We start from the raw sequence: 112,528 nt of genomic DNA, 5'->3' as shown, positions 1-112,528 counted from the left end.
GGGTGTCACGATATGGCTGCCTCGCACCAGTCGCACACCTTCACGAGAGTTGATGTGGATTTTGGTCTGGATGATATCACCAACCCAAGGCCCCCCAGCGTTGATCAGCATTTTGGCCTGCACCACATGCGTTTCGCCGCTCTGCTTATCGCGCATGGTGATCTCCCACAGATCATCAACACGTTTGGCCGCCAGAACTTCGGTCCGTACCAGAATATTCGCCCCACGTGCCTCAGCATCGCGGGCGTTCAGCACCACCAGCCGGGAATCCTCGATCCAGCAGTCGGAATATTCGTAGGCTGTGTGAAACTTGTCCTGCAGCGGCCCGCCTTCAGGCGCGCTTCGCAGATCCAGTGAGCTTGTCCCCGGCAGGATTTTACGCCCACCCAGATTGTCATACAGGAACAAACCCAAACGGATCAGCCACGCCGGACGTCGTCCCCGCATCCACGGCATAACTGTGCTGAGCAGTCGCGAGGTGGGCGTTTCAGAATCGAACCGCATATCTTTGTGATACGGCAGAACAAAGCGCATCGGCCAGCTGATGTGCGGCATTGCCCGCAACAGTGTTTCTCGTTCGATCAGCGCCTCGCGCACCAGACGGAATTCGAAATACTCCAGATACCGCAAGCCGCCATGAAACAGCTTGGTCGACGCCGATGACGTTGCCGACGCAAGATCGTTCATCTCGGCCAATGTCACGGACAACCCGCGCCCGGATGCATCGCGCGCGATCCCGCACCCATTGATCCCGCCGCCAATGATGAAAAGGTCCGTGACCTTACCCGTGTTCCGTTCCATGTCCGGATGATTCTCTTTGTTGGAAAAACCGAGGTCATTAACCCGACAGAAGCGCGTTTCGTCAACGCTTATATTCGTTTTTTTTCGCTTTTCAGCTATATACGAAGATGTTTGTTACGTCCCGCCCAACGAAACTCTTGGAAAAACCAAAATATTAGAACAAAAACGAACACACTTACCGCTTCGGAGCCAACCATGTCCCTATCCTTTCGTCAGTCCGACATTCTGAACATCGCAAGGCTGGATGGTCGTGTGATGGTGGATGACTTGGCAGCGCGGTTTGGGGTTACGGTTCAAACCATTCGCCGAGACCTTTCGGAACTATCGGATATGGGGAAGCTGGACCGGGTTCATGGCGGGGCAGTCATACGCTCGGGCGTTTCGAATATCGGCTATGAGGATCGACGCGCCCTGAACGAAGAAGCGAAGGCGCGTATTGCCTCGGCCTGTGCCCAAGACATTCCGGATGGCGCGTCTGTTTTTATGAACATTGGCACCTCGACCGAAGCTGTCGCGCGCCAGTTGGTTAATCACAAGGACCTGATGGTCGTCACCAACAACATGAACGTCGCCAACATTCTGGCAGAGAATGCCGACTGCGAAATCGTCGTTGCGGGCGGTGTCCTGCGCAGGTCAGATGGCGGACTGGTGGGCAACCTGACGGTCTCGACCATTCGGCAATTCAAGTTCGACTACGCGGTAATCGGTTGCTCGGCACTGGATGCTGACGGCGATTTGCTGGATTTCGACTTTCAAGAGGTCCAGGTCAGCCAGACGATTCTGGCCCAGACACGGCGCACCTTTCTTGTGGCCGATCACTCAAAATTTCAGCGTGCAGCCCCCGCGCGCATCACCTCATTGGCCGAAATCGACACGCTCTACACCGACCAGCCTTTGCCGGATCGTCTCAGCAAGCGGTGTCAGGAGTGGAACACCAACCTGCGTGTATGCCGATAACCCTCTAAGTGGTTCCCTTAAAAGGAGAACCTGCGAGACTTTCCTTGCCAGGCCCGCCCGCGCCTGACAGTATCGCGGTATTGCGATCGTTGCACGGAATGGGAGAACCGGGCCATGATAGCGCTTTTATTTGCGTTACTTACAGCCACCATGGGGCTGAATTATTTTCGACTAAGGACTGCAGCCAATGTGCTGTTCTTTTTCACGCTGGCGTTGAGTGTGTATTGGCTGAAATTCCATGCCACCAGCCAACTGACCATCCAGTTGTAGGGGGCGATGATGACACCAGAATTGTCCCGAAGCCTGAATGCCATAGGCATGCTGGCCGTCAGCCTCGTGCTGCTGTTGGCCTTTGTCTACCAGCTGACACTTTACGAACTGCCCTGCCCGCTTTGCCTGCTGCAGCGCGTTGGCTTTGTCGCGGTGGGGGTTGGTCTGGGGCTGAACCTGCTATACGGCGCCCGACCGCAGCACTACGCGTTGATGTTGATCGCGGCGCTTTACGGCGGCAGCGTTTCTGTGCGCCAGATTCTTCTGCATATCGTGCCAGGCACCGGTCACTACGGCTCGCCCGTGTTGGGGCTGCATTACTACACCTGGGCCGCGATCTGCTTTTTCCTGATCCTGCTGGGCACCGCGATCATGTTGCTGTTTGATCGCCAATATGCCGACGATATGTCAGATCAGCCCCGGTTCGGTGGAAGCTCACTGGCCAAGGTGGCGTTTTTTGTCATGCTTGGCTTGGCGGTTCTGAATGCCGGATCGACACTGCTTGAATGTGGTCCAGGCATTTGCGCCGACCCGCCAACCAGCTACAAAGTGATTGACGAACTGGGCACCAACAACTGAGGATGGGGAAACCTTCCCGAACGGAGGCACGAAGATGGGGCTACTTGGGCAGCCGCTTGGCTACTATGACTATCTGACATTTGTTGCGCTGATTTTGCTGCTGGCTGCCGTCATGGCGCTGTTTCTATTTGTGATGGGACTACCGGGCCGGATTGCGATCAAGCGCAACCACCCTCATGCCGAGGCTATCAAGATCATGGGATGGATGGGGTTTCTCGCCATCGTGCCTTGGGTTCATGCTTTCATCTGGGCATTCCACGACGGCACGGTGGTCGATATCCGCCGCATGCCCGATGACGAGCGCGAAGCAGTTCGCAAAGAAATCAAGCGCTTGGGCGGTGAGTTGACGGAAGAATACCGAGACCCGTTAGACCCGGAAGAGACGAAAAAGAGCTAAGGCCAAAGGAAACTACAAAATATGTTTGTCGCCCTCGGCATTACGCTTTTCTACATCATTTTTGTCTGGCTGATCTTCTTCAAGTTCCAGTGGCTGAAGTTCAATATCATGTGGGGCATCGTATCCTTCTGGGTCGGTGCGCACCTGCTGTTGATCTTTCTGGTCGCCCTGCGGTTTTTCCAGCCGTTTTCCATAGACAGCCACGTGGTCCGTTCCACCATCCAGATCGTGCCCCGTCTGACGGAACCAACGATCCTGACCGAGGTGCTGGTTGAACCCAATACCGAGGTCAAGAAGGGGGATCCGCTATATCGATTTGATGACACCGTATTCGCGCTGGAGGTTGAAGAAGCCACGGCGCAACTGGTCGCGGCCGAGCAGAATGCCAAAATCCTAGAACAAGACGTTATTGCCGCGGCAGAAGCAATTGAGCGGGCCAACGCGCAGCTTGCCTATGCACAGACGCAGCAAGCGCGATACGAAAACCTTGTACCCGCTGGCGGCGCGCGTCAGGACGAACTGGATCGTTGGAACGAACAAGTCACCGAGGATCAGGCGCAGGTCAAGGAGGCCACAGCCAATCTGGAAAAGGCGCAGCTTGCACTGGCTTCTCAGATTGACGGCGTGAACACCGGCATCCTTCAAGCTCAGGCGCAGTTGGACAAGGCCCAGTATTTCTTGGACAACACAACGATATATGCCCCCGAAGACGGCATGATTGTATCTCAGCAGGCGCGCCCCGGTCTGGTCGTAGGTGACATCCGTTTGGGTGCCATCGCCAGCTTTGTCACCAAGGATAACCCTTACATTTTGGCAACCTACCGACAGCAGAACCTGAAATTCGTCGAAGTCGGTCAACCCGTTGAAGTCGCTCTTGATCTGTATCCGGGTGAAATTCTAACCGGCAAGGTCGAAGCGATCTGGTGGGCCACGCGCCAGGGACAGTACCTGCCGTCAGGCCGTCTGCCCGGCTTTGAGCTGCCAAAACTGCCCGGACGCATCGCGGTGCAGATTTCGGTCGACATACCCGATGGCCACACCTTCCCCGCCGGTGGTCACGCTGCTGTGGCAATCTACACCGGTCAGGGCAAAAGCTTTGAATTCCTGCGGCGGATCAACATTCGGCTGTACTCCTTCGCCAACTTCATTCGACCATTGGATATCTAAGGACGCTTATGATGACCCGGGCCAGACTTCACCGCCGACTGATGGGTACAGCCCTGTGCGCCGTGCTTTTGGTCGGTTGCGCGCCAGTTGGCCCGGATTTCGTGCGTCCCAACTCTCCGGTCGTGAAACAGTGGATTGAAGTCAACAGCCCTAGTGCAGGCCAAAGCGGCCTGACCTCGCGCAGCGCTCCTGTGGTGAAGTGGTGGGAGACTTTCAACGATCCGACCCTGAACAAGCTGATCGCCGAGGCCTATGCTCAGAACCTTGATCTGCAGGTGGCAGGTGCCCGCGTCCTGCAGGCGCGCGCGCAACTGGGCATCGCATTTGGCGAGCTTTATCCGCAATCACAGGCCATCGGTGCATCCATCGAACGCCGTCAGGTCAGCGACAACCTCGGACCGATCTCCGATATCCGTCGGATTATCCCGTTGGATACCGAGTTTTCGACCTCACAGGTCGGCTTTGATGCCCAGTGGGAGTTGGACGTCTGGGGACAGCAACGCCGCGGCGTTCAGGCGGCGCGGTCCAATCTGGCGTTGCAGGTGGCAAACTACGACGATGCGCTGGTGACGCTGACCGGCGATGTCGCGGCGCTCTATGTCAACATCCGTGCCTTGCAGGAGTCGTTGGCGGTCGCGCGTGAAAACATAAAGCTGCAACAGGACTCCGCCGACCTGACCGAGTTGCGGTTCAACAACGGCGTGACAACGGAATTGGACGTTCAGGAATCACTGGCCCTGCTGAACAACACCAAGGCATTGGTCCCAGAGATCGAAAGTGATCTTCAGCAAGCCAAGAATGCTTTGGCGGTGCTACTGGGGACCACGCCGTCCCGCATGACCGGCCTTCTGGGCAATTCTGGACGTATTCCTTCTGCGCGAACGAATGTGTCCGTGGGTGTCCCGGCCGAGCTATTGCGACGTCGTCCGGACGTACGCGCGGCCGAGTTGGCGGCGGCCACGCAATCTGCGCAAGTCGGGATCGCCTTGGCCGACCTTTACCCGCAATTCATCTTGTCTGGCGCAATTGGCCTGCAAGCGTCAGGCGGGCAGGATCTGTTTTCCTCAGGCAGCAACACCGGGCTGGCAAATGCCGGAGTGGTCTGGAACGTGCTGAACTATGGCCGGATCAAGAACAACGTGCGTGCGCAGGATGCGGCCTATCAGGCGCTGATCGCCAACTACCAGAACACAGTTCTTACCGCCTATTCCGAAGTTGAAAGCGCGATGGTGGCTTATGCGCAGTCCCGCAAGCAGGTCGGGTTCTATGAAAACAGCGTAGCCGCGTCGCGCAAGGCGGCGGAAATCGCCATTGATCAGTACCGGGACGGCATCGCCAGCTATTCCCGAATTCTGAACACACAAACGGCTCTGCTGCGGTCGCAGGCGAACCTGATCCAGGCGCGCCAGCAGGTGTCCAGTAATCTGGTCGCTGTTTACAAGGGGTTGGGCGGTGGATGGCAGATCCGGCAGAATCAGGAATTCCTGCCCGAAACCGTTCTGGCCGAAATGGCGTACCGCACGGATTGGGGCGATCTGCTGGAGAAAACCCCGACCCGCGCTAGTTTGAACTGACCCTTACTTGGTTAGTCCACGCAGACCGCCCGAGATCAGGATGTTCACTTCGTACAGAATCCGAGGCGCTGCCAGACCACCGGGGCTGGCCAGATAGTTCGGGCTCCATTCCGGGTCGAACTTCTGCTTGAAAGACCGCAATCCTTCAAAGTGATAAAACTGCTCGCCGTGTTCATACACGAACCCGCCGACACGGTTCCAGAATGACGCCAGCTGCCGGTTCTCGATCCCTGAAAACGGTGCTGCACCCAATGAGAACCAATGGAACCCCTGCTCTGCCCCCCAGGTCATCATCTCGGCAAACAGCGCGTCCATGATAAAGTTCGAACCGTCAGGCTCATACCGCATCAGGTCCAGCGAGAGCTCGGACTTATGCCCACCCTGAAAGAGATTGGCAAAGGCCACGATCTTTCCGGTATCCGCTTTTTTCAAGACCGCAAAATCGAAGTAAGACAGGTACTCATCGTCAAACCCGCCCAACGCGAACCCCTTTTCCTCGCCCGCCTTGTGCTCCAACCAATCGTCCGAAATCTTGCGCAGTTCGGGTAACAAAGGGCCCACTTTGTCCTTGGGAATGACCTCGAACACATACCCTTCGCGTTCGGCCCGGTTCTTGGCCTGACGAAACCTTTTGCGGGATTTCCCGTCCAGCGAGAAATCTTTCAGAGGCACGCGCGCGACCTCTCCGATTTTCAGAATGGACAGGCCCAGATCCAGAAACGTCGGAAGGTACTTGGTCGAGACGCTGTAGAACGCGCACAACTTGCCTTCGCGATCCGCCATTTCACGCAGTTGCCAGATCAGTTGCTTTCCGGCTGTTTCATCGCCAACCGGTTCACCTTTAGTGATCAGCGCATTGCCCGTGTCGGCATAGGCAAGAAACGCGTCTTCGCCCGGCGAGATCAGAAATTGTTTGTCGCCAGTCAGTGAAATCTGCGCCTCGGTGTCTTCGCTTTCCATGACCAGGCGCTCAACAACTTCGGGGATTTCAGTCCGGACCGGTTCCGGAACTTCGCGCCCAAAGAGCGAGTTCACGGCTACCACGCCAAGGATAACCGCCACCACAAGACTGGAACGCAAAAAGCGCGAGGCGTCGCCGTTCCAAGCGAATTCCCACCACAAGGCGTTCTGATATTCGACATGCGAATAGGAAAACAGCCCGATCCAGAAGACGACCAGCAGCAAGGCGACTACGCTGACCAGCCACGGGATGTTCAGGCGGAAAATCGACGCCCCGCTCACCCGGTAAAACGCCCCGCGAAATGTGGCCAGCAAGCCGATCGTCGCCAACATGCTGATCGCCTCATGGGTATCGAGGCCCTTGGTCAGCGATGCGACGAACCCGGCAACCATCAGCAGCATGGCCACTATCCATGCGCGGTACAGCTTGCGGAACAGGCCGCGTGAGACAAGGATCAGTAGAACTCCGACAGCGCTTCCGGCAAGATGGGACGCTTCGACGAAGGACAAGGGCAGAAAGTCCCGTAATGCGCTAAGGTTCTGGCTACCTGCGGGCAGTGCCCCGGACACCAGCAGAATGACGCCCGCCACAGCTGCAACACCGGCCGCGACCATCGGCACAATCGGACGGATCACGCGGTAAACCCACGTGGCGGCTCCGCTGATGTGATGCCGGTGCGTAAGGGCCGAGGCCACCGCGATGGATAACGTCGCGATTGCAAACGGCAGGAAGGTATAGATCAACCGGTAAAGCAACAGGGCCGCGATCACGTCAGACCGACCCGAGGCCCCTAGCCCGGCGATCAGAGTCGCCTCGAACGCACCAATCCCGCCCGGAGCGTGGCTGAGGATTCCGACTGCAATTGCGCCAATGTAGATTGTGAAGAAGAACGGAAATCCGATCCCCAGATCATCCGGCATCAACACATACAGCGTCATTGATGCGCCAAACAGGTCACCCACCGCGGCCAGCGTCAGCAATCCGGGCAACTTGCCGCCCGGTAGGTTAAACCCCAATCCACCGGTGGCCAGCCTGCGCCCCCCCTTGGACAGCCAAATGAACAAGGTTGCAAAACCTACAAGCAGGCACAGCCCAATAACGGTTTCGACGGTGTCACTTATCGGCAGAACCTTGGACACCCCGTCTGGGTGAAAGGTCAGCAACCCGCCCAGCAGCAGAATGAAACCCGACCAAAATGCGATCCACGATGTGGCGATCACTCCTGCGACACGCCCTAGATCAAGGCCCAGAGACGCATAGATCCGGTACCGGATTGCCGTGCCGGTGATGTATGAAAAACCCAGGCAATTGGACACGGCATAACCGCAGGCTCCGGCCATACCGGCGACAGGCAAAGGGACTTCGCCGTCCGCGACGCTTTGCACGGCAAATACATCGTAGAGCGACAGTGACAAAAAGCTGACAGCCGTCCAGCACAGGGCGAAAAACATCAGCTTCCACGATGTGTTCGCGACGTCCGTTTTTACATCGGTCCATTTGACGTGCGAAGACAGCTCATGCAGCACGGTCAGAGCGATAAGGGTGACCAGAATCGGTATCGCGATCCTGACGAGGGGCTTTTCAAGAAATCCCGATACCCGCTCGGCCAGGCGCACAGCCCAGAGTTCTTCGGCGTTTTCATGAGTTGCCATGCTTTGTCCCTGCTCTCAGGCGCGATCACACTCTGCACGATCGAAACGCGCAGGCCGACTTTCGCACAATTTCGTTCAAGCTCAAAGCGCTACGGGCGTCAGACTCGACCTTTGCGCGTGGACAGCAACAGGTTAGTCTCGGACTTGGTTATCCCTTCCATGCGCCGGATCTGGAACAGAACCTCGTCCAGTTCGGCCAGGGTTTCTGTCCAGATTTCCGCGATCAGATCCCAACTTCCATTGGTGGAGTGCACGGCGCGCACCTGACGCATGGCAGCTACTCTGGCCATCGTACGCTCGGTCCCGCGGCCTTCGATTTCCAGCATCATCAATCCGCGCACCGGGCTTTGCGCCACATCCTGTCGGGTGAGAACAGTAAACCCAACAATCTCGCCGGATTGTTTGAGGCGTTGCAGGCGGCTGCGAACCGTAGTGCGCGTCACGCCTAGTGTTTCGGCGAGTTCGGACAGCGATGCCCGCGCATCTCGATGTAAGGCGCTGAGCAGCCTGCTATCCAAATCGTCCATGACTACTTCTCATTTCGTGTATCAGAATGCCATTTTGAACATTTTGCTGCCTTTCCGCAAGCCATCGCGAGTGGCTAGATAGTCATATGGTTATGGAAAACGTGATACTGGTCGGTGCACCGATGGATGCGGGCAAGCGTCGTCAGGGATGCCGCATGGGGCCGGATGCCTATCGGGTGGCCGGTCTGGAACAAGCTTTGACGGACCTCGGGCACCAAGTGACTGATGTCGGCAATGTCGACGCCGATCCGTCAGATGTTCCGGAACACCCTCACCTTGTAGCCCTGCCCGAATGCATCGGCTGGACCAGCGCACTCAGCCGCGCGGCACAGGAAACCGCGCCAAAGGGTCTACCGATTTTCATGGGCGGCGACCACGCTTTGTCCATGGGTACGGTTGCAGGCATGGCCGCGCACGCCGACCGGATCGGGCGACCGCTATTTGTACTTTGGCTCGATGCTCATAGCGATTTTCATACACCCGACAGCACCGGCAGCGGCAATCTTCACGGAACACCGGTCGCATATTTCACCGGGCAGCCGGGCTTTGACGCTTTCCCGGCCCTGCTCGCCCCGGTCCCGACAGATCGCGTGGGTATGATCGGCCTGCGTTCCGTGGACCCGGCCGAACGCGCACGACTGGAGCAGGATCAGGCCATGCTGGCAGACATGCGCAGCATTGACGAGCACGGCATCAAAACGCCTTTGATCGCGTTCCTCGACCGCGTTCGCGCAGCAAATGGTATTTTGCACGTGTCGCTTGATGTCGATTTTCTTGATCCCTCGATTGCTCCTGCCGTGGGCACCACCGTTCCCGGTGGCGCAACCGAACGCGAAGCCCATCTGGTGATGGAACTGCTGCACGAAAGCGGCCTTGTCTGTTCACTGGATCTGGTCGAGCTGAACCCGTTCCTGGATGAGCGTGGACGTACCGCAAAACTGATGGTCGATCTGGCGGCATCTCTGCTTGGCCGCCGCATCTTCGACCGCCCAACCCGGAGTTTCTGATGAATTCCCTTCAGTCACCCTCTGCCGTTGTCATGGTGCGCCCGCATGAGTTTATCTCGAACCCGGAAACCAGCCACGACAATGCATTTCAAACACTGGCGCATCAATCAGCCAAGGCGACTTCACAGGCCGCGCGCGAGGAACATGATCGCGCGGTAGAGCAACTGCGTCACGCCGGAATCACGGTTCATGTCTTTGACGATCACGGTCACAAAAACACGCCGGACAGTGTCTTTCCCAACAACTGGTTCTCGACTCATCCCGGTGGGCACGTGGCGATCTACCCGATGTTTGCGCCCTCGCGCCGACGCGAACGCCGCACAGATGTCATCGAATTGCTGAAACAGGAATACCGCGTTCAGGATGTGATCGACTATTCAGGACTGGAGCAAGATAACCTTGCGCTTGAAGGTACAGGAGCCATGGTTCTGGATCATGTCGGGCGCATTGCCTACACGGTCAAATCCAACCGTGCTGACCCCATTCTGTTGGAGCGGTTTTGCACGAACTTCAACTACGAACCCATTGCGTTCGAGGCGCAGGACGCCCAGGGCAGAGATGTCTATCACACCAATGTCCTGATGGGGATCGGCACGCATTATGCATTGATCTGTCTCGACATGATTACTGACCCGGATCGCCGCGCGACCGTTAAGGCGCGATTGGAAGAATCCGGCCGCACCGTTATCGACCTGTCGCATGACCAGATCGCGAATTTTGCTGGAAACACGATTGAGCTCAGCGGTCGTGATGGCCTTGTCCTGGCGCTCTCCAACCGCGCCAAGGGCGCGCTGACACCAGAACAGATCGGCATCATCGAACGCAGCGCCAGCCTGCTGCCCTTATCCGTTCCAACCATAGAAACAGCCGGAGGATCAGTACGTTGCATGATCGCCGGCATCCACCTTTCCCGCCGATAGGAGACCAAGATGCAACCTTCTGACAAGGCGCTTGTGCCCTTTGTATCCGTCGACAACATGATGCGGCTGGTGCACCATATCGGGCTTGAAAAGATGATCACTCAGATCGCAGCCCAGATCGAATCTGATTTCAAACGCTGGGAGAGTTTCGACAAGACGCCTCGCATCCCGGCCCACTCACCCCACGGCGTGATCGAACTGATGCCCACCTCGGATGGTGAGGCTTATGGGTTCAAATACGTCAATGGCCATCCCAAGAACACATCCGAGGGCCTGCAGACTGTGACCGCCTTTGGCCTGCTGGCCGATGTTTATACCGGCTACCCGACTCTGTTGACCGAGATGACGATGCTGACGGCGCTCCGCACGGCAGCAACGTCGGCGCTCGTAGGCAGCTATCTGGCTCCGAAATCTGCGCGTGTCATGGCAATGATAGGCAATGGGGCGCAGTCCGAATTCCAATGCCTGGCCTTCAAAGCGATGTGTGGCATAGACACCGTGCGCCTGTACGACGTTGACCATGCGGCGACCGAGAAATGTGCGGCGAACCTCAAGAACTCCGGACTGACGGTTGTGCTGTGCAAAACGCCCGAAGACGCCATCGAAGGCGCGCACATCATCACCACCTGCACGGCAGACAAGAAGTACGCAACGATCCTGACCGACAATATGGTTGGCCCGGGCGTGCATATCAACGCGATCGGCGGCGATTGCCCCGGCAAGACCGAACTGCATCGCGATATCCTGTTGCGGTCCGAGATCTTCGTTGAGTACCCCGAACAAACACGCATCGAGGGCGAGATTCAGGCGTTGGAAGATAACCACCCGGTGACCGAGATGTGGCAAGTCATGACCGGTCAGGCCGAAGGTCGACGCGATGATCGCCAGATCACCTTGTTCGACAGCGTTGGCTTCGCGATCGAAGATTTCTCGGCCCTGTGCTACATCCAGTCCGCCATCAAAGGCACTGATTTCTTTGAGCCTTTGGACATGCTGGCCGATCCGGATGATCCACGGGATCTGTATGGGATGCTGATGCGGGCAAGCTGAAGAACCCGCACTTCACGTCGACTAGCCCCCGGCTCACCACCGGGGGCTTTTTCTATCCGGCTAGCGACGGCAGGTAGAGAACGATTCCCGGAAACGCCACAAGCAGCGCGATTGTCACTCCGTCGGCGATGAAGAACGGGGTTACGCCTTTGAACACGTCCTGAACGCTCAAATCCGGGCGCACGCCTGCAACCACGAAACAGTTCAGACCAATAGGTGGGGTGATCAGGCAAAACTCGGCCATTTTCACCACCAGAATACCGAACCATATCGCACACATCGGACCTGACATGCCAAAGGCGCTTTCTGCGGCGCTGACGGTCTCGCCACCGTTCAGGGCCATAACCGCCGGATAGACCACTGGCAACGTCAGCAACAGCATCCCGATGGCGTCCATGAACATGCCCAAGACCGCATAGGCGAGCAGGATGCAGATCAGGATCAGCATCGGCGACATTTCCAACGAGGTGATCCAGTCCGAAAACGCACCCGGAAGATCGGCGAACCCCAGAAACCGCACGTAAATCAATACGCCCCAAATGATGGTAAAGATCATTGCGGTCAACTTGGCAGTTTCCAGAAGGGCAGACTTCAACTCGGGCCACCGCATCCCGTGGAACAGGGCAAAACAGAAGACGATGAAAGCACCGATTGCCCCGCCTTCGGTCGGTGTCCCCCAGGCTTTTTCTCCAAACGGGTTATAGACAAAGCAGATGATGATCAGGATCACCGCGACAATCGGAAACGCGCCCGGCAAGGACGCAAAACGTTGCTTCCATGTGAAGCCTGTGACCGGCGGACCGACGGTTTTGAACACAACCGCAATGCCGACAATCAGCAGGCCGTAAACAACAGCAGAGAATGCGCCGGGGATAAATCCGGCGAGCAGCAGCTTGCCGACATCCTGCTCGACGATTATCGCATAGATCACAAGGATCGCGGATGGTGGGATCAGTGATGCCAGTGTACCGCCTGCCGCGACTACTCCGGCCGCGAATTGCTTGTTGTAACCGACCTTCAGCATCTCGGGGATTGCGATCCGGGCGAACACGGCCGAGGTTGCGACCGACGCGCCGGAAACGGCAGCAAACCCGGCGGTGGCGAACACAGTCGAAACCGCCAGCCCCCCGGGAACCCACGCGACCCAACGCTTTGCGGCCTCGAACAGCGCGCGCGTCAGGCCTGCGTAGTAGGCCAGATAACCAATCAGGATGAAGGTGGGGATCAGGCTGAGCGTATGGGCCGCCACCTTTGAGTGCGGCACCTGCCCTGCGGTCTTAACAGCAACCGTAACCGCCTTGCCAAAGCGGTCCGGATCGTAGCCGAATTTGGCCCAGAAAATCCAAACCAGCCCGACAAGTCCCGCAAGACCCGCCGCAAAGGCCACGCGCATTCCGGTCACAACCAGAACCAGCAGGCCACCCGTGACCCACAGGCCAATCTCTATCGTGTCCATGTGCTAGTCCTGCCCTTCGAATTGCTCGGCCTCGGCAGCGGCCTGCGCGGCCGCATCCTGGATCAACGGTACGGCCACGGGACTTTCGGCGCCTACGATCAGCGCGCGCCCATATCCCCAGACCTGCAGCAACAGCCGCAGGCACAGCACCGAGAATGCCACAGGTGCTAGCAGCTTGGCTGGCCAGAGCGGGATACCGATATCGATCGAACTGTCCCGGCTCCACAATGGCGCGCCAAAATCGAATGAGCGGTCAAAGTGGGACCAACTGCCCCAGACCAGCGCCAGCATCAGTACCAGAATCAGAATGACTGAGATCAGCTCGAACAGCCAAAGTGCCCTCCCGTGCAGGCGCGAGATGACAATGTCCATCCGGATATGACCGCCATCGCGCTGAACATATGAAATGCCCAAAAACGCAATCAACGGCATCGCCTGTTCGATCCAGTCGACATAACCGGGCAAGGGCGCGTTGATCGCATTTCGCCCGCTAACCGAGACCACCGCCAAAACCATAAGCCCAAACACGGCGATACCGCTGATCAGAGCCAGAAAACGCTCTAACCTCAGCAATTTACGATCCAATGAACTAAGGAGGCTGCCGTCCTCAAGCACCGTGGCCTGTCCTGCCATTGCGGTGGTCCCCTGTATTTTAGTGGTGTCCGGGCGCCCCGATGGGCACCCGGATTTTGTGCTTAGTTGCCGCTACGCTGCTGTTCCAACGTGGATTGGACCAGGTCGTACAGGTCCTGCGCAGGCAGACCCTGAGCGGACATATCCGCGATCCACTGCTCGCGGATCGGATCAGCGGCCTTGGTACGGAACTCGGCGATCACGGCGTCGTCGATCTGTACCTTTTTGACGCCCTTTTCATCCAATACGCTGTCCCACTGTTCCAGCAGCGACCCATAATTGGCCAGATAATGATCAATCGCTTCGTCAATCGAGCTGTCCAGCGCCTCGCGATGTTCTGCGGGCAATGCCTCATAGGCGTCGATGTTGACCACGACCGGGCAGTTCACGGTGCCGGGGTTCAGGTTGGCCGTCCACCAATCCGCCTCGTTGATGGTGCCAAAGGACAGGTGCGCGTGCTGCGCAAAGGCAACCGTGTCAACGACGCCGGATTCCATCGCATTGAAAGCCTCGGTTGCAGGCACCGAAGTCGGCACTCCGCCAACCGCCTCAAAAGCCTTGCCCAGACCACCTGTGGCGCGGACGCGCATACCGTCGAATTCGGCAAGTTCATCCCGCGGATCGCCGGTTCCGACGATATTGTATTGCGGCATAGGTGACGTCATGATGATACGCGCATTCCACTGCGCCATCTCATCCTTGACGGCCGGGTGATCGTAAACCGCGTGGCTGACCGCCACTTCCTCATCCAGGTTGTTCACACCCAGGAACGGCAGTTCCAGAACTGTAATCGCGCGGTTTTTGTCACGATGGTAACCGGCACAGAACTGCGCCATCTCAAACGCGCCGATCTCGATTCCATCCAGATTTTCGCGCGGTTTGGACAGGCCGCCATAGCTGACATTGATGGTGAAATCGCCATTGGTTTTTTCACTGACCAGTTCAGCCAGTTTCTCGACATGCTCAGTGAACGCGCGGCGTTTGCCCCAGACAGAGGCATTCCATTCGGTTGCGGCTGCCTCGGACACGAAGGCAACGCACAAAGCGGCCACAGCTGAGCCGCTCAAAATCTTTTTCATATTGATTTCTCCCATTGCTGCACCCCCTTGCCGGGGCGCTTGCGATCAAAGCTAGCGCCAACATTTGAATGTGCCAACCCCCGGTCAGCAATCGCGGTCACTAAGGGACGAGGCGGTTATGCGCTAACAACTAAAAGATGAGTGTTAGATACAATTTACTTGGAACAGCACGCCCAAATTTCTGACGAAATTTCGTTACACTCAAAATCTTGATTACCCACATATTTTTTCACATAGTTTCAATTTGTTTACTAATCACCAGAATGGCATAAAAATTATTTACAAACTAATCGTGAAAAATCGGTAATTTATTTCCTTGTTTTCAGCTCTCCGTATTATTGCGTACAGGGAGGAAACGGATCGACATCGCCAGTTCAGCAGGCAAAATCGATCTGATTCAATATGGTCCAGAGGGAGGAGCCTCAGAATGACAACCGCTGCCAAGGCAGAAGCCAATACTTTTCCGCCGTCCGCCGAAACCGTTGCTCGCGCGCATGTAAATGCTGAAAAATACAATGAGATGTACACAGCCTCGATCAACGACCCCGTCGCGTTCTGGGACGAACAAGGCAAGCGGATCAACTGGATCAAGCCCTATACCCAAGTCAAAGACGTCAGCTATGATTTCGGCTCGGTCGGAATCAACTGGTATGCCGACGGCACATTGAACGTTTCGGCCAACTGCCTGGACCGGCATCTGGAAACCCGCGGCGATCAGACCGCGATCATCTGGGAGCCGGACGATCCGAATGATCAGGCGCAGCACATCACTTATGCTGAGCTGCATCGCCGCACCTGCCGGATGGCGAACATTCTGGAATCGATGGGTGTGCGCAAAGGCGACCGCGTCGTGATCTACATGCCAATGATCCCCGAGGCCGCCTATGCGATGCTGGCCTGCGCTCGGATTGGCGCAATCCACTCGATCGTTTTTGCGGGGTTTTCTCCGGACGCACTGGCAGCCCGCGTGAATGGCTGCGACGCGAAGGTCCTCATTACCGCTGACGAAGCGCCCCGTGGCGGTCGAAAGACCCCGTTGAAGTCCAATGCAGACGCCGCCCTGCTGCACTGCAAGGACACGGTGAAATGTCTGGTGGTCAAGCGCACAGGTGGTCAGACCACATGGATCGACGGTCGGGATTTCGACTACAATGAAATGGCGCTTGAGGCCGACGACTATTGCGCGCCTGCCGAGATGAACGCTGAGGATCCGCTGTTTATCCTCTACACGTCTGGTTCAACCGGACAGCCCAAAGGTGTCGTTCACACCACTGGTGGCTATCTGGTTTTTGCCTCGCTGACCCATGAGGTTACCTTCGATTACCACGAAGGCGATATCTACTGGTGCACGGCTGACGTGGGCTGGGTCACCGGGCACAGCTATATTGTCTATGGCCCGCTGGCCAACGGCGCGACCACGCTGATGTTTGAAGGCGTTCCCACCTATCCCGACGCGGGTCGTTTCTGGGAGGTCTGCGCCAAGCACAAGGTCAACCAATTCTACACGGCGCCGACCGCAATCCGCGCCCTGATGGGTCAGGGTAACGAGTGGGTAGAAAAGCACGACCTCAGCGATCTTCGCCTACTTGGCACCGTGGGCGAACCGATCAACCCCGAAGCCTGGAACTGGTATAACGAGGTAGTCGGCGGCGGACGCTGCCCCATCGTAGACACCTGGTGGCAGACCGAAACCGGCGGTCACCTGATGACCCCCCTGCCCGGCGCACATGCGATGAAGCCAGGCTCGGCCATGAAACCGTTCTTCGGCATTCAGCCCGTGGTTCTCGACCCTCAATCGGGCGTCGAAATCAATGGAAATGGTGTCGAAGGCGTCCTGTGCATCAGAGACAGCTGGCCCGGCCAGATGCGCACTGTCTGGGGCGATCACGAACGGTTCGAGAAGACCTATTTCTCAGACTACAAAGGTTACTATTTCACCGGTGACGGGTGTCGCCGGGACGAAGATGGTGACTATTGGATCACTGGCCGTGTTGACGATGTGATCAACGTCTCGGGTCACCGCATGGGCACGGCCGAGGTCGAAAGCGCTCTGGTTGCGCATGCCGCTGTGGCCGAGGCCGCTGTGGTTGGCTACCCACATGAAATCAAAGGACAAGGTATCTATTGCTATGTCACTTTGATGAATGACCGCGAGCCTTCGGACGAGCTGCTGAAAGAGCTGCGCACATGGGTTCGGACCGAGATCGGCCCGATTGCATCGCCTGACGTGATCCAATGGGCCCCCGGCCTGCCCAAGACCCGCTCGGGCAAGATCATGCGCCGTATCCTGCGCAAGATTGCCGAGAATGATTTTGGCTCGCTGGGCGACACCTCGACCCTTGCCGATCCGTCGGTCGTCGAAGACCTGATTGAAAACCGCGCAAACAAGTGAGGACGTGATGGACGCTGCCACGATCACCACACCCGCTGTTCTGATCCTTCTCGGCCCTCCGGGTGCCGGGAAGGGAACACAGGCCCGGATGCTTGAGGACAAGTTCGGCTTGGTTCAACTCAGCACAGGTGACCTGTTGCGTGCTGCTGTCGCCGCTGGGACCGAGGCCGGCAAAGCCGCGAAGGCCGTGATGGAAGCTGGTGATCTGGTCAGCGACGACATCGTCATTGCCATCCTTCGTGATCGCCTAGCTGAACCGGACTGCGCCAAGGGTGTCATCCTCGACGGTTTTCCGCGCACCACGGTTCAGGCCGAGGCGCTGGACGCGTTGCTGTCGGAGACAGGGCAAAGGATCAACGCCGCCATCAGCCTGGAGGTCGAGGATGGTGAAATGGTGATCCGTATCTCGGGTCGGTACACCTGCGCCGGTTGTGGCGAAGGGTTCCACGATACGTTCAAGGTCCCTGCCGTTGAAGGAAAATGCGACAAATGCGGCAGCACGGAATTCAAGCGTCGTGCCGATGACAACGCCGAAACCGTGGCCTCGCGGCTGGCGGCGTATCACACGCAAACCGCGCCGCTGATTACTTATTACCAAGACCATGGGGTTCTGAAAGGCCTGAACGCCATGGGCAATATCGATGACATCGCAGGCAATCTGGAACGGATCGTCAACGATGCCATGAGCTAAGGGAAGACGGCCTGCCCTGAATAAGGGCCCAATTCCTAAAGGAAAACTTCAATGGACCGCCCTGGCGGACCGGAGAAGTCTTGCCTGATGCCACGCGGGCATTCGGCATATCGAAAAGCGGCCCCGCGCGTTGGAGGTTTAGGACAACGGGTCGCCCATGGAGGAAGCGAAGGAGGAACCCGCAATGGCGGATCAAACAACCCACTCCGCGCAGACTGCCGAAGCCGACAAGGGCTATTGGCAGGCTAACCTGCGTCTCATCTACATCAGCCTTGTGATCTGGGCGCTGGTGTCTTTTGGATTCGGCATACTGCTGCGTCCGTTGCTGTCCGGCATCGCCGTCGGCGGCACTGATCTCGGCTTTTGGTTCGCTCAGCAGGGCTCGATCCTGGTCTTTCTGGTGCTGATCTTCAACTACGCCTGGCGCATGAACAAGCTGGACGCCGAATACGGCGTGGATGAGGAGTAAGCGGAATGGATCAGTTTACCATCAACCTGCTCTTTGTCGGCGCGTCATTTGCGCTGTACATCGGCATCGCGATCTGGGCCCGTGCGGGTTCCACGTCCGAGTTCTACGCCGCCGGTCGCGGCGTTCACCCGGTCACCAACGGTATGGCGACCGCGGCGGATTGGATGTCCGCGGCCTCGTTCATCTCGATGGCGGGCCTCATCGCCTTCACCGGCTATGACAACTCGACCTTCCTGATGGGTTGGACCGGTGGCTACGTGCTGCTGGCTCTGCTGCTTGCGCCCTATCTGCGTAAGTTCGGCAAGTACACTGTCTCGGAGTTCATCGGCGACCGTTTCTACAGCCAGACCGCACGCGTCGTTGCAGTGATCTGTCTGATCGTTGCGTCGGTGACCTACGTGATCGGTCAGATGACCGGCGTGGGCGTGGCTTTTGGCCGCTTCCTTGAAGTGTCGAACACTTCCGGTCTTCTGATCGGTGCCTGTGTTGTGTTTGCCTACGCGGTGTTCGGTGGGATGAAGGGCGTGACCTACACTCAGGTCGCTCAGTACTGCGTGCTGATCACCGCCTACACCATCCCGGCGATCTTCATCTCCCTGCAGCTGACCGGTACGCCGGTTCCGGCGCTGGGTCTGTTCAGCGACACTGCAAGTGGTGAGCCACTGCTGACCAAGTTGGATGCGATCGTAACCGAGCTGGGCTTTGCCGAGTATACCGCCCACCATTCGAACACGCTGAACATGGTTCTGTTCACGCTGTCGCTGATGATCGGTACCGCCGGTCTGCCGCACGTGATCATGCGCTTCTTCACCGTGCCGAAAGTGTCCGACGCCCGCTGGTCGGCTGGCTGGACGCTGGTCTTTATTGCGCTGCTATACCTGACCGCCCCTGCGGTTGGCGCAATGGCGCGTCTGAACATCACCGACATGATGTGGCCCAACGGTGGCATTGAAGGTGGCGCTGTTTCGGTCGAAGCGATCGATACCGATCCGCGCTATGACTGGATGCAGACCTGGCAGAAAACCGGTCTGCTGGACTGGGAAGACAAGAACGGCGACGGCAAGATCCAGTACTACAACGACAAGAATGCCGACATGCAGGCACTTGCCGAAGAAAAAGGCTGGGTTGGTAACGAGCTGACTAAGTTCAACCGTGACATCCTGGTTCTGGCAAACCCCGAGATCGCCAACCTGCCGGGTTGGGTGATCGGTCTGGTCGCTGCCGGTGGTCTTGCGGCTGCTCTGTCGACCGCTGCGGGTCTGTTGCTGGCGATCTCGTCGGCGGTGTCCCACGACCTTGTGAAAGGCGCGATCAACCCGCAGATCTCGGAAAAGGGAGAGCTGCTGGCGGCGCGGATCGCCATGGCCGTTGCCATCGTCGTTGCAACCTATCTGGGTCTGAACCCACCGGGCTTTGCAGCGCAAACCGTGGCCTTGGCCTTCGGTCTGGCGGCGGCCTCGATCTTCCCGGCGCTGATGATGGGGATCTTCTCGACCCGCATCAACAACACCGGCGCGGTTGCAGGTATGCTGGCCGGTCTGACCGTAACCCTGGTCTACATCTTCCTGCACAAGGGCTGGCTGTTCATTCCGGACACCAACTCGTTCACCGATGCTGATCCGCTGCTGGGTCCGATCAAGTCGACCTCGTTCGGCGCCATCGGTGCGATGATCAACTTCGGCGTTGCCTACGTCGTCGCCGGAATGACCAAAGAGACTCCGCCGGAGATCGTCGAATTGGTCGAAAGCGTGCGTATTCCCCGTGGCGCAGGCGCAGCTCAGAATAAATGAGCATGACGCGGTGCTTGGATACACTCCACGTGCCGCGTCTTTCGACCGACTATTCCCGCCCGGCACTGTACCGGGCGGGACTTTTAAACTAGGAACCAAGGAGTGATTTATGCCTCTGTCCCATGACGAAATCACCCGGTTTCTGAAATCCGTTCATCCTTATGACGCCCTGCCACCGGAAACTCTCGATCAGATCGCCCGACAGATCGAGGTTTGGGAGGTAGAGGAGGATTTTCCGGTCTACGAACTTGGGCACACCCTGCCCGGCGTTTTTGTGATCTATGAGGGGCAAGTTGAAATCACCGATGAGAACGACGCTGTGGTGTCTCATCTTGGTCTGCGTAACTCGTTTGGTGAGCGCGGCCTGCTAAAAGACGGCAAGGCCGCAACCAGGGCACGGGCGCATACGCCGTCGGTTCTGTTGGTCCTGCCGCCAGATCTAGTGCGCGAGTTGATCAATGGGCACGACGTCGTTTCGAAATTCTTTAACCGGACCCGATCGAACCGTTCCGGACCTCAGAGCTTGGCAACCAGCGCAATTGACGTTCTGATGGCACATAACCCCGCGACGTGCTCGCCGGGCACGCCGGTTCAAGCAGCCGCAACGATCATGCGTGACAAGCACATTTCATCCTTGTGCATCACCGAAGCGGATAACCTGCTGGGCATCGCCACCTTGCGCGATATCTCGGGCAAATACGTGGCCAATGGCATGCCCGCGGACACACCCGTTTCAGCGATCATGACGGCAGATCCGATCACCCTATCTGCATCCGATATCGGCTCGGACGTTTTGCACGTGATGATGGAACGCGGGATCGGACACATCCCGATCACTGAGGGCGGACGCCTTGTCGGCATCGTGACGCAAACGGACCTGACGCACTATCAGGCCGTGAATTCTGCCGAACTTGTCCGCCGGATTGCTCAAGCGGACTCGGCGGATCAAATGGCGGCAGTGACCGCTGAAATCCCGCAACTCTTGGTACAACTGGTGGCCGCTGGAAATCGGCACGAGATCGTCACCCGCCTGATCACCGACATTGCCGATACCGCAACGCGCCGGTTGTTGGCATTGGCCGAGGATAAGCTGGGCCCGCCGCCCGTTCCCTATCTATGGCTGGCTTGCGGCTCGCAAGGTCGGCAGGAGCAGACCGGTGTTTCCGATCAGGACAACTGCCTGATGTTGGATGACGGCGTGACTGACGCCGATATGAACTACTTCGCGGAGCTTGCGAAATTTGTCTCGGATGGACTGGATGTCTGCGGTTATTATTATTGCCCCGGCGATATGATGGCGACCAATCCACGATGGTGTCAGCCCGTCCGTGTCTGGCGCGATTATTTCAGTGGCTGGATCGCCAAACCGAATCCTGAGGCCCAGATGCTGGCCTCGGTCATGTTCGATCTGCGCCCGATTGGCGGGGCCTTCCATCTGTTCGACGATCTGCAGGCTGAAACGCTGTCAGCCGCCAACGCAAACTCGATCTTTGTCGCGCATATGATCTCGAATGCGCTGAAGCACACCCCTCCGCTGGGTCTGTTGCGCGGGTTTGCGACCATCCGGTCCGGCGAGCATCGCAATACGCTGGACCTGAAACACAACGGAGTGGTCCCTGTCGTTGACCTTGCACGCATCTACAGCCTTCAGGGCCAACTGACCGAAGCCAACACAAGGGCGCGCCTGAAAGCAGCTGCATCTGGCGGAATCCTCAGCCCATCGGGAGCGCGTGATTTGCTGGATGCGTATGATTTGATCGCAGAAACCCGACTTGAGCATCAGGTCAGACTTGTGAAGGGCGATCAAAAGCCGGACAATTTCCTGCCGCCCTCAGACCTGTCTGATTTTGAGCGGAGCCATCTTCGGGATGCGTTCGTTGTGGTAAAAACCATGCAATCGGCAGTTGGTCACGGCAAAGGAATGCTGGGCTAAAGCGGCAGACATACGGAGAGACACATGTTTCTGGAACTGATCGGCACCATATTTGCAGGATTTGCATTTGCGGGCATCATAATGGTGCTGAACAAACTGACCGGTGGCCGCCTGCCCCGCTGGATGACACCTGTGGCCGCTGGTCTGGGTATGATCGCTATGACGATCACCAGCGAGTATTCCTGGTATGACCGCACGCGCGATACCCTTCCCGATGGCATGACCGTCATACAAGAGGTTGAAAGCCGCGCCTTCTATCGCCCATGGACCTATGCCGTGCCCTTCGTCGATCGATTTGCCGCAATCGATGCCGGTTCCGTTCGCACCAACGAACAGGTTCCCGAACAGCGACTGGTAGAGCTGTACCTCTTTGGTCGCTGGGCTCCTGTTTCGAAGCTACCAGTAGTCGTCAACTGCAAAGAGTTCAGCCGCGCCAACCTTGCAGACGGGGCGCAATTCGCGGATGACGGCCGGTTGCTGAACGCCGACTGGATTGACGTCACCGCGAACGACCCGATCGTCGAGGCAACCTGCGGAGTGTAACATGCTGAACCGGTTAAGCTTGCGTCTGCGGATTTTCCTGTTCTTCTGCTTGCTGGCCCTTGGCGCTCTGGCCGTCAGTTCCCTGGCGCTGTGGATCAGCTATCGGCGCGTCGCGGATTCTGATCTGCTCGATGCCTTTATTTTCGCCGAGATTCTGATGGGTTTTGGCTTTCTGGCTTTGATTGCAGCAGTTTGGCTATTATTCGACGACAATGTCGCCAAGCCAATCGAACGGATATCTGCTCAACTCAGGGCGCGCGCGCATGCCGGGGTCAGCACTGAATTGGACACACAAGCAGCGCGATATCTGGGTGATCTGGCGCCAGCAGCGGCCGGATTGGCTGACCAGCTGTCCGGTAAAACCTTGGACGTCGCCCAAGCCGTGGCCGAGGAGACCGCGCATCTGGCGGCAGAAAAGCAACGTCTTACGGCCCTTCTGACCGAGATCCCGGTGGCGATGTTATTGGCCAGCCCCACCCACAAGATCGTTTTGTATGATGGTCAGGCTGCCGAGGTGCTTGCACAGATCGCGCATCCCCGGCTGAATGCTTCGTTGCTGGAATACCTGAAGTCTGATCCGCTGGAAGAAGCTCATGCCAAATTGGTGAAGACCGGACTGGAGGTCGCCTGTACACTGACCAGTGTTGATGGCGCCCAGAGTTACAGGGCGCGCATGAAACCCCTGGGCGGCGCCCCCGGGTATATGCTGATTTTTGAGGATAGTGCTGCAAACATCGCGCCCGAGGCTGCGCGACCCTTGGTCTATGACTTCGATTTGTTGAACACCTCAACGGACGAGGCCATCGACAACCTTGCCTTGCAGGACTTGTGCTTTGTCGTGTTTGACACCGAAACCACCGGACTGCTGCCGCACAAGGACGAAATCGTTCAGATCGGGGCTGTTCGGGTTGTCAACGGGCGGATCGTGGACGGAGAGCAACTGGACATGCTGGTTGATCCCGGCATCCCGATCCCGCCGGCCTCGACCAAGGTGCACAAGATCAGCGATCATATGGTTCAGGGCGCGCCGGGCATAGCCGAGGCGGGGCGCGTGCTGCATCAGTTTGCCCGCGACGCGGTGATCGTGGCCCATAACGCGCCGTTTGACATGGCGTTTTTGCGGCGGCACGCCAAACGCATGAATGTCGAATGGGATCACCCCATTCTGGACACGGTGCTGTTATCCGCCGTGCTGTTCGGGGCAAGTGATAAGCACACTCTGGATGCCCTGTGCGAACGCTTGGATATCACCATCCCCGACCATCTGCGCCATACAGCTCTGGGCGATGCCGTCGCAACCGCCGAAGCGCTGGTCAAAATGCTACCGATGCTGCAGGCACGTGGAATGACAACCTTTGGCCTCGTTGTTGGGGCAACGCGCCAACACGGTCGCCTATTGGAAGACTTGAACTAGCCAGAAATACACCAGATGAGCGCAGCTTATCATGGACAAACCCGGCGCGCCGTGGCACCTGAGGCGCGGCCACGGGATGAACGCGCAATGACGGAAAAACACTTTACCCCAACCCCGGATCAAAGCATCGCTTTCCGCGAAGCGTTGGGGTGTTTCGGAACCGGCGTGACGGTGATCACCACAAATACCGAACAGGGTCCCCGGGCCATCACCGTCAATTCCTTCGCGTCGGTATCCTTGGACCCGCCACTTGTCTTATGGTGCCTGGCCAAAGAGTCCAACCGGTTCGATGATTTCAACGCCAGCCTGCACTACTCGATCCACGTCATGGCACAGGATCAGCAGGATCGTGCCTTGCGCTTTGCACGCGATGGCAAGGACTTTTCCCATGCCGAATGGACACAGGACCCGGCGGGTCGGCCCCTATTGTCTGAGTGTCTGGCCCGGTTCGACTGCCAGTTGCACGCGCGTCACGACGCAGGCGATCACCTGATCATTGTTGGCGAAGTTCAAAAGGTCATGCACCGCACCGGCAAGGGCCTGATCTTCAAGCGCGGCCAGTTTGGCGGTTTTGCGGACCTGATCTGATCGCTATTCGTCCAGCGACCCGTGAACGGCCAGAGCTTCAAGCTGAGTTTCTTGCGGCGTGATCACACGGAAAGCCTCACGCACTCCGGCGTCGGACAGTTCACGCGAAACGGTCAGTAGCGTATTCGGGTTATGCTCATCACACAGCTCGGACATATGGGCGATTTCGGCCTGCGCAACGTCCATGGCAGCCTCAACCGACGGGGCGCCATAGAACTGCACAAAGTGTTCCGAAAGGTTCCGCGCGATCTGATCAAGCTCGGCCTGTTCCACCTGAGTGACCGCGACAAATGTCACGCGCCCAAAGGTTTCAACACCTAACCAGCCATTCGCAAAAGCCTGACGCGCCTTGCCTTCAAGGTCGCCCTCGCTCCAATTGGAAAACTCAAAACCGCCGGAAATGCACCATTCACCGGTTCGGGCCGGAGAATGAAACACATTCATGTCGCTTTCGTCGAAATGGATTGCGCGGGCCAGTTTCATTGTCCGTTCTCCAACAATTCCGTCAGCGGGCGAAGCTGCGTGTCTGAACCGTGGCGGATCAGCATCCCGAACCGTTCATCCGTTCCCAGAAACACGCCTGTTTCGCCAATGGGCTCTCCTACGCCGCGCAGCAGGCCCATCCATTCGCCGTGCACTGGGGCATTGCCCTCCTCCTGCCAGCGGTTCAGCCATGTCAGCATGTGCCGCGACCAGCTTTCAACCAGCTGCGTCGCCGAGACATCGGCACATCCTTCGTCGTACAGCGCAGTGACGTCCGGGTTTTCGCCGGGCGCCTCGCTGGTCTGCAGCAGCGCCAAATCCCATCCGACGATCAGCCAATCCGGTTCCGCTTCGGGGTCTGTATCCGATGCCGCCACGCGGAACATTCCGCATTTGGCCCCGTTCACACAAATCAACCCATCCCAGCCCAGATGTACCGCGACCTCGGGCGGGGCCAGCGCGCCCAGCGCGTTCTGAAATCCAACCGCGCACAGAGGCAACATCGCCATCGCATCGCGTAAGGAAACCTCGGGTGCGAAAACGATGGCCACGCGCAGACGATCGGCTTGAATGTTATGGACCACGGTACCTGCATCACAGCCCAGCGCGGCCATAGCCTGAGCGCGCTCGAACGGGTCTTCCCCACCCTGCACCGGGTGGCCCGTTAGCAGAGGGGGAAAGACCGGCTCGTTCATGCTTTGCCCTTGGCAATCATATCGCGCGCGATTCTGCGGAACGCCTCGGCCTGAGGGCTGTCGGGTTTGCTGACCACGATGGGCGCACCGCCATCGGCGGCAACACGAATATCCAGATGCAGCGGGATTTCACCCAGCAAGGGAACGCCCAGCGTCTCGGCCTCGGACTTCACGCCGCCATGGCCGAACACATGCTCTTCATGGCCGCAGTTCGAGCAGATATGCGTCGACATGTTTTCGATCATCCCAACGATGGGCGTCTTGAGCTGGTTGAACATGTCGATCCCCTTGCGGGCGTCGATCAGGGCGACGTCCTGCGGGGTAGACACAACGATGGCCCCATCCACCTGGAACTTCTGGCTCAGCGTCAGCTGCACGTCACCGGTGCCGGGCGGCAGGTCGACGATCAGCACGTCCAACGCGCCCCATTGCACCTGACCCATCATCTGTTGCAACGCGCCCATCAGCATTGGGCCGCGCCAGACAACGGCCTGTCCTTCATTGGTCATCAGGCCCATCGACATCATGGTAACGCCGTGGTTGCGCAATGGCAGGATGGTTTTGCCGTCGGGACTCGCCGGACGGCCCGAGACACCCAGCATCCGGGGTTGCGACGGTCCATAGACGTCGGCGTCCAACAGGCCGACACGTCGCCCTTCGGCCGCCAAGGCACAGGCGAGGTTTGCCGATACTGTCGATTTACCGACACCGCCCTTACCCGAAGCGACAGCTATGATCCTGTCGACACCTGGCACGGCCTGTGGTCCGGTCTGTGATGGCTTCGGCTTGGGCTTCAGATCCGGCGGCGCTTTTTCGGAATGCGCGGTCAGCATGGCAGATACCTTGTCGACACCCTCAACCATCTGCGCGGCTTGTTCGGCAGCGGCGCGGACGGGCTCCATGCGCTCGGCCTGCTTGGGGTCGATCTCCAGCACAAAGCGTACTGTGTCGCCTTCGACGTTCAGCGCGCGGACAACGCCGGCGCTGACGATGTCCTGTCCGGAAACGGGGTCGGTGATCTTTCTCAGGTTCGCCAGAACCGCGTCACGAACACTCATGCTTCATTCTCCTTTTGGAACCCGGTGGTCTGGGCTCTGGGTATCGACAAGCTGCGGTTGCCGTTCATTGCACGTGTCTCCGTCTCATTCAGTTCATTTGACGCATTTGGTGCCGGGCCGTTAGGCTGCGGCATGCGCTTTGTCCTCTTGTGCCTGAGCCTGACGCTCTCTGCCACCCCCTCTTGGTCGCAAGAGGCGATTGGTCTTGCCGCCCCGGACGAGGTCACTGACTCTGGTCTGCTGCAACATATCCTTCCTCGCTTTTCTCTCAAGACCGGGATACGGGTTATTGCGGATGATGCGGGCGTTTTGGTGCTGGAAACTGCCCCTCCGGGTGATCCTGTCTTTGCGCGCGATGGTGTGATCTATCACCTCCGGATCGGCGAAGACGCCAAACATGAACGGTTCCGTGACTGGTTGCTGTCCGATATTGGCAAGCGGACGGTAGAGAGTTTTGCACCAGAGCAAGGAACGCCCTTCTCGGCCAGCTTTGATATCGCAGCTGTGGAAACCGAAACGGTGATCGACGGTGATACATTGCGCGGCGAGGAATTGTCGATGACCCATTGCGGTCGGTGCCATGTGATCGGACCCAAAAACCGGATGAATGGCCTGGGCTCGACGCCCTCTTTCGCGTTGCTGCGCGCCATGCCGGACTGGTCGGAGAGATTCGAGGCGTTCTTTGCCCTCAACCCGCACCCCGCGTTCACGCAGATTGACGGGCTGACCCCACCGTTTGATCCACAGCGCCCGTCGCCCATATACCCGGTCGAAATGACGCTGGATGATCTGGAAGCCATCCTAGCTTTTGTCTCGGTCATTACCGCGGCAGATTTGGGTGCGCCCTTACAGCTTCAGTGATCCTTTCGTTTTGAGAAGTAATCCTCGGTCGTAACGACGCGGGGTTTTGGTGCGGATTGAAACGGATTGTCCTGTTGCTGAAACTGCGCGTTCACACGGCAATTGTCGCACATCTGTATCATCCGTGCCTTGTCCGAGGTTGCAAACATCGGATGCGTACCCGCGAGCTTGTCCATGATCCGTTCCACGGTGGACTTAACTCCGAACAGTGCCCCGCATTCTACACAAGCAAACGGTTCCTCTTCGTTCAGCACCTGCTGGGACAGGGCCGCATCGCTTAGGTCAAGCTGTGGGACAAGAGCAATCGCGTCTTCTGGGCAGATGCCTTTGCACAGCCCGCATTGCAGACAGGCATCCTGTTGAAAATTCAATTGCGGCTTGTCCGGGTTGTCGATCAATGCACCCGATGGGCACAGCGACACACAGCTGAGGCACAAGGTGCAGGCATCCGTATTCACCGCGACCGCGCCATAGGGTGCGTTATCCGGCAAGGGCAGCGGGGCTTCGGCCTGTGGGTTCAAGGCCTGCGCTGCCAAGCGGGCAATCTGTCTGCGGTTCCCCAACGGCAGAACCGGATCGGCCAATGGTTGCGAGACCTCTTGTGCATAAAGGACATCCGACAGCGCATCCGGGTCGGTTTCATCCAACAACCCGAGAGCGCCCGACCCCGCTATTGCCTGCGCCAACGTAAGTTCACGGTCCAGAGCATCCCGTTCGGTTGTTGGGGCAAGCAACACGTCCACGCGGGCGAATCCATGCGCCAACGCGGCCAGCATCTCGGCATGGCCAAAGCCCGAGATGACGCTCAACTCCAGCGGGATCACATCCGCAGGCAATCCACGGCCAAAGCGGGCGCTTAGCCGGATCATCTCGGCCCCGTGGGCATCATGGATCAACAAGCGCGGTGCAACACCGCCGGCCCGCCGATAGGTACGCGCCAAGATATGCACCCTCGACAGTAATGCGGAAACCGGAGGGTCCTCGTAAGTGATGGCCGTTGACGGGCAAACCGCCGCGCATTCACCGCACCCGGCGCAGATCATCGGGTCGATTTCCACATGCTCACCGGCGGGCGTGATTGCCCCGGTCGGGCAGATATCCAGACAGTTCGTACAAGCAATCTGCTCAGCACGAGAATGGGCGCACAGAGTTTCTTCCATCCGCACGTAAAGCGGTTTTTCAAACGTGCCAACCAACTGAGCCGCTTCAAACACCAACCGTTCGACAGACAGTGAATCTTTGGGATCTGCGCGCAGATACCCTTCGCGCTTGGCCGGGGCCTGAACCAATGGCGTGTCCCCTGTCAGGTCCAGAACGATGTCGCAACCCGATTGCGCCCCGTCACGTGTCTCGGTCCACGCAAAAGCCCCACGCCCACCGGGCTCTAGTTGCTGGAATGCGTCGAGTCGCAGGGTGAACCCACCTAGCGCTCCATCAAGCGTTTTGATGCGACCACGCACCACGTCAAACGCGCGCGACATTGGCTCGGTTTCATCTGTGACCAGCACTGTCACCGCAAGAGTACCTGCCAGTCGTTCAGCAAGTGCGAATGCGACATCGCCCGGTCCAAGGATCAGGCAAGTGCCTTCGCTAAAGACGTCTACGCTGGGCGTCACCGGTTGCGGCAACAGTGCCTCGGCGGCCAAAGCGGCCATTTTCGGAGCAGCGTCCGCCCCCTCATCAGACCACCCGGCCCTGTCACGAAGATCGACAAAGCCCAAGGCGTCCACATTCAGTTCGTCCGCCAGGGCCTGAAACACCTCCTGCTCTTGCCCGCAGGCAATGATGGTATCACCCTGCTGCAAGGCGGCAGCCGCTATTTCCAGCTCACGCGTACAGAGTGCGGTGTGGACCTTGGAGCATTCCACCTCACAAGCCGAACTGATCTTGTCGGCATTCAGAGGTTGAGACCCTGCGCAATCGCACAACAGTAGTTTGGTGCCCATGATCCTCCCCCGGATAAATCTCCGCCTCATCTCATCGTAGGCTGTATCCCTGTTGCTTCAATGTAAACCCTTTGGGATGGCAGGGCATTCGGCCCCTGAAACCCCTTTCTTTTCAACAAACAAAGGCATCTGTTTACCGGGATCACTGTTTTGCTATCGGCAATTACGACTAAGGTCGTAGGGCGCGGGCTTGGCACCTAAGCGCTTTGTGTACCATAGTGGACCCGTGGGAAGGCAGGGGAGAGCCTTCCGGGGAGGAGCCCGTGGCCAAGGCCGCAAGCCAGATCGAAATGCCAATCGGCGTCGTCGTGCGCAAAACACCCGGTGTAACCCGCTGGGCGAAATGGAACTGGCGCGCCGTCGCTGTGCTGCCCGGTGCCGGGCCTGCGGACTGGCATGAAATGCGGCGCGAAGGCGAGGCTGTGGAGTACCATGCAGCCACCCTGCCCCTGACTTTGTGGGCGGACGAGACTGAGGCTTATATGGTGAACCTGTCGGACGGCCAGCCTTCAATCTACCTTGTGCTTCGTGATGCGTTGGATGGTGAAAGGCCGATGGATGCAGTCCTTGTCACCGCGTCGCCTTTCGAAGGTCAGGACTACGCGGATACCGGCGAGGAGATTGTTGAGAAAATCCCGATGACCGAAGGTTTGATCGCCTGGGTGCGCGACTTTGCTTTGGAACATCACAGCGACGAGGTCTTCGTTAAGCGCCGCCGGGACAAAAAGCGGATCGACCTGGTCGAGGACGGCAAGGGGGACGCACGTATCCGGCAAGAGTCAGACGTCTATCGCGCCCCAAGAAGGATCGTGCAATGACCGAAGCTCGCGATTTCTGGTCCCGCCGCAAAGCGGCGGTGCAAGCGGAAGCCGAGGCCGAAGTCATTGCGGTTGAAGAACAGGCCCTAGCCGTCCAGCAGGCCGAGCTGGAGGAGAAATCCGACGCCGAGATTCTGGCCGAGTTCAACTTGCCCGACCCTGACGAACTGCAGGCGGGTGATGATGTTTCGGGTTTCATGGCCAAAGCAGTACCCGACCGTTTGCGACGTCGCGCACTGCGGAGGCTGTGGCGACTGAACCCGGTTTTGGCCAATGTCGATGGGCTTGTGGACTATGGCGAAGATTATACCGACGCGGCCTGCGTGATCGAAAACATTCAGACTGCCTATCAGGTCGGCAAAGGCATGCTCGCCCATGTCGAAGCACTGGCTGCTGAAGCCGAAGATACCGAGGCGGCGAAAGCGCCCGAAATGGATGAACCGCAGGATGAACCCGTGGCACCCATAGAGCCCGCGCCAGAGCCCGTGATGATGGTCGAAGCTGAAATAGAACCGGACACGTCAGAGGATGCAGAGATCCCCCCTGCCCCGCGCCGCATGAAATTTGTATTCGAAGGATAACTCTATGACCGCAAGCGAAGCGCAACAAATGGATGTCTCGGCCGAGGATCGCATGCGCGCGGATTTCTACAACTTTCTGGGGCTGCTTCTGTCGGCCCCGCCGGATCAGATGTTGCTGGACCAGGTGTCCGGTCTGACAGGCGACGACACCGATCTGGGACAGGCCATTCAGGCGATGGCCCGCGTTTCGAAGGTCACGAAACCCGCCGCTGCGGAGCGCGAATTCAACGCGTTGTTCATCGGGCTGGGGCGCGGTGAGCTGCTGCCCTATGCCAGTTTCTACCTCACTGGCTTTCTGAACGAGAAACCTCTGGCACAGCTGCGCAATGACATGGCGATGCGTGGCATTACCCGAGCTCAGAACGTTTTCGAACCCGAGGACAATATCGCCTCTTTGATGGAGATGATGGCCGGAATGATCGTTGGTCGTTTCGGTACACCGGCCTCGCTGGAAGGTCAGAAAACATTCTGGAACAAGCATATCGGCCCTTGGGCCGCACATTTCTATTCGGATTTGGAAGGTGCCGAAAGCTCGGTCCTCTATGCCTCGATCGGCACTGCCGGTCGGGTCTTCATGGAGATTGAGCGTGAAGCCTTCCGAATGACGGCGGCGTAAGCCCGCCACTCGCCAGCGCACGCAAAGGCGCTAGATCGCAAATGGGAGAGGAGAACCCCATGAGCAAGAAAAAGGAAGAAGGTGCAACGCGCCGCGACTTCCTCAAACTGGCCGGAACCGCAGCCCCCGCTGCAGTCGCCGCCGCCAGCCTGAGCGGAAAGGCCGAGGCAGCTGAGCTTCCGACGGACGAAACCCGCATTCAGGACACTGCGCATACACGCGCCTACCTCGACAGCGCCCGGTTCTAACCCGGACGAGGTCACACCCGACTGACGGTTGCGAATGGCCCTGACGTCGGCATCAGCAGTACCAAGCCAGCCGTGGCTTACACGGCGCGCAAGGGAGGAACGAAATGCTTAGGAAAAAGACCAACGGGGTTGCGAGACGCCCCCAGCGGACAAGTATCCTGTCCCAGGTCGGCGAGAAAACCGTCGATCGCCGCGCATTCCTGCGTGGCTCGGGCCTGACGATCGGCGGCCTCGCCGCGATCAGCGCCACGGGTGGAACCGTGACGCCAGCCAGTGCCCAGACAGCGGCCAATCAGGCCGTCGAAAACATCAAATCCATATGCACCCACTGCTCGGTTGGCTGTACGGTCGTCGCCGAGGTGCAGAACGGTGTCTGGATCGGGCAGGAACCCGGTTGGGACAGCCCGTTTAATCTGGGAGCGCACTGCGCCAAGGGGGCCTCGGTCCGCGAGCACGCCCATGGCGAACGCCGCCTCAAGTATCCGATGAAGAAGGAAGGCGGAGAGTGGAAGCGCATCAGCTGGGAAGAGGCGATCAACGAGATCGGCGACGGCATGATGAGCATTCGCGAGGAATCCGGGCCGGACAGCGTGTACTGGCTGGGCTCGGCCAAGCATAATAACGAACAGGCCTACCTGTTCCGCAAGTTCGCCGCCTATTGGGGTACGAACAACGTGGACCATCAGGCCCGTATCTGCCACTCAACCACGGTTGCGGGTGTTGCGAACACATGGGGCTACGGCGCCATGACCAATTCGTACAACGACATCCATAACTCACGCGCCATCTTCATCATCGGTGGCAACCCGGCCGAGGCGCACCCCGTCTCGCTACTGCACGTTCTACGCGCGAAAGAGCAGAACAACGCGCCGCTGATCGTCTGCGACCCGCGCTTTACGCGCACTGCGGCGCATGCGGATGAATATGTCCGTTTCCGCCCGGGCACAGACGTTGCGCTTGTCTGGGGCATCCTGTGGCACATCTTCGACAACGGATGGGAAGACAAAGAGTTCATCCGCACCCGTGTCTGGGGTATGGACCAGATCCGTGAAGAGGTTGCCAAGTGGACCCCGGATGAGGTCGAGCGCGTCACCGGCACCCCCGGTTCACAGCTGAAGCGTGTTGCGCGCACCATGGCCAACAACCGTCCCGGTACGGTGATCTGGTGCATGGGCGGTACGCAGCACACCAATGGTAACAACAACACCCGCGCCTACTGCGTGTTGCAGCTTGCGCTTGGCAACATGGGCACCTCGGGTGGTGGCACCAACATCTTCCGCGGCCATGACAATGTGCAGGGCGCGACGGACCTTGGTGTTCTGTCCCATACCCTGCCCGGCTACTATGGCCTATCAAAAGGTGCATGGGGTCACTGGGCACGTGTCTGGGGTGAAGAACCGGAATGGCTCGCTGGCCAGTTCGCCACGATCAAGGACAAGGAAGGCAAGGACAAACCGCTTCAGAACGAACGCGGCATCCCGGTCTCCCGCTGGATCGACGGTGTTCTGGAAGATCCCGCGAACATGGATCAGGACAACAACGTCCGCGCCATGGTGCTGTGGGGCCACGCGCCCAACTCACAGACCCGGATGACAGAAATGAAGACGGCGATGGAGAAGCTGGACATGCTGGTCGTGATCGACCCGTATCCCACAGTTTCCGCCGTTCTGCATGACCGCGCCGATGGCGTTTATCTGCTGCCAGCCTGTACGCAGTTCGAAACCCGTGGCTCGGTCACGGCCTCGAACCGCTCGCTGCAGTGGCGTGACAAAGTGGTGGAACCGCTGTTCGAAAGCCTGCCGGACGAGGTCATCATGGCCAAGTTCGCCAACAAGTTTGGATGGGCGGATCGGTTCTTCCGTAATATCGAAATGGACGACCCGGAAACACCGAATGTTGAAAGCATCACGCGTGAGTTCAACTCGGGCCTCTGGACCATCGGTTACACCGGTCAGTCACCGGAACGTCTGAAAAGCCACATGGCCAACCAGCACACGTTCGACAGAACCACGCTGCAGGCAATCGGTGGCCCGAACGACGGCGAGTACTATGGTCTGCCCTGGCCCTGCTGGGGCACGGCAGAGATGGGTCATACAGGGACACCAAACCTCTATGATATGTCTAAACCGGTGGCCGAAGGTGGCCTGACCTTCCGTGCCCGCTTTGGCGTAGAGCGTGACGGCGACAACCTGCTGGCCGAAGGGGTCTATAGTGTCGGGTCGGAAATTCAGGATGGATACCCTGAATTCACGATGCAGATGCTGATGGACCTTGGCTGGGACGGTGATCTGACGGCTGAGGAACGCGCGGCTATCGACGCCGTTGCGGGACCAGAGACCAACTGGAAAACCGACCTTTCGGGCGGTATCCAGCGGGTCGCGATCGAGCATGGCTGTGCGCCCTTCGGGAACGCAAAGGCCCGCGCGGTCGTCTGGACCTTCCCGGATCCGATCCCACTGCATCGCGAACCGCTTTATACACCGCGGCGCGATCTGGTGGAGGATTATCCGACCTACGAGGACCGACAGGCCTATCGCCTGCCTACCCTTTACGCCTCGATCCAAAAGAACGACTTTTCAAAGGATTACCCGATAATCCTCACGTCTGGTCGTCTGGTCGAATATGAAGGCGGCGGAGAGGAAAGCCGGTCGAACCCGTGGCTGGCCGAACTGCAGCAGGACATGTTCGTCGAGATCAATCCGCGCGATGCTAACAACCTTGGTATTCGTGACGGATCACAGGTCTGGGTCGAAGGTCCTGAGGGCGGCAAGGTCAAGGTGATGGCGATGCTGACCAACAGGGTCGGTGCCGGCGTGGCCTTCATGCCGTTCCACTTTGGCGGCCATTTCCAGGGCGAGGATTTGCGGCACAAATACCCTGCCGGTGCGGATCCATATGTGTTGGGTGAAAGCTCGAACACCGCTCAGACCTATGGCTATGATTCAGTGACCCAGATGCAGGAGTCCAAGTGTACTCTCTGCAAGATCTCGGCAGCGTAAGGAGAACGAAAATGGCTAGAGCAAAGTTTCTCTGCGACGCTGAACGCTGCATCGAGTGCAACGCCTGCGTCACCGCGTGTAAGAACGAGCACGAGGTGCCGTGGGGCATCAACCGCCGCAGGGTGGTGACGATCAATGACGGCAACCCGGGCGAACGCTCGATCTCGGTGGCCTGTATGCATTGCTCAGACGCGCCTTGCATGGCGGTGTGCCCGGTCGACTGCTTCTATCAGAACGAAGAAGGAGTCGTCCTGCACTCCAAGGACCTGTGCATTGGCTGCGGCTATTGCTTCTACGCGTGCCCCTTTGGCGCGCCGCAATACCCGCAGGCGGGCAACTTCGGATCGCGCGGCAAGATGGACAAATGTACCTTCTGCGCCGGTGGTCCCGAAGAAAACAACTCGACCGCAGAGTTCGCAAAGTACGGTCGCAACCGGATCGCCGAGGGCAAGCTGCCCATCTGCGCCGAGATGTGTTCCACCAAGGCCCTGCTCGCCGGTGACGGTGACGTAGTGTCCGCCATCTACCGTGAGCGTGTCGTGGCGCGCGGGTTTGGCTCGGGCGCATGGGGTTGGGGCACGGCCTACGACCAGAAAGACGGGTAACACCGTTTTCATGAACCAACCAGGCGACCCGCAGCAGTGGGTCGTCTGAACAGGGATTTTGGCCGAGGTTCAGATGTTCCGCTTACTTATCGCATTGCTACTGACATTTTTAGTGGCCCAGACTGCTGTCGCCCAATCAAGTGAAACCGAGGCTCCTGCCCCTGCTGATAGGACGGAAACTGGGGGTGCCACGACGCTTGAGGATATCATGGCGCGACAGCGCGGTGAAAAGGTGGATGACAACTATCGCTCGGACAATACCGGCCAGGGCAACGCCGAAGGTCTGCTGGGCCAGCTGGGTACGCGGGGCGTCGCCTCGGACAGCGATGTCTATCGCGCGCTGCGCTATGGGTCGGCCGATGTGACCGTGTCGTCCAAAGGGCCAGCCGCCGGAGTTCTGATTCAGGACGGTGGCATGTGGTGGTTGAACTTCCGCACTGGTCCGCTGCGCGAATATGGCAGCTACATCATCGGCGGAATGCTTGTCATCCTTCTGCTTTTCTTCCTAATCCGTGGAAAGATCAGGATCGACGGCGAAAAGACCGGCCGCACGGTCACCCGCTTTGGAGGCTTTGAAAGGTTCGGCCATTGGCTGTTTGCCGGGTCATTCCTGATCCTTGGCATTACTGGCCTTTTAACCCTGTATGGGCGTGACTTCCTGATCCCGATCTTTGGGAAAGAAGGGTTCGCGATGATCGCTCAGGGGTGCAAATGGCTGCACAACAACCTCGCTTGGGCCTTCATGCTGGGGCTGATCATCGTCACCGTGAATTGGATCAGCCATAACATTCCCAACCGCGTCGACCTCAAATGGCTTGCCGCCGGTGGTGGTTTGTTCACCAAGGGCAGCCATCCCCCGGCCAAGAAGTTCAATGCCGGACAAAAGATCATCTTCTGGCTTTGCATCGTGCTGGGCGTTTCAATCAGCCTGTCCGGCTTGTCGCTGCTGTTTCCGTTTGAAATGCCGCTGTTTGCCAAGACGTTCTCGATTGCAAACGCGACGGGCATTCCGCAGATGCTTGGCTTGAACCTTCCGGTGCAAATGTCCCCGCAGGAGGAAATGCAATACGCGCAGGTTTGGCACGTCATGGTCGCCTACGCCTTCATCGCAATTATTCTGGCCCATATCTACCTGGGCTCGGTCGGCATGGAGGGCGCGTTCGACGCGATGGGAACCGGAGAGGTTGAAGAGCAATGGGCCCGCGAGCATCACTCGCTGTGGCTGGAAGAGGTGCAGGCAAAAGAGGCCAGCGAAGGAGCGGCCTCGCCCGCCGAATAAATGCGCGGGCTTGCTCTGGTCCTGGCGTTGGTGCCCCTGCCCGCGATGGCCGAGTTCTTTACGCTCAAGGGCCACGGCGGGCCGATCATGGGCATCGCCACAGCCTCGGACGGCAGGATCGCCACCGCCAGCTTCGACAATTCGGTCGGCGTGTGGACCGGGCAATCTCCGAAATGGCTGGAAGGCCACGAAGCCGCCGTCAATTCCGTGGTATTCAACGGCACTGCGATCTATTCAGCCGGAGACGATTTCACCCTTCGCAAATGGCCCGGTGGTCAGGTCGTGGGACAACATAAGGGCAAGATCGTCGGTATCGCCGCGTCTAAAACCCATGTGGCAACGGCCAGTTGGGACGGCACGATCGGCGTGTGGCCGGTCGACGGTTCAACCCCGGTTACGCTCGGACCGACCGGTAGCGGCGTGAACGCCGTGCAGTTTTCGTCGGATGGATCGCACCTCTATTCCGGCGGTGTTGATGGGGCATTGCGCCTTTGGGATGTAGCAAGCGGTCAGGAGATGGATCGCTTGGTTGAACACGGCTTTGGCATCAACGAATTGGTTCTGAACGAGGCAGACAACTGGATCGCGTACGGTGCAGTCGACGGCGTCACCCGCATTCTTGACCTGACCAACGGTGACGAACGTGACTTTACGCTGGAACGCCGACCGATCCTTGCCTTGGCCCTCAGCCCGGATCGAAGCAGTTTGGCTGTGGGGGACGGCGAAGGCTATATCATGGTGATCGACACGGTAGATTGGCGCATTGCACAGGACTTCCGCGCCACACTGCGCGGCCCGGTCTGGGCGCTGGCCTTTTCCCCTGATGGTGAGAACCTGCATGCTGGCGGTATTGATGAGGCCATGTATAGCTGGCCGGTCGCCGCGCTGGGGGATCAGGAGCAAATGGCATCTACCGAACCCAGCTTTTTGAAAGACCCCAAGGAAATGGAAAACGGTGAACGCCAGTTTGCCCGTAAGTGTTCCATTTGCCATAGCCTGACGCCAGATGGTCAACGCCGTGCAGGTCCGACGCTGCATGGCGTGTTTGGGCGCAAGGCAGGTACGCTACCGGGATATTTTTACTCGGACACGCTGCAAGACTCTGATATCGTTTGGAATGAAGAAACGATAAACGCTCTGTTTGACGAAGGGCCGGACCATTACATCCCGGGGTCGAAGATGCCGATGCAACGGATTACTCAACCCCAGGACCGGGACGACCTGATCGCCTTCTTGCGCCGCGCAACGGCACCGGAAAACTGAGCTGGAGGAGACTATGAAAGCCTTTCTTGCAGCTGTCGCCGTAATGGCGATGATAACTGTCGCCGCGCCATTTGCGCTGCAACAGATCGGTTTCAGTGCAGCAGATGCAGGGACCGGCTCGGCTGTGCGTCTCGACTGAATGTCCGAATACCTGACCACCAAAGAACTGGCCGACCTGCTGCGCATTGGCGAGCGGAAGGCCTATGATCTTGCCTCATCGGGCGAGGTTCCTTGTGTGCGCGCCATGGGTAAACTTCTGTTCCCGCGGGCTGAAGTGATTGCCTGGCTGAACGCTTCGCGCTCCGGTCCACAGGTGGCGGAACCGCCCCTGCCCCCGATTGTCGCGGGTAGTCATGACCCGCTATTGGATTGGGCATTACGCGAAAGCGGTTCCGGATTGGCGACATATTACGACGGCTCTTTCGACGGCCTGACCCGCCTGCAGGAGCGTAGCGCGCAGGCGGCAGCACTGCATATTCATGAGGATGGTGGGTTCAACACCCAAACCCTTAAGGACGCCTTGGGTGAGGCCCCGGTCGTTCTTTTCGAAATTGCTCATCGCCAGAGAGGTTTGCTGCTGGCGCCGGGAACATCGGATATCCAGGGATTTGAACAGCTAAAAGGTCGACGTGTCATCCTGCGTCAGGACAGCGCGGCAAGCCAACGGTTGTTCGACGCACAACTGGACGCTCATGACATGACACACGACGATCTGGAAACCCTGCCCATCTGCGCCCGGACCGAGGAAGAATTGGCCATCGCCCTGCATGACGGCAAGGCCGAGGCGGGCTTCGGGCTGGGCGCTTTGGCCGGGCTGTACGATCTGGGGTTTGTTCCCACGCATTCCGAACGTCTGGATCTGGCGATCTGGCGACGGGCTTATTTCGACGACCCCATGCTGAAACTGCTCAGCTTTGTGCAGTCCGAGCGGTTCCAAATTCGCGCCAATGAGTTTGGTGGGTATGACTTGTCCGGTCTGGGAACGATTCACCACAATGGCGCCAGTGGGTGAACGTTCTTACTTTGCGTTCGGAAAGAACAGCTGCTGACCATTCAACTGAAAAGCCTCGATGGCAGTTTGCCCGTCCGGACCGATCAGCCAATCAATGAACCGCTGCCCTGCCGCGGCCCGAACACCCGCATGCTTTTCGGGGTTCACCAGAATGACGCCGTATTGATTGAACAAGCGCGGATCGCCTTCGACCAACACCTCAAGGTTTCCACGGTTGCCAAAGGATTCCCACGTCGCACGATCCGTCAGTGCATAAGCGTCCATGCCACTGGCCACATTTAACGTCGCGCCCATACCGGAACCCGTCTCGCGGTACCAAGTTCCCGATGCCGCAGCCGGATCCACTCCGGCAGCATCCCAGTGTCCTATTTCGGCCTTATGTGTACCGCTGTCGTCACCACGAGACGCAAAAGGAACTTCAGCCTCTGATATCGCGGTCAAGGCGGCCACAATGTTCGATCCGCCCTTCACCTTGGCCGGGTCTGACTTGGGCCCAACAAGAACAAAGTCGTTATACATCACATCGAAGCGTTCCACGCCCCAGCCATCTTCGACAAACTGTTCTTCGTCGGCCGTAGCATGGACCAGCAGAACATCACCGTCGCCATTGATCGCATTCCGGATCGCCTGACCCGTGCCAACGGCTACAACGCGCACATCGATCCCGGTTTCCGCTTCGAACCAGGGAAGGATGGAATCCAGCAGTCCCGAGTTTTGGGTCGATGTTGTTGATTGCACCACAATAAACGGTTCTTCGGCAAAAGCCGGGCCTGCAAACAGGCCAAGTGAAACCAATGCTGCCCGAAGGAAATTCCGGATCATTCCGATCTCCAAAACTACTGTTATGTTACCAAACCGCCTGCCAGATACCGGCGCGAGGCATCGCTTTGCGGGTCGTCCAATACCTGACGCGCAGCTCCGTGTTCAACGACGTGACCACCCTGCATCATGACGATGTCCGATGCCAGTCGACGCGCCTGTCCGATGTCATGGGTGACCATGACAATGCGCACCCCGCTCGCCGATGCGCGCAGGATCATTCGTTCAATCACCTGAGTGGCACTGGGGTCCAGCGCGCTGGTAGGTTCGTCAAGAAACAAGGTGTCCGGGTCCAGCGCCAGTGCACGCAGGATGGCCAGCCGCTGCGCTTCACCACCTGACAGGGATCTGGCCGACTGCCGTGCTTTACCTTCCAACCCGCCTTCGACCAGCAGTTCAGCGATACGCATCTTGCGGGCTGCACGCGGCATGCCCTGCCGTTTCAGAACAAAGTCCAGATTGGCTGCAACGGACCGGCGCAGCAGAACAGGCTGCTGGAAAACCATTGCCTGCCGCGCCTTATGATTGGCATTCAGAAGGACACCGCCCTGTTCGACATGCCCTTTGTCGGGCACGATCAATCCGTGCAGACACCGCAGCAATAGGCTTTTTCCAGCGCCATTCGGCCCAAGGATCAGGGTCGGTCCCGGGCCGCCCAATGTCAGGTGCGGAACGTCCAGCAACGCGCTTCCGTTGCGCGCTATCTGCACGCCTTTTACGGTGATGTGCCGTGCCATTTCAGAGACCAGATCACGCATGGCGCAATCCCTCCCGCTCAGCGCGCAGGCTGAGCGTGCTGACCATGGCGTTTACCGCCACGGCGATACCGATCAGTATTGCGCCGAGCGCCAGCGCCAGCGCCAGATTGCCCTTGGAGGTCTCCAAAGCGATGGTCGTCGTCATCACCCGCGTCACGTGGTTGATGTTGCCGCCAACGATTATTACCGCCCCAACCTCTGCAATGGCGCGGCCAAATCCGGCCAACAAGGCCGTGACCAATGCCAACCGCGCGTCCCACAGCAGCACCGGAACAGAGGCCAGACGCGATACACCCAAGGACCGGAGTTGTTCCGAGTATTCCTCGGCCAACATCTCAACCACCTGCCGCGTCAAGGCGGCAACGATTGGCGTCACCAGAACGACCTGCGCAATGATCATCGCGGTCGGTGTGTAGAGCAGTTCAAGAACCCCCAAAGGTCCCGACCGCGATAACATCAGATAGACCAGCAAACCCACGACAACCGGCGGGAAGCCCATCAGTGCATTCATGAGAATGATCAACACCCGTCGCCCAGGAAAACGCGCAACGGCCAATGCAGCGCCAACAGGCATGCCAATCAAAGCAGAAATCAGGACCGCGAAAATGGAAACTTTCAGGGACAGCAGCACAATCGCCCAAAGCTCTGGATCCCCATTCAGGATCAGAGCGATCGCGGCGCTGAATTCAACTGCAAAACCCTGCATTTTATCCGATCAATCTGACGTTTCGTACGAAATGCGCTGTTATTCATAGAATTCTACGCTTTTTCTAACTCAAGTACAGACACGATTCCGACACAAGAAACAGGAAACGCGGCCCCAATTGGGACCGCGCCAAATTCGCAGTGCGATAGAGATCAGTTCAGAGCGGCATCCGTGATCTGATGTGTCCAAGCGCCATCCGGTTGTTTGGTGATGACCGGGTCAGACCCACCCGCCAACAAAGTGGCAACGGTGCGCTCAAAATCGGCGGGGTCCAATGCGCCGTTCGACCCAGAGGTCAGCTTGGCGATTTCCCCCATCATGCGCTTTTGATGCTCTTCTGTCTGGGCACCGGTGGCGTCGTTCTCAAGCACGATATCGGCCGCCTCTTCCGGATGCTCCTCGGCATATTTCCAACCTTTCATGGAGGCACGGACGAAGCGCTCCATCTTGTCGACGAATGCCGCGTCGCTCAGGTTTTCTTCCAGCACGTATAGACCATCTTCGAGCGTCGCTACGCCCTGATCCTCATACTTGAAGGTCACCAACTCTTCAGGGGCGACACCCGCATCGATGACCTGCCAGTATTCGTTATAGGTCATGGTGCTGATGCAATCCGCCTGACGTTGCAGCAGCGGGTCGACGTTGAAGCCCTGTTTCAGAACTTCCACACCGCTTTCGCTTTTGCCGCCAGTGTCGATGCCAAGTTGGCTCATCCAACTCATGAACGGGAATTCGTTGCCAAAGAACCAAACGCCCAGCGTGCGGTTCTTAAGGTCTTCGGGCGAAGAAATCCCGGCATCCTTCCAGCAAGTCAGCATCATGCCCGAACTTTTGAACGGCTGCGCGATGTTCACCAGAGGCAAGCCCTTCTCCCGTGCGGCCAGCGCGGCGGGCATCCATTCAACGGTCACGTCAGCGCCCCCACCAGCGATCACCTGCGTCGGTGCGATGTCAGGGCCACCCGGCAGAATGGTGACATCCAACCCCTCTTCTTCATAGAACCCCTTGTCTTTAGCGACGTAATAACCCGCGAACTGCGCCTGAGTGACCCATTTCAGTTGCAGCGTCACCTCATCCGCAGCAAGGGCCGAACTGGCGGCCAGGCTAAAGGCAGCAATTGCCCCGCTGAGTAGCTTATTCATCTTCATCTCTCCTAGTTGCTGTTGGCGCCCCTTATTGGGGTCTGTTGAATTCCTTTTGTTATCCGCGTTGGGACGGGTGCCAGAATGTCACCGCCTTCTCTATCATTGCGACCAGCCCATAAAACGCGGTCCCGGCCAATGCGGCCACCACAATCTCGGCCCAGACCATATCCAGCGACAATTGTCCGACACTGGTTGAAATCCGAAAGCCCATGCCAAGCGTGGGTGAGCCAAAGAACTCTGCCACGATAGCGCCGATCAACGCCAGGGTGGTAGAAATCTTTAAGCCGTTGAAGATAAAGGGCATCGCGGCAGGTAACCTTAGTTTGAGGAAGCTCTGCCAATATGTCGCCGCATAGGTCTCCATCAGGTCACGTTGCATGGCCGTAGCCTCGCGCAGACCCGCCACGGTATTCACAAGCATCGGGAAGAACACCATCACCACAACAACAGCTGCCTTGGAATGCCAGTCAAACCCAAACCACATCACCAGAATGGGCGCCGTACCGACAATGGGCAGCGCGGCGACAAAGTTCCCAACAGGCAGCAGCCCCAAGCGCAAGAAATCCCAGCGATCCACAGCGATAGCCATCAGAAATGCTGCACTGCAGCCGATTAGATAGCCGCTGAGTGCCCCCTTGATGATGGTTTGCACAAAGTCGGCCCAAAGGATCGGAAGGCTGTCGGCAAAACGCACCGCAATAACGGACGGCGCTGGCAGAATGACCAAGGGAACATCGAGCCCTCGGACCACCAGCTCCCACATAGCGATGATGGTCAGGCCAAATATCATCGGTGCCAAAAAACGAACCGCGCGGCTATCAGCCTGAGGTCCGCTGGCGAGACGGCTGTTCAACCACCAACCAAATAGCCACAGGAAAACTGCAAAGAGAACAAGGATCATTGCGACATCCCCATCCGCTTTAGCACCAAGCGTTCAAGAACCCCAAGCAACCCGACCAGACAGGCCGCCAGAATAGCTGCTGCAAACAATGCGGACCAGATTTGAACCGTCTGGCCATAGTAGCTGCCTGCCAGCAAGCGCGCACCCAGCCCGGCGACGGCACCCGTCGGCAACTCACCCACGATAGCCCCCACTAATGATGCTGCGATACCAATCTTCAATGAGGTAAACAGATACGGCATCGAGGCCGGCAAACGCAGTTTCCAAAACCCCTGAGACCGGCTGGCATTATAGGTGCGCAGCAGATCCAGTTGCATTGCGTCGGGGCTGCGCAGCCCTTTCACCATACCGACCACGACAGGAAAAAAGCTCAGATAGGCCGAGATGATTGCTTTGGGGATGATCCCCTGAATGCCGATCGAGTACAACACCACGATGATCATCGGTGCCAGCGCGATGATGGGGATGGTCTGGCTGACGATGGCCCAAGGCATCACGGATAGGTCCATCACACGGCTATGCACAATCCCCACGGCCAGCAGAATGCCCAACCCCGTGCCAATCGCAAAGCCCAGCATAGTGGCACTGAGTGTCACCCAGGCATGATAGATCAATGATCTTTTCGAGGTGATTTTCTTCTCGACTGTTGTTTCCCACAACTCTTCAGCCACCTGATGCGGAGCGGGCAAGCGTGGTCGGTCTTGGTCCCAAGTCTCATCGATGGCGTAAGGATTGTCGAATACCAGTTCAAACTCGCTCATATCGCGCCGATCAACCGCCTTGGGCGGATCGACCTGCTCTCCTGCCCGTTCAAATTCCGTCAGGACGCCCTTGATGTTCATTGGCACGCTAGCGGCGTACCAAAACAGGATAATGACGCCCACGACAGTAAGGACAGCCCAGACAGCTCTGATCCCCGCACTAGTCATCTGTATGCCCCGCCCGCAGGCCTTCGCGCACGCGATGAGCGACTTCTATGAACTCAGGCGTGTCGCGAATATCTAACGGCCGCTCTTTCGGCAGAGGGCTGTCGATCACATCCGTTATCCGCCCTGGACGGGGGCTCATCACCACGATCTTGGTGCTGAGATACACGGCCTCAGGGATCGAGTGCGTGACGAAGCCGATGGTCTTTTCCGTCCGCGCCCAAAGCGCCAGAAGCTGTTCGTTCAGATGATCGCGCACGATCTCGTCCAACGCCCCAAACGGTTCGTCCATCAGAAGGATATCCGCATCAAATGCCAGCGCCCGAGCGATGCTGGCACGTTGTTGCATGCCGCCCGATAGCTGCCACGGGAATTTCCCTCCAAACCCTTCAAGATCAACAAGTTCCAGAACGTTCTTTACACGCTCATCCTGCTCGGCAGCGGAATACCCCATGATCTCAAGCGGTAGCTTGATGTTCTTGGCGATGGTCCGCCACGGGTATAGCCCCGCTGCCTGAAACACGTACCCATAAGCCCGGTTCCGCCGCGCCTCGTCCGGAGTCATACCATTGACCGTCAGGGTACCCCCGGTCGGTGTTTCAAGCGCCGCGATACAGCGCAGAAAGGTGGTTTTGCCGCAGCCCGACGGGCCGATGAAACTGACGAATTCGCCCTTATCAACGGTCAGGTTCACATCCTTTAGCGCGTGAATTGGCCCGTCATTGGTCTGGAAGGTCAGGTCAAGGCCTTGCGCCTGTACCACTGCTTGATTGGAGGCTGCTTCACTCATGCACATTCATTCTGTTGGTATTTCATTACTTCGGAAACGCGACGCGTTTCCTGTCGCCTCAGGATCAACAATCCAATCAGCATCGACGATGGTAGTAGAAACCAGATACTGCTTTCCCAGCCTGGCGTATGGAGGAGATTGTTTTCTGAGAACTCGCCATGCACAAGTGCGCCAGTTAGCCAGCAGACCAGAATTGCGCATCCTGAGGCCGCCACAACGGAGGCAGAACTCGCGCGATCGATCTGGTGTAAAAAGCCCCGGACGCCAAGATACGCAACAAAACTTGGAAACAGCCCCACAAGCACATAACTCAGCCACGCTATCGGAAAAAGTAGCGCAACCCCTGCAGCAAGCGCGACGCCATTGTCGAAACTGATTGATGCACCGCCAACAAATATCTGGGCGAAAGCCAGGACTATAGCCCCAAGGATTGCCGCGATGCCCGACACGACCAAAAAGAAGGCAAAACGAAAAACGCCGGGGCGCCAGTACCCTCGCAATTCGACCAGCTTTTCCTCAGGGCCTTCTGTCTCAGACACAATTGCGTTGTCTGGTCGAGCATCTGTCTCTTCGTCTGCATTTCCCCGTACGATTACAAAAAATCCCGCAAGCACAGCGGCCGGAACCATCGCCAGTAAGTACACACTGTCATAAAGAAACTGCAGCCAGATATTGCCCTCCGGATTGGCCAGGTAGATAGCCAAAACGAAAAGAACCCACCCCAAAATCCCCAGTGTCCCTGAGACAATCAAATTGGAGGGACCCGGTTTAAGCCCAAATCTACGGCAAAGCACATGCAAAGCTTTTTGAACGAAGAACCCAGGCAATACAGCTGCCAAGGCGATCGGCAACCACACAACAGTGGCGTAAAATTGCTGCAGCCGCACCCAAGAACCAAGCTGAACAAATGGAACACGTTCCCAACCAACGATTGGCCAGACAAATGGAAGCGCAAGAGCGAACTGAAACGCCAGGAAGACGGACGCCAGTACAAAGACAAAAAAGCGCTTAAATCTGATATCACCTTGTTTGTGGTATTTCATGATGCTTGTTCAAACCAACCTGGCAATTCTTGCGTACCTTTGTCGATTGGTAGGCCATTTATCTCTTGTCGGACACCCATCATACGCCCGTCGCCGGGATGCCCGACCTTTCAACCGGCCGCGGCGCGGTCAGCTCTTTCCAGGTGCTCAGCGCCTTGTTCACGGTTGTATTGGCCTCACGCGCCACAAAGTCACCGTGACCTTCCTGCGTGCGAATTTCGCCGTCATGCACGGCCACCTGTCCCCGCGACAGGGTAAAGCGCGGCAGGCCTTTGACCTCTTTGCCCTCGAACACGTTGTAGTCGATCGAGGATTGCTGTGTATCAGAGCTGATCGTCTTGCTCTTTTCGGGATCCCAAACCACCAAATCCGCATCAGCGCCGATAAGAACGGCTCCTTTTTTCGGATAGCAATTCAAAATCTTAGCGATGTTAGTTGAAGTCACTGCCACAAATTCGTTCGGCGTCAACCGTCCGGTGTTTACGCCATGTGTCCACAGCATGGGCATCCGGTCTTCAAGTCCGCCGGTGCCGTTGGGGATCTTGGTAAAGTCGCCTACTCCATACCGTTTCTGTTCCGTCGTAAAGGCGCAGTGATCCGTGGCCACAACACTCAGCGATCCCGATTGCAGGCCATTCCACAGACTGTCCTGATGTTGCTTGTTCCGGAACGGAGGGCTCATGACCCGACGTGCCGCATGATCCCAATCCTGGTTGAAGTATTCGCTCTCATCCAACGTCAGGTGTTGGATCAGAGGTTCACCCCAGACCCGCTTGCCCTGCAATTTGGCCCGCCGGATCGCCTCATGCGCATCCTCACAGGACGTATGCACCACATAAAGTGGCACCCCTGCCATATCGGCGATCATGATGGCGCGGTTTGTCGCCTCGCCCTCAACCTGCGGCGGGCGGGAATAGGCATGCGCCTCGGGGCCGTTGTTCCCCTCAGCAAGTAGCTTGGCACTGAGTTCCGCCACCACATCGCCGTTCTCGGCATGGACCATCGCAATACCGCCCAGTTCGGATAGGCGCTTGAACGAGGCGAACAGCTCGTCATCATTCACCATCAACGCGCCTTTGTAGGCCATGAAGTGCTTGAACGTGTTGATGCCGCGCGTCTCGATCACCGTCTTGATGTCATCGAACACCTGCTCCCCCCACCAGGTCACGGCCATATGGAAGGAATAGTCACAGTTCGCGCGGGTGGATTTGTTGTCCCAGCGCTTCAGCGCGTCTAACAGACTTTCGCCGGGGTTTGGCAGCGCGAAATCGACGACCATCGTGGTGCCGCCCGCCAAAGCAGCTCGTGTTCCGCTTTCGAAATCGTCACTGGAATAGGTACCCATAAAGGGCATCTCAAGATGTGTATGCGGGTCAATCCCGCCGGGCATGACGTAGCAGCCTGTGGCATCCAATTCCTTGTCGCCCTTCAAACCCAGACCGATTTCAGTGATAATGCCGTCCTCGACTTTGACATCTGCTTTGTAGGACAGATCGGCGGTAACGACAGTTCCGTTCTTGATCACAGTAGACATGTTCTTCTCCCTGCGGGCGCTTTGCGCCTCATGTTGTTTTGACGTGAGAACCCGGCGGTCAGGCCGATTCCCTTTTATTCAACGATTTCTGCGGTTTCGACGACGGCGTGAAGCAAGACATCCGCACCTGCTGCGGCCCATTCCTTGCTGATCTCTTCGGCTTCGTTGTGGCTCAATCCGTCGACACACGGACACATGACCATCGCGGTCGGCGCGACACGGTTGATCCAGCAGGCATCATGCCCTGCGCCCGAGATGATATTGGTGTGCGAGTATCCCAGCCGCTCTGCCGCATCGCGAACCGCTGCAACGCAGCCTTGGTCAAACTTCACCGGATCAAACCCGCCAACCTTTTCAAATTCGATCTGCAGGCCCATCTCATCGACGATATCTTCTGCCGCCACGCGCAGACGGTTTTCCATATCAGTGATGACGTCCAGTTCGGGCGAGCGGAAATCAACCGTGAACACAGCCTTGCCGGGGATCACGTTACGAGAGTTTGGGTAAACATCGATATGCCCAGCTGCGCCAACAGCGTGAGGTGCGTGGGACCACGCTATCTCGTCTACCTTCTCCAGAATGCGCGCCATCGCCAGCCCGGCATTCTTGCGCATTGGCATCGGAGTCGAGCCGGTATGAGCGTCCTTGCCGGTCACAGTGACCTGAGTCCAACTCAGCCCCTGCCCGTGCGTGACGACGCCGATATCCTTGCCCTCGGCCTCAAGGATTGGCCCCTGTTCGATATGCAACTCGAAGAAAGCGTGCATTTTGCGGGCACCGACCTCTTCATCACCACGCCAGCCGATGCGGCTCAGTTCGTCACCGAACTTCTTGCCCTCGGCATCCTCGCGATCATAAGCCCAATCCTGAGTGTGCATTCCAGCAAACACGCCCGAGGACAGCATCGCCGGAGCGTATCGGGTGCCCTCTTCATTGGTCCAGTTGGTCGCCACGATCGGGTGTCTCGTCTTAATCCCCAGATCGTTGAGAGTGCGGATGATCTCAAGCCCACCAAGCACGCCGAGCACGCCGTCATACTTGCCGCCGGTTGGTTGCGTATCCAGGTGCGAGCCGACATAGACCGGAAGCGCTTCGGGATCGGTCCCTTCGCGGCGGGCAAACATGTTGCCCATCTGGTCCAACCCCATGGTGCAGCCCGCATCCTCACACCAGCTCTGGAACAAGGCGCGCCCTTCCGCATCCTCATCCGTTAGGGTCTGGCGGTTGTTGCCGCCCGCAACGCCGGGGCCGATCTTGGCCATCTCCATCAGGCTGTCCCAAAGTCTGTCGCCATTGATCCTGAGGTTTTGCGCCGGAGCTGCCATCTTGTTCTTCCCTGTTGCTTGCGATTTGGCTCGCTTTTGGTGTCTTGATTTGACCATCTGGTCAAACTCACGCTATCACGGGTTCGACATCAGTCAAGAAATTGCATGGTGCCGCTGCAAAAAACGGCTTAGATCGCCCTCGCTTGACGGAAAAAGAGACAGTCAGGAAACATGCCCAAAGACCGCGCCCCAACCCGAATTCAGAAAAAGAACCGCGCCGCGATTCTCGAAGCCGCACTGAATGTGTTCTCGGCGCATGGTTTCCGAGGTGCGACTGTAGATCAGATCGCGACCGAGGCTGGGCTGAGCAAGCCGAACCTGCTGTATTACTTCCCGTCGAAAGAGGCGATCCACACCGCCCTGCTGTCGGGCCTGCTCGAGACGTGGCTGGCGCCTCTGCATGATCTGGATGCGGATGGGGATCCGATGGAGGAAATCCTCGCCTATATCCGTCGCAAGCTGGAAATGAGCCGGGATTTACCCCGCGAAAGCCGCTTGTTCGCGAACGAGCTGGTTCAGGGCGCACCGCGCATTCACGCGTCGTTGTCGAACGACCTTAAAACACTGGTGGATGAAAAAACGGCAATACTCACGCAATGGATGGACGAGGGTAAAATCGCGCGCCTGCATCCCCATCACCTGATTTTCTCAATCTGGGCGCTGACCCAGCACTACGCGGATTTTGACGTTCAGGTTCGCGCGATCCTAGGCGACGAGGACCCCTTTGAGGGGGCCGAGCCGTTTATCGACACCCTCTACCGGAAACTTTTGACGCCATAGCGGGATCGTCGCCCGGTTCTCAACTAATTTTCGCTGAATGCCATACGTTTTTGACGATCATGTAATTGTCCAGCCCCTCGGTACCGCCTTCGCGACCGTAACCACTTGATTTCACTCCACCAAAGGGGGTTTCCGGCATGGATGCCTCCAGCGTGTTGATCGACAGGTTGCCAACCTCAACCTCATCGATCAACCGGTCGATGTAGTCCGCACGATTTGTAAACGCATAGCCAGCCAGCCCATAGGGCACCGAGTTTGCTTTACCGATTGCGTCATCCAGCGAGGACACGGGATTGATCACAGCGACCGGACCAAAGGGTTCCTCCTGCATGATCCGGGCGTTGTCGGGCACGTTCAGCAAGACAGTGGGCTGAAAGAAAAACCCTTTATCACCATGTTTGGCCCCGCCCGTGGCAACCTCCGCGCCCTTTTCACGGGCGTCTTCCACCAATTCGGTCAGCGCAGGCACCCGGCGGTTATTGGCCAGAGGACCCATTTCGACATTTGGGTCCATACCGTTTCCGACAACAGTTGCCGCAGCGCGTTCAACGAAAGTTGTCGCATAATCTTCAAAGATGCTCTCATGCGCAAAGAACCTTGTGGGCGATGTGCAGACCTGCCCGGCGTTGCGCATTTTTCGAACGGCGCTAGAGACCCCCGCCGTTTGCACATCTGTATCTTCGCAGACAATGACAGGGGCGTGGCCGCCCAGTTCCATCAGAACCGATGTCATGTGTTCCGAGGCCAAGGTGGTCAGATGCCGCCCCACAGCGGTTGAACCGGTGAAAGCCACTAGCCTGACCGGCTCCTGCGGAATGAGATGGCCTGAGATTTCTGCCGGCTTCCCGAACACCAGGTTCAAAACGCCCGCAGGAAGACCGGCATCCTCAAAGGCTTTTGCAATATGTATTGCGCCTGCGGGTGTTTCTTCCGCCGCTTTCAGGATGATCGAGCAGCCCGAGGCCAGCGCCCCAGCGATTTTGCGCGCTGGCTGACTCATCGGGAAGTTCCAGGGTGAGAAGGCCGCGACGACACCGATAGGCTGGTGTTGAACGGAGAACTTGTGGCCCGGAGCCGCAGGGATGACCCGCCCATAAGTCCGCATCGCCTCGCCCGCGTCCCACTCAAAGAACTCGGCCCCCCTGATCACTTCGAGCCGAGCCTGTTTCAAAGGTTTACCGTGTTCCAGTGTGATGGCATGGGCGATTACTTCCTGACGTTCGCGCATCAGCGCGGCGGCCCGGAGGATAGTGTCAGAACGTTCGCGCGGTGAGGTGCTTCTCCATACACGGAACCCTTTGACAGCCGCTTCCAGTGCGTCGTCCAAATCCTGCATCGACGCGCAAGGAAGGCGTCCGATTTCCTCTTCTGTTGCCGGGTTCACAACGGGAATATCCCGGCTTGTTGTCCGCCATTTTCCAGCGATGAACAGCTTAAGCTCAGGATACATGAAACCGACGCCTCCGATTTTGACCATTTCAAATCACGCAATGGCTGGCATTACTTCAAGTGAATTGGGGGAATACTGATATCAATTTGGCGAATACCTGACTTCATTTCTGTTTCACCGCCTGATGCAGCGCTGCCTTGAAGGCCCGACCCGCTGGGGAAAGATCGGCATCCGCCCGGAACGAGACACCAATCGGCCCCTGCCCAAATGGGACGTCCCAATCCAGCGGCGACAAGTAGCCGTGGGCAATGTCCTGCGAAACGACCTCGGCCGGCATAAGCCCGATCAGATCGCGCGACTGCAGAAGGGCCCGGTTGGTCAGGTAGGATACGGATTCGATCATCACGGGCGGGACGTATTGCTGCTGGCCAACAAAGAAATGGTCAAGCTGACGCCTCAGCGTGGTTTCAAGCGGTGGCACAATCCAGCCAAAAGGTTTGGTTTGCGCGAATGAGATGTTCTGACGTTCGGCCAAGGGGTGCTGATTGCCGACAATCGCCAGTATGCGGTCCTCAAACAGCTTTTCCTGCCTGATCTTGTCGCGATGCCGATGGGATGGCAGGCGCCCGACCACCATATCGATCTCGCCCGAAAGCAACCGTGGCATCAGGACTTCGTTCGTGCCTTCATTAATCTTGATGGCCACGTTCGGACGGTCAGCGAGCAGGATTTCAATAGCCGTTGGCAGAAGGCTGGTCGACGCTGCCAGCAAAGTGCCTACCACAACGCGGCCTGCATTTCCTTCGTTCAGGTCGTCCAGTTCCTGCGCGGCGTTCGAGACCTGCGCAAAGATCAGTTTGCCATGACGGATCAGGGTTTCTCCAAACACAGTCGGGATCACGCCTCGATTGGTTCGGCTAAACAGCTTGACCTCAAAATCCAGTTCAAGATCCTGAATCATCTTGGTTGCTGCGGGTTGTGAAATGCCTAGTTCACGTGCTGCGTTCTGGATGTTGCCATGCGCACCCACCGCAACCAGCAGGCGCAGTTGGCGCAGTTTCAACCGGGTCAGGGCGCGATCGACGATGCGTGAGTGACGTCCCACCATGGTCAGATCACAATTGGGTCCAGAAGCTGTTCGACCTTGGCCACCACGCTCATGGCCGCCAGGGCAGAACTACGTGGATTGTCCGGCAGGGACTTCCCGCTGATCTGGAAATGAAACCGCCCGAATTCGCCTTGGGCCTCGATCTCGTGAGTGTTGCCGGTGGCTGAAGGGTCCGCGATCAGTTGAACCTGTGTGTCGTCGAATCCTAACCCAGCCAAAGCGACTGCCGCCGCCACGTTTGCGTTTTTGGGGTAATTCAACGCGGCCTCACGAGCGGTGCCATTGAAATGCGCTTCCGCCTTGATGAGATTTTCGAGGTCTAACTTGTCCTCAGCCATTGAACCCTTCCAGCCTTGCGGTGACTTGCGCCCGACATAGATAACCTTGTCCAACTTGCCGGTCGCAGCTGCACCAAGACAATCCAGCGCCCCGATGGCGCCACTGGCCAGATACAGCTTGGCCCCCGAGCCGCGAGCAGAGGCTTCCAACGCATCCGCGACTTGCCGATCCGCCAATGCGCCAATGGATACAGTGATCATATCAATGCCACGGGACAAAACCTGAGGACCGTACTCCGCCAACGCCTGATGGCCCGCGCAGTCGATCACCAGATTTGCTCTGGAAGTGAGATCTTTTACAGAACCCACAAATAAATCCGGATCCTGCGAAACGCTGCTTGCGCGAACCAGAACCGCATGAACCTGATGCCCTCGCGCCTGAATGGCATCCAAGACATGCTGCGCGATCGCGCCTTTTCCAATCAATCCAATCTTCATGCGGCAAACTTAACCCAGCGCCAAAGATTCCTAAATTGATATTCTATGGATATTCTAATTTCTGATATCCAATTCCCAGCTTTCGCATTGGATCAGACGATATGATCGGGCTTTCTTAGCATGATAACTAAAAGGTCCGCCTGATATGAATTACTCTAAACACGATGCAAAAGCCTATGCGCGCGAGCACATGACCGGAATCTGGGCGGCGGCCCTGAACCCGTTCAACGATGATTTGTCACTGGATGAGGCAGGCCTGAGGTCAAACATTCGTCACTGGATCGACGATCTGGATATTCAGGGCCTGTTCGTGGCGGGGAAACAGGGCGAGTTTTTTTCGATGAGCCTTGATGAGCGCAAGCGCAACTTTGAAATTGCGGTCGATGAATGCGCGGGCAAGGCCGGTGTGATCGTCTCGGTCTCGGACCAGAACATGGACACGGCGCTGGAACTGGCACGACATGCGCAAAATTGCGGGGCCGATTACATCGTCCTGCACGCCCCTGTTCTTAGCTTTGTTCAGGATCGTGGGGAGGTTTTGTACCAGTACTACAAACGGTTCTGCGATGAGCTCGATATCGGGATTGCGATGTGGAGCCACCCGGACAGCGGTTACCTGATGCAGCCCGAGGAATGTGCTCGGATTGCCGATCTGCCGAACATCGTGGCCATCAAATACTCTGTCCCGCGCGAGATGTACGTGAAACTGACCCATATGGTGGGCGACAGAATCCATGTCTCGACCTCGGCCGAACATGAATGGTTGGACAATATTCTGGAACTGGACTGGAAACTGTACCTGTGTTCGTCGCCACCCTATCAGATCCAGACCAAGAACGATCAGCGCATGAACGAATACACGCGACTGGCTTTTGCGGGCAAAGCGGACGAGGCGCGCAGGGTGTTTGACAGCCTGAACCCGGTGCGCGACGCGATGAAGCGGACCAAACCTGCGGACAAACCCACCGCGTTTGGCAAGTACTGGCAAGAGCTTCTGGGTCAGACCGGAGGGCGCGTGCGCGCGCCCATGCTGGAACTAACGGATGCGGAAAAAGAGATCATTCGCAAAGGGTTCGAGGAATGCGGCTTAAAGCCCTAACCGCATCGATATAAGCAAATCGGATATCTAGATGCGGATAAATTCTTTGCGGTTATGAAAAAACCGGCCAAACTTCTGCAAACAGGGAGTGGGACATGTCGAAGTTAAGAGCTTTCAACTTTCAGAAATGGATTGATGAGCACCGTCACCTGCTGAAACCGCCGGTCGGCAACCAACAGATTTGGGAGGACGCGGACCTGATGGTCACCGTCGTCGGTGGGCCGAACAAACGGACAGACTATCACGACGATCCAGTTGAAGAGTTCTTCTACCAGCTTGAGGGCGACATGGTACTGAAGCTGTATGACGGAGGGGAATTCTATGACGTTCCAATCCGTGAGGGCGAGATTTTCCTGCTACCGCCGCATGTGCGCCATTCTCCGCAAAGGCCCCAGGAAGGATCCATCGGTTTGGTCATTGAACCTAAGCGGCAAACCGGCGAGTTGGACGCGATCGAATGGTATTGCTTCGAATGCGGCACCCGCGTTCACCGGGCCGAGATGCAATTGCAGTCCATCGTCAAAGACTTGCCGCCAGTCTACGAAAAATTCTATGCATCGGAAGAAGACCGAACATGCCCGAACTGCCAGACAGTGCATCCGGGAAAAGAGCCACCAGAGGGCTGGGTCACACTCTGACAAAAACAAAACAACAGGGAAGAACATGAAACATTTTGCTAAGATCGCCGCATCGGCTGCAGCGCTTGCTGTGACATCGCTGGCCGCACACGCAGATGAATTCCGTCTGGGCCTGATCACGCCACCTCCGCATATTTGGACCAAAGCAGCCGAGTCCTTTGGGGCAGAGTTGAACGAAGCCAGCGGCGGTGCACACTCTGTATCCGTTTTCCCCGCCCGTCAGTTGGGCAACGAGGCCGAGATGCTGCAGCAATTGCAGACCGGCGCGCTGGACATGGCCTTCATGACCGTGGCCGAGGTATCGAACCGGGCGCCAGAGCTGGGGGCCTTCTACGCCCCCTATCTGGCGGATGACATCGGCCACGCGGGGCGCATCCTGCGTTCGGAAACTGCCAAATCGATGCTGGAGCCCCTGCCCGGTCAGGTGGGCGTTGTCGGCGTTGGCTATGGTATGGTGGGGCTTCGCCAGATCGTCAGCCGGGGTGATGTGTCTTCGGCAGAGGATCTCTCGGGCTTGAAACTGCGGATCACACCGTTCACTCCAATCCTGGATTTCTACAACGCGGTCGGAGCTGCTCCGACGCCGATGCCGCTGCCTGCGGTCTATGACGCGCTGGCCAATGGGCAGGTCGACGCCATTGATATGGATGCCGAGCTGATCTGGGTGCTGAAGTACTACGATCACGCCGACACGATCGTTCAGTCTGATCACATGATGTTCCCGATGGTTGGGCTGGTCTCGGCCAAGGTTTGGGCTGGATTGTCCGAGGAAGACCGCGCGATGATCGGTGATCTGATGGCCAAGCATGTTGACAGCACCATCGACGCCTATGTCGCCAACGAAGCAAAATGGCTGGAACAGATTGAAGGCACCGGTAAGGCTTATAAAAAGGTCGATGCCTCATTCTTTGGCGGCGCGATTGAGGAATGGAACGGCATCTGGTCCGAAAAGACCTCCTCCCTTGACGCGCTGCGGGAGACTGCGGCAGAAACCAAATAAAGTTGAACGTTTCAGGGAAAGGGCGCGGGTCGATCCTGCGCCCTTTTGCATAGGGGATCGGGGATGTTGTACCGGCTGTCAGCTACTTGGGCGCGGGTTGAATTGTGGTGTGCCGCAGCACTTGCGGTTTGCGTCACCTTGCTGATCTTGCTGAATGTCGTCACCCGCACCGCTGGTAACGCGCTGTTCTGGGTGGATGAGCTGGCGATCTATGCGATGGTGTGGATGACATTCCTTGGTGCGTCCGCCGCGCTGCATCACCGAAACTCAGTCTCGATCACGATCCTTGTTGATGTGGTTCCTTCTAAGGCCCGGGCAATCATCCAGAAGGCGGTCGACATTGTTGTCTTCATTTTTGCCGTCGCGATGCTGTGGTTCTGCTGGCGCTGGTTTCTGCCATTGGACATCGCCCGTGCCGGGTTCGATGCCATGGAGTTTCAGGGCAATACGTTCAACTTCATCTATGCCGAGCCGACTTCGACTCTTGGGCTGCCAAAGTTTCTGTTTTGGCTCGTGATGTGGCTATTTGCCTTGGGGGCCACTCTGCACTCCACGATGCATCTTCTGACGCGTCCCGGACGAGGGTCACCCGCATGAGCCCGATTGTCTTTCTGGCCACCCTGCTGCTGTCGGTGCCCGTCGCCATCGTGCTGGCGATAACGGCAATCTGGTACATCTGGGAAAGCGGGAACACGGTTCTCTATGACAGTTTCGCCCAGAAGATGTTTGGCGGACTGGAAAACTACGGCCTGTTGGCCATCCCACTGTTCATGCTGACCGGAGAATTGATGAATGAAGGCGGCATGACGCGCCGTCTGGTCGCTTTGGCACGCGTGTTCGTGGGCGGGTTTCGGGGTGGGCTGGCCTATATCAACCTGCTGGCGAATATGTTCATGGCTGCCATCATCGGCTCGGCCACCGCACAGATCGCTGTGATGTCCCGCGCGATGGTCCCCGCGATGGAGGAAGAGGGCTATAGCAAGGGCTTCGCTGCCGCCACGACAGCGGCCGGGGGCCTATTGGCCCCGGTCATTCCACCGTCGATGATGTTTGTCATCTTTGGCGTTCTGGCTCAGATTCCTATCGGCGACATGTTTATTGCCGGGATCATTCCTGGACTTCTTATGGCTGGCGCATTTGCGCTGGTAATCACGTTAATTGGTTGGGTTCAGCAATTCCCCAAGGGTGTCTGGATGTCCCGAAAAGACGCCGTACAAGCCTTGATCGCCGCGCTGCCCGCCATGCTGATCCCGGTTTCGATCATCGGCGGCATTCTGTTCGGCATTGCAACACCAACGGAATCCGCCGCCATCGCCTCGCTAATCGCATTTCTGGTCGGGTGGCTGATTTACGGAGATCTGAAGCCGCAGAATCTGGGCGAGATGTTCAAGCGAACAGCCGCAAATGCGTCGATGATCCTGTTCATGATCGCCGCGGCCAGCGTATTTGGCTGGGTCATTATCTACGAGGAGATACCTCAGCAGTTGGCGGGGTTGATCACATCCATCACATCCGATCCGTTCATATTTCTGCTGATCGTAAATGCCGCCTTGCTGTTGGTGGGGATGGTGATCGACGGGATCGCGGCTATCATTCTGATCACACCCATTTTGTTGCCGATTGCAATTGGGTCCTACGACATCAGCCCCTATCAATTCGGCGTGGTCGCCTGCCTGAACCTGGTTCTTGGCCTGCTGACGCCACCTGTAGGAATTGGCCTCTATATCGCCTCATCCATGAGCGGCACGACACCCGGAGCGATCCTGAAATCGCTTTGGCCTTTCCTGATTGCCGTGGCAGCCGTGTTAATTCTGCTCAGCTATGCGCCGATCTTGTCCACCTATTTGATCTAGGGAGTCCAAAACGCCAGCGCAGGTCTTTAGAGGCGCTGTGGATCTGATCGCATTCCGTCATCAGCGGCTGCTCTGGTAAAGGGCCGCTCTGCGGCCCCTTATCGTTTCGCCAATCGACCTTACTCGGCCGCTTTCGCCATCGGGTTGTTTGGATGGGTCGTCCAGTTCGCATATTCCGGCTGAACTTCCCGTCCGGTGCGCGGATCTACCTCTCCGGCAGCCATAGGCACCATCGAGATGCAGCCGTCGACCGGGCAGACATCCACGCACAAGTTACAGGCGACGCATTCGTCGTCCATGACTTCAAAAACGCGATCGTCGGACATGGAAATCGCCTGGTGGCTGGTATCTTCGCACGCGGCATAGCAGCGCCCGCATTTGATGCACTGGTCCTGATCGATCTTGGCCTTGGCCACATAGTTCAGGTTCAGATACTGCCAGTCCGTAACGTTGGGAACAGCCAGACCAACGATTTCCGAGACGTCTTTGTAGCCTTTTTCGTCCATCCACTTGGACAGACCGGCAGTCAGCTCATCAATGATCTTGAACCCATAGGTCATTGCCGCGGTGCAGACCTGAACGGTCCCACATCCCAGCGCCATGAACTCTGCCGCATCACGCCATGTGGTCACGCCACCGATACCTGAAATCGGCAGACCATGCGTCGCTTCCGCACGCGAAATCTCGGATACCATGGACAGAGCGATCGGCTTAACAGCCGGGCCGCAATAACCACCGTGGCTGCCTTTGCCGTCAATCGAAGGCTCGGGGCTGAACGTGTCCAGATTGACGCTGGTGATCGAGTTGATCGTATTGATCAGCGAGACCGCATCCGCACCACCGTTTCGCGCCGCCTCGGCGGGCTTGCGGATATCGGTGATGTTCGGCGTCAGCTTCACGATAACCGGGCGGCCATAATACTGCTTGCACCAGCGGGTCACCATCTCGATATACTCCGGCACCTGCCCCACGGCAGATCCCATGCCGCGTTCGCTCATCCCGTGCGGGCAGCCAAAGTTCAGTTCGATCCCGTCTGCACCGGTTTCTTCGACGCGCGGCAGGATGGCTTTCCACGCCTCTTCCTCACACGGCACCATGATCGAAGCGATCAGCGCGCGATCCGGATAGTCGGCTTTGACCCGCGCCATTTCTTCCAGGTTCACTTCAAGCGGCCGGTCTGTGATCAGCTCGATGTTGTTCAGCCCCAACAACCGCCGGTCCGCGCCATAGATCGCGCCGTAGCGCGGCCCGTTCACGTTTACGACCGGCGGCCCCTCGGACCCCAGCGTTTTCCAGACTACGCCGCCCCACCCGGCCTCGAACGCGCGGCGGACGTTGTATTCCTTGTCCGTCGGTGGTGCCGAGGCAAGCCAGTAAGGATTGGGGCTGGAAATACCCAGAAAGTTTGTTGTCAGATCGGCCATGGCTTCTCCCTTCCCGGCTCAGCCGGTTTTCTTGAATATCATTTCGGTCGGACGAATGCGCCCGGCCTTCAGGTTCGTGACGTAGTTTTGGAACTTTTCAGGCGCCGTCTCGCCCATCATCAGGTGGATGCCCAAGGGCGGCGGGCCGCTTTCGGCGATGCGCGCAAACACCTCTTCGAAAAAGGTAAGCGCGAATTCGGTCCGGTCTGTCTCAGAGACCAATTCGAGGCCCGCCGCAGCGGCGGCTTCTTTGTAAACCTCTGGCGCATCGACAAAGGATGTCTCGGCAACAGTTGACCATGGCAAAGGATAGGCCAGTGGCTCGGCAATTTCCCCACCCATCACATCAAACAGGGCAAAGGTCCCATCCCAGGCCAGCGCGCGCGAGACTTCCGCGAAAAGGCCAGCCTTGTTTTCGATGTTCATCCCAACATGCATCATGACGGCAAGATCGAAGCCTGCATCCGGAACAGGCATGTCCAGTGCGCTGCCAACCAGAAAACTCGTCTTTTCGGAATGCCCGACAAGTTCACTTAAAGCAGTAGCCGTTTCGACAAATTCAGGCGTCAGGTCGACCCCGGTGACTGTCGAGTCATAACGATCCACGATGTACCGCGACGTCCCACCAATGCCGCTGCCGACATCCAGCACACGGGTCGCGTGGGTCGGCGAAAGCTGGGCAAACAGGTTGTCCGTCGCAAGAACACCGCCGGTATGGAACTCATCACCTGCCTTGAGGTCGGCAACTGTCGCCGCATTTGGATCAATGCCACTGGCTTTGAGCGCCTCACGCATGCGTTCCGTAAGAGCACCAGTTGTATAGTGTTGCGCAACAGCTTGTTCGATCTGGGACATGAGGATACCTCAGCAGCGAATGGGATGGGGTGAATGCCCCATCCTATCACGAAACGAGCGTTGCGTGGATGTCCATCGCCGCATCCCGGCCCTCGGCCACTGCGGTCACGGTCAGGTCTTCGCCACCCGCTGCACAGTCGCCTCCGGCCCAGACACCATCCATCGATGTGCGCCCGGCCCCGGTCACGGCGATCTTGTTGCCGTCCAGCTTCAGCGCCTCGGGGGCGCCATCCAGCTTTTGACCGATCGCCTTTAGGACCTGATCAGCTGGGACGCGGATCATCTCTCCGGTGCCCGAAAGCTGCCCGTCGTGGCTGGACGTGTACTCCAGTTCGATCTCTACCGCTGCCCCGTTTCCATGCACGGCCACGGGCTGCACGTTGGTCATGATCTTGACGCCATGCGAAGACGCTAGGTCTTGCTCGTACCGGCTGGCACCCATTGCATCACGGCCACGGCGGTAAGCGATGGTGACATGTTCGGCGCCCAGCAATTTCGACTTCACCGCAGCATCCACGGCAGTCATGCCGCCGCCAATCACCACAACATTGCGACCGACCGGCAGGTTCGACAGGTCAGAGGCTTGCCGAACGTCCGAGATGAAATCGACCGCGTGGCGGACGCCGTCCAGGTCCGCCCCTTGCGAGCGCAGGGCGTTCACCCCGGCCAGACCGATGGACAGGAATACAGCATCGTAACTCTCGACCAGACCTTCAAGCGAGATACCTTCACCCAAAACTGATCCGGTCTCAATAGAGATGCCACCGATTTTCAGTAGCCAATCGACCTCGGCCTGCGCAAAATCGTTCGTCGATTTGTACGCGGCGATCCCGTATTCGTTCAGCCCGCCGGGCTTGGGGCGACTTTCGTGGATCACAACGTCATGGCCCAGCATCGCCAATCTGTGCGCACAGGCCAGGCCGGCAGGCCCCGCCCCGATCACAGCAACGGTTTTACCCGTGGGTGCAGACCGCTCAAACGGATGATCGCCACCAACCATGACACTGTCTGTTGCGTAGCGCTGCAAGCGACCGATCTCAACCGGTTGACCTTCGGCGGTTTCGCGCACACAGGCCTCTTCGCACAATGTCTCGGTGGGACAAACACGGGCGCACATTCCACCCAGAATGTTCTGCGCCAGAATGGTTTCACCCGCAGCTTCGGGCTGACCGGCCTGGATTTGGCGCATGAACAGCGGAATGTCGATGTCTGTCGGACAGGCTGTGACGCATGGCGCGTCGTAACAAAAATAGCACCGATCCGCTGCCACAGCGGCCTCATGAGAGGCCAGTGGCGGATGCAGATCCGTGAAATTCGAGGTCAGCTCATCGCTGGACAGCCGCCCGGAGACAATGCCGGGGGCAATCTGGCCCTGTGCCATCACTCTACTCCCTGTAGATATGTTCGTTGTGACCTCAGCTTGCCACAATCTGATTTTTTATCAAATGGTAAAATTTGCCAAATGGTCAAAAAAAGAAAAACCAGGCAAATCGGCCCGGTTTTTCACAAAAATTGCCTGTTTTTCTTGCAAATGACCTATCAGATCATTTGGGCCAGATGTCCGGTTTTCGTCCAAATACGAGCACCGGACGGTCCTGCAACCGCAGTCGACCGCGTGCCCGGCGGCAATCTCAGCCAATCCCAGGTGGTGAAATCCTCGTCAGATTCCGTCAGTGAACCTTCGATCACAAACAACTCGAGCCCCTGCGATGCGTCCAGATCCAACGCCTCACCCGCCCCAAGATTCAAAACACGGACATCTTCGCGCGTGTCTTTGAACAGTTGAGTATTCGCCTGACCATTGACCGAGCGGCGCACCTTAGTCCGGTCGTCTGGGTCAAACTGGTGAAGCTTGACCAAAATCGTCGCGCCCTCTTTGGCCGAAGGTGTGTGCGACGAGGTCGGGGGGTTTCGCACATAGCTGCCGACCGGAAAATCTCCGGTCTCGTCCTGAAAAACGCCATCCAGCACCAGATACTCTTCACCCCCGTCATGGGTGTGGGCCGAAAATGCGCTACCCGGGGCAAAGCGGACGATTGTCGTTGCGCGGGCCACTTCTTCGCCAATGCGGTCCAGCATCTTGCGTTCGACACCGGCCGCGGGAGACGCGACCCATTCAGTCTGGTCGAAATGAACCGCAACACGTTTGGTGAAATCTGCGTTGATCCTCATGAGGGCACTCCTGATCGGGACGTGTCACTTAAATGGTGTTGCGCCGACAGTTTTCAATTTACGCGCATCGCATCTGGTTTTGACGGGCGCGCCTGCGTACTGTACGTCCGAAAAGAAACCCGAGCAGCGCCGGACCACGGCACCCACAAAACTGAAAGTCACCGGATGCAGGCCAGCGCCCCGAAATTCAACATCGTTATCATCGGGCAAAACAACCGGCTGCAATACGAAGCCCTTTTGTTTGCCGCCTCGCTACGGCACACCAGCCCGAGTTTTTCGGGTCGGTTGTTCGTGGCTGTTCCACAGCTCGGACCGCGTTGGCCACAAGACCCCAGCATTCAGGACGAGGATCTGCTGAAAGCACTCCGCCAGTTGGATGCCGAGATCCTACCGTTCGAAAGCAAGGTCTTCGGCAACGTTTATCCTTATGGCAACAAGATCGAGGCACTGGCGGCCCTTCCCGAGGGTGAGCCGTTTGTGTTTTTCGACAGTGATACGCTGATCACCGGTGATCTGAACAGCGTGCCCTTCGATTTTGACCGCCCTGGCGCGTCGCTAAGGGTCGAGGGAACCTGGCCCAAGCCAACCCTGTACGGTCCCGGGCTGGACGGAATCTGGAAGGCGCTTTATCGCAGGTTCGAACTGGATTTCGACAGCTCACTGGATACCAGCCAACCGGTGGATTACTGGCGGCGCTACCTTTATTTCAATGCCGGATATTTCTTTTATTCCTGCCCGCATACCTTTGGAAATCGCTTTCTGGATTACGCCCGTACGATCCGCGACGGCGAGATCCCAGAAATGGCAGGTCAGAATTTGGACCCGTGGCTGGATCAGGCTGCATTGCCGCCGGTTATCCACTCGTTCGGCGGCGGTCGAGATGCCCTGCCCGGCGGCCTGCTGGACGGGTCTGTCAGCTGTCACTATCGCCTGTTCCCCCTGCTCTACGCCCGCGAAAGCGACCATGTTGTCGAGGTGCTGGAAACCGTGGCAGCGCCAAACCGGGTCAAGAAGGTGCTCAAGGGATATGATCCGATCAAGAAGCTGGTGTTGCAGCGCAAGGGTCACAAAATCCGGGACATGTTCGACCGCGAAAACCTGCCCAAACGCGAGCAGGTCATTCGCAATACGATACGCAAAAATGGTCTTTGGATGCGCTGACAGGAATGTTGTCTGCACGCGCCCAATCGCCTAGAGATTCTGCAACACACATTCCAACAGGAGATTTCCAAGATGTCTGACGGCCCTACCTACGGTTTTGACACGCTTCAAATTCACGCGGGCGCACGGCCCGATCCCGCAACTGGCGCGCGTCAGACACCTATCTATCAGACGACAGCCTATGTGTTCCGCGATGCGGATCACGCAGCAGCCCTGTTCAACCTGCAAGAGGTCGGCTTCATCTATTCCCGCCTGACTAACCCGACCGTGGCGGTTCTGCAGGAACGTGTCGCCACGCTGGAGGGCGGCGTTGGCGCAGTTTGCTGCTCGTCAGGTCACGCGGCGCAAATTATGGCGCTGTTCCCGCTGATGGGCCCGGGCTGCAATGTCGTCGCCTCGACCCGTCTGTATGGCGGTACCGTCACGCAGTTCAGCCAGACCATCAAGCGCTTTGGCTGGTCGGCAAAGTTCGTTGATACCGATGATCTAGACGCTGTAAAGGACGCCATCGACGACAACACCCGTGCGGTGTTCTGTGAATCTATCGCCAACCCCGGCGGCTATGTCACTGATATCCGCGCCTTGGCGGATGTGGCCGACGCGGCAGGTATTCCGCTGATCGTCGACAACACCTCGGCCACGCCGTACCTGTGCCGCCCGATCGAGCACGGCGCGACACTGGTCGTGCATTCGACCACCAAGTACCTGACCGGCAACGGCACCGTCACTGGCGGCTGCATCGTGGATTCGGGCAAGTTCGACTGGTCGGCGAATGACAAGTTCCCCTCGCTCAGCGAACCGGAGCAGGCATATCACGGGCTTAAATTCCATGAGACCTTCGGCCCGCTGGCCTTCACTTTCCACGGGATTGCCATTGGCCTGCGCGATCTGGGCATGACCATGAACCCGCAGGCGGCACACTATACGCTGATGGGGATCGAGACCCTGTCCCTGAGGATGGAGCGGCACGTCGAAAACGCGCAAAAGATCGCCGCGTGGCTCGAAGCGGATGACCGGGTGGACTACGTGACATACGCGGGGCTGCCCTCTTCCCCCTACCACGACCGGGTTAAGGAACACTATAAGAAGGGCGCCGGCGCGCTGTTCACCTTCGCGGTGAAAGGCGGCTATGACGCCTGTATCAAACTGGTCAACGCGCTGGAGATCTTCAGCCACGTGGCCAACTTGGGTGACGCGCGCTCGCTGATCATTCACTCGGCCTCGACCACGCACCGGCAATTGACCCCAGAACAGCAAGAAGCCGCAGGCGCTGGCCCCGGCGTTGTGCGTGTGTCCATTGGCATCGAGGACGCGGATGACCTGATCGCCGATCTTGATCAGGCGCTGGCCAAAGCGAGTGCCTGAGGGATGAGCGCGCACGACACAAACGAACTGGGTCAACCCATTGGTCTGCCGGTTCCGGGCGAGTTCCCTCGCCCTACACCGCCTTACACACCGATGGAAGGCCGCTATTGTTCGGTCGTGCCGCTTGACGTTAACAGACATGCGCCCGGATTGTTCCGGGCGTTTGCAAACGACACGGATGGTCACAACTGGACCTACCTGCCCTACGGACCATTCGACAACGAACCCGAGTTTGAGGATTGGGCGCGTGCGACCTGCATGGATGCAGACCCGATGTTCCACACCGTCCTGGACAGCAACGACACACCCGTGGGCATGGCTTCATATTTACGGATCGATCCGGCGGCAGGTGCGATCGAGGTGGGGCACATCCACTTTTCGCCGTTGCTGCAGCGCAGTCCGCAATCGACGGAAACCATGTTCCTGATGATGCGTCGCGTTTTCGACGAGTTGGGATATCGACGCTATGAATGGAAATGTGATGCGTTGAACGCGCCGTCCTGTCGCGCAGCGGAACGGTTGGGCTTTACGTTCGAAGGTATTTTCCGGCAGGCCACCCACTACAAAGGCCGCAATCGGGATACGGCGTGGTATTCGATTATCGACAGCGAATGGCCTCGGATTCGCAGCGCCTTTGAGGCTTGGCTGTCGCCAGACAATTTCGATCAGACGGGCCAACAACGACAACCGCTGATGGCCCGGGCGACATCCTGAGGTTACTCAGAAATTTCGAATTCCATGGTTACGGTGACTGAAACGGACACCTCGCCACCCGCGACCGGAACACCGCCTGCATCAGCCATGCTGAATTCACGCATCATCGCGACGGGCTGCGCACCACCGACCTGTTCGCTAATCTGCTGAACTGCTCCGAGCGTCACATTTGCGGCCTGTGCAAGCTGTTCGGCCTTGGCGGTTGCCTCAGCCACGGCGTTCGCACGCGCCTGTGCTTGCAATGGTTTCGGATCCTGCACGCCAAAGCTCAGGCCACCAAAATCATTGGCCCCGTCCTGGATAACCGCATCCATGATCGTGCCAAGCTGTGTCAGGTCACGTACACGTACAACGACCCGGTTCGAGGCGACAAACCCGGAAATTTCAGGCCGCTCACCGCTTGCGCTGTTGCGGTTGTTCCAAACTGGTGACAGCGACACGTCGCGCGTCTGAACATCGCGCGTTTCGATACCAAGTTCCTGCAGGCGGCTCAGGACCTGCGTCACCGCGTCCGAGGTGGCTTTCATGGCGTTCGAGGCCTGCGCATCCTCATTGGTCACGCCCAGTGTAATGGTTGCCATGTCAGGTGAGGCCTGCACAGTTCCCGCCGCGTCTACGGTGATGCGACGTTCTTCCGCATGGGCCATACTTGCTACCGACATCGATAGGACTGCGGCCAGAAAAGCGATTTTATTCAAGGTCTTCCCTCCGATTTACTTTCTCACAACATGGGGTGGCGAGGGTCTGCCTAACAAGGGGAAAGCCCGGCTTTTTCTTTCCCTCGGCGGGATCCTGCTTTAATGTCACTTTGCGGACGAATGATCGTTTGCACAGATGCTGACAACTATGGTTTTTCCGGATTATGAAACCCGCCTTTGCGCTGTCTTTTTCTTCGACCGGAATATCCTTGCGCCACCATTCGGATGGCGACTGGTACTGCATTGGCGAGGTTTCCCTGGATGCGCCCGACCTGAATGCGCAGGTCATCGCATTGCGGGACCAAGGTTTTGCCCTTGAAAACGACCTGAACTGCAAACTGGTGATTCCGGCGGACCAAGTGCGGTTTATGGCAATCCCAACGGATGGGTTAAGCCCCGAGGAAGCCACCGAAAAAGCACAAGCGGAACTGGCCAGTTCCACGCCTTATGCGCTGGACGAACTTGCCTTTGACACAGCAACCGTTGGCGCGATGACCCATGTCGTCGCCGTCGCTAGGCAAACTCTGGATGAGGCGCGGGCATTCGCCGCAGAACATGGGTTTGTTCCCGTCCAGTATTCTACCCCGATCGAAGGTCAAGAGTTTCCGTCCGAACCGCAGTTCGAAATAGTTCCCCCCAACACGACCGCCAAAGTGAAACCGGTAGAGGCGGAAGAACTCGGCAGTGAAGATGAAGACCTTGCCATTCACACGATCCCTGATGCCGAGGTTCCGAAAGAGTTGCCTTCAGCCTCCAATGCGACAGCAGAAGTGGAGCGGGTTGAGGCTAAGGAACCTACCAAAGAAGATGAAGGCGCTGCCATTCACCCGGTCGCTGATACCGAGGTCCCGGCAGAATTGACTTCAGCGCCCGATGCGGCCGCAGCTGTGGAGCCGGTTGAGGCTAAAGAACCTGCCAAGGAAGACGATGGCCCTGCCATTCACGCGATCGCTGATACCGAGACCCCGACAGAGTTTCGTTCAGCGCCCATCGCGAACAGTGCAGCTGAAACGAAACCCAAAACCCCGATCAGCCGCTACGCCGTTCCGGCCGCGGCGGCCGCTCTGGTCGCCGGTATTTCCCTGACCGTGTGGTCGTTGACTGGATCTGACGATTCTGAGCCCACAGTGGCCGAGGCGGTTGCGATTGAAGAAAGTCCGCCAAACCTCGCATCAAACGAGCAGATCGCCGAAGCTCAGAAGGGCGAAGGCGATCCCGAACTTGAATTCGAACCAGAGGTGGCCACAACTACGCCGGTTGAAGAGTCACAGCCCGAACCCACTGAGGAACCGCCCGCTGATCTTAGCGCGACCGATGCCGCAATCCTCGAAGCGCTGAACGTGGCACCGACCCTTGTCGAACCCGTGGGACAAGAGTCAGAGACCATAGATTCTCCGTCGCAAGCGGGTATCGAGATTGTTGCCCCCGGAACTTTGCCCGATCCCGTTCCGGAGCCCGCTGAGGACCTGTATCTGGCATCCCTGGACAGCACAGATTTGTCGCGAGACGCGGTGGCATTGCCGCCCGTCAACAGCTTTGAAACTGACCTGCCATTTGAACAAGCCGCCCTGCCCGCGTCGGACGGCGGCCAATACGATTTGGATGATCGTGGCCTCGTCACGCCAACAGCAGAAGGGACCTTGAACCCCGAAGGCGTGGTTGTTTATCTTGGCCGCCCTGCCAAGGTTCCGCCGGCCGTTCCGGTTCGGTTCGAACAGGAGCCGATTGAAGAGGAGCCAACCGATCGGCTCGCCCGCCATCGCCCAAAACCCCGCCCGGCCAATTTGCTGGAAAGCTTTGAACGCCAACAGCTTGGCGGACGCACGCGCGAAGAACTGGCGGTTCTGCGTCCGAAATTGCGCCCCGAGTCCCTGCAAAGCAGCCCCAAGATTGATGACACGCCGACAGCATTGGCAGTCGTCCGCGTACCCCGACCCAAAACACGGCCAGCCGGGCTGGCCCGCGCGGCCAGCACAAATACGAACACTGCCAATCTGGGGTCAACTGCGGCGGTCAATCAAAGCTCGGACGAGGCTGGTTCTTTCCAACCAAAGGCTGTGGCCCCGAAAATCCCCTCGACGGCATCCGTGGCGCGCCAGGCAACCATCGACAACGCAATCAGTCTGCGCAAACTGAACCTGATCGGGGTTTATGGTACGCCTGCCAACCGACGCGCCTTAGTCCGGCTGCCTAGCGGTCGCTACAAAAAACTGAAGGTCGGTGACAGATTGGACGGCGGTAATGTCATCGCCATTGGCGACAGTGAGTTGCGATACCAAAAGCGCGGCAGAAACGTAACGCTGAAAATGCCGCGGGGCTGATGATTCAAAGATCAAAGGCGGCCAAGGGATGTCCCAAGCCGCCTTCCTTACCTTAACTCATAAGGTTAAGCTGCGGAAATTTCTCCACTTTCGATCTGTTCACGCTCGATGGATTCGAACAGGGCCTGGAAGTTCCCTTCACCGAACCCATCATCGCCTTTGCGTTGGATGAATTCAAAGAAGATCGGACCAATTACGGTTTTTGAGAAGATCTGAAGCAAGATCCGGGTCTCGCCTCCGTCAAGAACGCCTTCGCCGTCAATCAGGATGCCGTGCTTGATCATCCGGTCCAGCGGTTCATCGTGATCCACGACCCGATCCTTGGACATGTCATAATACGCCTGGTTCGGTCCCGGCATGAACTTCAGACCTTTTTCCGCAATCGCATCGGTCGAGGCATAGATGTCCTCACTACCGACCGCGATGTGTTGAATACCCTCACCTTTGTATTTCTTGAGGTAAGACACGATCTGCCCGGTTTCGCCCCGGTCTTCGTTGATCGGAATACGGATACGGCCGCATGGCGACGTCAGTGCGCGGCTATAGAGGCCAGTGAATTTGCCCTGAATGTCAAAAAAGCGGATTTCACGGAAGTTGAACAGGTCCTCATAGAACTTGAACCACTTGTCCATGTTGCCCTTGTAGACGTTGTGGGTCAGGTGATCGAGGTAATAGAACCCGTCGCCGCGCGGCTTTGACTGAGTGGTCCAGGTGAATTCCTGATTGTAAGGTGATGTTTCATAATACTGATCGATGAAATAGATCAGCGACCCACCAATACCCTTGATTGCCGGAACATCCATTGTCTTGTCCGCTGCGTCATAAGGCTCGGCACCCTTGGAGACCGCGTGTTCAAAGGCCTTCTGCGCGTTCACAACCCGCCAACCCATTGCGGGTGCGCAAGGGCCATGCTCTGCTACGAACTTAGCGGCAAAGCTTTCTGGATCGGCATTCAGGATGTAGGTCACATCGCCCTGCTGCCACAGTTCGACAAGTGGCTGGTCCGTGTGGTGTCCAACCATTTCGAAACCCATTTTCGAGAACAGGTCGCGCAGCTCTTGCGGCTCGGGATGGGCAAATTCCACAAACTCGAACCCGTCGGTTCCGGCAGGGTTTTCAGGGCTGATGACAGATTTCGGGGCGTTGTGCGGGAAAGGACCCATGGCGCGTCTCCGTTAAAAACAGGAATTTCTTTGCTGATTCCAAAATACGCCTTACCAAGCGCTGTTTCTGCGCATAGTTTTTGTGTAAAATATGATCACGCGCGCAAATCACGCACGATTGTTAAGAAATATGGAGAAAGTCCGCATATGCTGGATTCCACCGATACGCGTCTGCTGTCTGCCTTGCAAAAGGACGCACATCTGACCGCGCATCAATTGGGGGAAATGCTGAACCTGTCACCAAGCCAGGCAGGACGTCGCCGTCAACGGCTTGAGGCCGAAGGTTATATCACCGGCTATGCAGCGCGGCTGGATCCCCTAATGCTGGGCCTGCAGGTTCAAGGCTTCATACAGGTGCATTTGGGCACCCATGGCCCGGAACAATCCGAGAGCTTTGCCCGCATGGTAGACACCCGCCCCGAAATCACCAGCGCCTGGACGATGACCGGAGAGGCAGATTATCTGCTGCACGTCTATTGCGACGATCTTTCTGCGCTCAATCGCTTGCTTCACCAGGTGATACTGCCGCATCCTGCAGTGGCACGGGTGCACAGCCAGATCGTGATGGACCAACTTAAACGCGACGCGCCGTTGCCCACCTGACCGGACCGAGAGGACAAACATGGACGATTTCCTTTACCAGGCTTCGATCTATCTGGCTGCCGCCGTGATCGCTGTGCCCCTATCGGCACGTCTGGGGTTAGGTTCTGTTCTGGGTTATCTGGCCGCTGGCATCGTTATCGGCCCTGTCTTCGGTCTTGTGGGGGCCGAGACCGAAAGCCTGCAGCACGTGGCCGAATTCGGCGTGGTCATGATGCTGTTCCTGATCGGACTAGAGCTTGAGCCGCGCGCCCTTTGGGACATGCGAGACCGACTTCTTGGGCTGGGCGGTCTGCAGGTGTTGCTGTCCACCGCCGTCATCGCCGCCGTGGCCATTTATGCAAACCACCCATGGTCGGTCGCCCTAGCCGTAGGGTTAACCTTATCTCTGTCATCGACAGCGATTGTGTTGCAGACGTTGTCGGAAAAAGGGTTGATGCAGACAAATGGAGGGCGGGCGACGTTTTCGGTCCTGTTGACACAGGACATCGCAGTCATCCCTATTCTGGCGATGCTGCCGCTATTGGCGCTGCCTGCCATGCCTCATATCGAAAGCGACGGATCAATCGATCGCGGCGCGGACGCACTCCATGACGCGGGCCATCACAGCTTGTCACTGGTCGAAGGTTTGCCAGGCTGGGCTGTTACGCTGGTCACCATCGGCGCTGTTGCCTTTGTCATTCTGGCCGGCATCTACCTGACCCGCCCGCTGTTCAGGTTCATCCACGCAACGCGTCTGCGCGAGATGTATACAGCACTGGCGCTGATGATCGTTGTGGGCATTTCCTTCCTCATGACCCTTGTCGGGCTCTCTCCTGCTTTGGGCGCGTTTCTGGCGGGTGTTGTTCTGGCCAGCTCGGAATTCCGGCATGAAATGGAAAGCGACCTTGAGCCCTTCAAGGGCCTCTTCCTGGGCCTGTTCTTCATCACGGTCGGTGCTGGGATTGATGTCGGTTACTTCTTCAACGATCCGCTTGATCTGATTGGTTTGGCTTTGCTGGTCATTCTGGCGAAGGGTATCATCCTGTTTCTGGTCGGCCGCGCGTTCCGGCTGCGTGGTCGGGACCACTGGTTGTTCACATTGGGTCTGGCGCAAGCGGGTGAATTCGGCTTTGTCCTGCTGGCATTTTCGACGCAGCAAAACGTCATCCCACCGGATTTGTCTCAAAAACTGCTGATGATCATCGCCCTAACGATGCTAATTACGCCGCTGCTGTTCATCATCTACGATCTGCTGTCGCGCCGTATGGGCGATGGTGCTGCCGAGGTCGAACCCGATGAGATCGACGAGAAAGGCCCTGTCATCATCGCTGGGATTGGTCGTTTTGGTCAGATCGTTAACCGGCTTGTTCGCGCCAGCGGCTTCAAAACCGTCGTTCTGGACCATGACATCGAGACAATCCAGTTGATGCGCCGGTTCGGCGTCAAAGGGTTTTTGGGTGACCCCACGCGGCCAGAATTGCTGCGTGCCGCCGGGCTTGAAAAAGCTTCTGTGCTAGTGGCTGCAATGGACGACCCCAAGCAGGTCACCCGCCTGGTAGGCTTTGCCCGTCGTCAACGCCCGGACTTGCATATCGTGGCCCGCGCACGTGATCGCACCCATGTCTACCAATTGTACCAGGCCGGGGCGGATGACATTGTCCGCGAGATGTTCGACGGATCGCTGCGAGCGGGCCGCTATGTTTTAGAAAACGTAGGTCTGAGCGAATACGAAGCGGCGCAGGCCGAGCAGACATTCTATCACCATGACCGCGCCTCTGTACGTGATCTGGCAGAACTGTGGATCCCCGGAATGCCAACAGCCGACAACAAGAAGTACATTGAAAGGGCCCGACAGCTTGAGAAAGACCTGGAAACCGAGCTGTTGGAACTGGCCGAGAAACACGCAAAGAAATCAGCCTGACCCGGTCTTGCCGGATCAGGCGGTTTGATCAACCGTCCGAAACACCCGCTTCGGCAAATGTCGCCATCCCGGAATGGCACGCGACAGCGCTTTTGACGATATTGATCGCCAACGCCCCGCCCGAGCCTTCGCCGAGGCGCAATCCAAGGCTCAACAATGGCTCTTTGCCCAGCTTGGCCAATACGGCGCCGTGTGCACCTTCGGCGCTCTGGTGGCCAGCGACCGTGTGATCCAGGGCCCCTTCGGATGCGTTTGCCAAACAGGCCGCGGCCGCCGAACAGATAAAGCCATCCAAAATGACCGGAATACGCAACACCCGCGCTGCGGCGATGCCCCCGGCCATAGCAGCGATTTCTCGTCCACCCAAACGGCCCAAGATTTCCAGCCCGTCACCGGAACCGGCATGCAAGGCGACGCCTTCGGCCACAACACGGGTTTTGTTGGCCAGACCTGCATCGTCAACACCTGTGCCACGCCCGGTCCAATCAGCCGCCTCACCCCCGAATAAAGCGCAGGCTATGGCCGCTGCCGGGGTCGTATTGCCGATGCCCATCTCTCCCACGACCAGCAAATCGGCGCTGGGATCAACGGCGGTCCAACCCACACGCAAGGCGTCAAGCAGTTCGTCTTCCGACATCGCCGGACCGGTGGTGAAATCCGCCGTGGGCCTGTCCAACTCCAACGCGTGCACGTTCATGGACGCGCCAGCCGCTTTGGCCAATTGATTGATCGCCGCGCCGCCATGTTCAAAATTCATGACCATCTGAACGGTCACCTCTGGCGGAAAGGCGGACACGCCTTGCGCAGTGACGCCATGATTGCCCGCGAATACGATGACCTGAGGGGCTGAGATCTGCGGCCGGGCATCCCCACGCCAGCCTGCATACCAAATCGCCAGATCCTCAAGCCGGCCCAAAGCGCCGGGAGGTTTGGTCAGTTGTCCGTTTCGCTCGGCGGCACCTTGCAGGGCCAAGTCTTCCGGTCCCGGAGCGTTTCTTAGCGCGTCACGGAGAGTCTTCAGGTCTTTTAGTTCGGGCAGCATCGAAAGCCTCGTTGCATCAGAGTGGTCCTGTGTGTTTAACCGAAGCGTCCGATCCAACAAGACCCCGAAAGGCGCGGGAGTGAACAAAAACGACACCAAACTCATTTCTGCGTGGGATTTTCCGCTGTCTCTGGTGTTGTTGACACGCCTGCCGATACCGCGCCTGCCGGAAAAAGTGTTTTCGCGGCAGGCAGATGCGGCCTGGGCATTTCCGCTGGTTGGGGTGGTTGTCGGGCTGTTGGCCTGCGCTTTCGGCTGGCTTGCCGTCGCTAGCAACCTGCCTGCTTTCGCCAGCGCGGCGATCCTTGTTGCGGTCTTGGTCATCGCGACCGGCGCAATGCACGAAGACGGGCTGGCGGACACGGCGGACGGGTTTTGGGGCGGGTACACGACCGAGCGCCGGCTGGAAATCATGAAGGACAGCCATATCGGCGCGTACGGCGTTCTTACGCTGATCTTCACGCAGCTGTTGCGCGTCGCACTGATCGCAACGCTGCTGACGGTCAACGGGTTCACGGGTATTCTCGCCGCCTGCATCGTTTCGCGTGCGTTCATGCCTGTTCTTATGTCGGCATTACCAAACGCCAGAAATAGCGGCCTGAGCCACTCAGTCGGCGACCCAAAAGCCAAGACGGCAGCCATGGGTTTTGGCGTAGCAGTGGTTTTGTCCTGGCTGTTGATAGGACCTGGCACAGTGATCCCCACTCTCTTCGCCGCGCTGATCTCCTTTGCCCTGGCCCTGACGGCCAAAGCAAAGATCAAAGGCCAGACCGGTGACGTTCTTGGCGCGACACAGCAACTGGCAGAGCTTGCATTCCTAACAGCGCTGGTCGCAGCGATCTAAGTGGTTCCGCCAGTTTCGATCCTCAGCGTTTCACCACAATGCTTGCAATGGATTGCATCGGGATCATGCCGGTACAGGCCGCAGTTCGAACATTTGTGACGCACTTTCTGAGGCATGAAAATCGCCTGAGCCAACCGGACAAACAAAGCCACGCCGACGATCATAATGAAGACCGAAAACAGCTTACCCCCCGGGGTTGCCAGAGTGATGTCTCCGAACCCGGTCGTGGTCAGCGTCGCCATCGTAAAGTAAAGCGCGTCGACATAGGCGTGCGGGCTGTTTTCCGGGATGAAGAACACCAGAACTGCAGTGGACGTGGCGAACACGAACACCAACAGGTTGATCGCCGCTATCACTGCGTCCTCGTGCGTGCGAAAGAAATCGCTGTCCCGTCGCAGATCCCTCAGCAGGTGATAGGAATGGATAAGACGCAACCCCCGCAAGATGCGCAGAAACGCCAGATTCCAAGGCAGGAACAGATCAAGAAACAGCGAGACGATCACAACAATATCGGCCAGCGTGTAGACTTGGCGCAGCAGCTTCCATCGATCCTTCGAGATCCACATCCGAGCCGAAAAATCCAGAATGATAAAAAACCCGATAATCAGGCTGGCAACAATAAACCGAGGACCGTGTTCGCCATTTGCCGTGGCGACAAAAAACACGATGGTGACCGCATCAAACAGGATCAGACCATAGCGAAACCAGACGGAAATGGGGTCGTGCCCGATATAGAGAAATTTAACAGCCTGCTTTACGTCTGCCATCTACGTGCCTCTTCCTGTTGAGAAATTAGCCGCAAACGGAGTTTTCACCAAGACGCCAAAACGAAAAAGCCGCCCCTTTCAGGAGCGGCTTGGAATTCAGGAACTCTTGCTATCAAGCGGCGGCAGCGCGCGAGGTCAGGACCTCATCAACCTGCTTGGCAGCCGAGACCTCGCCCGCACCGGAAACAGCAGCAACTTCGCGGGTCAGGCGTTCCAGAGCAGCTTCATACAGCTGACGCTCGGAATAGCTTTGTTCACGCTGGTCATCGGTGCGGTGCAGGTCGCGAACAACTTCGGCGATCGAGATCAGATCACCCGAGTTGATCTTTTGCTCGTATTCCTGCGCCCGGCGCGACCACATGGCGCGTTTGACCTTGGCTTTGCCCTTCAGCGTCTTCATCGCTTGGCTGATGACATCAGGCGAGCTGAGCGAGCGCAAACCGGATTCGGTGACCTTGTTGGTCGGTACCCGAAGAGTCATCTTGTCTTTTTCAAAGGAAATGACGAACAGCTCGAGCGAATACCCCGCGACTTCCTGCTCTTCGATCGAGATGATCTGGCCCACACCATGGGCGGGGTAGACAACATAATCGTTCGGGCGGAACTCAAGCTTTTTCGACTTAGACATACAGGTTCATCCTTGGTTACGTGAGAGAGGCACAGACAACAAAACACCCCAAACCGTGCCAACATCAGGCCCGGTCAGGCGTCAATTTTGTCAAAAAATCAGAACTCCAAAGCGTGCATACTTACGGAGTTATCCCCATCTCATTCATTATTCAGTTTCCGATTATATCACAAAATTGCGACGCCCGAAAGTCCGGCCTCCTCTAAAGCGAAGAAACCCTAAACTTTTCAGAGTGATACAACAGAAGAACGCTATTCAAACCACACGGTTTAGTTACCGAATCGCTTAGCCGCCCTCGCCGGGTGCTTCGGAGAAATACTTCTCCATCTTGCCCTCTTCGCCGTCGCGCTCTTCGGCTTCGGGCAAGGGGTCTTTCTTGGTCACGATAACCGGCCACTGTTCAGAGTATTTCCGGTTGAACTCAACCCACTGTTCCATGCCAGGCTCAGTGTCGGGACGAATGGCATCCGCAGGGCACTCGGGTTCGCACACGCCGCAATCGATGCACTCATCGGGATGAATGACCAGTGTGTTCTCACCTTCGTAAAAACAATCCACCGGACAAACTTCGACGCAGTCGGTGTATTTGCAGCCAATGCAGTTTTCGGTGACGACATAGGTCATTGTGGGATTCCCATTCTCGGTTTGGGCGTCTAGCTAATTCAGTCTGGCCTTCTCTTCAAGATAGGATCAACCATCCCGGGGGCGAGAAAGATCAAGCGCGCGCCTATCTTTCTTTGTAGGACGACCCTTTCCCTCAAATCCCGGATTCTTAGGAGGCACGTCCTTCTTTTCCGTCATATCGAAGTACAACGTTTGCGCCTCGGGTGCCGGGCCGCGCCGTTCCCCCAGCGCCTCGATCCGCACGACGCGCACGATACGGCCTTGGGGGAAGGTCAGAACGTCACCGGGTCCGACGGATTGCGCCGGTTTCAGAACCCGGTTTCCGTTCAGCCGGACATGGCCGCCGCTGACCTGTTTGGCGGCCAGGCTGCGGGTCTTGAAGAACCGCGCCTGCCACAACCATTTGTCAATCCGCAGCTTGGCCTCGGCCATGGCTGATCAGTTACCGTCTTTCAAACCCATTAGCGCTGCTGCAAACGGGTTATCCGGATCGATTGCCTTTTCCTTCCGGGGCGAACGGGATGAGAAGGTCTTACCACCTTGCGGTTTGCCACCCTTCTTGCCCTGCGGCTTGCCGCGGCCGTCCTGAGGTTTGCCGCGCGGCTTGCCTTTGCCCTGCCCCTGCCGCTGTTCACGGCGCGGAGCACGGTTTGCCGGGCGCTGACGACCCCAGGTGAAGGTATAAAACACCTCAACCTCGGTCTCATCAGAAGTGGGAGCCTCAGCTGCCGCCTCGGTGCTTTCGGTGGCCTCGGCAGGCGCCTCGGCGGTTGTTTCGACTTCGGCAGCCACAGCCTCAGGCGCCGGAGCTTCTTCTACGACAGGCTGTTTTGTCGCTTCAGTCGCAGGTTTTTCAACTTCAACCGACGCGGCTTTGACCTTTTCACGCTCACCGCGCTCGGCCTTATAGCCCAGCCCCTGCATCAGATCCGCAAACTGTTCCAGCGTCATACCGGTGATCGACAGCATGTCAGGCTTGGCCTCAAAGCCACCCCGGCTGTCTTCGGCGCGCAGCATGTCTGCCAGACGCTCCAGCATGTCAATCCGGATCGAGCGTTCGCCCGCGTCACGGTAGCCGCACATCGTGTCGTAGCCCTCGGGCGCGCCTTTCGCGACTGGAACCGTAACCAACCCCGGAGGCGGCGCGTCAGGGAACTCCTGCAATCCGCCGGCCAACGCCCACAGAACCAGACGCAGACGCGTCGGTGCGGGTTTCAGCAGAAGCGGCATGAAGATAGTGAACTGACCGAACCGGATGCCATGCTTGCGCAGTGCGCCGCGGGCGTCTTGGTCCAGATCCTTGACCTCTTGCGCAACGCCGGCGCGGGGCAATACTCCCAGCGCTTCGACCATGCGGAAGGCAAACCCCTTGGCCAAGCCGGACAGCTCTTCATCGCGCGACAGGTTCAGCAGCGGCTCGAACAATGCAGCCACCTTGCGGTCGATGAAATGCTGCAGACGGCGCTGCACTTTCTGTTCGACGTCCGGGCCTGCGGCCTCATCGACAAAAACCTCGACCACGGGCTTGAGAGGCTCGGCCCCGGCAACCAGTTTGCCAACGGCATATTCGCCCCACATCAGGCCACCCTGATCGGTAAAATCAATTTCGGTATCGGGCGCATTGTAGAAGCGATCGGCACGCAGATGGAATTGCGGCGCGAGTGCCTGCAAGGAAGCCGATTTCAGAGCTTTCGCTTCGGTTCCTTGCGCAGCTTTGTCCGGAATGAACCGGAACCCTTCCAGACGACCGACGAATTCTCCTTCGACGGTCACTTCACCCTTGTCATTTACTTCGGCCAAAAGGGCCTCCTTCTGCTTGAGCCGGCGCAGCAACACTGACGTGCGCCGGTCCACAAATCTCTGTGTCAAACGATCATGCAGAGCGTCCGACAGTCTGTCTTCTACAATGCGCGTTTCCGCACGCCAATGTGATTCGTCACGCACCCATCCGTTTCGTTGCGCAACATATGTCCAGGTGCGAATATATGCCAACCTTTTGGAGAGCGCATCAATATCCCCATCCGTTTTGTCGATACGGCGGATTTGCCGCGCCATGAATTCGTCAGGGATCGATCCGCGTTCGTGCAGATGTCCATAGATCACCTCAAGCAAACTGGCGTGCTCGCCGTGGCTGATACCGCGAAAATCGGGGATTCGGCACACATCCCACAACAATTGAACGGACGGGCCATCACTGGCGCGGGCGATAACCACTGCGTCCTGAGACAGCGATTTCAGTGCGTTCAGGTCGTCTGCGGGTCGCGCCTTGATCAGATGTTCGCTGTCGGGACTGACCTCAAGCGAGTCGATAAGGGCCTCAACCGAGCCAAACCGCAAAGCGGCATTTCGCCAATTCAGCTTTTTCATCGGCGTGAACCGGCTGTCCATGATCGCCTGCGCAACCCCGTCGTCCAGCGGTGGGGCTTCGCCAGTCACTCCGAAGGTGCCATCCGACATCCCGCGCCCTGCCCGGCCCGCGATCTGCGCCAGCTCGTTTGGCGCAAGCGGACGCATCCTTCGACCATCGAATTTGGTCAGCGACGAAAACGCGACGTGGTTTACATCAAGGTTCAAACCCATACCGATAGCGTCAGTCGCAACGAGGTAATCAACCTCACCGTTCTGATACAGGTCCACCTGCGCGTTCCGTGTTCGCGGGCTGAGTGCACCCATGACCACGGCTGCCCCGCCCTTTTGACGGCGCAGCAGCTCGGCAATGGCATATACACTATCGACAGAGAACCCGACGATGGCACTGCGCGCGGGCATGCGGCTGATCTTCTTGGACCCGGAATAGACCAACTGAGACATCCGCTCGCGTCGGATGAACTGTGCTTCGGGCACCAGAGCCGCGATAGGCCCGCGCATGGTGTCAGAACCTAGGAACAACGTCTCATTCGTTCCACGCGAGCGCAGCAGCCGGTCGGTAAACACGTGACCACGCTCAGGATCCGCGCACAGCTGTATTTCGTCGATCGCCACGAAATCCGCACCCATGCCTTCGGGCATCGCCTCGACTGTACAGACCCAATACTGCGCGCGTGGCGGAACGATCCGCTCTTCGCCCGTGACCAGAGCAACCACCGACGGTCCACGTATCGCGACGATCTTGTCATAGACCTCACGCGCAAGCAGACGCAGCGGTAGGCCGATCACACCGGTTCGGTGGCCCAGCATCCGCTCAATCGCGTAATGGGTTTTTCCTGTGTTTGTCGGGCCGAGTACGGCCACGATTCGGGATGACCCGCTCACCTTTGCCCCCTGCCCCGGCTTGTTAGAGGGCTGAGCCCTCGACCCGGGGCTTCAGTCGATTCACGGCATTGGTTACTTCCTCGTGGTGGGGATGTATAGCCAAAGCACGCTCATATGCGTCCAGAGCTTTGTCGGGTCGATCGACGATCTCAAAAATCAGTCCCAATCCGTAGATGGCCTCGTAATTATTCGGGTTCAGGGTCAGGGCATATTCCAGATCGGCAGCAGCCATACCGAAACGTTCGATCCCAAAGAACGCCGATGCCCGCACGTGCCAGGCTTCGGCGAATTGCGGCGCGTGATCCGTAAGCGCGGTAAGGTGCTCAATCGCGGCCAGCGAGTCGCCGTCTTCCAGTGCCTCTCGCCCGCGTTCCAGCAATAGATCCGCCGAGGCCGACCCCGACTGTGCCCACAGTGCCTTAAGCTGACGATCTATGTTGGCCGCCTGTTCGGGGGTTGCCTGCGACAGTTGCAGCAATAACTGTTCCTCATCCCGGGAATCCGCCGTTTGAGCGAAAGAAGGGATGGAAAACGTGACTAGAATCGCTGTTGCCGCGACGATACCTTTGAGATTGGTGCTTGCAATGCTCATAACAACGTTCAGTGTAGCGCAGCGCCCGAGGAAGTCCATTCCCGGCGCACAAACATAGTGAGGAGAATCATGAGCGACACTCTGGAAAAAGCCGCAGCCGCGCTGAACGAAAAACTGTCGGGTGGCGATTTTAGCGCGTCGGCAAAATTTGCCATCGCCGATCTGGGATCGATCGTTCTGGACGCAAGCGGCGCGCGCGTCAGCGACGAAGAAACCGACGTCACCATGAGCGCGGATGCAGACACATTCGAACAAATCCTCAGCGGTGAGCTGAACCCGACCGGTGCATTCATGTCCGGCAAGTTGACCGTGGATGGCGACATGGGCGTTGCCATGCAACTGGCATCGGCGCTGGCCTGATGGATCTGTCGCCGGCCCCTTTCTTGGATGACATGGCCGGCGTCCCCGCCGGTGGTCAGGCTCATTGGCTGAACACAGCGGACAATACGCGCATTCGGGTCGGCCACTGGCTGCCCGAAGGCGACGCATGCGGCACGGTGATGATGTTTCCCGGTCGCACTGAATACATCGAAAAATACGGCGATTGCGCGGCCGAGTTCACGGATCGCGGATTTGCCTTTCTGGCCGTCGACTGGCGCGGCCAGGGTTTGGCTGACCGGCTGCTGGATGATCCACGCGTGGGCCATGTCGAGCAGTTCACTGATTATCAAGAAGACGTTCAAGCGACGCTTGATCTGGCAACCGAACTGAACCTTCCAAAGCCGTGGTATGTGATCGGTCATTCCATGGGCGGGGCCATCGGCATGCGCGCGGCATTGGAAAAGAACTGCTTTACCGCCTGCGCCTTTACCGGGCCGATGTGGGGCATTTTCTTTACTCCGATCATGAAACCGCTCAGCCGATTGACAGCCTATTGGGGGCCGCGGATCGGATTGGGTGAAAGAACGCCTCCGACCACGTCGCTGGAAAGCTATGTCGCGTCTCAGGGGTTCGAAGGGAATGTGCTGACCCGCGATCCGGACATGTTCCAGATGATGAAGGATCAATTGGCCGCACATCCCGAGCTGGCGCTGGGTGCGCCATCGACAATCTGGCTGCGCGAGGCATTGGATGAATGCGCGTGGTTGATGGACCAGACTGCACCCGATACGCCGTGTTTGACCTTCCTTGGCAGCCATGAACAGATCGTCGACCGCAAGGCTATTCGTGCCCGCATGGCGAACTGGCCCAGTGGCACTTTGGTCGAAATCCCGGACGGTGAACACGAAGTGCTGATGGAAGCCCCCGATGTGCGCGGGCCGGTCTTTGAGCAGTTGGCCGCACATTTCAAGGCCGCATCGTCTGATGCGGTGCCGGAACCGGCTCTGTCTTCGTGAACGAAACCAAGCACCGCTTGTGATCCCCGCCCGGCGCGCCTAGATGTTGGCGAAAGCTATTATCGAGGTGATCCATGCGCGACCTTCCCTTTCCCGTCCGTGACGCAAACGCAGTCGGAGGTGCCGACAATCTGGGCAATCTACCGGAATGGGATCTGACCGATCTATATGCATCGGAAGACGCGCCGGAACTTTCCCGCGATCTGGATTGGCTGGAAAAGGAATGTGCCTCATTTGCCGCCGATTACGAAGGCAAGCTGGCTGATCTGGATGCTGCGGGCCTGCTGAACTGCGTCCAGCGGAATGAGAAAATCAACGCCATCGCCGGACGCATCATGTCGTTTGCAGGTTTGCGCTACTATCAGCTGACCACAGATGCCGAGCGCGCCAAATTCCTGTCAGATATGCAGGAAAAGATCACCATCTTCACCACCCCGCTGGTATTCTTCACGCTGGAAATCAACCGCATCGACGATGACGTGTTGAAGGCTCATTTCGAGGCAAACGCCGATCTGGCGCGTTACGAGCCGGTTTTCCGCCGCATCCGCGCGATGAAACCCTACCAACTGTCTGACGAGCTTGAGAAATTCCTACACGATCTCGGCGTTGTGGGCGACGCGTGGGAACGGTTGTTCGACGAAACCATTGCTGGCCTGACCTTCACAGTTGATGGCGAAGAGCTGAATATCGAAGGCACCCTGAACCTGCTGACGGAACAGGATCGCGCCAAACGCGAAGCCGCCTCGCGCGAGTTGGCCAATGTGTTTCAGGACAACATCAAAACCTTTGCCCGCGTCCACAACACGCAGGCCAAGGAAAAGGAAATCGTCGACCGCTGGCGCAACATGCCGACCGCTCAGACCGGTCGTCACCTGTCTAATGACGTGGAACCCGAAGTTGTCGAAGCCCTGCGCGAAGCCGTCGTGGCCGCCTATCCCAAGCTCAGCCATCGCTACTACGAGCTGAAACGCAAATGGCTGGGGCTGGATGTCATGCAGGTCTGGGATCGTAACGCTCCGCTGCCGATGGAAGACACCCGCATCGTTGGTTGGGACGAGGCCGAGAAAACGGTGATGGATGCCTATAATGCGTTCGACCCGCGCATGGGGGAAATCGCAGCGCCGTTCTTCAACAAAGGCTGGATTGATGCAGCGGTGAAACCGGGTAAAGCGCCGGGTGCATTTGCGCACCCGACCGTCACCGAGGTACACCCCTATGTGATGCTCAATTATCTGGGCAAGCCGCGCGATGTGATGACCCTGGCGCATGAGCTGGGCCACGGCGTGCATCAGGTCCTGGCTGCCAACCAGGGCGAGATGCTGTCATCGACCCCGCTTACGCTTGCCGAGACTGCCTCGGTGTTCGGCGAAATGCTGACCTTCCGCACGATGCTGGATAAGGCCGAAACGCCCGAACAGCGCAAGGTCCTGCTGGCCGGTAAGGTCGAGGACATGATCAATACGGTTGTCCGCCAGATCGCCTTCTATGACTTCGAATGCAAACTGCACGCCGCCCGTCGCGAAGGCGAGCTGACACCGGACGACATCAACGCCCTGTGGATGAGCGTTCAGGCCGAAAGCCTTGGACCTGCATTCGAATTCATGGATGGATACGAGACCTTCTGGGCCTATATCCCGCACTTCGTCCACTCTCCCTTCTACGTCTACGCCTATGCGTTCGGCGACGGTTTGGTGAACGCGCTCTATTCCGTTTACGCAAGCGGCTCGGACGGGTTCGAAGACAAGTATTTTGAGATGTTGCGCGCCGGTGGGTCGAAGCACCACAAAGAACTTCTGGCCCCGTTTGGACTGGACGCAAGTGATCCGAAGTTCTGGGACAAAGGCCTGTCGATGATTTCCGGCTTCATCGACGAGCTGGAAGCTATGGAAAACTAATCACTTTTGGCTTTTGGTCGTCAGGAAGACGGCGGCCACGATAAGAACTGCCCCAAGGGCCGTAATCGGTGTGATTGCGGCCCCTAGGAATAAGGCCGAGTTGATGAACGTGAACACCACGGATGCGGCAAACATCAACGTCGCTGTCAGGGTCGAGACCCGCGCCGCAGCCTCATACCACAGGTAGTAAGCAAGGGCAGTAGGCAGCACCCCAAGCAGGATCAGGAAGACCACGTCGTTGACCGTCGGGACCTGCAATGCAAACGCGGCAAGCGGCAACAAAAGCACGCCCGAGCAAATGAATATTCCAAAGAGGAAGTTCAGACGTTCTCCGGTCGATTCCGAGGTCCGCATGGCACGGCTGCTTGAGATCAGGAATACGGCCCAGCTTAGACCCGCACCAATTTCAAGCAGGTCCCCGAACAGAGGTTCCCCGCCCCCTTGAAAGTCCTGATAGACGGTTAAAAACACGCCCAAAATCGCCAGGCCGGTGGCAAGAAAATCTGTACGTGTAACCGGTGTGTCGGCAAAAAAGAACAAGAACACCAGCACAAAGAACGGTGCCGTATTTTCAAGCACCATGGCATTCGCTGCACCAGTGTGTTCCAGCCCGATATGAAACAGAATATAGTTCACGACGGTCGACAGAACGGCAAGGCGAAAGTTCCAGTCACCCAGTTGGATTGAGACCGAAACCCGCATCACGCGCAACATGCAATAGATGGCCAGTGCTGCAATGAAGAGGCGCGAAACCGCGATCTGCAATCCGCCCAGATCGCTGGTCAGATACCGGACAATGACGCTGTGTGTGCCCCATAGGAAAGCCGCCAGAAATCCAAGAACCAGCCCGTTTTGCAAGAGTGGCTGTTTCTCTTTGGCATCGGGCATCCCTCTGCCCCGCTTACTTCAACTGACTGTCTTTTGAACCACGCCGATTGATGCCGGAACGGGCTTTGAAGGCCCCGTCCCTTTCTTGTTGGCAATCGAGGCACAGTTTCACTCCGGGCAAGGCAAGTCGGCGCTTTTCGGGGATCGGCTCTTCGCACTCGGCGCAATGGGTCAGGCTTTCGCCAACAGGCCGTTTTTGCGACTGCATCCGGGCCAGTTCGTCCGAAATGGAGGCCTCAATCTGTTCACTCACTGCGCCATCACGCGCCCATCCGCCTGCCATGGTTTCCCTCCTGATCAGGTGGCGACCAGATTACCCGAGCCAAGAGCCGCGTGGCAAGTCAGAGCGATACGGCCCCTTCAAACACCTGATCAATCATCACTTGGGTGCCGCGCGAAAACTCCAGCGGACACGGATACTCTGCCCCCTCTCGCACAGATCGCCCGAAGGCTTCGACCTGCAGCTTGTAGTGATCGTCGCCGGGAAAACGGGTAACCTGAACCTCCAACCCCGGTCGATGCAGTTCCACCCGCGCCTCACCAAATACCCGTGCATTGAACGGGGCTGTCAGACGGATAACGCCACCTTCACCGTGGAACACCATCTCCTGATGCGGATGCATCCGGATCGAGACATAGCTGGAATAGGTAAAGTCCGGGAACTGCGCGCGGATCTCGGTGAAGGCATCAATGCCGTCTTCCCACCGGATTGCCGACTGCACCGAAACTGGTTCTTGCCCTGTGGCGAAGCGGGCGCTGCCAATCACGTAGACACCGATATCGCGCAACCCACCCCCGCCGGTTTCCGCCCGGTTACGGATGTTTCCAGTGTCTGCGCGGTTGTCGAAACTGAACGCGCCAGTCACATGCACGAGCTTTCCGATGGCCCCATCCGCGATCAGCTGCCGTACGAACTGCCACTGCGGGTGATGCACGATCATGTACGCCTCGGCCGCTAGCAGGCCGGTCTGATCCCGTTTCTCGATGAGCAAATCAAACTCGGTCGCGGACATCGTCATAGGTTTTTCACACAGAACGTGCTTACCCGCCTCGAGCGCCTTGAGGCTCCATTCGACGTGCAGATGGTTGGGCAGCGGGATGTAGACCGCATCGATCTTGGGGTCTGCCAAAAGCGCGTCATAGCTGCCATATACCGTCAGATCAGGACAATACTGCTGAAACGGCTCGGCCTTGGCAGCGTCCGACGTGGCAAGACCAGCCAACCGGGCACCTTCGGCCGCGTGAATTGCGGGCGCCATAAACTGTCGTGCGAATTTCGCGGCGCCCAAAACGCCCCATTGAACCGGTTGCTGCATACCGCCCTCTCATCCTTTACTGGCTTGTGCTGTCTCTAACAGGGAACCGCTTTAAAGTCAGGGGGTTCGTGGTGATCGCCATGCTGAAACGTAAGCAAACCTAAGAATTTCTTGATCCGTTTCATTGTTTGCACCGTAGCAACTATGTCACCGGGTAATCGGCATTGTCCAATCAAAACACCCGGGATTGATGTTGTGACCAACTGGGTGGGAGATTACCAGACATGCCAACACCGACAGAGACAATAACAGGAACCGTATTGTTGAGCGGAGCCGTCGGCTCGTTCGATGACAACAGCGGAGATTTTGACATCCTGCGAGAAGCAGTTGTTGCCGCCGGTCTCGCCGGGGTATTGGATGACCCCGAGGCCAGCCTCACGGTTTTCGCGCCAACCGACGCCGCCTTTATCGGGCTTGCTCAGGCTCTGGGCTATGCCGGATCGGACGAAGCCGGCGCACTGGGACATATCGTCAAGGCGCTGACCCTGCTGGGCGGAGGCGACCCCATCCCATTGCTGACAGAAGTTCTGAAGTATCACGTGGTGAACGGAGAATTCGATCTAGCCGCTGTCGCGGACCTGGGCGACGGCGCGCAGATTACAACGCTGCAGGGTTCGTCGGTAGAATTGAACCTTCAAAGCGACCCGCCAAGCCTTGGTGATGCGGATGACGGCATCGCCGATCCGGGCATCATCCAAACCGATATTGGTGCAACAAACGGGATCATTCACGCCCTAAACGGCGTGCTACTGCCCGTTTCGGTTACAGACATTCTGGGCCAGAAAAACACCGATTTCATCCTTGGCGACGATTCGGACGAGTTCTATTTCACCGGGCGCGGCCAGGACTTTGTGCATGGCGGCGGCGGAAATGATGTCATCAATACCGGCAGAGGACACGACGTTGCCCTGGGCGGCGCCGGGAACGACGTGATCTTTGGCGGTCGTGGCAAGGACACCCTGCGCGGTGACGAAGGCGAAGATACGATCTTTGGCGGCCGCGGGGCCGATGTGATCGACGGTGGGGCCGATAATGACATCATGTTCGGCGGACGCGGCAAAGACATGTTTGTCATTGAAAACGGCGATGGCGACGATTGGATCGTCGATTTCAAGGTCGGCAAAGACAAGATCGACCTGTCTGGCTATGACGGGATAACCGGCTTTGAGGACATTGAAGACGATATCTCTGGTGGCTTCTTCCGAACCACGATCGAGCTAGGGGACGGTGACAGTATTGTTCTGACAGGCGTTGGCGTCGGACACCTGACGGAAGACAGCTTTATCTTCGCTTAAAGAATATCAGCCCGCCGATATTGGCGGGCTGAACCAAGTGGGTCAGACAGTACCCAGCATACCCTTTTCACGGGCAAGTTCGCGCATCTTTTTCTGCAGCTTTTCAAAGGCACGTACCTCGATCTGCCGAATACGCTCGCGGCTGACATTGTACTGCGTGCTGAGCTCTTCCAGCGTGACGGGCTGATCCATCAAACGGCGCTGAGTCAGGATGTCCTTTTCCCGATCATTCAGGACATCCAGCGCAGCGGCCAGAAGCTCGCGCCGGGCGTCCAACTCGTCGCGGGCTTCGTAATCGCCCGCCTGATCGGCATCTTCGTCCTCAAGCCAGTCCTGCCATTGCATGGTGCCCTCGCCCTCGGACCCAACGGTCGCGTTCAGCGAGGCATCGCCACCGGACATTCGGCGATTCATGCTGATGACTTCCTCTTCGGTCACGCCAAGATCAGTTGCGATCTGTTTGACGTTTTCCGGCCGCAGGTCGCCCTCCTCAAGCGCGCCAATACGGGCCTTGGCCTTGCGCAGGTTAAAGAACAGCTTTTTCTGCGCCGATGTGGTGCCCAGTTTGACCATCGACCACGACCGCAGGACATATTCCTGAATCGAGGCACGAATCCACCACATAGCATAGGTCGCCAGCCGGAAACCTTTTTCCGGATCGAATTTCTTGACCGCTTGCATCAGACCCACATTGGCCTCGGAAATCATCTCAGCCTGCGGCAGACCATAGCCGCGATAGCCCATGGCGATCTTGGCCGCCAGACGCAGGTGCGACGTGACCATTTTATGTGCGGCTTCAGTGTCTTGCTCTTCGACCCAGCGCTTAGCGAGCATATACTCTTCTTCCGGCTCAAGCAGCGGGAACTTGCGAATTTCCTGCATATAGCGGTTCAGGCCGCCCTCGGGCGTCGGCGCGGGGAGATTTGCGTAATTTGCCATGATTCATGTCCCTCCGACAAATGTTTACTTCGTTAACATGGGATATGGGAACAGGTCCCGATCCATTCAAGAGGTACCGTTAACAGTTTGAAATTAACGATTGATAAAGGAAAGCTAAGAACGCGTTACTCACATATGTTTGCGTATTATGTCAGCCGCGCGCGCAATTGTTCAATCAGAATTTCCATATCTTTCGGCAAATCGGCCTCAAACCTAAGTGTTTCGCCCGTCACGGGATGCTCAAAGCCTAAAACTGCAGCATGCAGCGCTTGTCGTGGAAAACTGCGCACAGCCTCGGCTGTTGCCGCGCTGAAGGCCTTTGCCGCGAGCTTACGCTTGCCTCCATAAACCGGATCACCTACCAAACCATGCCCTGCATGGGCCATATGCACCCGGATTTGATGTGTGCGGCCGGTTTCCAGCCAACATTCGATCAGCGCGATTCCGGGTGGGTTGCCAAATGTCTCGATCAACCGCGCCCGAGTTACCGCATGCCGACCGCCGTGAAACAGAACCGCTTGTTTCTGCCGATCGGTTTTGTGGCGTGCCAACTGCGTGGTCAGACGCATGATATTGCCAGGCTCAAAGCTGACGCCCTTTACGCCACGCAAGCGCGGATCATTTGCATCCGGCACGCCGTAACAAATCGCACGGTAATAGCGTTCTACGCTATGCGCCTCAAACTGAGCCGCAAGGCCGTGATGTGCTGCGTCTGATTTAGCAACGACCAGCAAGCCACTGGTTTCCTTGTCGATACGGTGCACAATGCCCGGGCGTTTAATGCCCCCAACTCCGGAAAGATCTTCGCCACAATGATGGAGCAACGCGTTTACCAGCGTTCCGCTGGGCGAGCCCGGTGCAGGGTGCACGACCATGCCCGCAGGTTTGTTGATGACGATCAGATCCGCATCCTCAAAAACAATCTCAAGTGGGATGTCTTCAGGCCCTATATGGCTTTCCTCGGCCTCGGCGACCGTGATCGACACCGATGCACCTTCGGCCACCTTGGCTTTGGGGTCACGAATTACGACGCCGCCGATTGTCACCTCGCCGTTCTCGATCAAACGAGTCAGGCGGGTGCGCGACAGGTTTTCATCCGCTGGCACATCGCGTGAAAGCGCCTTATCAAGGCGGGGCGGCGGATCGGCCGCGATCTGAAATTCAATCTGACGGGTGCCCATGACTGTCCCTTCCGAACCCCAAGAACCGCAGGAAACACCGCAGCTTCGCCTGCTGCGGCGCATGGTCATGCTGCTGACCGCGGTGATGATTGGCGGGGTTCTATTGACATTCGCACTGATTGTCATCCGACTATCGGACAGAACCCCTACTCTGCCCGATCAGATCGAACTGCCGGACGGTGCCAAGGCGCAGGCCCTAACGATCGGCAGCAACTGGTACGCCGTTGTGACCGATGACAACCGCATCCTGATTTTTGACAAGACGACCGGAAAACAGCGCCAGGAAATCGTCGTGCAGGAATAGAGATCAACTGTCCAAAGCCAGCCGGAACACGATCTCAGAGGCCTTGCGCAAGGCTTCATACTCTTCGGCCGTGTCTCGGCGAAACATCTTGTCCTCATCGCTTAGCTGCGTCGGCGTGAACAGTTCGGTCCTGTCAGAAAAAAACTCTTGGTGGAAGGCCGTGTCCTGCGCAGCCAGGAATTCATCCAGCCAGACGCGCTCGTCAGGCTCCAGTACGTCGTTCCGTCGCACCATGACGGGGTCATCGACAAAAACACGGCGCAATTGGCGGCTTTTCTTTCGCCCCAGCGCACGGGAAATAACACCAAAAGCTTCGCTGGCCGCGCGGGACTGAGAGGGGTTGGACACCGCTCCTGCCGCAACCTCTTCCCCCAATGGCGTACCGATCCGAGACAGGAAATCATCGACGACATTCCCCCTTACCATACCCGAGCGTTCATACAGCAGCGGGACAACGGTGACGCCTGGAAAGGCCGTTCGGATTTCGGCCAGTTTGGTTGAGAAGCTCAACTGTTCCGGGTTTTCGCGAATTTGGCCAAGCCGTTGACGGATGTAATCGGTCCCACCGTTGGGCAATCGCCCGGCTTTGGCCCGCTGCTTGTAATCGGCCTCGAAGAAGTCGGAATACCGACGGCAATAGAATGTTATCTTCAGTTCGCGAGAGGGGATATCAGCGAAAACCTCAGCCAAACGGTTCAAATTGCAGAAATAGAACATCTCGGACGAGACAACACAGGTCTGACCCGCATGCGCGTCATATTCGCTGGTCATGGCAGACCGAAACGGATCCATCGGATCAGGGCTTCGGTTGATATGAAAGGCAACAATGTTGTGACTAATGGCCAGACGGGTGCCACCATCCAGCCGGCGCCGGCCGGTCTCCATGTACCGCAGGCCGATCTCATCCATAACCGCATGGTTTCGACGTAAAAAACCCTGCAAGGCGGTCGTGCCGGTTTTGGGCATTCCCATATGCAGCCAAAGCATTACCTAGCTCCTGTCCTCGGATTTTCCCGTGTCATGCCTGCTGGCTGGCCGTGAAACCCGCCGTCATCTGCTGCATGAGGTCTTGCATCTCCGGCATGTCGCGCAATTGCGTGATCTGTTGACGATGCAAGTCGCAAGATGCGTGATGCAAACGTGCGACCTCGGGGTCAGAGAGCATTTCGTAGTAAAACCCGCGCTTTCGGTCCAGGACAGCATCGATCGTAGTATTCGTCTCGGCGTTCTGGTTCATCATGTTCCAGTATTCCAGGCCAAGGCTTTCACCCAGATGGTGCGCGCGACCGCGCATCTTTTTGACCAGATAGCTTTCGCAAGACTTCAACGCATAGTGGTTGACCTGCACAAAATCATACCCGACCGAGTCCCGTGCCGAACGCCAGCTTTTTTCATAGTACCGTTCAGGCATCAATTGGCCTGACCCGTTGTACCAATGACATTCTTCGATGGTTTCTACGGTCGGTTTTTTGGGACGATGAACGCCCAGCCCATCCCAAACCTCGCGCTGGAACATGGTCTTAAAGCCCCATGCTTGCGGCGGGCGGTACATTTTTTCTGGAGCAGCCTGCCGGAATTGGTCAGACAAAAACCTGTCCTCATACCGCACGACGCCGGCGTTCCCGAACAACCGCCAGGTCATAGAAATCGTCTTGGCATCTGGGATGGCATCAGTCAAAGCCCGCAGCGTATGATCCCCGGTCTTGACGTTGATATGTTCGTCAGCGTCGATCACCACGACCCAATCCTGCGGACGCGCGACCTCCATCTTAAGAAATGTCCTATAAGCACGTTTCTGGGGACTGGTCTTGCGGCGTGAATTGTTGTCGACGTGGATCAGGACGCCCATTTCGTCCAACCTCTGCAATAAAGCGTCCGTGCCGTCCGTGCAATCGTTGGTCATCACGACCATCTGATCGATTCCGATCGCACGGTTATGGGCCACCCATTCCAGCACAAACGGGCCTTCATTCTTCATAGGGGTGACGCTGATATATCGAGGGTCCTGATCGGCCATGCTTGACTGCCCTGTTCGTTGTTCTTGCCCGGAACGTATCGGGATCATTCGGAATTTGCCCGCAAATTACGTTGATTTCATGGAACTACCAAGGGGAAATCCACGCAATTTACCCACCTGCCCGTTTCAGTTGGTTGGAAAACCGTTTGAGCTTGGGGCACAGCTCATGCGCCCGGGATAGATACTTGCGCGCTTTGACTTTTTCTCCTCGTTTAAGCAGTACCTGCCCGGCAGCGCCCTGAATTGCGGCGGTATTGTCATCCAAGTCGGCCGCCTGAACAATCTGGTTTTGGCCCTGTTCAACTGCGCCAGTATTCTCAAGGAATTGCCCCATGGCGAAAACCAGAAACGGGTTGTCGGGGTCGCACGCAAGAGCGTCTGCCATTGCCAAACGGCCATTCGCGTAATCCCCGTCCGCCTCGTAAAGTTCAGCAAGTCGCTTGAAATAGAAACTGCTGTCCGGGAAGTAAGACGATGTCCTCCGCGCGCGATCAATTGCCTTATGCAATGGTCTTTCGCCCAACCGGAATTCAAGAAGAGATAGCAGGCTCTGATAACCGGGCTCTTCCGTTGCAAGTTGCGATTCCGGCGGAAGGTGGGTCGAGTTCGAAAGCCCTTCTAACAACAAGGAAAGACGCTCATGGTTCGAAGCAAGTCGACGCGCGCGTTGATCAATTGCCAGGCAGTGCCAGTCCAGCAATACAAGATCCAAATTGCATGGCAAACGCCCTAACACTTTTCTTTGTGCGACATGTGAATTGTAGTTGAACCAAGGGCGCCTGATGGCCCTCAACACTCTCCAGTCCATAGGTGGAAGTGCCCGATGAGCGATTTGATCTCGATAGATCAATCTCGACCCGAAGATAATGACATCTGGCCTCATGGGCTTGGCCCAAAACGCGCGGCTAAAAGTCAGAGCAGCGGCCCAACGCTTTTTTTGCCCCCCCAGTATGCCCGCGCGCAATGCCGTTCCAACGGCATGATCTTCTGGCCAAATTCCAGGGTTTTTCAACGCCTGCTCAGTTAACTCAAGTGCCTCTGACCTTTGCTTCAAGTAGAAGCAATTGAGTGCCTGCAAAAGAGGTAAAAAAGCGTTGTCCGCACCAATCTCCAAAATAGGTTCCACAAGTTCCTTCGCCTCTGAGGCGCGATCTCCAGCTCCGAGTGAGTGCATAGCAAAAGACGCCTTGGAATAAATATGAGCTGCTTCGGATGGATTCAAAAAACCTTCCGGTCCGGCACGAAGCCGATCTATCATATCTTCGTTGGCTTTGTTGACTTCCTCCTCAGTCAGAACCTCGCGAAAAACTTTGCGCTGCTGCCCCGAAATCCGAGCTGCGGCCATTGAAAACGCTGAAATAAATGGCGCGATCACCTGATCCGCGCGCGACATTGTGTAGAGTTCCAGGAAATCCCGTTTGGCCCGCGTCATCCCGAACACATCGGCAACGTCGGACATTTGCATCAGCTTAGGGAATTTTGTCTGAAATCGTGCTACCAGCTCGGGCTGGTCTGAGAACATAATAGCCTTTTTGTCGGCATTTTTCTCAAGATGCGCCTCATACAATTCTTCAGGCTCGATCTTTGCAGGCCAGGTTGTGTGCTTCCACGGCAGCCCGTTCAGAATATCGCCGCGGCGGATATGATAGGCTGATACGCCCTGCCCCGACAGTTTGGCGTCCGCGCAATCCATTATTTCGCGTATTTCTGCGGTGAACCCGACCCTATGAATAAAGTCGCGATACCTAGGTCGGATAGCCTCGACATCTTCCCACGGGAAGGCCAGCACCTCGAAACCTTCCTCGACCAGTACCGACCGTCCCGCGTTGAGATGCGCAATCAGGCGGTCGGGCGAGGTGTCGCTTTGGAAGGACCAGATCGGCAAGGCATTCTGTGCCAGGGCTCCGAACTCCTTTGGAGTAAGGAAATGCTCATCCATCCATTCCTGTGAGAACAATTCTTGCGGGTGGTCGAGCTCGGGCGCATCAGCGCCTTGTGGAAACCAGTTCACCCGGTAGGTGGTGCCGAAATCTTCGGCCAGACGGATGCACGTCAGCATCATCAGCAACCGCGCGCCCATGCGATCCTTGCGCTGACCGACAAACACGCCTTTGGCAGGGGTCACGAGTTATCCCTTTCCTTCTCGGCCATTGCCTGTCGGCGCACTCGGCGAAACCGCTGCCGGGCGCGTCGGACCAAATCAGGGTGACGCTCGGCACCGACGGCTTCGATCCCACGGATATACAGAGGCAAACGACGTCGGGCGCGCATCATCCTGTAAAATCCGGTCGAATCCAACGAGCCATCCATCGCCCCAAGCATCACGGGCTTGAGAATATCCAGCTTGCGCAGCATTGGGGCCGCGAAATGGTTGGAGAACCAGGTCTTGAGCAACATCACGTTGTCACCTTGCAATCGCTGAACCTGCTGCCTGTCCAGATCAAAGAACGGATCATAAAAAACGTAAGCCTTGCCGGCGGCCTGAACGGTCTGGGCCGCGTCACTCATCGGCAGATCCCAGTCCTGTACGCGGCCAAAGCGGTAGCGGGTTTCCCAGGGGACCAGCCGCTCATCCAACGTTGTCTGGGGGTTGAAGGCAATCACATTCGCACCGGGCACAAGTGACGAAAAGGTCAAAGCCCCAAAACCACCCATCGACGCCCCCGCAAAAACCACCTGATCAAACCGATCAAAGAACCCTTCGGCGACCTTGCTTTCAAAATAGGAAATGATCTCAGGGTCGCGATACCATGCCTTGGTGCGCGCGAAGACGCCCATGTGGGACCACCCTTCGTCGCGAAAGAACTTCCAGCCCCATGGTTCGCGCGCGAAGGACAGGTCATTGGCGTTGGCGATGTTGTCAAAGCTGACCACCAGCCGCGTGGCATATCGCTGGTGGAACAGGATCGAGTGGCGTTCCAGCTTCTGAAGGAATCCGGTGCCGTCACCACCGGGATACAGCTCGACAAACCACGGCGGAGCGGGATCCGTCAGGATACGCTCATACCCTGTCTTGCGATCAGGGTGTTCTGGTTTCAGCTGCTCTTTCGAAAGGTCTTCGGCCATGATGATCAGATAAGGTTATCGGCAAGCCAGACGCGAAACTCCACCCATTCCGGGCGCATCTTGATTTCGGACACCTTGGCCCGATGCCAGTCGCAGGCCTGTGCGTGCAGTTCATTCAGCTCCGGATCAGCCTTCAAATCGGCCAGCAGAGGTGCCGCGCGGCGTGCCGCTGGCAGAATGGATTGGTCAGCCTCTTTGTTGACGTTCATATCCTGCCAGTAAGATTGCCCCTGATCGACCCTGATATGATTGGTTCGCCCCCGGTCGCGCTTGACCAGAAATCCATCCATCGACCGGACCGAGTAATGATGAATGCGCCCGAGCGAATGGTCGAAACCGCGCCACGCCCGCCAACCCACCTTATCAGCTGGAAACAGTTTGCCCCCGGCATCTGACCAGGCGATATTTGGCGCTACCTCGTCGTCAAACCCCTTCGGGCGATGCGGACCAAATCGCGTGAACTTGCCGTTGTTTCGAAACAGAGTTTTCAGACCGGAAGCGCGGCTTGAATGATAGGGAAACTCCTGATCACTCATCAAGAACGCGTCAGTCACCGGCCGGTCTTCGAAACTGATGTTTCCAGAGCTTCCAAACAGCTTCCACGCAAAAGATATCGCATCGACCGGTTGCCCTGCTCTGTTCTCAACTTCGGAAATTAAGTCATGGAAACCGTTGTCGCCACAGCGGATATTCCAGAACTCATCTACGTCCAGACACAGCAGCCAGTCGGCCTCTTTGACCTTGGGCTGGCGGCGCGCGCGGCGCAACATCTGGTGCTGAGGATTGCCCCCCTCTTTCACTTCGTTGCTGACATGGGTGGCCAGGCCAAGCTCTTGCAATCTGGCAGCAATCTTGTCCGTCCCGTCGTCACAGTCGTTCGTGAAAATCACAAAATGGTCGATTCCCAACGCTTTATGGAACGCAACCCATTCCAACATATACGGGCCTTCGTTCTTCATCGTTGTGAACACGGTGATGGACTGAGACATATTACCCTTCCCAAATAGTCTTGCCCACTCATACACATCCCGATCCACATCGGCGAGACAGGAAATAGTGAAGTGGTCATTCCAACGCAAACTGGTGCAACTCTACACGGCAGAGGCGCTGACAAATCGAGTGTTTTGGTTGGATAATGGTGCGGTCGAGAAGACTCGAACTTCCACGGGAGTTACCCCACAGCGACCTCAACGCTGCGCGTCTACCAATTCCGCCACGACCGCACTGCCAATGACTTGGTAGAGGGCGTATAGACGGTGATGATCAGGATGTGAAGAGGCAAAAAACATGCCGGTTTGAATTCCGCGTTACCCCCCATATCTGTATCGCAGACACAGACTAATTCACCCTGCCCCGGAGCCCAACCATGACCGCGCAAGATCCCCGTCAAATTGTCCAGATCGATATCGTCTCTGACGTTGTGTGCCCGTGGTGCATCGTGGGCTTTCGTCAGTTGGATCTGGCGTTGAAAGAGCAAAACGTGCTCGCCAATCTCAGATGGCATCCTTTTGAGTTGAACCCGAACATGCCGCCCGAGGGCCAGAACCTGCGTGAACATATTATGGAGAAATACGGCTCAACGGCCGAGCAGAGCCAGCAGGCCCGCGCACGGTTGACCCAGATCGGTGCTGAGCTTGGCTTTGCGTTCAACTTCAATGATGACAGCCGGATGGTAAACACTTTTGCGGCGCATCAGCTGCTGGACTGGGCCGAAACGCAAGGCCGCCAGCATCCGTTAAAGATGGCGCTGTTCGAGGCCTACTTTACCAATCAGCAGGATGTGTCCCAAACCGAGGTCCTGCTTGATTCAGTCCAAAACGCCGGGCTGGACCGGGAAGCCGCCCGCGCGGCTCTGACCTCGGGCGATCACATCGCGCCGGTTCGCGAAAAACAGCAGTTCTGGTCCAGCCGTGGCATCTCGGGTGTTCCGTCGATGGTGTTCGCGGGCAAATACTTGATGACCGGCGCGCAGGGGGCCGAGAACTACTCCAACGTTTTGCAACGGTGCATGACCGAGGCCGCGTGACCTCTTTCCTTCACTCTGCCCTGCCGGTAAGGAGCCCCCATGGAATGGAAGATCACTGACGGGCTGACCGATTACAACGACGCCGTCGCCTTCATGGAGGCGCGCGTGGCCGCGATTGCGGCCGGTGAGGCAGATGAGTGTGTCTGGCTGCTGGAGCATCCGCCCCTTTACACAGCCGGCACCTCGGCCCGGATCGAAGACCTGACCGACCCGGATCGCTTTCCCGTCTACGAGGCCAAGCGTGGCGGTGAATACACCTATCACGGCCCCGGCCAGCGCGTTGCTTATGTGATGTTGGACCTGAACAAACGCGGCAAGGATGTTCGCCGCTTCGTCAAGCAACTGGAAGAATGGGTGATCGCCGCGCTTGCCGAGTTCAACGTGCACGGCGAAATCCGCGCCGGTCGCGTTGGCGTTTGGGTCCGGCGCGATGACAAACCGCTGACCGCATTGGGTCAACCTGCCGAAGACAAGGTGGCCGCGATCGGGTTGCGTCTGCGCAAATGGGTCAGCTTCCACGGCATCTCGATCAATGTCGAACCAGACCTCGAACATTTTTCGGGCATTGTCCCCTGCGGCATCACCGAACATGGGGTCACGTCGCTTGTTGATCTGGGCTTGCCGGTTACCTTGGTGGATGTTGACACAGCTTTGCAGAAAACGTTCTCAGAGATATTCGCTTCTGAATAGGCATGAAGCGGCGCCAGCGAATCGTTCAGAGTGAAGTCACCGTTAACAATCCCACAATTCCCGAACTCTCTGTTTCCATACTGAGCCAAAATTTCCCAATGGCTACAGTTCGAATAGTGCAAATTAACGAAAAACTCACTCAAATAGATACATTCCACGCGTTTAGGGGTAATATGGATTTACCGTTCTTAGAGTGAGTGGTGTGTTAACCGGTGATCTTGGGTCATCCTGAGTAGTCGGAAAATTTTTTGTTAACGAGTCTGCCGTTCCGACCCCAAATCGGAGCGGCAATTCGCATCCCACTCTATGCCTTCCCCTCTGTATGCCCAAAGCGTGACGGTTCGACACACGCGCGGTCGGCCTGTTCCAGCTCTAGCGTGGCGTGGCTGATGCCAAACCGGTCGCGGAGCGATTGCCTAACGCTGTCCCTTACCCCTTCCGCATCCGCCCAAGCCGCCGCGTTCACAACCAGATGGGCCGTCAACGCAGGTTCTCGCTCCTGCATGCTCCACAAGTGGACATGGTGTACCCCGGACACGCCCTGTACATCCTCGATGGCCGATGCGACCTCTTCCGGGTCCAAATCGGGCGGCGCTGCCATCATCAGAACGCGGATCGTCTCGCCGATCTCGGATTTGACGTGCCACAGGATGTAGACCGAGATCATGATGGTGACTGCGGGGTCGACCCAAGTCCAGTTGAACAGGATCACCGCAGTGCCAGCGACAATCACAGCCACCGATCCCAACGCATCCGCCACGTTGTGCAGAAAGGCCGCCCGGATGTTCATGCTGTCCTTTGCCATCGTGTAGGTCAGCGCAGCCGTGATCAGGTCCACGATCAAGGCCAATGCAGCGATCCAGACGACCATCCAGCCATTGACTGGCTCAGGCTCAAAAAACCGCATCACACCTTCATAGAACAGATAAACCGACAGCACGATCAACGTCGTGTAATTGACCAGTGCTGCAACCACTTCGGCACGGCCATAGCCAAAGCTCATCCGCGGATCTGCCGGGCGGCGGGCGATCTTGCGGGCGAAAAAGGCGATAACCAGCGCGATGGCATCCGAGAAATTGTGCAACGCATCCGCAATCAGCGCCAGCGAGCCCGAGAATATGCCCCCGACGACCTGAGCCAGCGTCAGGAACATATTGACGGCAATCGCCCAAATCACCCGCGCGTCCCCTGCCTCGGGGCCTATGTGGTGGTGCGCGTGGCTGTGCCCCTTATGAGAATGATCATGTGCCATTTGGTTTTGTGTCCCTTGTTTCGGCTACACACCGCATGTAATTCCTCTAGTTACTAGAGGTTCAAGTGCTCGGAACAAAAAAGATGTTTTCAATTGGTGATCTGTCGCGCCGGACCCGGGTCAAGGTTCCAACAATCCGGTTTTATGAAGAAAAAGGGCTGTTGCCGCGCCCGGACCGAACAGCCGGCAATCAACGCCGGTACGACGAAACTGCCCTAAAACGGCTGCTGTTTATTCGCCACTGCCGCGACTTGGGCTTACCACTGGCCGATGTCGTGGGCTTGCTGTCACTGGAAGGCGCATCTGGCACCGACCTAGACCGGGCGCACGAAATTGCCGAGAAGCAACTGGCTGATCTGCGAGACCGGATTTCCCGCCTGCAAAGCCTTGAAACGGAATTGACCCGAATTTCCAAAGCTTGCGACGGAAAGCACGACCATGTCTGTGCCGTGCTTCACGCGTTTGGCGATCATAGCGAGTGCAAGGGGTCGCACTCGAACTAACTGTTATTCGATCAGCTCAGCGCGGCTTTGATCTTTTCGGCATGCTGCGCGATCAGGTCGAAATCGCCCATCGTGCCGGGCGCACGCACGGCAACGCCATCATGGCGCGGCAAAACGTGGAAATGCAGGTGGAACACCTCCTGCCCTCCGGCGGCCTCGTTGAATTGCTGAACAGTGACACCGTCTGCATCGAACGCGGCGACAACGGCTTTGGCCAGTTTCTGAACTGTTGCCGTCACAGCCCCCAACTGCTCGGGCGAGGCATCCAGAATGTTGCGGCACGGGGTTTTGGGGATCACCAGCAGATGCCCATCTGCGCGCGGCATGATATCCATGAAGGCCACTGTATCGTCATCTTCGTAGACGCGGGTCGAAGGGATCTCTCCGCGCAAAATCTTGGCAAAGATGTTTTCGGGATCATAGGCGGTCATTTCAATTCTCCGATTGATAGGCTGACGACAGTTCTGCGGTGCGCGCTTTCCAGGGTCAAGCGGGGAACGTAATTCACGGCTGCGCCTTTGAAATCGGGGCACTGACGCCCAGATAAATGCAGATTTTGGAGAAAATTTCGCTGGGTACCCTCCTGCCCGCGACAATTATTCTTGATCCAGATCAAACTCGACCATTGAAGGTCGCCCCCCCGCAATCTAAAACCAGCAGGAATCCCGCGCGTTGGAGAGGTCCAACTGTGCGGTGTAGTTGCAACAGGAGGCACCTAATGGCAGACGCAGCCATTCATGGTCACGAGCATGAAGACGAGCGCAGCTTTTTCCAGCGCTGGTTCATGTCGACCAACCACAAGGACATCGGGATTCTCTACCTGGTCGTTTCGGCACTTGCCGGTCTGATCTCGGTTCTGATGACCGTCTACATGCGGCTCGAACTGATGCACCCCGGTGTTCAGTACATGTGCCTGGAAGGCTTCATGGCCGACCCATGTACCCCCAACGGACACCTGTGGAACGTTATGATCACCTACCACGGTGTTCTGATGATGTTCTTCGTTGTTATCCCCGCCCTCTTCGGCGGATTTGGCAACTATTTCATGCCGTTGCAGATTGGTGCGCCGGATATGGCGTTCCCGCGGATGAACAACCTGTCCTTCTGGCTGTATGTCGCTGGTACTTCACTGGGTGTGGCATCGCTGCTGAGCCCGGGGGGTAACGATCAGCTCGGCTCGGGCGTGGGCTGGGTTCTCTACCCGCCTCTGTCGACGACCGAGGGCGGCATGTCCATGGACCTCGCGATCTTTGCCGTGCACGTATCGGGCGCCTCCTCGATCCTCGGCGCGATCAACATGATCACCACCTTCCTGAACATGCGTGCCCCGGGCATGACCCTGTTCAAGGTGCCGCTGTTCAGCTGGTCGATCTTCGTCACCTCGTGGCTGATTCTTCTGTCCCTGCCGGTTTTGGCGGGCGCAATCACCATGTTGCTGATGGATCGCAACTTTGGCTTCACCTTCTTTGATCCGGCCGGTGGCGGTGACCCGATCCTGTATCAGCACATCCTGTGGTTCTTTGGCCACCCGGAAGTGTACATCGTGATCCTGCCCGGTTTCGGCATCATCAGCCATGTGATTGCGACCTTCGCACGCAAGCCGATCTTCGGTTACCTGCCGATGGTCTGGGCGATCATCGCGATCGGCGTTCTGGGCTTTGTCGTGTGGGCGCACCACATGTACACCGTTGGCATGTCGCTGCGTCAGCAGGCTTACTTCATGCTGGCCACGATGGTCATCGCGGTTCCGACCGGCGTTAAGGTCTTCTCGTGGATCGCGACCATGTGGGGCGGTTCCATCGAGTTCAAGACACCGATGCTGTTCGCCTTCGGCTTCCTGTTCCTGTTCACCGTTGGCGGTGTAACCGGGGTTGTACTGTCGCAGGCCGGTGTGGACCGTGCCTATCACGACACCTACTACGTGGTTGCGCACTTCCACTACGTGATGTCGCTGGGCGCTGTCTTCGCGATCTTCGCCGGTGTGTACTTCTACTTCTCGAAAATGACAGGCCGTCAGTATTCCGAGTTCTGGGGCAAGGTTCACTTCTGGCTGTTCTTCATCGGCGCCAACCTGACCTTCTTCCCGCAGCACTTCCTGGGCCGTCAGGGCATGCCGCGTCGTTACATCGACTATCCCGAAGCGTTCGCCCAGTGGAACTTCGTGTCGTCGATCGGTGCATTCATTTCCTTCGCTTCGTTCCTGCTGTTCTTCGGCATCGTGATCTACGCCCTTCTGCGTGGCGCGAAAGAAACCCGTCCGAACCCGTGGAACGAATACGCGGATACGCTGGAATGGACCCTGCCCACTCCGCCGCCCGAGCACACGTTCGAGCAGCTGCCAAAGCAGGAAGACTGGGACAAGGGCCACGCTCACTAATCCCTGCGAAGCACTCTTCGGAAAGCCCCGCATTTGCGGGGCTTTTCCTTTTTCGCCCCCCGAGATTTAAACAGCGCTGGCATAGACTTGCCCAAGAATAAGCCGTTAGACTGACTTGCAATCGCCAATTGCGCAGGACCCGATCGGTCATGATCCTTCACGACGGAATTACTGTACGACAGATGGTCAAGGGCTCATTCGGCTTTATCTGCATCGTGCTGACATGGACACTGCTGGTTGTACTGGCAGACGAACTCACCACAATCGAGCTGATCTCGAACCCCAGCCCACCTGTAACCATGCTAGGACTGGCTGTAGCATTCTTTCTTGGCTTCAAGAATACGTCGGCCTTTGGGCGTTGGTCCGAGGCGCGCAGCATCTGGGGCGAGATCGTCAACGCCAGCCGTGACTGGGGCAACACCATCAGCAATTTGGTACTGCCCGACGGCACACCAATTGACCCCGCGCTGCGCAACGAACTGATCGAACGTCACATTGCTTGGCTCAATATGCTGGCATTTCAGCTGCGCCAACCTTCTCCGACAGGACGCAGCCGACGCCCCTGGATGTTTGGACACAAACCGATATCTAACCACTCCGAACTGCATCAAAACCCTGAAAGCTGGCGTGAGCACCAGCTGCAAAGCGACCTCCCAAGGCTTGAAGAAAAAAGCAATCGGGCGGCTTATCTGATATTTCTTCAGGGAGAAAAGCTTGCTGAGTTGGCGCGTACTCAGAGCATTGATCCGTTTTGGCATGTCGCCCTAATGGATCGCCTCGCCCGGTTTACGACGACACAAGGGCAGTGTGAGCGCATCAAAAACACGCCATTCCCAAGACAGGTCGCCGAGGTCGGGCGGGTTTTCAGCTGGATCTTCATCTTCATGCTTCCTTTGGCATTCAACGACGAACGATCGGTCACCGCCGAAATAGATTTCTCCGTTTGGCAGCTTGTGATCTTCGACTGGCTGACATTCGCGCCTGTTGGGGCATTGGTCTGCTGGATCTTCTTTGTCACCGAACGCGTCAGCGCCTCGATGGAGGATCCGTTTGAAGGGGATGTGACCGATGTTCCGATCTCGGCCCTGTGCCGGGCCATCGAGATCGACCTGCGTCAGATGACCGATTGCGGCGTTGCGCCCCAACCTGTGAAACCTTTCGAAAAAGCTCTGATCTAGGGCAGCCCTATTTTGCAGGTCAGCCACGCCAATTTCTGGTCGCGTTCGATAATCTGATCAATTTAGGGTATCATACATCCAGAAACCCTGGGATCGGAGCCATCAGATGCCCGAAATTGACTTTTGGTTTTCCATAGGCAGCACATACAGCTTCCTGACGATCATGCGCCTGGATGACTGGTGCGATGAACATGACGCGAGCGTGAATTGGCGGCCGTTCAACGTGCGCACCGTTATGTCTGAACAACAGAACATTCCCTTTGCAGGCAAGCCGGTCAAATCCGCATATATGTGGCGCGATATCGAACGGCGAGCGGCCAAGTATCACCTGCACGCCACACTTCCCGCGCCCTATCCGATCTCGGACCTTGCGCTGGCCAATCAGGTTGCCGTGCTGGGCATGTCGGACGGTTGGGGCAAATCCTTTACCCAAAACCTGTACCGCATCTGGTTCGAAGAAGGGATCGAAGCAGGCAGCGAAACAGCTCTGTCAGAAGCCTTGCACCGGTGCCAGCAAGACCCGCGCCTGACCCTTGCTCGCGCGCGCAGCCCAGACACGATTTCGGCCCTTGAGACCGAAACGGAACAGGCAACAAAGCTGGGTGTTTTCGGCGCTCCCAGCATGGTCGTGCGCGGCGAAGTGTTCTGGGGCGACGACAGGCTGGACGACGCGCTGTCCTGGGCCAGGGTCGGTCACGTCACCTAAGCTTTCCTGTTAGACACCCACAAGTGTTGCGCTATTTTCGCACCATGCCGTACCGATGGAATCAAACCTCAAGCTCCGAGCAAGAGTTGCGCCTGTGGCCGCATAACTCTTTGCCTCCACGCTGGGCGATGCGTGTGGTGTTGTCGGTCTTTTTGTTTGGCTTGATTCCACTGATGGCTGTGCTCGGCTCGGTTCTGCTGTGGGGTTTGTTGCCATTCATGCTGCTGAGCGTTTTGGGTCTGTGGTTCGCGATCCAGTCCAACTACCGGGAACGCAGCGTGTTCGAGGTGCTGACCTTGACCGGCTCGCAGGCCCGACTGGTGCAACATCACCCGCGAAGAGGGCAGCAAGAGTGGTCTTGCAACCGCTATTGGGCGCGACCCGAAATGCATGAACACGGCGGACCTGTCCCGAACTATGTCACCTTGACCGGAGAGGGCCGCGAGGTCGAAATCGGTGCGTTTCTGTCTGAGAAAGAGCGGATTGCGCTTTATGATGAGCTCACAAAAAAACTGCGCGAACCCGTCGCGCAGTCTTAGCAATTTCCGAGATCAAGTGGCTCAGCAACCGCCGTTTGTCGACGCACAGAGCTGATCTTTGACCATCGGGCCGACTTTACCGAAATCCATCTGGCCGGTGTAACGGGTTTTCAACTCACCCATCACCTTGCCCATGTCGCGGATCGAGCCGGCGCCGGTGGCCGTGATCGCGGTCTGAATGGCCTTGCTCACCTCGTCATCGTCCAATTGCTTGGGCAGAAATTCCTCGATGACTTCAACCTCACGCAGTTCCCGCTCAGCCAGATCCAGTCGGCTGCCCTCTTCATAGGCACGGGCGCTTTCCTTGCGCTGCTTGGTCATTTTTCCAAGAATTTCAAGCACCTCTGCGTCACCGCAGCCTTTGGCCTCTTCGTTGTCAGACGCACGCGAGGCGATGTCACGGTCCTTGATTGCAGCGTTAATCAGACGCAGCGTCGACAGGCGCTCAGCGTCCTTGTCTTTCATTGCTTGCTTAAGGGCCGTGTTCACCCTTGATCGCATATCCATATGTTCTGTCCATCCCCATGGCAAAGGAACCCCGACCATATCGAAACAAAAAGCGCGACACAACAGGGGGCATACACATCTAACCTATTGATTTAAAACGATAGACCAAAAATTGAACAGACTTGACCCTGCGCCATAACCCCCTTAGTTATGCGCCGATTTACCCTGCAGGAGAGTCGCGCCATGGCCCAGAACGCCCCGTCCAAGCCCACCGCATGTCTGGCATTGGCCGACGGTACATTGTTCTACGGGATGGGCTTCGGCGCCATCGGTCAGACGGTGGCTGAACTGTGCTTTAACACTGCGATGACCGGATATCAGGAAATCATGACTGACCCCTCTTATGCGGGGCAGATCGTGACCTTCACCTTCCCTCATATCGGCAATGTCGGCGTGAACCCCGAAGATGATGAGACCAGCGACCCCGTAGCCGCCGGAATGGTGGTCAAATGGGACCCGACCGAACCATCCAATTGGCGCTCGGCCGAGGAATTGAAGGACTGGCTGGCCCGCCGCGGTCGCATTGCCATCGGTGGCGTGGATACACGTCGCCTGACCCGCGCCATCCGCCAACAAGGCGCGCCGCATGTTGCGCTGGCGCATGATCCCGATGGCAATTTCGATATCGAGGCGTTGGTTGCAGCCGCGCGTGGCTTTGCCGGACTGGAAGGTATGGACCTGGCCAAAGAGGTCACCTGCGTCCAAAGCTATCGGTGGGACGAAATGCGTTGGGCTTGGCCCGATGGCTACGCGCGCCAGAACGCCCCGATCCACAAGGTAGTGGCCGTGGATTTCGGCGCAAAGCGCAACATCCTACGCTGCCTTGCCTCCGCCGGTTGTGATGTGACCGTTCTGCCAGCCACGGCCACTGCTGCCGAAGTGCTGGCCCACAACCCTGACGGCGTTTTCCTGTCGAACGGCCCCGGCGACCCGGCGGCCACCGGTGAATACGCCGTTCCGATGATCAAAGAGGTCCTGGACACAACCGATCTGCCCGTCTTTGGCATCTGTCTGGGACATCAGATGCTGGCTCTGGCTCTGGGCGGTCAGACCGTCAAGATGAACCACGGCCACCACGGTGCCAACCACCCTGTCAAAGATCTGGATACCGGCAAGGTCGAGATCACGTCGATGAACCATGGTTTTGCCGTCGATGCGCAAACTTTGCCAGAGGGTGTGGTCGAAACCCACCGCTCGCTGTTTGACGGATCGAACTGCGGCATTCGGATGAGTGATCGCCCGGTCTATTCGGTTCAGTACCACCCCGAAGCCTCGCCCGGCCCACAGGACAGTTTTTACCTGTTCGAACGTTTTGCCGAGGCAATGGCGGGTCAAAAAGCACAGGCTTAACCGTCTGATCGTTTAGTGTTAACGCGCTGTTAACCTTGATTGCGCAACCCTGACGCCGGACTACCGTGTCAGGGTTTCTTTAATGGTCGAACTTAACCTGCAGAATTTCGCGCGCGCCGCGCCAATTTCTGTTCGGGCGCGGAAACCTCTTGGCACCTATTTGGTCGAACGCGGATGCATCACCCCTGCGCAGTTGGAAAAGGCGCTGCATCTGCAATCCAGACAACAGGCTCCGTTGGGCGAAATCCTTGTCAGTGAAGGTTGGGTCAGTCGGCAGGACGTCATGGAAGCCCTGTCCGAGCAAACCAGCCTGCAACTTATCGATCTGGAAAACACGCCACCCGAACAGACCTTACGTGACATCAAACCCGCCGAGTTTTGGCTGAAGCACAATGTTCTCCCATGGCAGCGCATAGGCCCCATTCTGCTGATCGCGACCGCAAACCCGAACCGTTTTGCCGCCGTCCGCGCCGCCCTATCCCACACCGAACACACGGTGGCACCGGTGCTTGCATCGGCAAGCCAGATTGACCAAGCGATTGCCAATGCGTTCGCGAACACATTGGCGAAGAGTGCGGAAGCTCGGGTAGACGAGGACCAGAGTTGTCGGTCCTGGACACCATTGGCGCGTGCGAGTCCTATCGCGGCGCTTGCCGGGGCTCTTTTCTTTTTTGCGGTCTTTCCTGCTATTGGCTTGTCCCTTCTATTGGCCGCTGCCGTAGTTTCACTGCTTCTTTTCATGGCTTTGCGCGTAGCTGGCTTGATCTCTTACTTAATGAGAGGTCAACAAGGGTGCCCGATCCCTGAACCTGTCCCACTCCGATTGCCGCGCGTTTCGGTGATGGTGCCCCTGTATAAGGAAAGAGAGATAGCAGGAGCTTTGATTAAGCGACTGCAACGCTTGACATACCCAAAGGCGTTGCTCGACGTCATTCTGGTGCTGGAAGAATCCGATGAAGTCACGCGCACCACCGTGGACCGTGTGAAGCTACCCAGTTGGATCAGAACCGTGGAAGTTCCGGAATTGAACGGCCTGACAACCAAGCCCCGGGCGATGAACTACGCGCTGGACTTCTGCCGCGGCGACATTCTGGGCGTTTGGGATGCCGAGGATGCCCCGCAACCGGATCAGATCGAACGGGTGGTCCGGCATTTCGCGCGGGTCGGCGAAGACGTTGTCTGCCTGCAAGGCGTGTTGGATTACTACAACCCGCGTACCAACTGGCGCTCACGCTGCTTTACCATCGAATACAACAGTTGGTTCCGGATACTCCTGCAGGGTATCGCGCGTCTGGGACTGGTTGTTCCATTGGGAGGCACAACATTCTTCTTCCGTAGGGACAAACTGCTGGAGCTTGGCGGCTGGGATGCCCACAATGTGACCGAAGATGCAGATTTGGGTGTACGCCTCAGCCGCGCAGGCTATCGGACCGAGATGGTCGACACAGCGACCTATGAGGAAGCAAATTTTCGCGCCTGGCCCTGGGTCAAACAACGCTCACGCTGGCTCAAGGGTTTCATGGTGACCTATCTGGTGCACATGCGTGCGCCGCTGCGCCTGCTCAACGAACTTGGGCTCAAGCGATTTCTCGGGTTTCAGGCGTTCTTTTTGGGCACGATTGGCCAGTTCTTATTGGCTCCAATCCTTTGGCTGTTCTGGCTGGTGACATTGGGCTTGCCAGGCCCATTTGATACTCTCTTACCAGGGTGGACTTTTTACGCACTGATCGGCCTGTTCTTAGTTGCCGAGATCACAAATCTGATCGTCGGGGTGCTGGCCGTTGCAGCGCCCGAAAGACGGTTTCTGCTGCCATGGGTCCCTACCATGCCCCTCTATTTTCCACTTGGCGTGCTGGCCGCCTACAAAGCTCTGTGGGAGCTGGCCAGCAAACCATTCTTCTGGGACAAAACGCAGCATGGGCAAGCCAGCGAAGAGGTTCAGCCCCTCTAGCGGTCACTTCTCGCGCAGCACGGCATCCTGTTTCAGACGGGTCATGAAAGCCACCGAGATATGTTCCTTAAGTGCCCGTTCTGCCGCCTCTTCATCACGTGCGGCGATTGCCTCGACAATGCCTTTGTGCTCGCTCTGGGCAATCTCACCACGACCCTGCACCGCAAGGGACGTTGTCGCCATCAGCGCCATAGTGCGGTGCACGAGGTCCAGTTGCTGCACCAGATACCGGTTGTGCGATGCCAGATGGATTTGTTCGTGAAACCGCCGATTGGCCCGCGACAGCGCCGATGGGTCATCCACCAGCGCATCGTCGGCGGCGACCATGTCCTGCAGCACTTTGATCTCTTCTTCGGTGGCGTGTTTCGCGGCCAGCTTTGCCGCCAAACCCTCCAATTCGCGACGGACCACGTAAAGCTCCGCCATTTGGTTGTGATCTAGCGACGCCACGATCAGCGAGCGTCCGTCTCGTTCCAGCAGTGACTGCGTCTCAAGACGCTGCAACGCTTCGCGGATCGGCGTGCGCGACACGCCAAACCGTTCTGCCAACTCACTTTCGACCAATCGGTCGCCGGGCTTGTAAACGCCTACGTCAATCGCTTCGAGAATTAGGCTGTAGGCGTCTTTATTGGGCTGTCTGGATTGGGGCATCGGGTGGTTTGTCTCCTCGTTCGGACATGTCTATCCGCCTCGGGCCAATGCAATCAAGTGTAGCATTGAAAACCATGGCGCGGCGGCCTAAACCCAAACCATGGTCAAACCTTCCTTTTCACACGTCACCCAGTGGGTGTTCGACCTCGACAACACGCTGTATCCGCCGCATATGCAGCTGTTCGATCAGATCGAAGTTCTGATGACAGATTACGTAGTACAGGCCATTGGTGTCGCCCGGGCCGAGGCGGATCGTCTGCGGTCACACTATTGGCGCGAGTACGGCACTACGCTGGCCGGATTGATGGCCGAACACGACCTGGACCCTGCCCCCTATCTGCACGCCGTGCATCAGGTGGATATGAGCCACATGGACCCCGACGCCGAATTGGCCGACCACATCCGGTCCCTTCCCGGCCGCCGGATCGTCTACACCAATGGCAGCGCGCCCTATGCCGAAAGGGTGCTGGAAGCACGCGGTCTCAGCGGGTTGTTCGATGCGATCTACGGCGTGGAGCATGCGGGCTATCGTCCAAAACCCGAACAGGCCGCCTTCGAGGCAATCTTTGCACAGGATGGGATCGACGCAGCCAAGGCAGCCATGTTCGAGGATGATCCGCGCAATCTGACTGCCCCTCATGCAATGGGAATGCGCACTGTCCATGTCGCGCCCGAGCCCCATGAGGCCGATCATATTCACCACCATACCGACGATCTGACCGCGTTTCTGGCCCGCCTGCGATAGGCTGTCACACTGCGACGATCTGCACATTCTGCAGGTGCAGCATCGACCCTATATGCGCCGGAGCGACGAACAGAATCGGAGACCCCATGAGCGCGATCGAGATGCCCGGACGCCTGCCTATCTGGCAGCGCCTGTTGTTTGCAATTCCCCTGTTTGGCTGGATGGCCAAGGATGCCGCTCATGCAAAGGGCGAAGATTGGGGTTATACAGCCGCCGCGATTTTCAGCATGTGGGGATGTTCTGCCCTGTTGTTTGGCTTGCCGGGCCTGTACATCCCAGCGGTGATGATGGTGCCGGTGATGTTCCTGATCCTCATCCTGATCTCGCGCGGTTGACGCACGGGACAGGATGTCACTTGGCACCCGACGAAGAACCACACTAGGTTCTGCGCAACACTCGGAGGCCAAGGTCATGAAAGACAGCTGTGACATTCTGATTTCAGGCGGCGGAATCGCCGGACTGACCGCTGCGGCGGCATTTGGAACCGCGGGTTTCGACATCGTTTGCGTCGACCCGACCCCTCCTATCACTGAGCGTGATGTAGACGGCTCTGATTTGCGGACCACCGCTTTTCTGCAACCCGCGCACGGGTTGCTGGAGGAGTGCGGGTTGTGGCAACGGCTGGACGCACACGCGGCCCCTTTGCAAATCATGCGTATTGTCGACGCCGGCGGTGATGTCCCCGAACCCCGCGTTGTGCGCGATTTCAACGCCGCCGATATCTCGGATCAGCCTTTTGGCTGGAACCTGCCCAACTGGCTTTTGCGGCGCGAGATGGTGGCACGGCTGGCCGAACTGCCGAATGTCGACTTCCGCCCCGGCACCGGAACCGCCAGCCTGTTCACTCGCACTGCCGAAGCACGCGTTGGACTAAGCGACGGCAGCCGCATCCGCTGCAAATTGGTGCTTGCTGCGGACGGGCGCAATTCGCCCATGCGCGAGGCGGCGGGCATCCAAACCCACACCACTCGCTACGGCCAAAAAGCACTAGCCTTTGCTGTTACGCATCCGGTCCCGCACGAAAATGTCTCAACCGAGATCCACCGTTCGGGCGGGCCGTTCACCCTGGTCCCCCTGCCCGACTGGCAAGGGCAGCCGTCCTCGGCGATTGTGTGGATGGAGCGCGGACCGCGCGCGGTAGAATTGCTGAACACCGAGCCCGAGGCGTTTGAGGCCCTGATGACCGAACGCTCATGCGGGTTGTTCGGGCCGTTGAAACTGGCCTCGCGCCGGACGATCTGGCCGATTATCAGCCAGTCGGCCGAGCGTCTGTCGGGCGAACGCATCGCCCTGATGGCCGAGGCCGCCCACGTTGTGCCGCCAATCGGTGCGCAAGGTCTGAACATGTCGCTGGGCGATCTCCGCAGCCTGCTGGATCTTGCGCGAGCCCGTCCCGAAGGCCTGGGTGACGCCCAGATGCTAGACGCCTATCACAAGGCCCGCCACACCGAGATCGAGATGCGGGTCAAGGGCATTGACCTGCTGAACCGCGCCTCGATGATCGAAGCGCGGCCGTTAAGGGATGTACGGGCAATGGGGTTGAATGCGCTCTATTCCCTGCCACCTGTTCGCAAAACATTGATGCAAATGGGCCTCGGCGTGCGCTGAGGCCCAAGTTTCACAGAACCTGATCCAGCACGCGTTTTAGTCGCGCAATGGTGCCGTCCACATCATACAGCTTGTCCAAACCGAACAGGCCAAGCCGGAAGGTGCTGAAGCTTTCGGGCTCATCACATTGCAGTGGTACTCCGGCGGCGATCTGCATACCCAGAGCGGCGAATTTCTTACCATTCTGAACGTCCGGATCAGCCGTATAGCTGACCACAACGCCCGGTGCGCCAAATCCGTCTGCGGCAACTGAAACGATGCCCTTTTCCCGCAGCATCGCGCGGACGCCATCACCTAAGGCCCATTGTGCGCCGCGCAGCTTTTCGAACCCGTAGTCGCGGGTTTCGATCATTGTATCACGAAACGCTTTCAACGCATCCGTGGGCATGGTTGCGTGATACGCGTGTCCGCCATTTTCATAAGCCTGCATAATCTGCCGCCACTTCTTCAGATCAACAGCAAAGCTGTCCGAGGTTGTCTCTTCCAACCGTTTCTCGGCACGTTCCGACAACATGACCAAACCGGCGCAAGGCGACGCGCTCCAGCCTTTCTGGGGCGCCGAAATCAGGACGTCCACGCCGGTGGCCTTCATGTCGATCCAGACGCAGCCGGACGCGATGCAATCCAGCACCATCAACGCCCCAACCTCATGCGCCGCGGCGGCCATCACTGTTACGTAGTCATCAGGCAGGATAACCCCGGCCGAGGTTTCGACATGCGGGGCGAACACGACATCCGGGCGTTGTTCGCGGATCGTCGCAACCACCTCTTCAATCGGTGCCGGAGCAAATGGAGACGGGCTGGAATTGCCGGTTTCACGCGCCTTGAGAACAGTGGCGGATGCCGTCAGATCGCCGGATTCGATGATCTGGCTCCAGCGATAGGAAAACCACCCATTCCGCACGACCAGAACATTGGCGTTGCGTGCAAATTGCCGGGCAACAGCTTCCATCCCATAGGTACCGCCACCGGGAATAACCGCAACGCCGTCCGCGTTGTATACATCCTTCAGCAAGCCCGAAATGTCGCGCATCACCTGTTGGAACTGAACCGACATGTGATTCAGAGACCGGTCGGTAAACACGACCGAGAACTCTTCGAGCCCCGAGGGATCAACGGTATCCAATAGCGCTGGCATAGATTTTCCTTTCAAGTGGTCGTCAGCGGAGTTACGACACGGGTTAATTTGCCGAGACCCGTACTGAACCCGAATATCTGACCTAAGGGAACCCAAAAACAATTCAATCAAATGACAATTTGTCTGTCGATATTGGCACTAAATGACGCCAAATAGTGTCAGCGGCTCTTTACACTTTGACGTGTTTCTGACCAGATGCACTCACTTTGTGGAAGAAAGGTATTTCGACAAGTGAATGCGCATAAGCGGATCAGTTTTCAAGTCGTACGGGATGAAGTCAAACGGCGCATCGAATGCCGTGTTTGGCCGCAGGGATCGCTTCTGCCCACCGAAACGCAGCTTGCCGAGGAATTTAATTGCGCACGCGCGACGGTGAACCGCGCCCTGCGTGAGCTCGCCGATCAGGGCTTTGTCGAGCGCAAACGCAAAAGCGGGACCCGGGTCAAAAAGGAACCCAGCAAGCATGCAAAGCTTGAGTTTTCTCTGGCCCGTCAAACAGTTGAAAGTCAAAATGCAACCTACCGTTACTCGCTGGTCGAACGCAACGTAGTCGCCAGCCCTGGCTGGCTGGCCTCGCAGATCGGGGTATCGCCGAACGTGCGCGTCCTGCATGTGATCTGTATGCACTACGCGGACAACCGCCCTTTCCAAATGGAAGAGCGCTGGATCAACATAGATGCGGTTCCCGAGATCGAGCATGCCGACCTAAGCAACCAAGGGCCGCATGAATGGCTGTTGAACGCCGCCCCGTTTACCGAGGCCGAAGTCGCCTTTAGCGCGATTTCCGCAGACGGAAGGCTGGCGGAATTCATGGGGACGACCGCCGGAGCATCGATGATCCAGCTCGAACGCACAACCTGGAAAAACGGGAACCCGATGGCATTCGCCCGGATGACCCACCATCCCGGGTATTGTATCCGCACACGGTACTGAATCGGTCTATCTGATCGGACCCGGCAAACGTTCCTCGCTCAACAGGACGTTGGCTTCGACATCCCCTGCGCCGGGCAAGGTCATGATCCGACGGCGCAGGACCCGC

The 112,528-nt window shown here is 57.6% G+C and carries 111 protein-coding genes and 1 tRNA gene (2 of these 112 cut by a window edge); 59 read left to right on the top strand and 53 right to left on the bottom strand.

Going from position 1 to position 112,528, the window contains the following annotated elements:
- A protein-coding gene (gene glpD, locus GOW16_RS07165; protein ID WP_170412454.1) for a glycerol-3-phosphate dehydrogenase crosses the window boundary here: on the bottom strand, positions 1–801 show its 5' portion. It extends 792 nt beyond the left edge of the window; only the first 801 of its 1,593 coding nucleotides appear in the window; the start codon lies at positions 799–801; its stop codon lies off the left edge, out of view.
- A gap of 195 nt (positions 802–996) precedes the next feature.
- Between glpD and GOW16_RS07160 the strand changes: the two genes are divergently transcribed.
- From GOW16_RS07160 to GOW16_RS07140, 6 genes are all read left to right on the top strand, one after another.
- Positions 997–1,758: a DeoR/GlpR family DNA-binding transcription regulator gene (locus tag GOW16_RS07160; RefSeq protein WP_170412451.1), complete on the top strand. Its 762-nt coding sequence runs from the start codon at positions 997–999 to the stop codon at positions 1,756–1,758.
- Between the two features lie 114 nt (positions 1,759–1,872).
- The gene (locus tag GOW16_RS22750) at positions 1,873–2,028 is read left to right on the top strand and encodes a DUF5993 family protein (protein ID WP_302478052.1); all 156 of its coding nucleotides are present in this window, start codon (positions 1,873–1,875) and stop codon (positions 2,026–2,028) included.
- A 9-nt stretch (positions 2,029–2,037) separates the two neighbouring features.
- Positions 2,038–2,607 carry a disulfide bond formation protein B gene (locus GOW16_RS07155; protein WP_170412448.1) on the top strand — a complete coding sequence of 190 codons (570 nt, stop codon included), beginning with the start codon at positions 2,038–2,040 and terminating at the stop codon, positions 2,605–2,607.
- A gap of 34 nt (positions 2,608–2,641) precedes the next feature.
- Positions 2,642–3,004, top strand: a complete 363-nt coding sequence (locus GOW16_RS07150; RefSeq protein WP_058273813.1) for a DUF3302 domain-containing protein — start codon at positions 2,642–2,644, stop codon at positions 3,002–3,004.
- Positions 3,005–3,025: 21 nt separating this feature from the next.
- Positions 3,026–4,171 carry an HlyD family secretion protein gene (locus tag GOW16_RS07145; protein WP_170412445.1) on the top strand — a complete coding sequence of 382 codons (1,146 nt, stop codon included), beginning with the start codon at positions 3,026–3,028 and terminating at the stop codon, positions 4,169–4,171.
- 11 nt (positions 4,172–4,182) lie between these two features.
- Entirely contained in the window at positions 4,183–5,745 is a 1,563-nt protein-coding gene (locus tag GOW16_RS07140) for an efflux transporter outer membrane subunit (RefSeq protein WP_170412442.1), read from the top strand.
- A gap of 3 nt (positions 5,746–5,748) precedes the next feature.
- Here the strand turns inward: GOW16_RS07140 and mprF are convergent, their stop codons facing one another.
- Both mprF and GOW16_RS07130 read right to left on the bottom strand, forming a co-directional pair.
- Positions 5,749–8,358: a bifunctional lysylphosphatidylglycerol flippase/synthetase MprF gene (gene mprF, locus GOW16_RS07135; protein ID WP_170412439.1), complete on the bottom strand. Its 2,610-nt coding sequence runs from the start codon at positions 8,356–8,358 to the stop codon at positions 5,749–5,751.
- A gap of 98 nt (positions 8,359–8,456) precedes the next feature.
- A complete protein-coding gene (locus GOW16_RS07130; protein WP_170412437.1) occupies positions 8,457–8,885 on the bottom strand; it encodes an Lrp/AsnC family transcriptional regulator in 429 nt (142 codons plus the stop codon).
- Positions 8,886–8,971: 86 nt separating this feature from the next.
- On the opposite strand from GOW16_RS07130, the gene rocF reads away from it, so the two are divergent.
- The 3 genes from rocF to GOW16_RS07115 are packed head-to-tail and all read left to right on the top strand — an operon-like array spanning position 8,972 to position 11,862.
- Positions 8,972–9,892 (top strand): arginase, encoded by a 921-nt coding sequence (gene rocF / locus GOW16_RS07125; RefSeq protein WP_170412435.1) that lies wholly within the window; start codon positions 8,972–8,974, stop codon positions 9,890–9,892.
- A complete protein-coding gene (gene ctlX / locus GOW16_RS07120) occupies positions 9,892–10,812 on the top strand; it encodes a citrulline utilization hydrolase CtlX (RefSeq protein ID WP_170412433.1) in 921 nt (306 codons plus the stop codon). The genes rocF and ctlX overlap by 1 nt, the downstream gene beginning before the upstream one ends.
- Before the next feature lie 9 nt (positions 10,813–10,821).
- Positions 10,822–11,862 (top strand): ornithine cyclodeaminase, encoded by a 1,041-nt coding sequence (locus GOW16_RS07115; RefSeq protein ID WP_170412431.1) that lies wholly within the window; start codon positions 10,822–10,824, stop codon positions 11,860–11,862.
- Between the two features lie 52 nt (positions 11,863–11,914).
- On the opposite strand, the gene GOW16_RS07110 is transcribed toward GOW16_RS07115, so the two are convergent.
- From GOW16_RS07110 to GOW16_RS07100, 3 genes are all read right to left on the bottom strand, one after another.
- Positions 11,915–13,318 carry a TRAP transporter large permease gene (locus GOW16_RS07110; RefSeq protein WP_170412429.1) on the bottom strand — a complete coding sequence of 468 codons (1,404 nt, stop codon included), beginning with the start codon at positions 13,316–13,318 and terminating at the stop codon, positions 11,915–11,917.
- Positions 13,319–13,321: 3 nt separating this feature from the next.
- Complete coding sequence (locus GOW16_RS07105; RefSeq protein WP_170412427.1) at positions 13,322–13,951, bottom strand: TRAP transporter small permease subunit; 630 nt, start codon at positions 13,949–13,951, stop codon at positions 13,322–13,324.
- 62 nt (positions 13,952–14,013) lie between these two features.
- Positions 14,014–15,030: a C4-dicarboxylate TRAP transporter substrate-binding protein gene (locus tag GOW16_RS07100; protein ID WP_170412424.1), complete on the bottom strand. Its 1,017-nt coding sequence runs from the start codon at positions 15,028–15,030 to the stop codon at positions 14,014–14,016.
- Positions 15,031–15,457: 427 nt separating this feature from the next.
- On the opposite strand from GOW16_RS07100, the gene acs reads away from it, so the two are divergent.
- The 8 genes from acs (at position 15,458) to GOW16_RS07060 (ending at position 24,850) form a co-directional block, all read left to right on the top strand.
- Positions 15,458–17,422 carry an acetate--CoA ligase gene (acs, locus tag GOW16_RS07095; protein ID WP_170412421.1) on the top strand — a complete coding sequence of 655 codons (1,965 nt, stop codon included), beginning with the start codon at positions 15,458–15,460 and terminating at the stop codon, positions 17,420–17,422.
- Positions 17,423–17,429: 7 nt separating this feature from the next.
- Entirely contained in the window at positions 17,430–18,113 is a 684-nt protein-coding gene (locus GOW16_RS07090) for an adenylate kinase (RefSeq protein WP_170412418.1), read from the top strand.
- A 184-nt stretch (positions 18,114–18,297) separates the two neighbouring features.
- A complete protein-coding gene (locus GOW16_RS07085) occupies positions 18,298–18,582 on the top strand; it encodes a DUF4212 domain-containing protein (RefSeq protein WP_170412414.1) in 285 nt (94 codons plus the stop codon).
- A gap of 5 nt (positions 18,583–18,587) precedes the next feature.
- Positions 18,588–20,372: a sodium:solute symporter family protein gene (locus GOW16_RS07080; RefSeq protein ID WP_170412411.1), complete on the top strand. Its 1,785-nt coding sequence runs from the start codon at positions 18,588–18,590 to the stop codon at positions 20,370–20,372.
- Positions 20,373–20,481: 109 nt separating this feature from the next.
- Complete coding sequence (locus tag GOW16_RS07075; RefSeq protein ID WP_170412409.1) at positions 20,482–22,305, top strand: DUF294 nucleotidyltransferase-like domain-containing protein; 1,824 nt, start codon at positions 20,482–20,484, stop codon at positions 22,303–22,305.
- 24 nt (positions 22,306–22,329) lie between these two features.
- Positions 22,330–22,848 carry a hypothetical protein gene (locus GOW16_RS07070; protein WP_170412405.1) on the top strand — a complete coding sequence of 173 codons (519 nt, stop codon included), beginning with the start codon at positions 22,330–22,332 and terminating at the stop codon, positions 22,846–22,848.
- Position 22,849: 1 nt separating this feature from the next.
- On the top strand, positions 22,850–24,262 hold the full coding sequence (locus GOW16_RS07065; RefSeq protein ID WP_170412402.1) for a 3'-5' exonuclease: 1,413 nt from the start codon (positions 22,850–22,852) through the stop codon (positions 24,260–24,262).
- Between the two features lie 87 nt (positions 24,263–24,349).
- A complete protein-coding gene (locus GOW16_RS07060; protein WP_170413359.1) occupies positions 24,350–24,850 on the top strand; it encodes a flavin reductase family protein in 501 nt (166 codons plus the stop codon).
- A 3-nt stretch (positions 24,851–24,853) separates the two neighbouring features.
- On the opposite strand, the gene GOW16_RS07055 is transcribed toward GOW16_RS07060, so the two are convergent.
- From GOW16_RS07055 to GOW16_RS07045, 3 genes are read right to left on the bottom strand one after another with little or no spacing between them, the layout of a single operon-like run.
- Positions 24,854–25,333, bottom strand: coding sequence for a DUF6505 family protein (locus GOW16_RS07055; RefSeq protein WP_170412399.1), 480 nt, complete (start codon positions 25,331–25,333; stop codon positions 24,854–24,856).
- Positions 25,330–26,028: a biotin/lipoate--protein ligase family protein gene (locus GOW16_RS07050; RefSeq protein ID WP_170412398.1), complete on the bottom strand. Its 699-nt coding sequence runs from the start codon at positions 26,026–26,028 to the stop codon at positions 25,330–25,332. The genes GOW16_RS07055 and GOW16_RS07050 overlap by 4 nt, the downstream gene beginning before the upstream one ends.
- On the bottom strand, positions 26,025–27,086 hold the full coding sequence (locus tag GOW16_RS07045) for an Mrp/NBP35 family ATP-binding protein (protein ID WP_170412396.1): 1,062 nt from the start codon (positions 27,084–27,086) through the stop codon (positions 26,025–26,027). Before GOW16_RS07045 ends, GOW16_RS07050 begins: the two co-directional genes overlap by 4 nt.
- Positions 27,087–27,110: 24 nt before the next feature.
- Between GOW16_RS07045 and GOW16_RS07040 the strand changes: the two genes are divergently transcribed.
- A complete protein-coding gene (locus tag GOW16_RS07040; protein ID WP_368039875.1) occupies positions 27,111–27,947 on the top strand; it encodes a hypothetical protein in 837 nt (278 codons plus the stop codon).
- Here the strand turns inward: GOW16_RS07040 and GOW16_RS07035 are convergent.
- Positions 27,941–29,893 (bottom strand): 4Fe-4S binding protein, encoded by a 1,953-nt coding sequence (locus GOW16_RS07035; protein ID WP_170412393.1) that lies wholly within the window; start codon positions 29,891–29,893, stop codon positions 27,941–27,943. The genes GOW16_RS07040 and GOW16_RS07035 overlap by 7 nt on opposite strands.
- Before the next feature lie 263 nt (positions 29,894–30,156).
- Here GOW16_RS07035 and GOW16_RS07030 point away from each other — a divergent pair, with 263 nt between their 5' ends.
- The 10 genes from GOW16_RS07030 (at position 30,157) to GOW16_RS06990 (ending at position 39,314) form a co-directional block, all read left to right on the top strand.
- Positions 30,157–30,711, top strand: coding sequence for a DUF3305 domain-containing protein (locus GOW16_RS07030; RefSeq protein WP_170412390.1), 555 nt, complete (start codon positions 30,157–30,159; stop codon positions 30,709–30,711).
- Positions 30,708–31,292 (top strand): DUF3306 domain-containing protein, encoded by a 585-nt coding sequence (locus GOW16_RS07025; protein ID WP_170412388.1) that lies wholly within the window; start codon positions 30,708–30,710, stop codon positions 31,290–31,292. Before GOW16_RS07030 ends, GOW16_RS07025 begins: the two co-directional genes overlap by 4 nt.
- Before the next feature lie 4 nt (positions 31,293–31,296).
- Positions 31,297–31,908 (top strand): TorD/DmsD family molecular chaperone, encoded by a 612-nt coding sequence (locus GOW16_RS07020; RefSeq protein WP_170412385.1) that lies wholly within the window; start codon positions 31,297–31,299, stop codon positions 31,906–31,908.
- Positions 31,909–31,967: 59 nt separating this feature from the next.
- Positions 31,968–32,156, top strand: coding sequence for a ubiquinol-cytochrome c reductase iron-sulfur subunit N-terminal domain-containing protein (locus GOW16_RS07015; protein ID WP_170412382.1), 189 nt, complete (start codon positions 31,968–31,970; stop codon positions 32,154–32,156).
- Between the two features lie 104 nt (positions 32,157–32,260).
- Positions 32,261–35,155, top strand: coding sequence for a formate dehydrogenase subunit alpha (locus tag GOW16_RS07010; protein ID WP_170412379.1), 2,895 nt, complete (start codon positions 32,261–32,263; stop codon positions 35,153–35,155).
- An 11-nt stretch (positions 35,156–35,166) separates the two neighbouring features.
- Positions 35,167–35,760, top strand: coding sequence for a formate dehydrogenase FDH3 subunit beta (gene fdh3B, locus GOW16_RS07005; RefSeq protein ID WP_058273836.1), 594 nt, complete (start codon positions 35,167–35,169; stop codon positions 35,758–35,760).
- 73 nt (positions 35,761–35,833) lie between these two features.
- The gene (locus GOW16_RS07000; protein ID WP_170412376.1) at positions 35,834–37,039 is read left to right on the top strand and encodes a formate dehydrogenase subunit gamma; all 1,206 of its coding nucleotides are present in this window, start codon (positions 35,834–35,836) and stop codon (positions 37,037–37,039) included.
- Positions 37,040–38,302 (top strand): c-type cytochrome, encoded by a 1,263-nt coding sequence (locus GOW16_RS06995; RefSeq protein WP_170412373.1) that lies wholly within the window; start codon positions 37,040–37,042, stop codon positions 38,300–38,302. It begins immediately after the preceding gene.
- Positions 38,303–38,315: 13 nt separating this feature from the next.
- A complete protein-coding gene (locus GOW16_RS22960; RefSeq protein WP_302478050.1) occupies positions 38,316–38,441 on the top strand; it encodes a hypothetical protein in 126 nt (41 codons plus the stop codon).
- Positions 38,442–39,314, top strand: a complete 873-nt coding sequence (locus GOW16_RS06990) for a helix-turn-helix transcriptional regulator (RefSeq protein WP_170412370.1) — start codon at positions 38,442–38,444, stop codon at positions 39,312–39,314.
- A gap of 6 nt (positions 39,315–39,320) precedes the next feature.
- Here the strand turns inward: GOW16_RS06990 and GOW16_RS06985 are convergent, their stop codons facing one another.
- The 10 genes from GOW16_RS06985 to GOW16_RS06940 form a co-directional block, all read right to left on the bottom strand.
- Positions 39,321–40,136 (bottom strand): substrate-binding domain-containing protein, encoded by an 816-nt coding sequence (locus tag GOW16_RS06985; RefSeq protein WP_170412367.1) that lies wholly within the window; start codon positions 40,134–40,136, stop codon positions 39,321–39,323.
- Positions 40,137–40,156: 20 nt separating this feature from the next.
- Positions 40,157–40,891, bottom strand: coding sequence for an ATP-binding cassette domain-containing protein (locus GOW16_RS06980; protein WP_170412364.1), 735 nt, complete (start codon positions 40,889–40,891; stop codon positions 40,157–40,159).
- Positions 40,884–41,597, bottom strand: a complete 714-nt coding sequence (locus tag GOW16_RS06975; protein ID WP_170412362.1) for an ABC transporter permease — start codon at positions 41,595–41,597, stop codon at positions 40,884–40,886. Before GOW16_RS06975 ends, GOW16_RS06980 begins: the two co-directional genes overlap by 8 nt.
- Before the next feature lie 152 nt (positions 41,598–41,749).
- On the bottom strand, positions 41,750–42,739 hold the full coding sequence (locus GOW16_RS06970; RefSeq protein ID WP_170412359.1) for an ABC transporter substrate-binding protein: 990 nt from the start codon (positions 42,737–42,739) through the stop codon (positions 41,750–41,752).
- 58 nt (positions 42,740–42,797) lie between these two features.
- Complete coding sequence (locus tag GOW16_RS06965; protein WP_170412356.1) at positions 42,798–43,643, bottom strand: ABC transporter permease; 846 nt, start codon at positions 43,641–43,643, stop codon at positions 42,798–42,800.
- Entirely contained in the window at positions 43,640–44,572 is a 933-nt protein-coding gene (locus tag GOW16_RS06960) for an ABC transporter permease (RefSeq protein ID WP_217354543.1), read from the bottom strand. The genes GOW16_RS06965 and GOW16_RS06960 overlap by 4 nt, the downstream gene beginning before the upstream one ends.
- A complete protein-coding gene (locus GOW16_RS06955; RefSeq protein ID WP_170412353.1) occupies positions 44,565–45,359 on the bottom strand; it encodes an ABC transporter ATP-binding protein in 795 nt (264 codons plus the stop codon). Before GOW16_RS06955 ends, GOW16_RS06960 begins: the two co-directional genes overlap by 8 nt.
- On the bottom strand, positions 45,356–46,402 hold the full coding sequence (locus tag GOW16_RS06950; RefSeq protein WP_170412350.1) for a hypothetical protein: 1,047 nt from the start codon (positions 46,400–46,402) through the stop codon (positions 45,356–45,358). The genes GOW16_RS06955 and GOW16_RS06950 overlap by 4 nt, the downstream gene beginning before the upstream one ends.
- Before the next feature lie 79 nt (positions 46,403–46,481).
- On the bottom strand, positions 46,482–47,936 hold the full coding sequence (hydA, locus tag GOW16_RS06945; RefSeq protein WP_170412347.1) for a dihydropyrimidinase: 1,455 nt from the start codon (positions 47,934–47,936) through the stop codon (positions 46,482–46,484).
- 74 nt (positions 47,937–48,010) lie between these two features.
- Positions 48,011–49,261, bottom strand: a complete 1,251-nt coding sequence (locus tag GOW16_RS06940) for a Zn-dependent hydrolase (RefSeq protein WP_170412344.1) — start codon at positions 49,259–49,261, stop codon at positions 48,011–48,013.
- Positions 49,262–49,432: 171 nt separating this feature from the next.
- On the opposite strand from GOW16_RS06940, the gene GOW16_RS06935 reads away from it, so the two are divergent.
- Entirely contained in the window at positions 49,433–50,041 is a 609-nt protein-coding gene (locus tag GOW16_RS06935; RefSeq protein WP_170412341.1) for a TetR family transcriptional regulator C-terminal domain-containing protein, read from the top strand.
- Positions 50,042–50,060: 19 nt separating this feature from the next.
- On the opposite strand, the gene GOW16_RS06930 is transcribed toward GOW16_RS06935, so the two are convergent.
- From GOW16_RS06930 to GOW16_RS06920, 3 genes are all read right to left on the bottom strand, one after another.
- On the bottom strand, positions 50,061–51,518 hold the full coding sequence (locus tag GOW16_RS06930; protein WP_254429711.1) for an NAD-dependent succinate-semialdehyde dehydrogenase: 1,458 nt from the start codon (positions 51,516–51,518) through the stop codon (positions 50,061–50,063).
- Positions 51,519–51,594: 76 nt separating this feature from the next.
- Positions 51,595–52,539 carry a LysR substrate-binding domain-containing protein gene (locus GOW16_RS06925; RefSeq protein ID WP_170412338.1) on the bottom strand — a complete coding sequence of 315 codons (945 nt, stop codon included), beginning with the start codon at positions 52,537–52,539 and terminating at the stop codon, positions 51,595–51,597.
- A 2-nt stretch (positions 52,540–52,541) separates the two neighbouring features.
- On the bottom strand, positions 52,542–53,315 hold the full coding sequence (locus GOW16_RS06920; protein ID WP_170412334.1) for an aspartate dehydrogenase: 774 nt from the start codon (positions 53,313–53,315) through the stop codon (positions 52,542–52,544).
- 145 nt (positions 53,316–53,460) lie between these two features.
- On the opposite strand from GOW16_RS06920, the gene GOW16_RS06915 reads away from it, so the two are divergent.
- The 5 genes from GOW16_RS06915 (at position 53,461) to GOW16_RS06895 (ending at position 57,905) form a co-directional block, all read left to right on the top strand.
- On the top strand, positions 53,461–54,414 hold the full coding sequence (locus GOW16_RS06915; protein WP_170412331.1) for a dihydrodipicolinate synthase family protein: 954 nt from the start codon (positions 53,461–53,463) through the stop codon (positions 54,412–54,414).
- A 95-nt stretch (positions 54,415–54,509) separates the two neighbouring features.
- On the top strand, positions 54,510–55,052 hold the full coding sequence (locus GOW16_RS06910) for a 3-hydroxyanthranilate 3,4-dioxygenase (protein ID WP_170412328.1): 543 nt from the start codon (positions 54,510–54,512) through the stop codon (positions 55,050–55,052).
- Between the two features lie 25 nt (positions 55,053–55,077).
- Positions 55,078–56,052 carry a TRAP transporter substrate-binding protein gene (locus GOW16_RS06905; protein WP_170412325.1) on the top strand — a complete coding sequence of 325 codons (975 nt, stop codon included), beginning with the start codon at positions 55,078–55,080 and terminating at the stop codon, positions 56,050–56,052.
- Between the two features lie 63 nt (positions 56,053–56,115).
- A complete protein-coding gene (locus GOW16_RS06900; RefSeq protein ID WP_170412323.1) occupies positions 56,116–56,649 on the top strand; it encodes a TRAP transporter small permease in 534 nt (177 codons plus the stop codon).
- Positions 56,646–57,905 (top strand): TRAP transporter large permease, encoded by a 1,260-nt coding sequence (locus tag GOW16_RS06895; protein WP_170412320.1) that lies wholly within the window; start codon positions 56,646–56,648, stop codon positions 57,903–57,905. The genes GOW16_RS06900 and GOW16_RS06895 overlap by 4 nt, the downstream gene beginning before the upstream one ends.
- A gap of 119 nt (positions 57,906–58,024) precedes the next feature.
- On the opposite strand, the gene preA is transcribed toward GOW16_RS06895, so the two are convergent.
- From preA to GOW16_RS06875, 4 genes are all read right to left on the bottom strand, one after another.
- Positions 58,025–59,329 (bottom strand): NAD-dependent dihydropyrimidine dehydrogenase subunit PreA, encoded by a 1,305-nt coding sequence (preA, locus tag GOW16_RS06890; RefSeq protein ID WP_170412317.1) that lies wholly within the window; start codon positions 59,327–59,329, stop codon positions 58,025–58,027.
- A gap of 18 nt (positions 59,330–59,347) precedes the next feature.
- On the bottom strand, positions 59,348–60,184 hold the full coding sequence (locus tag GOW16_RS06885; protein WP_170412314.1) for a methyltransferase domain-containing protein: 837 nt from the start codon (positions 60,182–60,184) through the stop codon (positions 59,348–59,350).
- Between the two features lie 46 nt (positions 60,185–60,230).
- Entirely contained in the window at positions 60,231–61,565 is a 1,335-nt protein-coding gene (locus GOW16_RS06880) for an NAD(P)-dependent oxidoreductase (RefSeq protein ID WP_170412311.1), read from the bottom strand.
- Between the two features lie 158 nt (positions 61,566–61,723).
- Positions 61,724–62,356 carry a cupin domain-containing protein gene (locus GOW16_RS06875; RefSeq protein WP_170412308.1) on the bottom strand — a complete coding sequence of 211 codons (633 nt, stop codon included), beginning with the start codon at positions 62,354–62,356 and terminating at the stop codon, positions 61,724–61,726.
- A 165-nt stretch (positions 62,357–62,521) separates the two neighbouring features.
- Here GOW16_RS06875 and GOW16_RS06870 point away from each other — a divergent pair, with 165 nt between their 5' ends.
- From GOW16_RS06870 to GOW16_RS06860, 3 genes are all read left to right on the top strand, one after another.
- A complete protein-coding gene (locus tag GOW16_RS06870) occupies positions 62,522–63,517 on the top strand; it encodes a hypothetical protein (RefSeq protein WP_170412305.1) in 996 nt (331 codons plus the stop codon).
- Positions 63,518–63,589: 72 nt separating this feature from the next.
- Complete coding sequence (locus tag GOW16_RS06865) at positions 63,590–64,882, top strand: O-acetylhomoserine aminocarboxypropyltransferase/cysteine synthase family protein (protein ID WP_170412302.1); 1,293 nt, start codon at positions 63,590–63,592, stop codon at positions 64,880–64,882.
- Between the two features lie 3 nt (positions 64,883–64,885).
- A complete protein-coding gene (locus GOW16_RS06860) occupies positions 64,886–65,596 on the top strand; it encodes a GNAT family N-acetyltransferase (RefSeq protein WP_170412299.1) in 711 nt (236 codons plus the stop codon).
- 2 nt (positions 65,597–65,598) lie between these two features.
- Here the strand turns inward: GOW16_RS06860 and GOW16_RS06855 are convergent, their stop codons facing one another.
- Positions 65,599–66,294 (bottom strand): SIMPL domain-containing protein, encoded by a 696-nt coding sequence (locus tag GOW16_RS06855; protein WP_170412296.1) that lies wholly within the window; start codon positions 66,292–66,294, stop codon positions 65,599–65,601.
- A gap of 164 nt (positions 66,295–66,458) precedes the next feature.
- On the opposite strand from GOW16_RS06855, the gene GOW16_RS06850 reads away from it, so the two are divergent.
- The gene (locus GOW16_RS06850) at positions 66,459–68,615 is read left to right on the top strand and encodes a hypothetical protein (RefSeq protein ID WP_170412292.1); all 2,157 of its coding nucleotides are present in this window, start codon (positions 66,459–66,461) and stop codon (positions 68,613–68,615) included.
- A gap of 65 nt (positions 68,616–68,680) precedes the next feature.
- Here GOW16_RS06850 and hppD read toward each other — a convergent pair whose 3' ends face one another.
- Positions 68,681–69,778, bottom strand: a complete 1,098-nt coding sequence (gene hppD, locus GOW16_RS06845; RefSeq protein ID WP_170412289.1) for a 4-hydroxyphenylpyruvate dioxygenase — start codon at positions 69,776–69,778, stop codon at positions 68,681–68,683.
- A 147-nt stretch (positions 69,779–69,925) separates the two neighbouring features.
- On the opposite strand from hppD, the gene GOW16_RS06840 reads away from it, so the two are divergent.
- Complete coding sequence (locus GOW16_RS06840) at positions 69,926–70,381, top strand: Lrp/AsnC family transcriptional regulator (protein WP_170412286.1); 456 nt, start codon at positions 69,926–69,928, stop codon at positions 70,379–70,381.
- 19 nt (positions 70,382–70,400) lie between these two features.
- Positions 70,401–72,281 (top strand): monovalent cation:proton antiporter-2 (CPA2) family protein, encoded by a 1,881-nt coding sequence (locus GOW16_RS06835; protein WP_170412283.1) that lies wholly within the window; start codon positions 70,401–70,403, stop codon positions 72,279–72,281.
- Between the two features lie 28 nt (positions 72,282–72,309).
- On the opposite strand, the gene cobT is transcribed toward GOW16_RS06835, so the two are convergent.
- Positions 72,310–73,323, bottom strand: coding sequence for a nicotinate-nucleotide--dimethylbenzimidazole phosphoribosyltransferase (gene cobT / locus GOW16_RS06830; RefSeq protein WP_170412280.1), 1,014 nt, complete (start codon positions 73,321–73,323; stop codon positions 72,310–72,312).
- Positions 73,324–73,402: 79 nt separating this feature from the next.
- On the opposite strand from cobT, the gene cobS reads away from it, so the two are divergent.
- Positions 73,403–74,167: an adenosylcobinamide-GDP ribazoletransferase gene (cobS, locus tag GOW16_RS06825; RefSeq protein WP_170412275.1), complete on the top strand. Its 765-nt coding sequence runs from the start codon at positions 73,403–73,405 to the stop codon at positions 74,165–74,167.
- On the opposite strand, the gene GOW16_RS06820 is transcribed toward cobS, so the two are convergent.
- The 6 genes from GOW16_RS06820 to GOW16_RS06795 form a co-directional block, all read right to left on the bottom strand.
- Positions 74,164–74,934: a potassium channel family protein gene (locus GOW16_RS06820; RefSeq protein WP_170412272.1), complete on the bottom strand. Its 771-nt coding sequence runs from the start codon at positions 74,932–74,934 to the stop codon at positions 74,164–74,166. The two genes, cobS and GOW16_RS06820, sit on opposite strands and share 4 nt — an antisense overlap.
- A 112-nt stretch (positions 74,935–75,046) precedes the next feature.
- Entirely contained in the window at positions 75,047–75,562 is a 516-nt protein-coding gene (locus tag GOW16_RS06815; RefSeq protein WP_170348382.1) for a CarD family transcriptional regulator, read from the bottom strand.
- Between the two features lie 285 nt (positions 75,563–75,847).
- Complete coding sequence (fdxA, locus tag GOW16_RS06810) at positions 75,848–76,186, bottom strand: ferredoxin FdxA (protein WP_170412269.1); 339 nt, start codon at positions 76,184–76,186, stop codon at positions 75,848–75,850.
- A gap of 66 nt (positions 76,187–76,252) precedes the next feature.
- Complete coding sequence (locus GOW16_RS06805) at positions 76,253–76,618, bottom strand: RNA-binding S4 domain-containing protein (RefSeq protein ID WP_170412266.1); 366 nt, start codon at positions 76,616–76,618, stop codon at positions 76,253–76,255.
- Between the two features lie 6 nt (positions 76,619–76,624).
- Entirely contained in the window at positions 76,625–79,438 is a 2,814-nt protein-coding gene (locus GOW16_RS06800) for a helicase-related protein (RefSeq protein WP_170412263.1), read from the bottom strand.
- 22 nt (positions 79,439–79,460) lie between these two features.
- On the bottom strand, positions 79,461–80,030 hold the full coding sequence (locus GOW16_RS06795; RefSeq protein WP_254429710.1) for a tetratricopeptide repeat protein: 570 nt from the start codon (positions 80,028–80,030) through the stop codon (positions 79,461–79,463).
- Between the two features lie 69 nt (positions 80,031–80,099).
- Between GOW16_RS06795 and GOW16_RS06790 the strand changes: the two genes are divergently transcribed.
- The 3 genes from GOW16_RS06790 to GOW16_RS06780 all read left to right on the top strand — a co-directional run bounded on the left by GOW16_RS06790 (position 80,100) and on the right by GOW16_RS06780 (position 83,262).
- Positions 80,100–80,390 (top strand): SCP2 sterol-binding domain-containing protein, encoded by a 291-nt coding sequence (locus tag GOW16_RS06790; protein WP_170412257.1) that lies wholly within the window; start codon positions 80,100–80,102, stop codon positions 80,388–80,390.
- On the top strand, positions 80,390–81,367 hold the full coding sequence (locus GOW16_RS06785) for an alpha/beta fold hydrolase (RefSeq protein WP_170412254.1): 978 nt from the start codon (positions 80,390–80,392) through the stop codon (positions 81,365–81,367). Before GOW16_RS06790 ends, GOW16_RS06785 begins: the two co-directional genes overlap by 1 nt.
- A 74-nt stretch (positions 81,368–81,441) precedes the next feature.
- Positions 81,442–83,262 (top strand): M3 family oligoendopeptidase, encoded by a 1,821-nt coding sequence (locus GOW16_RS06780; RefSeq protein WP_170412251.1) that lies wholly within the window; start codon positions 81,442–81,444, stop codon positions 83,260–83,262.
- Here GOW16_RS06780 and GOW16_RS06775 read toward each other — a convergent pair whose 3' ends face one another.
- From GOW16_RS06775 to GOW16_RS06765, 3 genes are read right to left on the bottom strand one after another with little or no spacing between them, the layout of a single operon-like run.
- Positions 83,263–84,150, bottom strand: a complete 888-nt coding sequence (locus GOW16_RS06775) for a DMT family transporter (protein WP_170412248.1) — start codon at positions 84,148–84,150, stop codon at positions 83,263–83,265. It abuts the gene before it with no gap.
- 13 nt (positions 84,151–84,163) lie between these two features.
- Positions 84,164–84,433 (bottom strand): DksA/TraR family C4-type zinc finger protein, encoded by a 270-nt coding sequence (locus GOW16_RS06770; RefSeq protein ID WP_170412245.1) that lies wholly within the window; start codon positions 84,431–84,433, stop codon positions 84,164–84,166.
- A gap of 58 nt (positions 84,434–84,491) precedes the next feature.
- Positions 84,492–85,466 (bottom strand): Gfo/Idh/MocA family protein, encoded by a 975-nt coding sequence (locus GOW16_RS06765; RefSeq protein WP_170412240.1) that lies wholly within the window; start codon positions 85,464–85,466, stop codon positions 84,492–84,494.
- Positions 85,467–85,690: 224 nt separating this feature from the next.
- On the opposite strand from GOW16_RS06765, the gene GOW16_RS06760 reads away from it, so the two are divergent.
- Entirely contained in the window at positions 85,691–86,761 is a 1,071-nt protein-coding gene (locus GOW16_RS06760) for a fasciclin domain-containing protein (RefSeq protein ID WP_170412236.1), read from the top strand.
- 42 nt (positions 86,762–86,803) lie between these two features.
- Here GOW16_RS06760 and rpoH read toward each other — a convergent pair whose 3' ends face one another.
- Together rpoH and GOW16_RS06750 are read right to left on the bottom strand one after the other, a co-directional pair.
- On the bottom strand, positions 86,804–87,700 hold the full coding sequence (rpoH, locus tag GOW16_RS06755; RefSeq protein ID WP_170412234.1) for an RNA polymerase sigma factor RpoH: 897 nt from the start codon (positions 87,698–87,700) through the stop codon (positions 86,804–86,806).
- 146 nt (positions 87,701–87,846) lie between these two features.
- A complete protein-coding gene (locus tag GOW16_RS06750) occupies positions 87,847–88,881 on the bottom strand; it encodes an RluA family pseudouridine synthase (RefSeq protein ID WP_170412231.1) in 1,035 nt (344 codons plus the stop codon).
- Here GOW16_RS06750 and GOW16_RS06745 point away from each other — a divergent pair.
- Positions 88,880–89,185, top strand: coding sequence for a DUF6476 family protein (locus GOW16_RS06745; protein ID WP_170412228.1), 306 nt, complete (start codon positions 88,880–88,882; stop codon positions 89,183–89,185). The two genes, GOW16_RS06750 and GOW16_RS06745, sit on opposite strands and share 2 nt — an antisense overlap.
- A 3-nt stretch (positions 89,186–89,188) precedes the next feature.
- Here GOW16_RS06745 and GOW16_RS06740 read toward each other — a convergent pair whose 3' ends face one another.
- From GOW16_RS06740 to GOW16_RS06715, 6 genes are all read right to left on the bottom strand, one after another.
- Entirely contained in the window at positions 89,189–90,172 is a 984-nt protein-coding gene (locus GOW16_RS06740) for a hypothetical protein (protein ID WP_170412226.1), read from the bottom strand.
- 31 nt (positions 90,173–90,203) lie between these two features.
- A complete protein-coding gene (locus GOW16_RS06735; protein ID WP_170412223.1) occupies positions 90,204–91,202 on the bottom strand; it encodes a glycosyltransferase family 2 protein in 999 nt (332 codons plus the stop codon).
- A 109-nt stretch (positions 91,203–91,311) separates the two neighbouring features.
- Positions 91,312–93,327: a hypothetical protein gene (locus GOW16_RS06730; protein ID WP_170412219.1), complete on the bottom strand. Its 2,016-nt coding sequence runs from the start codon at positions 93,325–93,327 to the stop codon at positions 91,312–91,314.
- Complete coding sequence (locus GOW16_RS06725) at positions 93,324–94,268, bottom strand: hypothetical protein (RefSeq protein ID WP_170412216.1); 945 nt, start codon at positions 94,266–94,268, stop codon at positions 93,324–93,326. Before GOW16_RS06725 ends, GOW16_RS06730 begins: the two co-directional genes overlap by 4 nt.
- A gap of 5 nt (positions 94,269–94,273) precedes the next feature.
- Entirely contained in the window at positions 94,274–95,257 is a 984-nt protein-coding gene (locus tag GOW16_RS06720; RefSeq protein WP_170412213.1) for a glycosyltransferase family 2 protein, read from the bottom strand.
- A gap of 147 nt (positions 95,258–95,404) precedes the next feature.
- Positions 95,405–95,491 (bottom strand) — tRNA-Leu (locus GOW16_RS06715).
- A gap of 143 nt (positions 95,492–95,634) precedes the next feature.
- Here GOW16_RS06715 and GOW16_RS06710 point away from each other — a divergent pair.
- Positions 95,635–96,294 carry a DsbA family oxidoreductase gene (locus GOW16_RS06710; RefSeq protein WP_170412210.1) on the top strand — a complete coding sequence of 220 codons (660 nt, stop codon included), beginning with the start codon at positions 95,635–95,637 and terminating at the stop codon, positions 96,292–96,294.
- A gap of 39 nt (positions 96,295–96,333) precedes the next feature.
- The gene (gene lipB, locus GOW16_RS06705) at positions 96,334–96,984 is read left to right on the top strand and encodes a lipoyl(octanoyl) transferase LipB (RefSeq protein WP_170412207.1); all 651 of its coding nucleotides are present in this window, start codon (positions 96,334–96,336) and stop codon (positions 96,982–96,984) included.
- 304 nt (positions 96,985–97,288) lie between these two features.
- On the opposite strand, the gene GOW16_RS06700 is transcribed toward lipB, so the two are convergent.
- Complete coding sequence (locus tag GOW16_RS06700) at positions 97,289–98,236, bottom strand: cation diffusion facilitator family transporter (protein WP_170412204.1); 948 nt, start codon at positions 98,234–98,236, stop codon at positions 97,289–97,291.
- Between the two features lie 83 nt (positions 98,237–98,319).
- Between GOW16_RS06700 and GOW16_RS06695 the strand changes: the two genes are divergently transcribed.
- On the top strand, positions 98,320–98,739 hold the full coding sequence (locus tag GOW16_RS06695) for a MerR family transcriptional regulator (protein WP_170412201.1): 420 nt from the start codon (positions 98,320–98,322) through the stop codon (positions 98,737–98,739).
- Between the two features lie 11 nt (positions 98,740–98,750).
- Here the strand turns inward: GOW16_RS06695 and GOW16_RS06690 are convergent, their stop codons facing one another.
- Positions 98,751–99,170 (bottom strand): HIT family protein, encoded by a 420-nt coding sequence (locus tag GOW16_RS06690; protein WP_170412198.1) that lies wholly within the window; start codon positions 99,168–99,170, stop codon positions 98,751–98,753.
- A gap of 287 nt (positions 99,171–99,457) precedes the next feature.
- On the opposite strand from GOW16_RS06690, the gene ctaD reads away from it, so the two are divergent.
- The 4 genes from ctaD (at position 99,458) to GOW16_RS06670 (ending at position 103,539) form a co-directional block, all read left to right on the top strand.
- Complete coding sequence (gene ctaD / locus GOW16_RS06685) at positions 99,458–101,116, top strand: cytochrome c oxidase subunit I (protein ID WP_170412194.1); 1,659 nt, start codon at positions 99,458–99,460, stop codon at positions 101,114–101,116.
- Positions 101,117–101,265: 149 nt separating this feature from the next.
- Positions 101,266–102,294 carry a bestrophin family protein gene (locus GOW16_RS06680; protein ID WP_170412191.1) on the top strand — a complete coding sequence of 343 codons (1,029 nt, stop codon included), beginning with the start codon at positions 101,266–101,268 and terminating at the stop codon, positions 102,292–102,294.
- A gap of 106 nt (positions 102,295–102,400) precedes the next feature.
- Complete coding sequence (locus GOW16_RS06675) at positions 102,401–103,000, top strand: 2-hydroxychromene-2-carboxylate isomerase (protein WP_170412189.1); 600 nt, start codon at positions 102,401–102,403, stop codon at positions 102,998–103,000.
- Positions 103,001–103,044: 44 nt separating this feature from the next.
- Positions 103,045–103,539: a DUF2244 domain-containing protein gene (locus GOW16_RS06670; protein WP_170413345.1), complete on the top strand. Its 495-nt coding sequence runs from the start codon at positions 103,045–103,047 to the stop codon at positions 103,537–103,539.
- A gap of 21 nt (positions 103,540–103,560) precedes the next feature.
- On the opposite strand, the gene GOW16_RS06665 is transcribed toward GOW16_RS06670, so the two are convergent.
- Positions 103,561–104,046 (bottom strand): GatB/YqeY domain-containing protein, encoded by a 486-nt coding sequence (locus tag GOW16_RS06665; protein ID WP_170412185.1) that lies wholly within the window; start codon positions 104,044–104,046, stop codon positions 103,561–103,563.
- 183 nt (positions 104,047–104,229) lie between these two features.
- Between GOW16_RS06665 and carA the strand changes: the two genes are divergently transcribed.
- Positions 104,230–105,396, top strand: coding sequence for a glutamine-hydrolyzing carbamoyl-phosphate synthase small subunit (gene carA, locus GOW16_RS06660; RefSeq protein ID WP_170412182.1), 1,167 nt, complete (start codon positions 104,230–104,232; stop codon positions 105,394–105,396).
- 82 nt (positions 105,397–105,478) lie between these two features.
- Positions 105,479–107,347 (top strand): glycosyltransferase, encoded by a 1,869-nt coding sequence (locus GOW16_RS06655; protein WP_170412179.1) that lies wholly within the window; start codon positions 105,479–105,481, stop codon positions 107,345–107,347.
- Positions 107,348–107,350: 3 nt separating this feature from the next.
- Here the strand turns inward: GOW16_RS06655 and GOW16_RS06650 are convergent, their stop codons facing one another.
- The gene (locus GOW16_RS06650; RefSeq protein ID WP_170412176.1) at positions 107,351–107,998 is read right to left on the bottom strand and encodes a GntR family transcriptional regulator; all 648 of its coding nucleotides are present in this window, start codon (positions 107,996–107,998) and stop codon (positions 107,351–107,353) included.
- A 100-nt stretch (positions 107,999–108,098) separates the two neighbouring features.
- On the opposite strand from GOW16_RS06650, the gene GOW16_RS06645 reads away from it, so the two are divergent.
- The 3 genes from GOW16_RS06645 to GOW16_RS06635 all read left to right on the top strand — a co-directional run bounded on the left by GOW16_RS06645 (position 108,099) and on the right by GOW16_RS06635 (position 110,351).
- The gene (locus GOW16_RS06645; protein ID WP_170412173.1) at positions 108,099–108,743 is read left to right on the top strand and encodes a pyrimidine 5'-nucleotidase; all 645 of its coding nucleotides are present in this window, start codon (positions 108,099–108,101) and stop codon (positions 108,741–108,743) included.
- 86 nt (positions 108,744–108,829) lie between these two features.
- The gene (locus GOW16_RS06640; protein WP_170412170.1) at positions 108,830–109,078 is read left to right on the top strand and encodes a hypothetical protein; all 249 of its coding nucleotides are present in this window, start codon (positions 108,830–108,832) and stop codon (positions 109,076–109,078) included.
- A 76-nt stretch (positions 109,079–109,154) separates the two neighbouring features.
- Positions 109,155–110,351 (top strand): UbiH/UbiF family hydroxylase, encoded by a 1,197-nt coding sequence (locus GOW16_RS06635; protein WP_170412165.1) that lies wholly within the window; start codon positions 109,155–109,157, stop codon positions 110,349–110,351.
- 10 nt (positions 110,352–110,361) lie between these two features.
- Here the strand turns inward: GOW16_RS06635 and GOW16_RS06630 are convergent, their stop codons facing one another.
- Entirely contained in the window at positions 110,362–111,489 is a 1,128-nt protein-coding gene (locus tag GOW16_RS06630; RefSeq protein WP_170412161.1) for an aminotransferase class V-fold PLP-dependent enzyme, read from the bottom strand.
- A gap of 231 nt (positions 111,490–111,720) precedes the next feature.
- On the opposite strand from GOW16_RS06630, the gene GOW16_RS06625 reads away from it, so the two are divergent.
- Positions 111,721–112,422, top strand: coding sequence for a GntR family transcriptional regulator (locus tag GOW16_RS06625; RefSeq protein WP_170412158.1), 702 nt, complete (start codon positions 111,721–111,723; stop codon positions 112,420–112,422).
- A gap of 6 nt (positions 112,423–112,428) precedes the next feature.
- Here the strand turns inward: GOW16_RS06625 and GOW16_RS06620 are convergent, their stop codons facing one another.
- Positions 112,429–112,528, bottom strand: partial view of an Lrp/AsnC family transcriptional regulator gene (locus GOW16_RS06620; protein WP_170412154.1) — the 3' portion only. It continues 359 nt past the right edge of the window; only the last 100 of its 459 coding nucleotides appear in the window; the start codon falls outside the window, past its right edge — the gene reads right to left on this strand; it ends in the stop codon at positions 112,429–112,431.

The organism is Ruegeria atlantica, from assembly GCF_013033965.1.
Classification (GTDB): Bacteria; Pseudomonadota; Alphaproteobacteria; order Rhodobacterales; family Rhodobacteraceae; genus Ruegeria; species Ruegeria atlantica_D.
This window is presented reverse-complemented; position numbering and strand designations above follow the sequence as displayed.

What these genes read in the sequence shown, in the direction of transcription:
- GOW16_RS06690 (WP_170412198.1), bottom strand. Translation starts at nt 99,170, where the DNA reads ATGACCGCCTATGATCCCGAAAACATCTTTGCCAAGATTTTGCGCGGA.
- GOW16_RS07160 (WP_170412451.1), top strand. Translation starts at nt 997, where the DNA reads ATGTCCCTATCCTTTCGTCAGTCCGACATTCTGAACATCGCAAGGCTG.
- ctaD (WP_170412194.1), top strand. Translation starts at nt 99,458, where the DNA reads ATGGCAGACGCAGCCATTCATGGTCACGAGCATGAAGACGAGCGCAGC.
- GOW16_RS07115 (WP_170412431.1), top strand. Translation starts at nt 10,822, where the DNA reads ATGCAACCTTCTGACAAGGCGCTTGTGCCCTTTGTATCCGTCGACAAC.
- fdxA (WP_170412269.1), bottom strand. Translation starts at nt 76,186, where the DNA reads ATGACCTATGTCGTCACCGAAAACTGCATTGGCTGCAAATACACCGAC.
- GOW16_RS07045 (WP_170412396.1), bottom strand. Translation starts at nt 27,086, where the DNA reads ATGAGTGTTCGTGACGCGGTTCTGGCGAACCTGAGAAAGATCACCGAC.
- GOW16_RS07110 (WP_170412429.1), bottom strand. Translation starts at nt 13,318, where the DNA reads ATGGACACGATAGAGATTGGCCTGTGGGTCACGGGTGGCCTGCTGGTT.
- acs (WP_170412421.1), top strand. Translation starts at nt 15,458, where the DNA reads ATGACAACCGCTGCCAAGGCAGAAGCCAATACTTTTCCGCCGTCCGCC.
- lipB (WP_170412207.1), top strand. Translation starts at nt 96,334, where the DNA reads ATGGAATGGAAGATCACTGACGGGCTGACCGATTACAACGACGCCGTC.
- GOW16_RS06950 (WP_170412350.1), bottom strand. Translation starts at nt 46,402, where the DNA reads ATGAAATACCACAAACAAGGTGATATCAGATTTAAGCGCTTTTTTGTC.
- GOW16_RS06710 (WP_170412210.1), top strand. Translation starts at nt 95,635, where the DNA reads ATGACCGCGCAAGATCCCCGTCAAATTGTCCAGATCGATATCGTCTCT.
- rocF (WP_170412435.1), top strand. Translation starts at nt 8,972, where the DNA reads ATGGTTATGGAAAACGTGATACTGGTCGGTGCACCGATGGATGCGGGC.
- GOW16_RS06865 (WP_170412302.1), top strand. Translation starts at nt 63,590, where the DNA reads ATGTCTGACGGCCCTACCTACGGTTTTGACACGCTTCAAATTCACGCG.
- GOW16_RS07070 (WP_170412405.1), top strand. Translation starts at nt 22,330, where the DNA reads ATGTTTCTGGAACTGATCGGCACCATATTTGCAGGATTTGCATTTGCG.
- GOW16_RS06640 (WP_170412170.1), top strand. Translation starts at nt 108,830, where the DNA reads ATGAGCGCGATCGAGATGCCCGGACGCCTGCCTATCTGGCAGCGCCTG.
- GOW16_RS07060 (WP_170413359.1), top strand. Translation starts at nt 24,350, where the DNA reads ATGACGGAAAAACACTTTACCCCAACCCCGGATCAAAGCATCGCTTTC.
- GOW16_RS06655 (WP_170412179.1), top strand. Translation starts at nt 105,479, where the DNA reads ATGGTCGAACTTAACCTGCAGAATTTCGCGCGCGCCGCGCCAATTTCT.
- GOW16_RS06995 (WP_170412373.1), top strand. Translation starts at nt 37,040, where the DNA reads ATGCGCGGGCTTGCTCTGGTCCTGGCGTTGGTGCCCCTGCCCGCGATG.
- GOW16_RS07145 (WP_170412445.1), top strand. Translation starts at nt 3,026, where the DNA reads ATGTTTGTCGCCCTCGGCATTACGCTTTTCTACATCATTTTTGTCTGG.
- GOW16_RS06935 (WP_170412341.1), top strand. Translation starts at nt 49,433, where the DNA reads ATGCCCAAAGACCGCGCCCCAACCCGAATTCAGAAAAAGAACCGCGCC.
- GOW16_RS06670 (WP_170413345.1), top strand. Translation starts at nt 103,045, where the DNA reads ATGCCGTACCGATGGAATCAAACCTCAAGCTCCGAGCAAGAGTTGCGC.
- GOW16_RS06930 (WP_254429711.1), bottom strand. Translation starts at nt 51,518, where the DNA reads ATGGTCAAAATCGGAGGCGTCGGTTTCATGTATCCTGAGCTTAAGCTG.
- rpoH (WP_170412234.1), bottom strand. Translation starts at nt 87,700, where the DNA reads ATGGCAAATTACGCAAATCTCCCCGCGCCGACGCCCGAGGGCGGCCTG.
- GOW16_RS06875 (WP_170412308.1), bottom strand. Translation starts at nt 62,356, where the DNA reads ATGAGGATCAACGCAGATTTCACCAAACGTGTTGCGGTTCATTTCGAC.
- GOW16_RS06985 (WP_170412367.1), bottom strand. Translation starts at nt 40,136, where the DNA reads ATGATCCGGAATTTCCTTCGGGCAGCATTGGTTTCACTTGGCCTGTTT.
- GOW16_RS06905 (WP_170412325.1), top strand. Translation starts at nt 55,078, where the DNA reads ATGAAACATTTTGCTAAGATCGCCGCATCGGCTGCAGCGCTTGCTGTG.
- GOW16_RS06880 (WP_170412311.1), bottom strand. Translation starts at nt 61,565, where the DNA reads ATGGCACAGGGCCAGATTGCCCCCGGCATTGTCTCCGGGCGGCTGTCC.
- GOW16_RS06815 (WP_170348382.1), bottom strand. Translation starts at nt 75,562, where the DNA reads ATGTCTAAGTCGAAAAAGCTTGAGTTCCGCCCGAACGATTATGTTGTC.
- GOW16_RS07100 (WP_170412424.1), bottom strand. Translation starts at nt 15,030, where the DNA reads ATGAAAAAGATTTTGAGCGGCTCAGCTGTGGCCGCTTTGTGCGTTGCC.
- GOW16_RS07000 (WP_170412376.1), top strand. Translation starts at nt 35,834, where the DNA reads ATGTTCCGCTTACTTATCGCATTGCTACTGACATTTTTAGTGGCCCAG.
- GOW16_RS07150 (WP_058273813.1), top strand. Translation starts at nt 2,642, where the DNA reads ATGGGGCTACTTGGGCAGCCGCTTGGCTACTATGACTATCTGACATTT.
- GOW16_RS07015 (WP_170412382.1), top strand. Translation starts at nt 31,968, where the DNA reads ATGAGCAAGAAAAAGGAAGAAGGTGCAACGCGCCGCGACTTCCTCAAA.
- GOW16_RS07105 (WP_170412427.1), bottom strand. Translation starts at nt 13,951, where the DNA reads ATGGCAGGACAGGCCACGGTGCTTGAGGACGGCAGCCTCCTTAGTTCA.
- GOW16_RS06870 (WP_170412305.1), top strand. Translation starts at nt 62,522, where the DNA reads ATGCAGGCCAGCGCCCCGAAATTCAACATCGTTATCATCGGGCAAAAC.
- GOW16_RS06990 (WP_170412370.1), top strand. Translation starts at nt 38,442, where the DNA reads ATGTCCGAATACCTGACCACCAAAGAACTGGCCGACCTGCTGCGCATT.
- GOW16_RS07140 (WP_170412442.1), top strand. Translation starts at nt 4,183, where the DNA reads ATGACCCGGGCCAGACTTCACCGCCGACTGATGGGTACAGCCCTGTGC.
- GOW16_RS07075 (WP_170412409.1), top strand. Translation starts at nt 20,482, where the DNA reads ATGCCTCTGTCCCATGACGAAATCACCCGGTTTCTGAAATCCGTTCAT.
- GOW16_RS06780 (WP_170412251.1), top strand. Translation starts at nt 81,442, where the DNA reads ATGCGCGACCTTCCCTTTCCCGTCCGTGACGCAAACGCAGTCGGAGGT.
- hppD (WP_170412289.1), bottom strand. Translation starts at nt 69,778, where the DNA reads ATGGGTCCTTTCCCGCACAACGCCCCGAAATCTGTCATCAGCCCTGAA.
- GOW16_RS06765 (WP_170412240.1), bottom strand. Translation starts at nt 85,466, where the DNA reads ATGCAGCAACCGGTTCAATGGGGCGTTTTGGGCGCCGCGAAATTCGCA.
- GOW16_RS06745 (WP_170412228.1), top strand. Translation starts at nt 88,880, where the DNA reads ATGACTGTCCCTTCCGAACCCCAAGAACCGCAGGAAACACCGCAGCTT.
- GOW16_RS06885 (WP_170412314.1), bottom strand. Translation starts at nt 60,184, where the DNA reads ATGTCCCAGATCGAACAAGCTGTTGCGCAACACTATACAACTGGTGCT.
- GOW16_RS06750 (WP_170412231.1), bottom strand. Translation starts at nt 88,881, where the DNA reads ATGGGCACCCGTCAGATTGAATTTCAGATCGCGGCCGATCCGCCGCCC.
- GOW16_RS06740 (WP_170412226.1), bottom strand. Translation starts at nt 90,172, where the DNA reads ATGCTTTGGCTGCATATGGGAATGCCCAAAACCGGCACGACCGCCTTG.
- GOW16_RS06675 (WP_170412189.1), top strand. Translation starts at nt 102,401, where the DNA reads ATGCCCGAAATTGACTTTTGGTTTTCCATAGGCAGCACATACAGCTTC.
- GOW16_RS06735 (WP_170412223.1), bottom strand. Translation starts at nt 91,202, where the DNA reads ATGGCCGATCAGGACCCTCGATATATCAGCGTCACCCCTATGAAGAAT.
- GOW16_RS06795 (WP_254429710.1), bottom strand. Translation starts at nt 80,030, where the DNA reads ATGAGCATTGCAAGCACCAATCTCAAAGGTATCGTCGCGGCAACAGCG.
- GOW16_RS22960 (WP_302478050.1), top strand. Translation starts at nt 38,316, where the DNA reads ATGAAAGCCTTTCTTGCAGCTGTCGCCGTAATGGCGATGATAACTGTC.
- GOW16_RS06775 (WP_170412248.1), bottom strand. Translation starts at nt 84,150, where the DNA reads ATGCCCGATGCCAAAGAGAAACAGCCACTCTTGCAAAACGGGCTGGTT.
- GOW16_RS06910 (WP_170412328.1), top strand. Translation starts at nt 54,510, where the DNA reads ATGTCGAAGTTAAGAGCTTTCAACTTTCAGAAATGGATTGATGAGCAC.
- GOW16_RS06850 (WP_170412292.1), top strand. Translation starts at nt 66,459, where the DNA reads ATGAAACCCGCCTTTGCGCTGTCTTTTTCTTCGACCGGAATATCCTTG.
- GOW16_RS06955 (WP_170412353.1), bottom strand. Translation starts at nt 45,359, where the DNA reads ATGAGTGAAGCAGCCTCCAATCAAGCAGTGGTACAGGCGCAAGGCCTT.
- GOW16_RS07025 (WP_170412388.1), top strand. Translation starts at nt 30,708, where the DNA reads ATGACCGAAGCTCGCGATTTCTGGTCCCGCCGCAAAGCGGCGGTGCAA.
- GOW16_RS06970 (WP_170412359.1), bottom strand. Translation starts at nt 42,739, where the DNA reads ATGAATAAGCTACTCAGCGGGGCAATTGCTGCCTTTAGCCTGGCCGCC.
- GOW16_RS06635 (WP_170412165.1), top strand. Translation starts at nt 109,155, where the DNA reads ATGAAAGACAGCTGTGACATTCTGATTTCAGGCGGCGGAATCGCCGGA.
- mprF (WP_170412439.1), bottom strand. Translation starts at nt 8,358, where the DNA reads ATGGCAACTCATGAAAACGCCGAAGAACTCTGGGCTGTGCGCCTGGCC.
- carA (WP_170412182.1), top strand. Translation starts at nt 104,230, where the DNA reads ATGGCCCAGAACGCCCCGTCCAAGCCCACCGCATGTCTGGCATTGGCC.
- GOW16_RS06965 (WP_170412356.1), bottom strand. Translation starts at nt 43,643, where the DNA reads ATGATCCTTGTTCTCTTTGCAGTTTTCCTGTGGCTATTTGGTTGGTGG.
- GOW16_RS06915 (WP_170412331.1), top strand. Translation starts at nt 53,461, where the DNA reads ATGAATTACTCTAAACACGATGCAAAAGCCTATGCGCGCGAGCACATG.
- GOW16_RS07080 (WP_170412411.1), top strand. Translation starts at nt 18,588, where the DNA reads ATGGATCAGTTTACCATCAACCTGCTCTTTGTCGGCGCGTCATTTGCG.
- GOW16_RS06820 (WP_170412272.1), bottom strand. Translation starts at nt 74,934, where the DNA reads ATGGCAGACGTAAAGCAGGCTGTTAAATTTCTCTATATCGGGCACGAC.
- GOW16_RS06920 (WP_170412334.1), bottom strand. Translation starts at nt 53,315, where the DNA reads ATGAAGATTGGATTGATTGGAAAAGGCGCGATCGCGCAGCATGTCTTG.
- GOW16_RS06760 (WP_170412236.1), top strand. Translation starts at nt 85,691, where the DNA reads ATGCCAACACCGACAGAGACAATAACAGGAACCGTATTGTTGAGCGGA.
- GOW16_RS07085 (WP_170412414.1), top strand. Translation starts at nt 18,298, where the DNA reads ATGGCGGATCAAACAACCCACTCCGCGCAGACTGCCGAAGCCGACAAG.
- GOW16_RS06790 (WP_170412257.1), top strand. Translation starts at nt 80,100, where the DNA reads ATGAGCGACACTCTGGAAAAAGCCGCAGCCGCGCTGAACGAAAAACTG.
- GOW16_RS07050 (WP_170412398.1), bottom strand. Translation starts at nt 26,028, where the DNA reads ATGAACGAGCCGGTCTTTCCCCCTCTGCTAACGGGCCACCCGGTGCAG.
- GOW16_RS06700 (WP_170412204.1), bottom strand. Translation starts at nt 98,236, where the DNA reads ATGGCACATGATCATTCTCATAAGGGGCACAGCCACGCGCACCACCAC.
- GOW16_RS06960 (WP_217354543.1), bottom strand. Translation starts at nt 44,572, where the DNA reads ATGACTAGTGCGGGGATCAGAGCTGTCTGGGCTGTCCTTACTGTCGTG.
- GOW16_RS06925 (WP_170412338.1), bottom strand. Translation starts at nt 52,539, where the DNA reads ATGGTGGGACGTCACTCACGCATCGTCGATCGCGCCCTGACCCGGTTG.
- GOW16_RS06630 (WP_170412161.1), bottom strand. Translation starts at nt 111,489, where the DNA reads ATGCCAGCGCTATTGGATACCGTTGATCCCTCGGGGCTCGAAGAGTTC.
- GOW16_RS07035 (WP_170412393.1), bottom strand. Translation starts at nt 29,893, where the DNA reads ATGGGCACCAAACTACTGTTGTGCGATTGCGCAGGGTCTCAACCTCTG.
- GOW16_RS06860 (WP_170412299.1), top strand. Translation starts at nt 64,886, where the DNA reads ATGAGCGCGCACGACACAAACGAACTGGGTCAACCCATTGGTCTGCCG.
- hydA (WP_170412347.1), bottom strand. Translation starts at nt 47,936, where the DNA reads ATGTCTACTGTGATCAAGAACGGAACTGTCGTTACCGCCGATCTGTCC.
- GOW16_RS06975 (WP_170412362.1), bottom strand. Translation starts at nt 41,597, where the DNA reads ATGCAGGGTTTTGCAGTTGAATTCAGCGCCGCGATCGCTCTGATCCTG.
- GOW16_RS06900 (WP_170412323.1), top strand. Translation starts at nt 56,116, where the DNA reads ATGTTGTACCGGCTGTCAGCTACTTGGGCGCGGGTTGAATTGTGGTGT.
- cobT (WP_170412280.1), bottom strand. Translation starts at nt 73,323, where the DNA reads ATGCTGCCCGAACTAAAAGACCTGAAGACTCTCCGTGACGCGCTAAGA.
- GOW16_RS07065 (WP_170412402.1), top strand. Translation starts at nt 22,850, where the DNA reads ATGCTGAACCGGTTAAGCTTGCGTCTGCGGATTTTCCTGTTCTTCTGC.
- GOW16_RS07020 (WP_170412385.1), top strand. Translation starts at nt 31,297, where the DNA reads ATGACCGCAAGCGAAGCGCAACAAATGGATGTCTCGGCCGAGGATCGC.
- GOW16_RS06725 (WP_170412216.1), bottom strand. Translation starts at nt 94,268, where the DNA reads ATGGCCGAAGACCTTTCGAAAGAGCAGCTGAAACCAGAACACCCTGAT.
- GOW16_RS07010 (WP_170412379.1), top strand. Translation starts at nt 32,261, where the DNA reads ATGCTTAGGAAAAAGACCAACGGGGTTGCGAGACGCCCCCAGCGGACA.
- GOW16_RS06785 (WP_170412254.1), top strand. Translation starts at nt 80,390, where the DNA reads ATGGATCTGTCGCCGGCCCCTTTCTTGGATGACATGGCCGGCGTCCCC.
- GOW16_RS06805 (WP_170412266.1), bottom strand. Translation starts at nt 76,618, where the DNA reads ATGGCCGAGGCCAAGCTGCGGATTGACAAATGGTTGTGGCAGGCGCGG.
- GOW16_RS06665 (WP_170412185.1), bottom strand. Translation starts at nt 104,046, where the DNA reads ATGGATATGCGATCAAGGGTGAACACGGCCCTTAAGCAAGCAATGAAA.
- GOW16_RS06720 (WP_170412213.1), bottom strand. Translation starts at nt 95,257, where the DNA reads ATGTCTCAGTCCATCACCGTGTTCACAACGATGAAGAACGAAGGCCCG.
- GOW16_RS06895 (WP_170412320.1), top strand. Translation starts at nt 56,646, where the DNA reads ATGAGCCCGATTGTCTTTCTGGCCACCCTGCTGCTGTCGGTGCCCGTC.
- GOW16_RS06835 (WP_170412283.1), top strand. Translation starts at nt 70,401, where the DNA reads ATGGACGATTTCCTTTACCAGGCTTCGATCTATCTGGCTGCCGCCGTG.
- GOW16_RS06840 (WP_170412286.1), top strand. Translation starts at nt 69,926, where the DNA reads ATGCTGGATTCCACCGATACGCGTCTGCTGTCTGCCTTGCAAAAGGAC.
- ctlX (WP_170412433.1), top strand. Translation starts at nt 9,892, where the DNA reads ATGAATTCCCTTCAGTCACCCTCTGCCGTTGTCATGGTGCGCCCGCAT.
- GOW16_RS07155 (WP_170412448.1), top strand. Translation starts at nt 2,038, where the DNA reads ATGACACCAGAATTGTCCCGAAGCCTGAATGCCATAGGCATGCTGGCC.
- GOW16_RS06770 (WP_170412245.1), bottom strand. Translation starts at nt 84,433, where the DNA reads ATGGCAGGCGGATGGGCGCGTGATGGCGCAGTGAGTGAACAGATTGAG.
- GOW16_RS06695 (WP_170412201.1), top strand. Translation starts at nt 98,320, where the DNA reads ATGTTTTCAATTGGTGATCTGTCGCGCCGGACCCGGGTCAAGGTTCCA.
- GOW16_RS06980 (WP_170412364.1), bottom strand. Translation starts at nt 40,891, where the DNA reads ATGCGTGATCTGGTCTCTGAAATGGCACGGCACATCACCGTAAAAGGC.
- GOW16_RS22750 (WP_302478052.1), top strand. Translation starts at nt 1,873, where the DNA reads ATGATAGCGCTTTTATTTGCGTTACTTACAGCCACCATGGGGCTGAAT.
- GOW16_RS06680 (WP_170412191.1), top strand. Translation starts at nt 101,266, where the DNA reads ATGATCCTTCACGACGGAATTACTGTACGACAGATGGTCAAGGGCTCA.
- preA (WP_170412317.1), bottom strand. Translation starts at nt 59,329, where the DNA reads ATGGCCGATCTGACAACAAACTTTCTGGGTATTTCCAGCCCCAATCCT.
- GOW16_RS07090 (WP_170412418.1), top strand. Translation starts at nt 17,430, where the DNA reads ATGGACGCTGCCACGATCACCACACCCGCTGTTCTGATCCTTCTCGGC.
- GOW16_RS06650 (WP_170412176.1), bottom strand. Translation starts at nt 107,998, where the DNA reads ATGCCCCAATCCAGACAGCCCAATAAAGACGCCTACAGCCTAATTCTC.
- GOW16_RS06645 (WP_170412173.1), top strand. Translation starts at nt 108,099, where the DNA reads ATGGTCAAACCTTCCTTTTCACACGTCACCCAGTGGGTGTTCGACCTC.
- GOW16_RS07130 (WP_170412437.1), bottom strand. Translation starts at nt 8,885, where the DNA reads ATGGACGATTTGGATAGCAGGCTGCTCAGCGCCTTACATCGAGATGCG.
- GOW16_RS07055 (WP_170412399.1), bottom strand. Translation starts at nt 25,333, where the DNA reads ATGAAACTGGCCCGCGCAATCCATTTCGACGAAAGCGACATGAATGTG.
- GOW16_RS06940 (WP_170412344.1), bottom strand. Translation starts at nt 49,261, where the DNA reads ATGGCAGCTCCGGCGCAAAACCTCAGGATCAATGGCGACAGACTTTGG.
- fdh3B (WP_058273836.1), top strand. Translation starts at nt 35,167, where the DNA reads ATGGCTAGAGCAAAGTTTCTCTGCGACGCTGAACGCTGCATCGAGTGC.